This is a genomic window from Ketobacter sp. MCCC 1A13808 (genome assembly GCF_009746715.1).
Classification (GTDB): domain Bacteria; phylum Pseudomonadota; class Gammaproteobacteria; order Pseudomonadales; family Ketobacteraceae; genus Ketobacter.
The window spans coordinates 1-115,343 of record NZ_VRKW01000004.1; the positions used below are offsets into that span (position 1 = coordinate 1).

A 115,343-nucleotide genomic window follows, 5' to 3' on the forward strand; every position below is an offset into this window, starting at 1 on the left:
GAACAAGGTAATACTTCAGGAAAAGGCGATGATCCAGGGGCAGTTTAAGCAACTCCAGGGCTCGCTATGATCGTGTTAGAGCCAAACTTGTCAAATTTGTCGGTTCTTCCACAGAACCCCTAAAGAAAGGGTTTCCCGCTGTTTTCTGTTCCACTAGTTCAGCAAGTGGGGTTACGGTTTCGGGGTCGCTAACCAGCGTGTCTGAAAGCAATTCGGTCAAGTTGCCCCGATTGAGTGGCTGGAGCTGTATCTCATCAATTGGTGCGCCACGCTCACGAATGGTTTTAAGCGTCAGTAGAAACGGGTGGCCTGTCTGTACCTCGTTATCTCGATACGCACCAATCACCAGCAGATAGCGATTGTTAAGGTCCGGGTTGGTGAGCAACTCCAGAACACGCAAACTGGCGTTATCAGCCCATTGCAAATCATCAAGAAAAACAACTAAAGGATACTCTGCAGCGGAAAAAACCCGTATAAAACTATGAAACACTAAATAAAAACGCTGCTCCGCTTCCAACGGCGGCAAATCTTGTACGCTGGTTTGCGGACCGATGATTAGTTCAAGTTCACGTAAAAGCTCAACCATCAGTTGCGCATTGGAACCCAGGGCATCCATAATTTTCAAGCGCCATTGACCAAGCTGTTCTTCATTTTCGGTCAATAATTGGCGCATCAGATCACGCAACGCGGAAACAATTGCACTATAGGGAACGTTACGATGCAGTTGATCAAACTTTCCTGAAATAAAATGAGCGCGTCGCTCCGTTACCGGTTTGTATATCTCCTTGATGGCACAGGTCTTTCCAATTCCCGAATAACCGGAAACCAAAACCAGATGGTTTTCGCCCTGACTTACCTGATCGAATACGCTAAGCAGCTTGCCGACCTCTTTTTTACGTCCGTATAAGCGCTGCGGGATCTGGAATCGGTTGGGTATATCCTGCCGACCCAATTCAAACGGTTCGATTTTTCCCGTTTCAGAAAGTGCATCAAGGCAGTGTTTTAGATCGTTCTGAATGCCTTGGGCACTCTGATACCGATCTTCTGCCATTTTAGCCAACAACTTCATAATAATATTGGATACCGGTAACGGTATCAGCGGATCAACATCTACCGGTGGCGTCGGTTGTTTTGCAATATGGCTATGGAACCACTCAATCGCCTCCGACACTTCGAATAGGTGACGGCCGGTAAGCAGCTCGTATAGTGTTGCCCCCATGGAATAAAAATCGGTACGATAATCAATGGACCGATTCATACGTCCGGTTTGCTCCGGCGAAACATAGGGCAAGCTCCCTTCCAACACATTCGCATTTGCGATGGCTGCCTGCTCCCGGGTCAGGTAGGACGAGATGCCAAAATCGATAATTTTGAGCACACCCGTTTCCGGATTAAAGACGATGTTGGAGGGATTTATATCTTTGTGAATAATGTTGGCTTGATGAATTTCTCCGATACCCTGTGCCAGCTTGATAGCGATTTGCAGAATTTCCTGCAATGAAAACCGACGTTGCTTGGCCAGATTATCCAGTGAATCACCGCCAAAATCTTCTAATACAACAACCGGCGTATTATTAATGTTTTCAAGGCTATAAACACGGATAACACTGGAAACCTGAAGCCGCTTTGCCATTTCAAACTCATGCTTCAGGCAGGCACTGGCTTCCCTTAGGGTTTGCTCCTGAGCGATGGATTTCAGCAGCACAGGCATGTTGTCCGATAAGCGTCTGGCCCGGTAAATACGCGTTGGATCGCCATCAAAGATAAGGGCTTTTACGGAATACCCGGGTAAATTGCCCCCGGCAAGGTCTATAGGTGGAGCGCTACTCATATATCGGGCCGAATAAATGCTATTTACTGACTTTTAGTCGTGTATTTAAGAATAGTTGAATAACTGGCCCGGTCTAGCTGGCAACGGAAAAACGATTGATCTCACACTGTTTTTCAGCTGTCCGGCTACTTTTATGTCAGTCAGATCTGCAAAATGTAAATGATTATTGTTCTAGTCTGGCCTGGGTTGAGAGGAATCGCTCCGATCTGCCTTTGCAGCGGATTTTGAACAAAAAAAGCCGTCAACTTAAGTAGGTTGACGGCTTTGTTAAGGGACAGATTTTATTTGAGATGACCTGCATTATGCAGCTTTCGATCCGCTTTAGCTGGAGGAATCCATTGGTAAACCCAGGTTTCAGTTAAAGGAGCACCACCTGATTCCAAGTACAATCGTATGGTGACCGGGTCTTGACTAGCACCGGGGACTAGGTCGAACATGGCCCTGAATCCGCCCAGGTGGTGTTGAGGCCTAACAGAGGTTAGCTCCACCTTACCGCTCGACGCAGTTACCTTCGCTTTCAACCCGGCGCCTTCACCGATCATCGGCAAGTTACCGCCTGCAAAATCCACCACGAACCGTTTGCTGTAATATTTTCGCTTCTGACCAACTACACCACCAATTCCGGTGTAAGTATCGGCTACTTTTGCCAAGCCGGATTGAGACGGAGGTTGGCTACCCCAAACCATATTATAACTGAACAACAGTTCCTCTCCGGCTGCCACCGGTTTTGATGGATTCCAAAACGCCACAATGTTATCGAAGGTTTCATCAAGGGTGGGTATCTCAACCAACTGAACCGATCCTTCTCCCCAATGGTTTAGCGGTTCAATCCAAAGACTCGGACGCTTTTCATAAAACACACCATCATCCAGATAGTGTTCAAAGTTGCGGTCTCGTTGCATCAAGCCAAAACCCTTTGGCTGATTATCCTGGTACGCGTTGAATTGCAATTGCTCCGGATTTGTTAGTGGCCGCCATATCCACTCTCCGGCACCGGTATTAATGAGCAAACCATCAGAATCGTGTATTTCCGGGCGCCAGTCCCAACCAGCGCGCCGGTCATTTTCACCAATCATATACATACTGGTAAGCGGTGCTACGCCAAGACGTTCGATTTTTTTGCGTGGATAAATTGCCGCATCGACTTTCATTACCAGGTTGTCTCCCGGCGTAATCGTAAACTGATAAGCCCCGGTTGCGCTGGGAGTGTCAAGCAGTGCGTATACGGTCGCGGTGCCACCCTTTGCCTCCGGTTCCTGCAACCAAAACTGAGTGAATACCGGAAACTCTTCCCCTGAAGGCAATGCAGTGTCGATCGCTAAGCCTCTGGCGGACAGGCCGTATTGCATTTCCGTGCCAACAGCTCGAAAGTAACTGGCACCCAAAAATGAAAGGATGTCGCGCTCCCAATCCGTGTGGAAATGATAGCGAAAACCGGCAAAGCCAACATCTTCAGGGAGTTTGCTGCCCTTCACTCCCGATTTACCGTAATCGAACTGTTCAGTGGAATACGGTATTTCGGTCGCTTTTCCATTGTGCAGCCGATGTATTTTTACCGGCGTTTTAAAATACAAACCTAAATGAAATAACTCTGCGCGGAATAGGGATGCCGAGTCAGTCCAGATTGCCTGCTCCCGATCGTAACGCAGCTCTTGATATTGATCCCAACTCAGGTTCCGGAGCGATTCGGGGATTTCACCCTCGTGGCCCTGATACGCTTCAACAGAAAGCGATCTTGCTTGCCCTTTTAGCCAGGCATAATCGAACGCTTTTTCAGATTGAGTAATAGAGCCCGCTGTGTGCGCGCAGCTCGATACAAAGAAAATGGGGAGCAAAAAAAGGGGTCTCAGGATATTTCGTTTTTGTGTAACTCTAATCAATATACTTCGCATAGCAACTATTAACTCCAGCAATCCATTACACATTAAGTGTGCCCTGATTCATCTGGCCAAACAATAATTCAGGGGCAAAGCAGGCTAAAAATGTGAGGGGTTGTGAACCAGGTGGTGTTACTACATAGCAACCCAATAGCAAAAAAAAGGCCAGCACAAAGTGCCAGCCTTTTTTCTCTACGAGTGTAGTGCTTATCGGCTAGGTGGAGTGTAGTCCTGGTCTGGCTTAGACAGAACAACTTCCACTCTTCGATTTTGTTGTCGACCTGCCGCTTCTTTGTTACTGGCGATAGGAAACTGCTCTCCATAAGCTTCAATCGAAATGCGTTCACGCGCCACATTCAGTTTTTCAAGCTCGTTTAACACGGCCTCTGCACGCTTTCTGGACAACTGTTTATTGTAAGAGGCTTTGCCCTGCGAATCCGTATAGCCCTCTATAGTAATATTGGTATCCGGGTTATCATTCAGAAATTGGGCTAGACGATCCACCGTGCGCTCACCGCCGGGCTCCAACTGGGCCTTATCGAATTCGAACAACATATCCTGAAGGGTTAAAACGATGCCGCGCTCGGTGTTCTCCGCCTTGGCGTCTTTAACCTGGCTTTGTAACTGGGATAACTGTTGCTCCGTTGACTGAATCTTTTGATCACGGGCCGAAAGCATTAACTCAGATCGCCGCTGGGTAGCGGACTCCAATTGCTTCTGGATGTCTCCCAACTCTGCTTGCTTTTTGGTGATCTCAACTTTTTGCTGCGCCAGGTAGGCTTCGTGATTGAACTCAACTTCATCGCCATCGTCCCACGCTTTTGTGGCGTTTTCTACCTGCCGTTCCGCAGCCTGTAGCTCTACCGGAGCGTACTTATTGACGTTCTCACTTTGTTGTAGTGACGAAAGCTCATTAGTTAAACTGGTCATAGATTCTGGCGGGGTATTGGTTGCGCACCCGGCTAAAAGTAAAATGGGGAGTCCCACGATACACAGTGTAGTCTTCATATTTTATTCCTCCGTAAAATTAAGCTAGGCAAAGAATCAAGAGCTAACCTTCAGCTCACTTTTGAGTGTTTCCAAGCTAGCATTAACTTCTTCTAGCGCTTCCTTCATCTTTTCGGTTTGAGCAGTGACTTTAGCTAACTGAGCATCGGCGGATGCCTGTTCAGCTAGGCGCTTTGCTTCGGGATACTCTTCAGCATCCATTGCCTTTTTAGCTCGCTCAATTTTTTCTTTCGCGTTATGCATAGCCAGCGCCGCAAATTCCGATGCTGATTCTGCAGTTGCGGTTTCTACATCTGCTTTAGCTTGATAAAACTCTGCTTGGGGAGGTTCCATCGTGCTGCATCCCGAACCGAACAGGCCGGATAAGATGAGCACCCCGGCGGTATATTTGACTTTATCCATGTTATTTCTCCGCTTAGAAGGATTCTGAAAGGTCGTGGTAACTGCTTAGCTGACCAAACCTAACATGATTATAGGCAATAACCGGTCCAACATTGTTTTTTGCCTTAAATACAGGAACATTCCGTATCTTTGACTAAAAAAACGCATGTTTTATGTAAGGATTTCAGCGGGGAGAGACGTAGTTTGTAAAGGCTACAAAATAAGCGTTACCCGAATACACCTTTTTCAGAATTTGGGTGAGACAGCCGCCGTAGATTTAATTACATAATTCCAGTTCAGATACAAACGCAAAATGGTCTGACCCGACATCAGGAAGCCGAAATCTTTTAGCGTTACAAAATTGATCGTTTATCAACACATGGTCAATCGCAAAACCCAGTGCAGCAGGCAACCAGGCAGGCCAGCTATTATTCAGGCTCCAAAACGAATCTGCGTGACTCAGATTCGTTTCCCGCTGAAATTTTCTAAAGAGTGTATTCCAGGGTGTCGTATTCATGTCGCCTGCCAACAGCAAGGGTACCCCGGACTGCTGTTGATATTTTATCAGTTTAGTTAATTTACCTATTTGTTTATTACGGGAGCGGATTCGATGAGCATCATGAGGCGATTCAAGGTGAACACCGATAATATCGATAGGTTTATCTTGCAACATAATTCTTGATTTAATCGAAGGTAACCTGGGATCTTCGGGCAAGGTTTGCATACGGGATTCAAGTTTATATTTAGAGAACAATGCCAGTCCGGGTTTCATATAATGTTTGTTTTGCAAATCATGATAAGGGAGTGTTTCCCGTAGCTCCCCGACCAGATAGTCGTAAACCGGTGTCGTCACCTCCATCAAGACAACGACATCAGGATCCACTTGTTGGATAGATCGTACTACCCCGGAAACGTTTCGATTGGCTTCGTAAATATTCTGGCTATATAGTCGAAATGAATGGCTGGCTGTAGCTGAAGACGGGCCCGGTGCTAGCGTAGGATACGCTGAACTCATCCAATAGAGATTGAATAGTAGCACCGCGCCCATCGAAACTATCATTCGCCAATCTTTTGTCAAAAGTAAACAAATGCACAACACACAATACAAAACGGATATTTGCAATCGCGCTTGATTCAACATATCTGCCTGCAAATTCCCGCGAATCCAAACAGGCAGGAGGGCTACAAGCGCACAAACAGCAATTGTCAGCCACAATAAAAGACTCATCTTACTACTCACAGAATCCACCTTGTTCAATAAATCCAAGTCACTTTTGCAACTCTTTCTTCCTACGTAAACGCCATGGTTCAGTGCCACAGCGCGCTGCTTTGACTATCGGAATCCAATAATGTGCCGCTGCGAATAGACCGTTAAGAGCGCAATTCGTACGATATTAAACAATCAGAATCAGCGTTGTCTTTGAAGGAACCCATCGCAATGATCCCCTGACCGGTTAACAGTCTGGATTGTCGATGCAGGCGAATCGTCTTGGCTCTATTTGACAGGTTTGGAGTCGAGTAAGAGATAAATGTTCCGTTGGTGCTGTGATCGGTGATTTGCCAGTCGTTGGCCAAGAACTCCAGTTTCAGGTGCGCCCGGGAAACCAACGGGCTACACACCATGTGATCACAGTCATCACCCCGCCCTATTACAAAAGGACCCATTTGCGGAGTGAGTTTGATGACCTCCTGATTAAGCCTAAGGTATAATTTTTGCGCCTCCGGAGTATTGACCACCGTCTGGGAATAGGCATCAAATACGGAAGTGGCATCGGCTGTGTTCCAGACGACCTCTTCGATCACCAGCGGTTTCGATTTTCCTTTGACCAAAGTCGTTTGATATTGCCGAATACTCAAACACGCGGGACAGTCTTCCTGCGACAAGTATCGAATGGAGCTTCGGGTTGCAATTATTCGATCAGGCTCACATAGAGACGCCACTCTGGCCGCCACATTGACGGTATCACCGAACGGGTGTCCATGATGGTAGTCCACGATTCCAAAGTGGAATCCAACCCGGATTCTCACCGTATGGGACTCCAGCACCGGGCTGCGCTGAAAATGCTTCTGCATAGCGATGGCTGCAGAGGCCGCCTCTGATACCGTCACAAAGGTGAGCATGGCTTCATCACCAATGGTTTCAACCAATGTGCCGTTGTAATCATCTGCGTGCTGAGCGATACGGCTGAGGCTTTCGGAAACGCATGTATGAGCCACCGTGTCTCCTAATTGCTCATACATTTCAGTACTGCCGGACACGTCTGCAAACATGACAACTCTACGAATTGGTGTGTTCCTCGACAAAGCGTTTCCCCAAAGCGTTGGATATACAGTAAAATCGGCCCCTGATGATCAACGTAAAAAACAGGTGGAATCAGACTGAATCGCTATGAATCTATTCAAGAAATATGAATCCAAGGATCCGGGGTATCAAATTGAACTGGAGTCCATGTTATCGCAAATCCAATATAATGATCAGGGTTTGATACCGGTAATCGCACAGCAGCACGATACCCATGAAGTATTGATGCTGGCCTGGATGAATAAGGATGCCCTGGAAGAGACCTTAAAGACCAATCGGGTATGTTATTGGTCCCGCTCTCGCTCCGCGCTCTGGCGCAAAGGTGAGAGCAGCGGTCAGATCCAGCTATTAAAAAGTCTGTCACTGGATTGTGACGGTGACACCATCCTTATTCAAGTCGATCAAACCGGCCCCGCTTGTCACACCGGGCGCCGTCATTGCTTTTTTTACAAGGTCGGAAATGACCGCATGGAAGTTTCAGGCGAAGTCATGATTCCACCGAACGAACTGTATAAGAAGTAGTAGCTGATATAAATAAGAAAGAGCGTAATCAAAGCCCATCGATTACGCTCTTTCCTGTTTTGTGATGTAAAACACAGAAGCACTCTGACGCCCCGAGCGCTACTGACGAGCGGATTTAGTTATTTTCCGCCAGATAGAACCAGGTTTCCAACACGGAATCAGGATTCAGAGAAATACTATCTATACCAATCTCCATTAACCATCGTGCCAGGTCTGGGTGATCAGAAGGTCCTTGACCGCAAATCCCCACGTATTTACCGGCTTTGTTACAGGCATCAATCGCGCTTTTCAATAACGCTTTTACCGCGGGGTCACGTTCGTCAAAAAGGTGAGAAACGATTCCTGAGTCCCGATCGAGCCCCAAGGTAAGCTGGGTCAAGTCATTGGAACCGATAGAAAACCCATCGAAATGCTCAAGGAACTGCTCTGCCAGAATCGCGTTGGTGGGCAGTTCACACATCATGATGACACGCAGACCGTTTTCCCCCCTCTTCAACCCATTGTCTTCGAGCAATTTTATTACTTGTTCGGCTTCACCCACCGTCCGCACGAAAGGTACCATCAATTCAATATTATCCAGCCCCATTTCTTCGCGCACCCGTTTCATTGCCCGACATTCAAGCTCGAAACAATCGCGGAAACTTTCAGAGATATAGCGGGAAGCACCCCGGAAACCCAGCATCGGGTTTTCTTCTTCCGGTTCATATAATTTCCCGCCTATCAGATTGGCGTATTCATTGGATTTGAAATCGGACAAACGCACGATGACTTTTTTCGGATAGAACGACGCTGCCAGGGTTGAAATCCCCTCCATGAGTTTTTCAATATAGAACTCAACCGGACCGGAATAACCGGACATTCTGCGCTGTACCGATTGTTTGACGTCTTTAGGTAAGGTATCAAAATTCAATAGTGCTTTCGGGTGCACGCCGATCATCCGGTTGATGATAAATTCGAGACGCGCCAAACCGACACCGGCACTCGGCAAGCCCTGAAAATCAAAAGCGCGGTCCGGGTTACCGACATTCATCATAATTTTAAATGGCAGTTCAGGCATCGAATCAAAAGAGTTTTTCTGGATATCAAAGCCCAGCTTACCGTCGTATACCATGCCGGTATCACCTTCGGCGCAGGACACGGTGACCTCTTGGTTTTCCTGCAAAAGATCGGTGGCATCACCACAGCCGACTACGGCAGGAATGCCCAGCTCACGGGCAATGATTGCTGCATGACAGGTACGGCCCCCGCGATTGGTCACAATGGCTGATGCTCTTTTCATGATGGGTTCCCAATCGGGATCCGTCATATCGGTCACCAGTACATCACCGGTTTGTACTTTATCCATTTCACGCAGGCTGGAAATCAGCTTCACCGGGCCACTACCGATACGTTGCCCGATGGAGCGTCCTTCAACCAGAACCTTGCCTTTTTCTTTTAGCAGGTAACGCTCCATAACATTGGACTGTCGGCTTTTTACGGTTTCTGGCCGCGCTTGAACGATATACAGCTTGCCATCGTCGCCGTCTTTAGCCCATTCCACATCCACCGGGTGTTGGTAGTGATTTTCAATTATGATGCACTGTTTGGCCAGCTCCTGTATTTCTTCATCGCTGATTGAAAAGCGTTGCCGGTCTTCTTTTTCGACATCCACGGTTTCTACAGATTTGGCTGTTGTAGTCTGGCTGCCGTAAATCATTTTGACTGCTTTGCTTCCCAGGTTGCGGCGTAAAATTGCCGGTCTACCTGCGTTCAGCGTGGATTTATGAACATAAAACTCATCGGGGTTCACCTGACCCTGCACCACGGTTTCACCCAAGCCGTAGGCTGCGGTAATAAACACAACATCGCGGAAACCGGACTCGGTATCCATTGAGAACATAACACCACTGGAACCGGTGGCGCTGTTGACCATACGCTGAACACCCGCAGACAGAGCAACCAAGCGGTGCTCGAAGCCTTGATGTACACGGTAGGAAATAGCGCGGTCATTAAATAGGGAGGCAAATACTTCTTTTATTGCCAGGATGACGTTTTCAACGCCGTTGATGTTGAGAAAGGTCTCTTGCTGGCCGGCGAAAGACGCATCGGGTAGATCTTCCGCTGTGGCAGAGGAACGGACCGCAAACGATATTTTTTCGTTGCCGTCCTGCAGTTTGACATAGGCTTCGCGAACAGCGTCTTCCAATGCAGGTTGTAACGGCGCATCCATAATTGATTGACGAATTTCTCTGCCGACTTCTGCAAGCTGATTTACATCACTGACATCCAACTTGTCCAGCGCAGAATGAATCTTGTTATTCAAACCGCTGACTTCAAGGAATTCCCTGTAAGCATCTGCCGAGGTGGCGAAGCCGCCTGGTACTGAAACTCCGGCTCCGGCAAGATTACTGATCATCTCGCCCAATGAGGCGTTTTTACCGCCGACTCGTTCGACATCATTTTTTGACAGATCCTGGAACCAGATTACGTAATCGTTCAAGATCGTTCTCCCTACCTTATAATGAATGAAAATCAAGGCACTTTTGGTGCCTGGCCTCAAAGGGGCTAATGTTGGCCCCACTAGGTTACGTACTTCTAACCATGACTCATCGTTCACCGCTTTTTTTGCGGTCATATCCGTATCCGAGTGTCCCCCGGAAACGTTGATTTACATGGCTATATCCTGCAGTTAGACGCGAGATTCTACTAAAAAAGTCAATAAATTACTCGTTCTAAATATTTATTCACGTTAAATTATTGCGACTGTTTTACCCTGCTCAGGAAGCCCGAATGAAACGTACTGTATTTTTTATCTCTGATGGAACCGGCATCACCGCAGAGACATTGGGACATTCCCTTTTGGCCCAATTTGATACGCTGGACTTCGATCAAGTTACGTTACCGTTCACTAACGACCTGACCAAGGCAGCGGATGCAGTCGCCCGAATTAACAAAGCGGCAATGACAGACGACATGCCACCGGTGGTGTTCAGCACCCTGATCAATGACGATATCCGTGAAGCGCTGGCTGAAAGCAACGCTTTTATGCTGGATATCTTTTCCAGTTTCCTCAAACCCCTGGAAGAGGCGTTAGGCGCTGAGTCATCCTACTCAGTTGGTCGCTCCCATTCCATCGTCGATGATCAGAGTTACCAGGTGCGTATCGATTCGGTAAACTACGCTCTGGACAACGATGACGGCGCCCGTACCCGCCATTATGATGCAGCCGACGTGATACTGGTCGGTGTGTCTCGCAGCGGCAAGACACCCACCTGCTTATATCTGGCACTTCAGTTTGGTGTGAAAGCCGCAAACTACCCCCTGACGGACGATGACCTCGACGATCTGAACTTGCCAAAAGCATTAAGAGCTCACCGTAACAAGTTGTTTGGATTAAGCATTGAGCCGGAGAGATTAACGGCAATCCGCACTGAGCGAAAACCAAACAGCCGGTATGCATCGATAAATCAATGCGAAAGCGAGGTGCGTGGAGCCGAAGCAATATTCAACCGCTTTGGAATTCCTTTTGTGAACAGTACTCATGCGTCTATCGAAGAGATTTCGACCCGGGTTATAGAAGCCGCAGGAATAAAGCGTAGACTCGTTTAAATACAATTAGATACATCCTAATTTTAAAGTAATCTATTCTTATCAGAAGTATCCTTAAATGCCCCTTCAAACGTTTGAGCTGCCCTATTTTAAAAAGTCCGCTGAGGCATTTTCCCGCATCAGGACACTAGGCAACGGCTTCCTGCTCGATAGTGGGCACGGGTATCCGGATTGCATTGATATTTTTTCTGCGGCACCGGTGCAGATTGAGCAGTTCACATCGTTGTCACCCCAGAGTCTGCAGTCCAAGCTCAAGCAGCTTACTCTCCACCTACAGCAATGGTCAGACGTTGAAAGCACAACGCCCTGCCCCGGCTGGTACGGTATCTGGAGCTACGAACTCGCGGCGGCTACCGAAAATGTGACGCTGAAAACGAACCCTGAAAACGAAGATGCCAGGCTTCCGGTGTTCTGGATGGGATTTTTCCCCTCAGTGATCATTACCGATCACAGTAACAAGACAACCCGGATGCTATATCTGCAAGACCACCAGAAACATGCAGAAGCGCTGCTTCGATGCCTCAATTCAGCACCTTTGGATGCGCAAACAGCGGAGCCCGAGTTTAGGGTGCTGTCCCCTTTTGCAACGAACCTGACACGGAATCAATACCAACAGCGATTTGACCAAGTTCAGCGCTACATTGAAAGTGGCGATTGTTATCAGATCAACCTCTCGCAGCGCTTTAGCTGCGACTATCGGGGGGATCCGTGGCTGGCGTATCAGCGTTTATGCACTGTGATGTCTGCCCCTATGGGCTGTTATTTTGATGGAGACGACTGGACGTTACTGAGCTTTTCCCCAGAACGATTTATTCGTCACCGCGATGGCGTTGTCACTACCCAGCCGATTAAAGGTACCCGACCACGCGCAGAGGACCCGGTACTTGACCAGGCTCTTGCTAAGGAGCTGTTTAAAAGTGAGAAGGATCGCGCTGAAAACCTTATGATTGTTGACCTTCTCAGAAACGACCTTGGGCGCTCCTGTGAAGTGGGCTCGGTGCGGGTAGAGCAGTTGTTTGGCATTGAGTCTTTCTGCAACGTTCACCATATGGTGAGCACCATATCAGGCGCTCTTGGCCCGCAAGTGTCGCCATTGCAACTGCTTGCAGCGGCCTTTCCGGGGGGCTCCATCACCGGTGCCCCCAAACACCGGGCGATAGAAATCATCGATGAACTGGAGCCGGACTGCCGACATTTTTACTGCGGCAGCGCGCTCTACCTGGATGTGTGTGGACGGATGGATTCCAATATTCTGATCCGAAGCCTGTTAGCCCATAATGGTCGTCTGATTTGCCATGGTGGAGGCGGCCTGGTGGCCGACTCCACCTGGGAACAAGAGCACCAGGAAATTCAGGATAAAGTGGGGAGTATCTTAAACACACTTCAACAATCTCATAAATCACATCAATATTGACTTATAACATGTTGTTATTTAGTTACTTTATAGTTCCAGCTTTCGGTTTGAAGCAGCTATAAACTGCTTTTTGAGATCATCGAATGTGGTGACCGAAGGAAATTGTGGGAATTCGTCTATTACTTTTTGTGGTGCCTTGAACAGGATACCGGCTTCCGCCTCACTCAACATGGTGGTGTCGTTATACGAGTCCCCCGCTGCAATACAGCGGTAATTGAGCGAGTGGAACGCCTTGATTGAAGCTCGCTTAGGGTCTTTCTGACGCAATTTATAATCCACAATTTTGCCATCCTCGGCCACTTCCAGGCGATGACAAAACAAGGTTGGCCAGCGTAACTGACGCATGAGCGGTTGTGCGAATTCATAAAAGGTATCGGAGAGGATTACCACCTGAAAACGCTCTCTGAGCCAATCTACGAATTCCAAAGCACCGTCCATCGGAGCAAGTGTATCAATCACTTGCTGGATTTCCTTAAGGCCCAGTTTATGTTGGTTAAGGATTGATAGGCGCTGCTTCATCAATACATCATAATCCGGAATATCCCGCGTGGTGGCCTTCAGCTCCTCGATTCCGGTTTTTTCTGCGAAGCTGATCCAGATTTCCGGCACCAACACCCCTTCCAGGTCAAGACAGGCTAATTCCACAACACTCTCCAGTATTTGATTAGTTAGGTAAATTTCTGGCGCAACTCTAACGATATTCGGCATCTGTTGCAATTAGTCACGTTTAAACCGTAACTAAGTTTGTGAACTGCCAGAGTTCTTGTTCCAGTAACGCAAGAGCGCGTGATATGGTTTGTTTACGTGAAGAAATAACTGAGAGGAACGCGATGAGCATGAGCCCGGCTGAAGTGCAGCAATGGAACAGCGATCTCGTAAATAAAACACCACAAGAGATCCTGGCTCAAGCACTGCAACGGTTCTCTAACCTGGCGCTCTCTTTCAGCGGAGCAGAAGATGTAGTGTTGCTGGACATGGCCTCCAAACTGGGTCAGCCATTCCGGGCTTTCACACTGGACACCGGGCGCTTACACGCAGAAACCTATCAATTTCTGGAGCAGGTCAGGGAGCGTTATGGCATCACAATTGAAGTCGCGTTCCCGAATCCGGCCCAGGTCGAAAAGATGGTCAACGAAAAAGGCCTGTTTAGCTTTTATCACGAGGACCATAAAGAGTGTTGTGCCATCCGCAAAGTCGGCCCCCTGCGACGCAAGTTGGTGGGATTGGACGCATGGATAACCGGTCAACGAAAGGACCAGAGTCCGGACACCCGGGTTGATATTCCTGTAGTTCAGATTGACGCTGCTTTTTCCTCAAACGCCCATACCCTATTAAAATTTAACCCCCTGGCTAACTGGACCTCCGCTCAGGTGTGGCAATATATCAGGTCAAACCGGATCCCCTACAACAGCCTGCACGACAAGGGATACATCAGTATTGGTTGCGAACCCTGCACTAGGGCAGTGCTCCCACACCAACATGAACGTGAAGGTCGTTGGTGGTGGGAAGATGCGACGGACAAAGAATGCGGCTTACATTCCATTAATCTGAACAGCAAATAAACCTTTGCGACCCTTAAGGCGGTATATATGAAAATTACGTTCGTGGAAAAAATACTACCCGACGGGTCTCCCTGTAAGAAGTGTGGAGAGGTAATTAGCAGGATGGAAGAAAGCGGCCAAATGCAACGTATTGACGAGATTTTGGTTGCCGACGAAAGAGATCCGGCAAGCCCGGGCATGCAGCTGGCGAGAGAACTCAACGTGGACCGCGCGCCCTTTTTCGTAGTGGACCACGATGACGGCAGGCAGGATATTTACACCGTTTACTTCAAGTTTGTTAAAGAAGTGATAGAAGAAGACACCGACGAAGCTGACGACCTGCAAGAGTTGCTGAACGACAACCCTGACCTGGATAGGCTGTGAGCACCCGGTTAAATATGAGGATAGTCCTAGTGTTTTTGCTGGCGGGGGGGCTTATGGCCGTTCCGGCATTCGCCCCGAGTCCGGATCAACCCAGATACATGCAGTTGCTTGCGGGGAGCCTGCAACTCTCGGACGACTCCGTCGCGGTAACCTACGACTAGGTTAGCTATGTAGGCACCGTTGATGACCTCCCCTATTTCGGCGGGCCGGCTGCCGAAATCAGCATAACCGACCACTACTGGATTGGACTCGACGCGCGCGATGTGGATTCCGAACTCGACCTGTCTGAGTCGCTGGGTAATTTTGATATTAAGGGAACCCTCTACCTGCTGAGCGTAACCGCCCGATAATGAGCTCCGGTGGTAGTTTTGTCGAAACGAAAAAAAGCCCTGGCACCATTACAGCGCCAGGGCTTCTTCTGCTGAGGAAGTCAGGTTGCAGTTACAGCATTGGAAGCTGTATATGCGTGAAGAGTTCATCCAGTTCCGAACGGGTGTGTCGATCGACCGCCTCATTAACCACTTCTTTGGTCAGATGAGGCGCAAATAATTCGATAAAGTCATACATAAAACCGCGAAGGAAAGTGCCGCGGCGGAAGCCTATCTTAGTGACACTGGGCTCGAATAAATGAGAGGCGTCCAGGGCCACCAAATCCGGATCGTCAATATCACAGGCCATCTTTGCCACTATGCCCACACCAAGGCCTAATTTGACATAGGTTTTGATAACGTCTGCGTCGGCCGCCGTGAACACGACTTTGGGTGAGAGCCCTTTATCAAGGAAGGCATCGTCTAATTTCGAGCGTCCGGTGAACCCAAAGGTATAGGTGACGATAGGTTGGCGTGCCACTTCTTCCAGCGTCACTTTTGAAGACTGTGCCAACGGATGATTGCGGGGAACAATGATGGCTCTATTCCAGGAATAACACGGCATCATTATAAGGTCACCGAATAGCTCCAGCGCTTCCGTCGCAATAGCAAAATCAACGGTGCCATCTGCTGCCATTTCAGAAATTTGTATCGGTGTACCCTGATGCATATGTAAAGACACTTCGGGGTATTTATCTATGAAAGTCTCAATCACGTTAGGAAGAACATAGCGGGCCTGTGTATGAGTGGTAGCTAAAGACAGGCTACCTCGACTTTCATCACTGAATTCTTGTGCAACCTGCTTTATGCTATCGACTTTACGCAGGATTTCACCTGCGATCTTCAGAATTGCTTCACCGGCCGGGGTAACCCGAGTGAGGTGTTTTCCGCTTCTCGAGAAGATTTCGACACCCAACTCATCTTCCAGTAAACGAATTTGCTTACTGATCCCCGGTTGTGATGTATACAGGCTTTGTGCCGTTACTGATACGTTCAGGTCATGTCGCGCCACTTCCCATATGTAACGCAATTGCTGAAGTTTCATTTATATCCCTCCCCCTTCCTGTTTTTTTTCGCACTGGGGTTATAACAATATGAAAATATATTCCTTTGCAGAATAGGACACAATGCGTAACTTTACCAACCACAAAACTTAAGAAACATAATATTTTTTAACTTTTTGCCTTCAAAACCAATACGGGGTTGCCAATTCTGCGATGGAATTTATTGCTTATATAGTAGCCGGGGCGGCTGTGGGCTTTGCGGTCGGAGTGACCGGTGTCGGCGGTGGATCGTTGATGACACCTATATTAATGCTTTTCGGATTTCAGCCTCATGTGGCTGTCGGCACCGACCTGCTATATGCTGCTATAACCAAGACCGGGGGAGTTTTGGCTCACCGCCAGCGATCCACCGTCCGTTGGGATATTGTCGCATTTCTTTCCCTGGGCAGCATTCCCGCGAGCCTGGCCACCATATACGCGTTGTATCGCTACTTTCCCGATGCCAACGCTTATAGCCACCTTTTAAGCTCCATGCTGGGTGTGATGTTGATTCTTACCTCTGTTGTTCTGTTATTCAGGAAGAGAATCATCTCTGGCTCGCTGCAGGAAAATCCGTTTACTCTACTCTCGCACTTACAAAGCCGCTCAAAAGTTTATACCTGGGTTATGGGGATAGTACTAGGAGTAATGGTAACGCTTTCTTCGGTCGGGGCTGGTGCTTTCGGTGCGGCAGTCTTGCTGATGCTCTACCCTCGCCTGGCTACAATAAAAGTGGTTGGTACAGACATAGCCCATGCAGTGCCACTAACACTCGTGGCAGGTATGGGACATTTACTGCTGGGAAACGTGAACTACGTACTACTGGGTTCGTTATTAATAGGCTCATTACCGGCCATTTATTTGGGGACACAATTAGCAACCCGATTGCCGGAAAAACTATTGCAATCCGTACTGGCCAGCATGCTGTTATTTATGGGCGTTAAATACGCTTTCTTTTAACCACTAACCCGTTCGTTTGCCGGTTACGAATCATTGTAGTCGGCACCAGATAGATGGGAATATCAGAAAGCTGCATGACTTTCGAGGCAACGGAACCGATAGCGGTGCTGTTTTCTGACTGTCGGCCATGAGTGCCCATTACAATTAAATCGACTTGTAACATAGAGGCCGTATCCAAAATCACCTGACTGGGATCCCCGCCGATTACTTGCACTTCGCCGATGCGGTCCCGAGCCAGGTCGAAATCGATAAAATCGTCTTCAAATGCCTGACGCACGCGGGCGCTGATGGTTGCCATCACTGCTTCGTAGCCGTGCGTTTTCATGGCGCTCTTATCTTCATTGGGAACGTAGGTTTCCAGAATGGCATCAGCGAACACACTGACTGGCTCAACTGCATGAACCACAGTTACCTGCGCATCATGCTTAATAGCAAGTTCACATACGTGCTCAAGAATATAGGGGCCATAAAGGCCCAAATCGGTTGCGTATAATATTTTATTTAACATTACTTCACAGAATTAGTACGGCACATAGTGCGTTCTTTGACCATATTTAAATCATAGCAGGCAAGTTTGAAATTGCCCGAAAAAGATCAATGGCTTAGGCCAGATTTCTGGCTAAGCAAATGCTGTTAGGCTCGCAAATAAAGCACCATGCTTTGAATATAAATTGAACATATTGAAAAAGGTCACAGAAAGGTTAAAACAAAGTGGTTTAGCGGCAAAATCCCTACTACTTTTAAAGCACCAAAAAAAGCTCCGTACAATGCGGCACCATTCACTTAAGACAATTTCGAGTCCGGGTAGTAAGACGATGCAGTTTGTGAAGAAGTCTCTGTCATGTTGGGTAGGAACCGTTGCGCTGGCGAGTGCGATTAACGTTTCCGCCTCTGAACTCGCATCGGTCGACGCTCAACTAACAGAAGAGCAGTCTCAATTGTTATACGGATACCATCAGCCCGCGTCCGCTCATTTTGATATGCACTCACTGCATACGGATGCGTTCAGCTCGGACATCACTGCTCTACCACTGCTCTCCCTGCGCTTAACCGCCGCGACCAATAACATGAAAGGCAATACACTGGAGCTGGATGCGCTCTATAAAGGCTGGACGATTGACAGCAATTTTGACGGAGTTAGTTACAGCTCCATGGGTACCTCGATTACGGTCGAATCCCCCATTCGCAAAGCTCTGGACTTTTCCCATTCCATTCGCTCAAAAGTAGAAGACGCCTGCGCCGAGAAAATGCTGGACAAGATGCTGATAGATGGCGCGCTGGGTTTCATTATCAATTGGTAGACAACCTTCTCTTTGCACCGACAAAAAACCATTTTCACTTCTCACTAATGATCACCCTATTGGCTATTCCGTGGGGAACGTGCCCGGCTGCAACGTGCTGGCTGGCAGACCGGCAATGTCCTTCCTGATCATCAAAGAACACATCTGCCCCAAATGCTTTTAAAAATGCCCCTTTGTCTAATCCGCCCAAAAAAAGTGACTCATCAATTCTGATATTCCAGTCGCGTAAAGTCCTGACAACCCGTTCATGAGTCGGGGCGGAACGCGCCGTGACCAGAGCCGTCCGAATCGGGCAGTTTTCTTCTTCGAATTGAGACTGCAGCCGATGCAATGCCTGCAGGAAATGCATAAACGGACCGCCGCGCATCGGAGTTTTTGCGGCCGCTTTCTCAGAAGCGGTAAAGGCTTCTAACCCTTGACTCTGGAATATTTGTTCCGATTCGTCAGAAAACAAAACCGCATCCCCATCAAACGCCATCTTGAGTTCTGTCGTTAGATTTTGCGTCGCTTTACTGGGGGAAATAATGCTGGCAGCGGCATAACCCAAATCCAATGCATTACGCACATCTTCCGGATTGGTGGATAAAAATAGATGTGCACCAAACGCCTCTACATACCGGTAAGGACTTTTGCCTCCGGAAAACGCAGCGCGGGTGATGGGCAAATTCCAATGCTCGATGGAATTGAAAACCCGCAAACCCGTATCAGCTGAATTACGTGAGAGCAGAATCACTTCAACTCCATCGTCGCTTTTAACGCGCTCATTAATCGCTAATAGTTTTTTCACCAAGGGATAAGCTTCCCCTACTTCAAGAGGAATATCCTCGTGCTCAATTTGGTATCGACGATAGGCATCAAGCCCTGCTTCATTGTAAATCTGATGACTTTCCCGCAGATCAAACAGGGCACTGGAGGAAATTGCGATTACCAGCTTTCCGTCAAATGTAATGGGCATTAGAATATAACCTCTTGCAACTGATCAATGAGCGGAAAATATAGATAGGTTCTGGTTTCCATGGGTTTAATGGCGTTCATTGCTGCTTTATAGGTGTAGAGCTGGTCGCGATAGCGCCCACTTTCGTGTTCAAGAAATTCCGTAACCTGCCCCTGCAGGCCTGATTCTGAACCTGGCTCAGATAATTTATAGTCGATGATGTATCTTATGCCATTTTCGACGAAAGTTCGGTCTATCACAAGATGTTGAACAATCTGTTGTTCAGTAACATGGGTAAGCGGCAGTTCGGCATGACTGTCTTCATGGGATTGTAAAAACAGCCAACGGGTGTATTTCGATTGATGTAAATTATCGAGCGCTCTTCGTACCAAAGCGCAAGCAGCGTTTAAATCCTGATCCGACACTCCCCCTCGCGTCAGCTCCAAGCGCAGGAATTCCTGCTGCTGCAATGAGTTCTGCATGAAAGAGGTGGCACCGGACTTTACCCATTGCTCCAAGATGCGATGCACCAAAATGCCGGCTTCCCTTCGGTAGGGAGCGCTTGCTTCAACGGATAAAGACTCGCTATCTGCGTTGGCGATGTAAACAGCGGAGTCTGACGTTGTTACATCACCAGCCGCTTTTTGTGTGCCCAGATGCGTAAAGAGCTGGGGTGTAGCAACCCGGAAAAAGCGCGCCACTTTCCGCGATTCAGCCGCCTCGACCTGGTGGGTAGCAACACCGCTAATATCCTCAATCCGGGGCCAAAGTAACGCCAGCAAACTATTCGAATCCGGTTTTTTCTCCCCTCCTTCACCGTCATCAACCACAATACCCGATAAAAATAGCCGTTGCCTGGCCCGGGTCGCGGCGACATACAACAACCGGCATGCCTCATTGCGGCTACGTTGTTTATTGAGCTCCCATAGATAACGGTACACACTGTTATATTCATTGGACGTTCGGACGTCCAATGGTGCAACGAACAGCTCTTGTTGTTTGCTGGTCAATGACGTCTGCTTGTCAATTAGAATAAGCGGCTTATCATCCGCCCTGGACTTACGTTGCAGCTGTGGCAGAAAAACCACGTCAAATTCCAAGCCCTTTGACTTATGCATTGACATTATCTGAACTGGCTGCACATCCCCTGTAAAATTATCCGGCGGTACATACAGTTCGGAAAGTTTCTTCTGCAAGCGCGCAAAGTCGGGCACATCCGCCAAATAATCTATGCGGTTCAGAAGATCGAAAAAAACATCGATCACCTGCAGTGCGCTTTCATCCGCAAACGCGGCAGGCAGCCCCATCTCGAGCATTAAACGATACAGATTTTCACTCCAGACACGTCGATGGCGCTGCTCAAATGCATTCAGAAAACAGGTGTGCATATAACTCAGTTTACGATGGGTCTCAGGCGTGAAGGGAGATGTATCCAGGTGTAGTAATTTTCTCATTGCTACCCAGGGCACAGGATCCAAAGCAACCAACTGTTCCAGTTCCTGCAACGATACCCCGCACCAGGGCCCTCTTAAAAGGGCGAACCAGGCTATCTTATCGTTGGGTGACCATGCCGCTCGTGCCAATGCCATCAAATCGGAGACCACCTGGCTTTGCTGCAGTGGTTCAATCTCTACTGCCTGGAAGGGAATGCCCCGCTGGCGAAGTACGGCGGCAATGGGCAATACATGATTTTTTCCCTTGACCAATATTGCAATAGTCTGCCCTGACCGTACTTCTGCAATTCGGTCTGCTATCCAGTCCGCTTCAGCCTGAATGCCCGTTGCTTTGAGTACAGTGTCCGTATCCGATTCTGACGACACCCTGAAGAAATCAACACTCACACCGTCGTTCTCAGACCCCGCTTTTGCTGCCACGGAGGGGGCATAAGTCACTGCACCTTTACGTTGATCCGATTGCGAAGGAAAACAGTGATGGAATGTAGCATTGATCCAACGAATGATCGTCGCTGAAGACCGAAAATTAGTGGATAATAAAAGAGGGGTTAACTCAATTGTACCCAGCGCCTGTTGCTTCCACAAACGCAAGAACAAGCCAACGTCGGCTTGGCGAAACGCATAGATCGACTGCATTGGATCGCCAACCAAAAACAAAGATCGGCCGTCACCCCGCTCCCAACCGGCAGTTAAACGTTCCAAAAGCTCAATCTGAATAAAGGACGTATCCTGAAATTCATCGATAAGTATGTGACTGATCGACGCATCCAGAATTAAAGCGACATCATTGGGAGCGTCAGGTTCACCCAGGGTCGTCAGAGCAGCTAAAGCGATCTCGGAAAAATCCACTTGCTGCTTCTGACTGAAAACCAGTTTTAGATGTGCCGCACTGTAGCGAACGATCAGCATTAAATCCTGCAACAATTGCCAATTGTTTTGGTCCAGCTGATCTGACGGCAGGCTTATAAAATCAAGCAACATCGTGAGCCCGGGTTCGCCGCTACTTTCCATGCGTTGAACAAACGCGTTCGCCCTTGCCTTATATTCTGAGGCTGCCTTTTTCTCTGCTCCGGTTCCCGTGGGAAAACCATCCCGTTTGTCGAAACGAGCACGCAGCTTGGGTGGCTTTGCTTTGGTAACAAATAGCGAAAGCTTTGTCTTTTCTGAGTCAAACTCGGACTGATGCTCTGGATTGTTAACATTGAGGATAGGGTGCTGTGAGCCCGCCAAGGCAAGTTGGTTCGCCGCATACGCAGTAATTGATTCCAGCTCGTTCTGAAAATCACTGGTGTACAGATCGAAAAATTGATCGCGTGCATCCCGGTTTATATTAAAAAGCGATTGTTCCAGCAATAATCGGAGCTGTTCCGGATTGGAATGCAGGTCCGTTACATCCTGCAACCAGTGATCGCGCTGCGCTAACATCTGGCACAACATCCCTTCCAACTTTTGGTATTGATTATCCAGAAATCCCAGCACCCGTCGCAAAGCGTCACCAAGGGCATCAGTTTCATCCAGCGACTTCAGACATTCTTGAGCCGCCTCGGAATACAATTCAGCCGGGTCCTCTGCTACCCCGAATTGCACACCCAATCCGGAAGACAGCGGTCGATTGCGCACGATACTGCTGCAGAAACTGTCGATTGTTTGTAGATGAAGCCTGTTTTGATTTTGTTGCAGACCCCAGTTCAGAGCGTGGTCTCGCTCAAGAACCTGTTTTGCAAGCCAATAGAATTGCCGATCATACTCATTATCAGGCTCCCGGCTGCTGGCTGCACTGTCAAGCGCTTCCATCACCCGTACTCGCATTTCGGCTGCCGCCTTACGGGTAAACGTAATAGCCAATATATCTTCCGGCTTATCGACCACGGTAAGCAAAGTCAATATTCTTAAGGTGAGTACACCCGTTTTACCCGATCCTGCGGGCGCCTGGACGATGTAACTATTGCGTATATCGAGCGCCTGTTGTCGCTCTGTCAAATCAGCTATCGGCACCGTTTAACTCCTTTATGCGACAGACCGAACTCAAATGACAATATTGGCAAGTGGTTTCTTTTAGGGGCGTGACGGTCGCGTGCCCTTGAAGAAATTCCTGAGCTAGCAGTTCCAGCGTATGCTTCCATTGTTGAACCTGGCTATCCCAGCCCTCAACCGGCGTTTTCACGGTACGCAGCTTTTTCTCGCTAAAACCAATGCCTTCCTCTCCCAGTCCTTGCCACTCACTCTTGTCAGGTCGCACAATTGCAAAATAAACGCCTCTCGTTTGTGCGGGATCCAGCAATGTATAAAGCGGTAATTGAGGTTCTTCAGGTCGCTCACCCAACCAGGAACTGGTCGTAACAGAACCTGTTTTATAGTCGATAACGATCTTGCTACCGTCTTCCAGCTCGTCAATGCGATCGACAGTCAGACTCAACTCCAGCCCTGCTACATTGATCGATTGCCTTTTCTCTATACGGTCTATGGTGAAGGGTTGCCGAAGTACCTCACTGTTTAGTATCCAGCTTTTCAGGGCAGAGAACGTGCGTGCGTGCTCCAATGCGTAGAGCGCTTCCGGCGTCAGATGGATTCGCTTCCTGAATTCGAGCATTTCTCGATTAATTAAATCGTCAAGATGAGAATCAAATACCGTTTCATCCATTACTAATGCATTCAGTTCGGCGGAGCTGTTAATTGAAGTCCAAAACGACTCCAACACTTTGTGAATTAAGCTACCCCGGTCGCTGGCTTTGACACCGTCCTGCATTTGTTCGGGCGACCGTATTCCCAACCGATATTCAGCGAACGATTTAAACGGGCATAGCGATTGTGCTTTGATGAGGGCGCTGCCTCCTTTTGTTCGGCCATCCTCCACAACGCTGCCCTTTTCATCTGCGGGTAGAGTATCGATCAATTCGAACAGAGGTCGCTGCTGTTTCGCACGTGACTCTGCGTCTAAATTTTCAGAGCGAAACCGGGCTGTGGGTATATCCGCCAGCAATGGGGACAGCAGGTGTTCTACCTCCCCTTCAAATTGAGACCAGCCGAACATAACCATTTTTGCTGCACTGCGAAACCCCGACAACATCGCTTTTGCATAAGCCAGTTCACGCTCAGGACCCGAACCTGGCATATTAAATTTGACCAGCGTCCTGCGTGGCAAAAGCGGATTCGGCGTGGTTATCTGTGGCCAATTCACACTTTCACATTCACAGACCCACAAGGCATCAAAATTTAATCCGGAGGCTTCCAGTGAGCCCATGATCTGAATGGGTGCGGTTTCGGTTTGCGGCTGAAACACAATAGATCGGGTCTGAATACCCAGTTCCCGAACAAACTCCCCCCAGGTGACCGTAGTTAGATAGGGGTCTAGTTCCCAGGAAGTGCGTAGCATTTCCCTGAACCGTTGCATTATCTGATATTCGGAACTGCCCAGCGTTCTGTGTTGCCCCCAAGACAATGCCCGGGTAAATCGCTCGAGCCAGCTTAACCATTGTCCGAATCCGTGTTTTTTATTCAAATGCAAAAGACTCTGATTATCTTCCACTTCCAGCAGTGGGGTGCCGGATTCCGTTGACTCTGGCAACGGAGTATCCAGTAAAAATGCACTCCACAACGTTTCAATCTGATCCAGGTTATAGCGGGCCCGGTTACTTTGCTTAAGTGATTCCACAAAGCGGTCGAATAATTCAAAACGTGTGAGCGCATCGAGCTGTTTTAAGGACCCGGCAGCCAACTTAAAATACGGACTTTTGAGCAGAATATCCCACTCCGCAAGACTCAGGCTTGCTTTCAACCCGCCAAGTAAAAGTAACAAATGCGCAACGATCGGATACTGGGATAGTGGCTGCCCCGCCGTAATGTTAATCACGTCTTGCCACGGGCCCTGAATTTTATCTTTGTTAGCAGATGCAATATCCTCGCAGAATTGCTGTAACTTCAAACGGCTGGATTGCAAATTAGGCACCACAATGCCAACACGGATAGATGGCTGACTAAGCCATTGCTCCACGCCCCAAAGTAGCGCCTGCCGGAATTGATCGACGTAGTCAGCGTGGGCAATTGTAAAGAGCTCACCCGCAATCCGCTTTTGTCCGGAAATGTGAACGCCGATTCCGGACTGCTCAAGCCAGTCTTTCAGACGCAACAGACCTGGCTCACTCACATCATTGAAGCCGTGCAGATAGACATTTTTAATTCGCTCACGGGACACCTTAACGTGCTTGATCAACAGTTCAGGAATAGCAACCGGGTCGATACTGTTCAGCGATTCAAGACGGGCAACGTATAAACGGTAACAGTGACAAAAAAACCGGTTTTCCGGTGTTTCAAGTTGCTGCCAATCATCGGGGGCAAGCAGCCAACGCTTAATCAATCCGCGGGCCTGGATACAGAGTTGTACAACGCCTTCCAGATCCATACCCGGCTCCAGCTCATTTTCGACTATGGAGGACCAGAGCACCCGGCTTTGTAATTGCGTTAATAACGTTGGAAACGGGTCATGTCCATCACTCAAGGCATGCTGGTGAAACAATTCCTGTAACCAACTATCAATGGGTAACGCCTGGGGCGGTTGCCAAGCCAGCTTGCCTTGTTGCAGCATCCATTGTTCATAATCGTTCATTAACCAAGCGGAAAGCCGGCGATTGGGGGTCAGAATCAGATCGGTGACGGTAAGGCTGTCAAAGGCCAGAGTTTGCGGAATCACGGTTTGGTTTTAACCATCCTGTAATCTGTCATAGGTTTTATATATCAACATAATTATTGAAATTGCGGAAATTATTCAGTTCGCTGTGTGCCACTAGCGCCTTTATTACGCTAGAATCGGGGTTTGCACATGATACCTGAAAGCTATATTAAATAGGATCCAAGAATAATGTCTCAGAACAATGTGGACAATCTGAATGTCGCCTCGCAAGAGGTGTTGATTACACCCAAACAATTGAAACAGGAAATCCCCCTTACCGATAAGGCTGAAGCCGTCGTATTAGCAGGCCGACAGGCCGTGAGGGATATTCTTGACCGCAAAGACCACCGATTGTTTATTGTAATAGGTCCCTGTTCTATCCATGACGTAGACGCCGCGATGGATTATGCTCAGCGGTTGAAAGCACTGGCTGATGAGGTTTCCGACAGCATTCTGCTCATCATGCGGGTATATTTCGAGAAGCCTCGCACCACAGTGGGCTGGAAAGGCCTGATCAACGACCCCTATCTGAATGACACATTCAAAATTCAGGACGGCTTACACATCGCCCGTAAGCTGTTGGTCGACCTCTCGGAAGTCGGATTGCCGCTGGCGACCGAAGCGCTGGACCCGATTTCTCCGCAGTATCTGCAAGACCTTATAAGCTGGTCCGCTATTGGAGCCCGAACAACCGAATCCCAAACACACCGAGAAATGTCTAGCGGATTGTCATCCGCTGTCGGCTTCAAAAATGGAACCGACGGCAGTCTGACTGTCGCAACCAACGCACTGCAATCGGTGCTGAGCCCCCACAGTTTTCTGGGCATAAACCAGGAAGGCCAGGTTGCGATCATCAATACCCGCGGCAATAACTATGGCCACGTAGTGTTACGCGGCGGTGGCGGCAAGCCCAATTACGATTCAGTGAGTGTTGCTTTAGCAGAGCAAGCGCTGGAAAAAGAAAAACTGACGCCCAATATCATGGTCGATTGCAGCCACGCAAACTCCAACAAAGACCCCGGGTTACAACCCTTGGTGATGGACAATGTAAGTAACCAGATACTGGAAGGAAACAAATCCATTATCGGGCTTATGGTGGAAAGCCATATCAATTGGGGCAGCCAGAGCATTACGGAAGACCACGCACAAATGAAATACGGTGTTTCGGTCACAGATGCGTGTATTGATTGGGAAACCACAGAGAAAAGCGTCAGGAGCATGCATAAGAAGCTGAAAGATGTTCTGAAAAGTCGCTGATCGAGACTGTTTCAAACCCGCAAAAAAGGCCCCTTAGGGGCCTTTTTTGCGGGTGCCAATCCTGTCAAACGCTACTTAAAGTATGCGTTCTCATTGACACTGTGATCGGTATCGTCGGTCACTCTTTTCAGTTGCGGCACTTTTTCCAGCAACGTCTTCTCAATGCCTTCCTTTAAGGTAACGTCAACCATTCCACAGCCCTGACAACCACCACCAAATTTAAGCACGGCGACGGTGTCTTCTTCGGCCAGCCCGATGAGCTGAACATTACCACCGTGTGAAGCTAACTGCGGGTTGATTTCACTGTACAGGATGTAATTGACTTTCTGCTCCACCGTCGCATTTTCGTCAATTTGAGGCACTTTGGACTTGGGTGCACGGAAAGTCAGCTGACCACCCATCCGGTCCTTGGCATAATCAATCACCGCATCTTCGAGAAAAGGAGCGCTTTCCGCGTCGATAAAGGCGCTGAAACCTTCGAACTCCAACTTGGTGTCCGCAGCATCCTCTTCGCCTGCTGCGCTGTAAGCCATACAGCACTCCGCGTAGGGCGTGCCCGGGCGCTCAACGAAAATACGAACCCCCATACCCTCGCTGTCCTGCTTGGAAAGCAGGTCGACAAGGTATTCCTGGGCTGATTCTGTGACGGTAATAGTACTATCTGACATGGTATAACCTATAAATCTCAATGCTATTAGAGGATACCGTCTTAGCGTCTAAAAACCAAGCGCTGCACTCGGGTATTGATGTATGAAATTTACAATAGCCAGCGTGAAAAATTATCAGGGACGGCAACCGCTCTCTCTATATCTGATCTGTTACAATACCGCAACTTAACGCACACCGCCTAATTTCACCCGATAAGAGCTTGATATTAAAAATGAAAGTCCTTCAAGAACGACTTGCCAGTTTAACCTCTGCCCTCTCCCGCCGTATCCTGATTCTTGACGGAGCTATGGGAACCATGATTCAGGGTTACCAATTGCAAGAGCAGGATTACCGGTCTGAGTTATTCCGGGATCATCACAAAGATCTTAAGGGAAACAATGACTTACTCACTCTTACTCGGCCTGACGTCATCAAAAACATCCATCGGGCGTATCTCGACGTCGGCGCAGATATCGTCGAAACCAATACATTCAATTCAACAGCCGTTTCCCAGGCTGATTATGACCTTGAAGAGCAGGTCTACCGGTTAAATAAAGAAGGCGCAGCTTTGGCCCGTCAGGTGTGCGATGAAAAAACGCTGGAAAACCCCGATAAACCGCGTTTCGTTGCCGGAGTCTTGGGCCCCACCAGCCGCACCTGCTCGATCTCACCCGACGTAAACCGACCGGAATATCGCAACGTCACCTTTGACCAGCTGGTGGAGAACTACACGGAAGCCACTCGTGGCCTGATTGACGGGGGGGCGGACATCATACTAATAGAAACCGTGTTTGATACCCTTAACTGCCGCGCCGCCATATTCGCCGTTCGTCGTTACTTTACTGATCACGATATTGAATTGCCTATCATGATCTCCGGTACCATCACTGACGCCAGTGGCCGAACACTGTCCGGACAAACTACAGAAGCGTTTTATACTTCGATCGCTCACGCCAAGCCCCTCAGCGTCGGTCTAAACTGCGCATTGGGAGCCGAGCAATTGCGCCCTTACGTGGAAGAGCTGTCGCGTGTTGCCGAATGCAACGTCAGTGCCCATCCCAACGCAGGACTACCGAATGAATTCGGTGAATACGACCAGACTGCGGAAGAAATGGCAGCAATCGTGAAAGAATTCGCTCTAAGTGGTTTCGTGAATATCATCGGAGGCTGCTGTGGCACCTCTCCGGAGCATATAAAAGCCATAGCTCAAGCAATGGAGGGGGTCTCCCCGCGGACTCTTCCCACAGTAACACCGGCACTGAGGCTTTCCGGTCTGGAGCCCTTCACGGTGTTCGAACACGCTTTATTCGTAAACGTAGGCGAGCGCACAAACGTCACCGGCTCTGCCAAGTTCCGCCGACTGATTAAAGAAGAACAATTCGAAGAAGCGTTACAAGTAGCCCGCGACCAGGTTGAAAACGGCGCTCAGATCATCGACATCAACATGGATGAAGGCATGCTGGATTCCGAGGCTGCGATGATTACCTTTCTACATTTGATCGGTTCGGAGCCGGAAATAAGCCGGGTCCCGATCATGATCGATTCTTCAAAATGGGAAATTATCGAGTCAGGTCTCAAATGTATTCAGGGAAAAGGCGTAGTGAACTCCATCAGCCTGAAAGAAGGCGAAGCCGAATTTGTGGAGCGCGCGCGACTTTGTATGGAATACGGCGCGGCCATCGTCGTCATGGCGTTTGACGAAGATGGACAAGCCGACACTGTCGCGCGCAAAAAAGAGATCGTAAAACGCTCCTATGACTTATTGGTAAGCATCGGCTTCCCTCCCCAGGACATTATTTTCGATCCCAACGTGTTTGCTGTTGCTACCGGCATCGACGAGCATAACAACTACGCCGTGGATTTCATTGAAGCTTGTGCTTATATCCGCGACAACCTCCCTCACGCCCATACCTCCGGTGGTATCAGCAATGTTTCGTTTTCGTTTCGTGGTAATGATCTGGTGCGCGAAGCTATCCACGCGGTCTTTCTTTACCATGCCATAAAAGCCGGCCTCACCATGGGTATTGTCAACGCAGGTCAACTGGCGATATACGAGGACATCAAACCGGAGTTACGAGAACGGGTTGAAGACGTAATTCTGAATAGGCGCGACGACGCCACCGACCGTTTGCTTGAAATTGCAGAACAATTTCGTGGGGAAGGTGGACAAAAAGTTAAAGAGGACGATGCTTGGCGCGAATTACCGGTTACTAAACGGCTGGAGCATGCACTGGTCAAAGGTATCACCAACTATATTATTGAAGATACTGAAGAAGCCCGGCTGCAGGCAGAGCAACCGATCGAAGTCATTGAAGGTCCATTAATGGATGGTATGAATGTCGTCGGTGACTTGTTTGGCCAAGGCAAAATGTTTTTGCCCCAGGTAGTTAAAAGTGCCCGGGTCATGAAGCAGTCGGTAGCGCACCTGATTCCCTATATCGAAGCCAGCAAAGGTGAGATGACAAAAGCCAACGGAAAAATTCTGATGGCGACGGTTAAAGGCGACGTACACGATATCGGCAAAAATATAGTAGGCGTCGTGCTTCAGTGTAATAATTTTGAGGTGATCGATCTGGGCGTTATGGTGCCCTGCGATAAAATCCTGGCAGAAGCAAAAGCGCATAATGTTGACATCATCGGACTGAGCGGGTTGATCACCCCTTCTCTGGACGAAATGGTCCACGTCGCAAAAGAGATGGAGCGACTTGATATTAATCTGCCACTTATGATTGGCGGTGCAACCACTTCCAAAGCGCACACGGCAGTGAAGATTGACCCCCAGTACCACAAGGCGCCGGTGGTCTACGTGGCGGATGCTTCCCGTAGTGTCAACGTCGCGGCCAATCTTCTTGATTCCAGGAAGAGACAAACTCTGCAAGAAAGCTTGAATACTGAATACGACACAATTCGAGAACGTAATGCCAAGCGCGGTCAACGCACCAAGCTTTTGAGTTATGATGCCGCCGTTGAAAACCGAATGAAGATCGACTGGGATCATTACACACCGCCTACGCCCTCATTTACTGGCACCCGCGTATTTGAAGATTACCCGCTTCAGGAACTGATCGATCGTATCGACTGGACACCCTTCTTTATCTCCTGGGAATTGTCAGGCAAATACCCTGCTATTCTGGAAGATAAGGTGGTGGGTGAGCAAGCCACCCAATTGTTCAAAGATGCACAGGAAATGCTAAAACAGGTGGTCGATGAAAAATGGCTAACAGCGCGCGCTGTAATCGGTTTCTGGCCTGCTCAACGGCAAGGTACGGATGACATTGTTATTTGTTCCGACCAAGGTGACGAACTTGCGGTGCTGCACCACCTCCGTCAGCAAACAGACAAAGCCAACGATTCACCCAATTTCTGTCTGTCGGATTATGTCGCGCCTAAAAATACCAAGCAGGATTACATCGGCGGATTCGTGGTGACTGCGGGCATTGGGCTTGACCGGAAGGTAGCAGAATTCGAAGCAAACTATGATGATTACAATGCCATTTTACTGAAATCATTGGCTGATCGCCTGGCGGAGGCAATGGCTGAACGTATGCATGAACGGGTACGCAAAGAGTACTGGGGTTACGCGGCTGACGAAGCACTCAGCAACGTTGAGCTGATCAAAGAAAAATACAGTGGAATTCGTCCTGCCCCGGGCTATCCCGCCTGCCCGGACCACACCGAGAAAGCAACGCTGTTCAGGATTCTGGATGCCGAAAAAGCGACGGGCGTACGCATCACAGAACATTTTGCGATGTTTCCGACAGCCGCCGTTAGTGGCTGGTACTTCTCTCACCCGGATTCCAAATACTATGCCGTAGGCAAAATCAATAAAGATCAGGTACAACAATACGCAGAGCGTAAGGGCATGTCTATTGAAGAAACTGAGCGCTGGCTAAGCCCGAATCTGATTTACGACGTCTAATTTATCCGGAGCCTGCCCGATTGGGTATTAATATGTTTTTAGCCACACAGACCTGCTATTTCATGTTGAAAAGATCTATTGAATGAAACACTACTGGCCTACTGGTGAGCGCTTAAAACAAATTGCAATACTGGCGCTTCCCATTATGGCCGGGATGATGTCGCAAAGCCTGCTTAATCTGGTCGACACCTGGATGGTATCGCGCCTGGGGAGCCAGGCTTTAGCGGCAGTGGGGATGGCCAGTAACACCAATTATCTCGCCTCGGCAGCGGTCATGGGTCTCGGCGCAGGCGTTCAGGCGATGGTTGCCCGGCGTAAAGGGGAGGATAATGAGTCCATTCTCGCTTTACCCTTGAATGCCGGATTGCTGATCGCGATCGCAATGGCTTTACCGCTGTTTTTGATTTTTTACTTTGGTGCCACTCCGTTGATGGGGTTTCTACTCAACGACCCTGCCGTGACACCGATGGCAGCCAGTTATTTTGCCATCCGTACCGTTGGTCTTTTCGCCCTGGGCATGAATTTCAGTTTCCGGGGTTACTGGAATGGTATCAATCGATCCATGGTGTATATGCGCACCCTTATATTCATGCATATTTGTAATATATTGCTAAGTTATGGATTGATATTCGGTGCATTCAGCTTACCCGAACTGGGGGTATACGGCGCCGGACTAGGTACCACCCTGGCTCTGTATATCGCCAGTATTCTGTATTTCATACAATGCTGGATGCTGTCACGGGGAAATGGTTTTCTAATTGCGTTACCCGATCTGTTGCAGATCAAAACCACGCTTAAACTGGCCCTACCTAATTCAATTCAGCAGGTATTCTTTGCCGGTGGCCTAACCGTATTATTCTGGATTATCGCCCAGGTAGGCACGCACGAGCTGGCGGTCGGGCATGTATTGATCACGCTGATCCTGTTCCTCATATTACCGTCCATGGGCCTGGGCATGGCGTCCACCTCATTAGTCAGCCAGGCGTTGGGGAGGAAAGACATTGAGGATGCCTTTTTGTGGGGAGTGAACATCACACTGCTGGGTATGGTATTGCTGTGGGCGATTGCGATACCAATGATAATTATTCCCGATAAAGTACTGGGATTATTTTTTTATCAAGCGGAGCTCATTGAATTGGGTCGGCTACCGGTTATCATCACAGGCCTGTTTATTGGTCTGGATGCAGGCGGAATGATTCTGATCCAGGCATTGCTGGGTGCAGGCGCAAGCAAAACCGTAATGAAAATCAGTATCATTTTACAATGGGTTTTCTTCCTCCCCTGCGCTTATATAGTTGGCCCCGTGTTGGGATACGGGTTGCTGGGGATCTGGGTTTTTCAATTGATTCAGCGTCTACTACAAGCCATGATAATGGCGAAAGAATGGAAATCACGACGCTGGGGCAGCATCGTAATCTGAAATATAGGGCATCGAAAATGGCACAGCACCAGAATGAACCGCAAAAAGACACTCCGGAAGCAGCAGAAGACACCAATAGCCGAGGTTTCTTAGGTCTTTTACAAAGTGTTCTGGCAGCCATAATGGGCATTCAGAGTGAGAAAAACCGCGAGGCTGATTTCAAAAAAGGAGATGCCTCTCAATTTATTATGATGGGGATCGTTGCCGTAATCGCGATCGTGGTAACCATGGTTATTGTGGTGAGTAATGTATTGGAATCCGCGGGGCGTTAGCAAATCAGCGTTATTCATAAATGGGCATATTGATATTTCAAAATATTCCTTTTATGAATAAAGGCAGGCTGGTACCCTTCACGCCTCTGAAAAACATGAATCCAGTGAAATTGAAACTATAGCCATATTTTACATGTGGTTAGGATTTGCAGACGAGTGTTGTAGAAAGCGAGTTATGTATATATACACAGATTACGATCAGCAATTGTTGAATGAACGAGTTGCCCAATATAGCAGCCAGACTGAAAGGTTTCTGGACGGTAAGCTTACCGAAGAGGAATTCCTTGCACTGCGTTTGCAAAATGGGCTGTATGTTCAACGCCATGCACCCATGTTACGGGTGGCCATTCCCTATGGCATGCTCAACAGCAAGCAGGTGCGAACCCTGGCAGAAATCTCACGGGATTTTGACAAAGGGTATGCGCATTTCAGTACTCGTCAGAATATTCAGTTTAACTGGCCTTCTTTGCCACAGGTGCCGGACATTCTGGCGAAACTAGCGTCGGTTCAGATGCACGCCATCCAAACCAGTGGTAATTGCATCCGCAACACCACAACAGACCAATTTGCCGGGGTTGCCCGTGATGAATTAGCTGATCCCCGGCCTTATTGTGAAATCATTCGCCAATGGAGCACGTTCCACCCGGAATTTGCCTATCTGCCACGCAAATTTAAAATTGCAGTGAATGCAGCTGCTGAAGATCGCGCAGCGATTAAAATGCACGATATCGGTGTGGAAATCGTAAAAAATGATGAAGGCACACTGGGGTTTTCAATCTGGGTCGGTGGCGGCCTGGGGCGTACCCCTATCGTGGGCGAGAACATCACAGATTTTTTACCACAGAAATATTTACTGTCCTACCTGGAAGCGATTTTGCGCGTCTATAACCGCTACGGTCGTCGCGATAATAAATTCAAAGCCCGCATCAAAATTCTGGTAAAAGCACTGGGTATCGACGCATTCCGCGAAAAAGTAGAAGCGGAATGGCAACACATGAAAGATACCGAAATGGATCTGCCTGACGCAGAAATCGAACGCATGAAGGCGTTTTTTACTGAGCCGGCTTACGTCACAGGTTTGGTGGACGATAGTGCTGAATTGCAGCAACATCGAGCAAGCACACCCGGCTTTGATGCGTGGATCAAACGCAATTGCAATCCGCACAAAAAAGTTGGCTACATGTCAGTGACACTGTCGTTAAAAGCTACCTCGGTCGCTCCTGGCGACGTCAGCACAGAGCATTTGTTTGCCATTGCTGACCTGTCTGACAAATACAGCTTTGGTGAACTGCGCAGTACGCATAAGCAAAATGTTGTGTTGGCAGACGTGCGCCAGGATCAACTATATGAATTATGGCAGGAGCTGAAAGCACTGGGTTTTGCAACGGCCAACATCGGTTGCCTGACTGACATCATATGCTGCCCGGGTGGCGAGTTTTGTTCGCTGGCTAACGCAAAATCCATTCCGGTTGCGGAACAAATTCAACGTCACTTTGATGACCTGGATTACCTTTACGATCTGGGCGATATAGAGTTAAACATTTCCGGTTGCATGAACGCCTGTGGTCACCATCACATCGGCAATATTGGTATTCTCGGAGTCGATAAAAAAGGCAGCGAATTCTATCAGGTCTCCCTGGGTGGCAATTCCGGTCGCGATGCAAAAGTCGGTAAGATTATGGGGCCTTCCTTTTTTGAAAACGACATTGCAGACGCGATCACTAAAATCATCGACGTATACGTAGAAAAGCGTATTGAAGGTGAGTCTTTCTTATCAACGTACGAACGTGTAGGAATGGATCCGTTTAAGGAGCGTGTATATGCCGCGTAAAATCATTAAAGACCGCGCAATTGTAGAAGACACATTCACGCTGGTCGAAAGTGAAGCCGCCCTCCCCTCATCCGGTGATATATTAATTGACCTCAGCGTCTGGCCTGAACTGAAAGATAAACTGGATAATTACAGCGGAAATATTGCTGTGAAGGTTCCTGGTGATGCCGAGCCCGAAGATTTCGCTGACGATCTGAATAAACTGGCAATGGTTGCTATCGACTTTCCGGTGTTTAGGGATGGACGGGGTTATTCACTGGCCAGAATACTCCGTGGCCGCTTCAATTTTCAAGGCGAGCTTCGCGCTACCGGAGACGTATTAAAAGACCAACTGTTCTATTTACAACGCTGTGGCTTTAATAGTTTTGCCACTCGTGAAGATCGGTGTATCGAAGACGCGCTGCTTAGTTTACGCGATTTTACCGTCACCTATCAGGCTGATGCCCACGAGAAAAAGCCAATCTATCATCGGCGATGAACACAGCCAAGGAGTCGACAGCATGCATGAGCAAGTGAAAGATTATTACGGTAAAACCCTTCAAAGCTCAGACGACCTTCAATCCAACGCATGCTGTACCGACACCAATATGCCAGCTCACCTGAAGGCAATACTGGCAAAAATACACCCTCAGGTCTCCAGCCGATACTACGGCTGTGGGCTAATTGCACCTGAGGCCCTGGAAGGCATGCACATTCTGGATCTGGGTTCAGGATCAGGCCGGGATTGCTATGTGCTATCTGCCCTAGTGGGGCCCAAAGGTTCGGTGACAGGTGTGGATATGACGCCGGAACAACTTTCCGTAGCGCGTGAATACATCGACTATCATCGACAACAGTTCGGCTTTGATCAGTCCAACGTAGCGTTTTTCGAAGGCTATATTGAGAAGCTGGATGCGCTCCCACTGGGTGAAAATCAATTCGATATAATCATTTCCAATTGCGTTATCAATTTATCTCCGGACAAGGAAGCGGTGTTAAAGCAAGCTCATCGCCTACTCAAGTCTGGCGGCGAGATGTATTTTTCCGATGTTTATAGTGATCGGCGCGTCCCAACGCATTTAACAAATGATGCTCAACTGCACGGAGAGTGCTTGAGCGGTGCACTGTACTGGAATGACTTTATCAATCTTGCCAAGGGTTGTGGCTTTGCTGATCCACGTTTGGTGGAAGATCGCCCCCTAACGATCGACAATCCGGAAATCGAATCCAAGCTGCAAGGTATCCGCTTTTTTAGCGCCACCTATCGACTATTCAAAATCAATGATCTGGAGCCGGCTTGCGAAGATTACGGACAAAGCGTCATTTACAACGGTGGTCTGCCCTATTCAAAAGACGCGTTCCTGTTGGACAAACATCACATAATAAAAACCGGTGAGGTGTTTCCGGTGTGCGGGAACACTTATCGCATGTTAAGCGAAACCCGCTTCAAACCATTTTTCCAGTTCAACGGAAATACAGTTGAACATTATGGCTTATTCGAAGGTTGTGGTAGTGCACTTCCGTTTGATACTGGAAGCACCGGGGCCGAAACTTCGACCAATAGCTGTTGTTAAACCCGCAGCACCCACTACTTACCACGCAAACAAAGATTCCGGCTTTTTAGTTCTTTGCTAAACTGATTAAAACAGCAGAGAGGAGCTTTGATGGGTTCGGAATCCATAGTCTTTTCCATATTCCTGATATTCAGTGGCGCTGCCGTTGTTTCCTCTTTCGCTTTATTTACCCGTCAACCACTCATCGTCGGTTATATCGTTTTAGGAGCCCTGTTCGGACCTTACGGTCTGGATCTGGTGTCCGATAGCAATACCCTTGAGCAAATTAGTCACATTGGCATTGTATTCCTGCTTTTTCTGCTCGGCTTGGATTTACAGCCGAGAAATTTTGGCAAACTCATCGGCCGAAGCGCTATTGTCACTATCACGAGCGGACTGGTATTGTGCCTGATAGGCACGTCGATCAGTCATGCACTGGGCATGCAATGGATTGAATCGGTATTGATTGGTGTGTCGCTCATGTTCTCCAGTACGATTATCGGTATCAAGCTCCTTCCTACGACCATGCTCCACCACAAACGCACTGGTGAGGTGATCATCACTATTTTGTTGATTCAAGATGGCTTGGCAATCGTTACCCTGGTGTTGCTTTCAGGCACCGATCACTTCGATGATTTGACCGCCTGGTTAGGCGTGGCTATTGCTTTGCCGGCTCTAATGTTGGGTGCCCGCTATGCAGTTAGGTGGGTTATCCTGCCGTTACTTATGAAATTTGACCGCTTCCATGAATACATATTTCTGCTTGCCATCGGCTGGTGTCTGGGGCTGGCCGAATTGTCCCAGGCTCTGGGCTTATCTCTAGAGATCGGCGCTTTTATCGCAGGAGTCAGCTTGGCCAACAGCCCCATCGCGCAATACATTGCAGTCAACCTAAAACCATTGCGGGACTTTTTCCTGATTCTTTTTTTCTTTTCAATCGGCGCCGGGTTCGACCTGGGTTTGATCAAAGAAATCTGGCTTGGCGCCGTCCTGCTCACGCTGGCGGTTTTAATACTTAAGCCCTATTTACATGCCAAATTGTTAATCACCCTGGGAGAGCCGAAAAGTATGTCTTGGGAGGCTGGCTTCAGATTGGGTCAGACCAGCGAGTTTTCGTTACTGATTGCGTTTATCGCATCCTCTCAGGGGCTAATCGGCGTGGTCGCTTCTCATGTCATTCAGGCCACTACGATTTTGACCTTTCTGATTTCCACCTATATCGTGGTTTTCCGATACCCCACTCCAATCGCGGTGTCGGACAGGTTACGGCGGGACTAGGCTATTTTTACCAGGTAACGGCCGATATGCGCCCCTTTCAATATCTGCGAAATAGCGTCAGGCAACTGGTCAAGGCTAATGGTGGTGCACATGGACTGTTTGAACTCAGCAAAATTATCGAACAACCACTGGCTGCCAATGATATTCCAGATATCCTGTTTTACGTCCAGGGGCAATTCCACCGAATCCACTCCCAATAAATTAACACCACGAAGGATAAACGGAAATACACTGGTATTGATGTCTCCGCCGGCGACCATACCACAACAGGCGACACTGCCCCCGTAACGAATGGATTTTAGAATATTGCTAAGAATAGGACCGCCAACGGTGTCAATTGCAGCCGCCCACACGGGCTTGTTCATCGGCCGTTTATTGTTGTCCAGCAAGCTATCACGCATCACAATCTCTTTCGCACCCAGCGCTTTTAACATTGCTTCCTGACCGGCTTTACCGGTGGAAGCTATAACGTCAAAGCCCAGGTTTGACAGCAACCAGACGGCGATCGAGCCGACCCCGCCACTGGCACCGGTTACCAATACAGGCCCCTGCTCAGGATCGATGCCTACCTGCAATAAAGTATCAACACACATAGAGGCGGTAAAACCGGCGGTACCAAACACCATGGCATCTTCTGCGCTCAGGTTTTCAGGCCGGTGAATCACCCAATCGGAAGGCACCCGGACATATTCTGCAAAGCCGCCGGCAACATTCATACCCAGGTCATACCCCATGACCAGCACCTTGTCACCACGTTGGAAATGCGTATCGTCTGATGACGCAACAACTCCCGCCGCGTCAATTCCGGGGGTATGCGGATAGCTGCGGGTTACCCCTTTATTACCACTGGACGACAGCGCATCCTTGTAGTTAACGGATGAATATTCTACTTTGATCAGCACTTCTCCGGCTGGTAGGTCCTCTATATTCCGTTCGACTACCGATTGCCTATAGGCACCGTCCTGCTCTGTCACCAGAAAAGCTTTAAACGTATCCGTCATTGCTTATCTCCTAAACTAAGTTTTTGCCTTTGGAGCTCAATGCCACTAAAAGCTTATTCAGTGTGTTTCCCAGGGCGCTTTCCACGGCAAAGCCCAAACGATCGGCCACCGTTTTTTTCACTTCGTAAGAAACTTCGTATACATCGCAATTCTGGCTGGCTTCATACAAATAATCATCACTGGTCTGAATGCGATCAACCAACCCTCGCTCAATGCATTGATTTCCATACCAGTGCTCACCGGTCGCCACTTTTTCAATATTGAGCTCAGGCCGATTGCGTTTTATCAGGTCCTTGAATAGAACATGAGTTTCTTCTATTTCCTCAACAAATTTCTTTTTTCCTTCCGGCGTATTTTCACCTAGCATGGTCACCGTGCGCTTGAACTCACCTGCAGTGTAGATTTCATAGTCGACATCGTACTTTTTCAGGATTTTGTTGAAATTAGGTAATTCGGCAATTACACCGATTGAACCCAGAATGGCAAATGGAGCGGCTACAATTTGCTTCGCGGTGCAGGCCATCATGTAACCGCCACTGGCAGCGACTTTATCAACGCACACGGTTAGGGGAATGTTTTTCTGGCTGAATCTTTCCAGCTGTGAAGAGGCCAGACCATAAGCATGAACTTGACCACCCGGGCTCTCAAGTCGCAGTACCACTTCATCCCGGGGTTCCGCCATCGTTAACACTGCGGTTATTTCCTGCGCCAGACACTCGACGCCGGTGGCTTTGGTATCACCATCGAAATCCAACACAAACACGCGCTTTTTTCGGGTCTGGTCTTTTTGTTTTTTCTTGGCTTTCTCCGCTTTTTTGTATTCTTTTTCCAGCTCTTTCAATTGGTCTTTACTAAGCACAGAATGACGGATCGCGTCCTGCAGATCTTCAAAAAATTCATTCAGCACGGTAACCTGAATCTCACCTTTGTGGTCTCTGCGTTGGCGGGACTGGGCACTGGCGGCGGCTACAGAAATGACCAATATGATGGCGATAACGACCGTTAAGGCTTTGGCCAGAAACAGACCGTAGTTAGTCAGGAATTCTATCAACGTATAAACCTCTTGGAAATTTTAAAGCTGCGCGGATCGCAAATGACAAGCCCCGGCGCGCGAGGCATTAAGATACCGCAAAGGGGTGTCTATTCCCACTCTTTGATGGCGATGTTGGCGCGATCGTTCTCTGGACGGGCTATCAGGCCGTCGGGGGTAAGCTGGACGGTAAAGAGAGCACCATCCGCCATAGGAAGGAAGGTCCCGCTGCCGTACTCGGCATCAAACCACTGAATATGCCGGGACAACGAATCAATTGAGGACCAAAGATCGAAACCGATATCTGGATTACTCAGGGCATAAACGCTACGCGGCTTACTACGCTCATCCTCTAGGGTGTAATAGCGACCCTGAATGCGATCAAGCTTATAGCCGGGTTTACCGCCTAAACTGGCCAAAAGGCCTTTCCACTTTATTACCCGGGCATCGATCTGCCAGAGATCGCCGTGAATTTCGAAAGGGATTTCTGAGCCACTGGAAGCAATAACAATATTCGCTTTGTATAATTGACGTTCCACTTTATCAAAGCTAATGGTGGCGACCGTGATCTCGTCACGAACCGGTTGATAGCCATTCACGTTGAGCGCTGTTAAACCCATAATGACGGCAATAAGCAATAGCACCATGCCTATTGAGCCTTTAACCCAGCCTACAATCCACTCTTTGTTCAGCAACATAAATAACGAAGCGACCAGCGCCAAAACGCTGATAATCGCAAACGGGGCCGTAATCCATTGCATTAACTTTCACCCCTGAATTCTTTTACATAGGTGTCTATTAATGAGCGCGCAATGGAGCCAACCGGCGGAATCATAGGTAGGCTGGTCACAGGCCACCACGCAGCTTCTTCGATTTCCTCGTCTTCAAAAACGAAGCTGCCCCCGGCATATTCTGCATGAAACCCGACCATCAACGAGTGGGGGAACGGCCACGGCTGACTGCCTTTATATTTTAGGTTTTTAACTGTAATACCAACTTCTTCTTTAATCTCACGGTGCACTGTCATTTCCAGAGTCTCACCCGCCTCGACAAACCCGGCCAGGGTAGAAAACAGGCCCGGTGGAAAGCTCGCAGATCGGGCCAGCAAAATGTCCTCACCCTTTGTGACCAGAACGATAATGCAGGGAGAAATTCTCGGGTATTGCGTATGACCACACTGGGGGCAAAGCTTAGCGCGATCCACTTCATGATGAACGGTTTGAGTACCGCAACGGCCACAAAACTGATGATTGGCATCCCATTCAACAATTTGCCGTGCCCGGCCCGCTACCATAAACCACTCCGTATCGACCATCATTGATAAGCGACGAAGCTCATGCAGGCTGAATGGGTGGGGAAGCTCGCTGTCACTTTCCAGTTCAGTGGTAAAGCAGTGCATGCCCTGCATCTGACCTAGATAATGGGTTCCCTTGTGTGGGATGCCCAAAAAGGAAAAACGATCTATTTGCGGAATAACCAGGCCATGCTGATCCTGGAGCATAAGTATCCGCCCCTGATAAAACGCAAACCAGAGACTTTCCCCATCCTGCACTTCGGGCGCAAAAACGCCGGGAATAAAATCCATCAATAACCTTTCCTGTTAAGCAGCGACCGGAAATCCAAGCTCGCGCATGCTTTCTTCGGCAACCTCAAGTATGCCGTCCCCGATAGGTTTGTTATCTTCCATTCCTTCGAGGTAGTAATCAATACTGGACACCGCATCCGCCAGCGTTTCCATAAGCTGATAGGTTGGAGTGAGCGAACCGTCTTTAATCAGTTTCTTATCAATAAACGATTCACAGGCCGACACCACCGCGGCAGCACGATGCAGCTGCAGGAATACCAAACCACCCCAGACGGATTTGAGAGTCGTAGGCACATTATTCAGGTGCATCCCATCCCAGCTGGAATCCATAAAAGAAGTGATTGCGCGTTTTGCCAGGGATAAGCCTGCACGTGCTTCGCCCACCACAACCGTGCGCGCATCATCCAATTGGGTAACCGAAATGCCATCGTTAATGGCATCTTCAGCTGTATTGGACGCTATGCTGCTGTCTGGCCCGCGGCGCGGAGAGAGCGTGGCGATACTGTTTTCTACATACAATAGAGCATCGGCCACTTTGTTAAATTCATCCGATTCCGGGTCAATATCATCGCTTGACCAGTTGCGAACCACATCGGATTTTTCTTTGAAGATGCCTGCCGCTTTACTCAAGCTCAACATAACCAGCGTGTTTGCCACTTTGCGCATGGAATCCGCCGTTGCTTCGAAGCTCTCCTGGTCACCGGATGCGCCACGTGCACCCAGATCGAGAGAGTCCTTAATGTGGTTCAGTTCTTCGGCCAGCGCTTGCGCTACAGAACGAATCACCGACCCGCCCGGCCCGCGCAGAATTTCAATTTCATGCCGTAGATTTTGATCCGTCAGGCCACCGGTATCCAGCTTAAACAGATCGGCCACCTGTTTAAGATATTCACCGTTCGGACCTGCCAGGGAAGCAATATAAACACACTCCTGCACAGTCGCTTTTGACGGCTCCTTGTTGAGAGCACTTTCACCCATAGTAACAACCAATTTAATCTGGCGATCCACCATACCCAACAGGGATTTGCGCGCTACGTTCAATTGAACCAGATCATTTCCCACCGCTTCCAGCACAGCCAGTGTTAACCACCATAATTTTGATAATGGCTTAGTACCGGATAAGTTATCAATACGGACTAACGCTCTGCTCATCAGCTTGGCATTCGCAGACACGCTCTCATTGCGCAAAATTCCGAGCAGCCCCACTTGATACATATGGCGCAGCCGACGGCCAATTTGTAAAAGCTGTTCGATATCGGCCTCTGCAGCCTGTTCTTTCGGGGGTCTTTCGGGGTTTTCACCCAAGTCAAAAAAGATACTTTCTGTCACCAGGGGCTTGCTGAGAAAGAAGCGTATTTCATTTATGGTGGGTACCAACAACACCGGTAAAGCCTGCTTTTTAACTTCCACGTATTCCAAATAATGCATTAACACCATGATGGCGTTACTGATGCCCGCAAGCAGCTTTTCATTATTTGAATCGCTGGTTCGTGCCAGAATTTTATGACCGAGCAGCTCCAGCTCCTCGGACAGCATGGATGCGCCAGGCAAATTAATCAGCCTGAACACGCCTTTTATCTGTGCGAACTGCTCAATAGCGGTTTTCAGACGACCGTCATTATCGGGTTCTTCCACAAACTGTTCCAGATTGGACTCCGCGATAGAAAGCGATTCATCCAGTTGTTCCTTGACCAGATTTAATGAGGCCGAACCTTCAATCGTTAACATGCTGACACCGTATTTTCTTTTAATCGGGTAAAAATCAATCACATAGGAATGTGACAAACCTAACCTAAGAATGTTTATCAATGGTTTCGACTAAGTATAGATTCTTTTTTCTGATTTACTTCAAGAAGGCAGGACCAGAAAAGTCTTAGGTTTAGCCGCTGTGTCTCAGTATAGCTCTAAACAAAGTCGATAACTCATTGTTTAATTGGTTCTTTTAAATTCCAATAACCCGGTTTGTGGGCACTAAAAGCCCATTCCACAGCAGCCATCTGCTTTTGCTTCTAGCGGGGACTCTCAGGACAGCTTTAGCCATATACAGTTACCGTCACTCTCTTTGTCGATCCCCTTGAGGCGGGCTTCATGCTCTACAAGTTCATCAGCCGATGCACGGATCACCTTCAGCGGAGCACGATTCGCAGGCATTGGCTTTATCGTAGCCCCCGTAATACCGCCCTCGTCGCCCTCATCACCGGTTGCCAGGCTTAGATTGGTCTGTCCACCGGTCATCATGAGGTAAACGTCAGCTAAAATTTCGGCATCCAGCAGTGCGCCGTGCAGCTCCCGGTGAGAGTTGTCAATTTCGTAGCGCTTACAGAGAGCATCCAGGCTATTGCGCTGACCAGGGTGCAGCTTGCGTGCCATTTTGAGCGTATCCAGCACCTGGCAATAGTCGGCGACAGCCCCGATGGTGCCTTGCATTAACCCGAACTCATGATTCAGGAAGCCCACATCAAACGCCGCATTGTGAATGACGAGTTCGGCGCCTTCGATGTAGCGCAGAAACTCCTGGGCGATTTGATGAAAACGGGGCTTATCCGCCAGAAACTCATTGGTGATGCCGTGCACTTCTATAGCGCCGTCGTCTATTTCTCTGTCCGGCTGCAGATACCGGTGAAAATTGTTGCCGGTAAGACGGCGATTCAAAAGTTCAACACAACCGATTTCAATGACCCGGTGCCCTTCCGCGGGTTCAAGACCGGTTGTTTCCGTATCCAATACAATCTGTCGCATCAGTGATTACTACCTCATCATTTCTGTGATTGCATCGTTGGCCAATTGATCTACCAGTTCATTTTCACGATGTCCACTATGGCCTTTCACCCAGTGCCATTGCACTTCATGTTGCTGGCTGATTGCGTCCAGCTCCTTCCACAGGTCTGCGTTTTTCACCGGTTGTTTACTGGCATTTTTCCAGCCTTTTTTCTTCCAGCCGTGAATCCACTCCGTGATACCTTTTCTGACGTACTGGGAATCGGTAGTCAGATCCACCTTACAAGGGCGCTTCAGGCTACGTAGAGCTTCTAATGCCGCAGTAAGTTCCATACGATTATTGGTGGTATCCGCTTCGGCTCCTTTCAATGTTTTTTCATGACCGTTATGACGCAGCAAAGCCCCCCAACCCCCCGGCCCCGGATTGCCTTTACAGGCGCCATCGGTAAAAATTTCTACTTCATCCATCATGTTTCCCGTTTATTTGTTTTGTTCCAGTGATTGCGAATGGACGGTTTTGCGATACCGGCTATCGGAATATGCACCAGAGAATCGGTGACCGAGCTGAATCGTGGTTTAATCGGCGTCAGAGTGGATACCTGTTTGGTTGCTACCAGGACGTACACACCGCCCCGCTGACGCCACACTCGCTGCCCCAAATAGGAAATCCAATTGAATAATTTTCGGGTTCGGTCGTTCGCAGTAGGAAGGCCATAAGCGGTACTTTCGTACCCTTCTACATGAAAGTCTAACAATTTTAACCAGTCTGAAAGACGATAAGCGCTAATGAAATTGCCACTCCAGGGCATACGTATCGAGTGCATTTGAACAAATCTGAAAACACCCCATAAACTCCACGGGTTGAATCCAACGATCACGATTTTTCCGCCGGGTATCACCACTCTGGACATCTCCCGCAGCACCCGGTGCGGTGCGCTTGCGAAATCAAGGCTATGGTGAAGAATTGCCACATCTACACTTTCTGTCGCCAGCGCGAGTTCATCCAGATGGCTACAAACGCAACGGTAATAACCGGAATACTGCGGTTGTTCGCACAAATATATTTTATTATGAATGGTGCTGCTTTCGGCCAACCAATGAGGCTCACCAAATCCGGTCTGAACCAGATTGTAGCCAAACATGGAAGGCAAAAGTCTTTCCAGCAACGCTTTCTCCTGTTGCAGGATTTCTTTTCCCAGTTCGGACTTAAACCACTTATTCAATAGTTGGTGCACAAAGCTGCCATGAATCTGCTGAAAGGGCTTAAAAAGTCTGGGTAAGCTCATAATAATGAAATGCCCGTGCACCGTAATGCGGCGTGTTTGGCAGGCCATAAGTCCCATGCTGGGCTTACATTAGCGCTGCTCAAGGTTTAAAGTAGTGCAATTAAGACCTTTAAGATTACCAGATGTTTGAAATGATTTTGAGGATTTATAGGGAATTATTCCATGTTGACCTTACACCCGATCCCCGCCTATGTTGATAATTATATTTGGTGTATTCACGATGCAACGCGTGCCTACGTCGTTGACCCTGGCCAAGCCGAGCCCGTTCAGAGCTACCTAAATAAAAACAAACTCGCTTTGTGTGGCATATTGGTCACCCATCACCATTGGGACCATGTTTCTGGCATTGAAACGCTGACCAAAGAGTATCCGGGGCTGCCCGTCTGGGGGCCTCAACAGGAAACCATCCCCGGCATCACCGTCCCTCTCAGCGCCGATCAAAGAGTTGACCTGGATTGGGACATATCAATGACGGTCTTGGATGTGCCCGGCCACACTCTTGGCCACATTGCCTATTTTGCAGAACAAACGCCGTTAGGGCCGCTTTTATTTTGCGGCGATACCTTATTTTCCTCAGGATGCGGACGCCTTTTTGAAGGCACACCGGGCCAAATGTGGCAGTCGCTCAAGCAATTTCTGGCGCTCCCAGACCAAACTCTGGTCTGCTGTACTCATGAATACACCACCGCAAACCTGCAATTTGCACAAGCGGTAGAACCAGGCAACGCTGATATTACAACGCGCCGGGAAAACGTTGCCTCTCTGAGAGATCAAAATTTACCCAGCCTGCCCTCTACTATCGGACTGGAAAAGCGCGTTAACCCATTCTTGCGAGTAAACGAAGACAGTGTCATCAACGCATTAATTAAAAATAGTGGTAGCCGCCCTGCTGACGCCACCGATTCTTTTGCTAAACTTCGGGCATGGAAAGATTCCTTCTAGCTCCGACATCTGTTCATTTATTAAACAGGAACATCGGAGCTGTGGTCAGGAAACGATGTATTTCATAGTATTACAGCAGTAGGTAGGAACCGTAGTGTTGAGTTCTGTCATTAATCCCTGGACGTCGTGGTCTGCTTTGTCTTCATTATTATTTTGTCTACATATAGTGGGTTGCTCCACCGCATTGCAAAGTGATCAACAAGCCACGCAGTACACGCCTGAAAGCGAGCTTGTTATAGATCGCTCTACCCCGGATGGCGTAGAAGAATTCGACTATACCGGATATCTGGGCCCAGAATTCTCCATACCTTCTCCCCTTTCTGCATTGCCGCTGGGTTCGGACCAGGATCCGGCGCTGGAAGGCGTACCCTCAATCTGGAGCGTGTATCGCAAAAACACCATTTTGAATCTGCAGCAGGACAACCCAAGAATCAAAGTCCAGCGCGATTGGTATGCAAAAAACCAAAGTTATCTTGATCGTGTGACGGTACGGGCTGAGCCCTATCTCTATTACATTCTGGAGCAATCCATCAAACGCGGCATCCCCAGTGAACTTGCCCTGCTTCCCGTCGTTGAAAGTGCATTCGATCCATTTGCCTATTCACACGGACGTGCAGCCGGCATCTGGCAATTTATTCCCGGTACCGGGCGCGCTTACGGCTTACACCAAACCTGGTGGTACGAAGGCCGCCGTGACATTGTGGCTGCCACCGATGCTGCAATGAATTACCTGCAAGCACTGAACAAACAGTTTGATGGTGACTGGATGTTGGCTCTGGCGTCCTATAACTCCGGAGGCGGTACGGTGCGCAAAGCCATGCGAAAGAATAAAGCCCAGGGAAAACCGACTGACTTTTGGGCATTGGATCTGCCGAAAGAAACAAGAGAGTATGTGCCGAAGCTTATTGCAATCGCCCAGATCTTCAAATCGCCGAAGCGTTACGGCGTTACGTTAATTGATTACGCATATCAACCCTTCTTTGAAGAAGTTGATATCGGAGCGCAGCTGGACTTAGCGTTAGCCGCCAAAATGGCCGGCATCAGCATTGAAGAACTGTATCGCCTTAATCCAGGCTTTAACAAATGGGCAACGGACCCTGAAGGCCCCCACCATTTGCTGGTTCCAGTAGACAATGCACAACAGATGAGAGATGCATTAGTTAAACTGCCGCCGGAAAAACGGGTTGAATGGGATCGATACACTATCAAGCGTGGCGACTCCATCCTGTCCATTTCGAAAGCACACCATATTACCCCAGCTCTGCTGAAACAGATTAATCAACTCAGCTCGAATACGATCAGGGCCGGTAAAACACTGCTTATACCGCAATCCTCTCAGCCACTGACCAGCTATAGTCTTAGCCAGGACCAGCGCCTGAACGAGAAGCTCAATCGCACGATTTCCGGCAAGCGAAAACTAACTTACAGAGTGGGCAAAGGGGATAGTTTCTGGACCATATCACGACGCTATGGCGTCAATACCCAAAGCCTCGCGAAATGGAACGGCATGGCCCCCGGCGACACGCTGGTTGCGGGTCGCAAACTGGTTATCTGGCAGGAGACCAAGGTATCGGCGGACAAGATGAGCGAACAACGACAACGAAAAATACATTATCGTGCCCGCTCCGGGGATTCGTATGCCCGTATTGCGAACCGGTTCAATATATCGCTACGGGAGCTAAAACGCTGGAACCAGGTAGATTTCAAAAAATATCTCCAGCCCGGCGACATGTTGACACTGTATATTGACGTTGCTAACGCCCCCTGAGCGCCAGTGGCGCTCCTCAGGAAGCGCCACCAACCAAAGCCGGTGGTTCACTGCCAACCGCCTCCTACCGCCTTGAATTGACCTCTCGCCCTAGCCTCCCCAAACAGCGATCACCTGCCTGATCGGGATGTATTTGTTTTATTTGAAGTTATTCTGTGAACCAGTTATAAAGATTGTTACGCCGTCATGTCGGCACTATTCTTTGCACGTAATTTCAGTAGGTGTTATGACCCGAAACCCGCTCCATCACCACGTAAAGCCAATGCTGTCCATAATTGCTTGCAACCTGTTGAATGGACTCTCCATCGCTTTCATTCTGGTGTTCGGGTCCGGAGTCCACGCTGACGTACTTAAAGCCACTTCACTCAGTTTGTATGACGCCCCGAAATACAATCAAGGGTTTACCCATTTCGATTACGCGAATCCCCAGGCCCCCAAAGGAGGGCGCATTACCCTACCAGGGTTAGGCACGTTCGACACACTCAACCCCTACGTTCTAAAAGGCATCAGCGCTTCAGAATATACTGCCGTATATGGTATTACTGAAATGAATGAGCCGATTATGGCAGGTACAAACTATTATTTGGAATCGGGAGATGAAAGCCAGACTGCCTACTGCCTGATTTGCGAATGGCTTGAGTACCCGACCGATTATGCCTGGGTCATTTTTCAGCTGAATGCCGCAGCCCGATTTCATAACGGGGATCCGATAACGGCAAACGATGTGGCGGCCAGTTTTGAACTGGTAACCGGTAATCAGGCTCACCCCGCGCTTACCAATAACTTCTCATCGATCGAAAAAGTTGAGGTCTTGTCAGACCACCGCGTCAAAATCTTTTTTAAGGGGCCGCCGGAACGATCCAACCTGTTCAGAGCTGGCGAGATCCCGGTTATGTCCCATCAGCATTGGAAGAAACATCGCTTTGGTGAATCTTCAGGAACCCCGCAGCCGTTGAGTGGTCCCTATCGGGTAAAGGGTTTCGTTTTGGGGAATTATCTGGTGCTGGAACGCGTCGACGACTTTTGGTCTAAAGATAGCCCGGTCTACAAAGGTATGTTTAATTTCGACCAGGTAAGATATGAATTTTATCGTGACAGAACGGTGGCGTTTGAAGCCTTCAAGTCCGGAAGTCTGGATTTCTGGATTGAATATATTTCGAAAAACTGGGCAACAGGTTACGATTTCCCTGCTGTCAAGCAAGGCCGAGTAATCAAGCAGGCGCGTCCCCATAATATTCCTTCCAATACCCAGGCGTTCTTTTTAAACATGAGGCGGCCTGTTTTCCAGGATCTCAACGTACGCAAAGCTGTTTCACTGATGTTTGATTTTAACTGGATCAACCGGAATATATTTGCGAACGCCTATAAGCGCTCTCAATCCCATTTCCCCAATTCGGAAATGGGATCGCAGGGTAAACCCAGCGCTGACGAAGTCGCCTTACTGGAACCGTTCCGGGCACAGTTGCCACCTGAACTGTTTACCGAGGAGTTCCACTTTCAAAGCTACCAGAGCCCCAAGGAAGTACGCGTAGCCATGCGGGAAGCGATCAAGCTACTCAAAGCAGCTGGCTGGGAATATCACGACAAAAAACTGATCAACAGTAAAACACGCAAGCCCCTCGAATTTGAAATCATGATAGAAAACCGATCTTTCCAGCGGGTTTTGCTGCCATTAATAAAAAATTTGCAAAAAATTGGCATCACCGCGCGCACTCGAATAGTGGATTCGGCCCAGTATAAGGTGCGGTTGGACGATTACGACTACGATATGATTGTGTATGTGCTGCCCCAAACAGCGTCCCCCGGGTTTGAGCAGCAATTGTATTTCCACAGTGACCAGGTTGGCATCAGGGGTGCCAAGAATTTATCCGGCATAAGTGACCCGGCCGTAGATGCCATGATTGCCAGAATCAAATCGGCTACCAGCACCAAAGCATTAACCACTGCAGTAAGGGCACTGGATAGAATACTACTTTGGAATTACTACACTATCCCTCAGTACTATCTTGACTACCACCGAATCGCTTACAAAGACATTTTTGTCAAACCTGAACATCCCCCTTCCTTGAATCTGGGATTTCAAACCTGGTGGGTAAAAACAAAAGCACGTTAATAAATCATTGTTGTTTTATTTTAAATAAAGACTTAGATGACAAGAAAAAAGGAATGGCAAACATGAAACATTTTTTGATGCTCGGGTGCTCTATAATACTTGGGTTATGGAGCAGCACGTCGCTGGCTGAAACCAGGGTTATCAATAGCCACGGCATTGCCATGCACGGTGATATGAAATATGGCGAAGATTTCACCCACTTTGACTATGTCAACCCCGATGCACCTAAAGGAGGAACGGTAACCTTGGCCAGTCCCTCCACTTTCGATTCATTTAATCCAGACATTCCGAAGGGCGACAGCGCAGCTAATATAAACCTTATCTATGATACTTTGCTGGTTTCCTCAGCTGATGAACCGTTCACTGAATATGGGTTGATCGCTGAAAAGGTAGAATACCCTGAAGATCGTTCCTGGATAATTTTTCACATTAATCCCAAAGCTCGATTCCATGATGGCGAGCCGATCGAAGCCAGTGATGTGGTGTTTACATTCAATCAGCTGGTTGAAAACGGCAGGCCTTTTTATAAAGCTTATTACGCGGATATCGTGAATGTTGAAGCGCTGGACAAGCAGCGGGTAAAATTCACTGCTCGCGACAACAAAAACCGCGAGCTCCCGTTAATATTGGGCCAATTGAAAGTGTTGCCGGAGCACTACTGGAAAGACAAAGATTTTGCCAAATCATCACTGGATATTCCGTTAGGCAGCGGACCCTATAAAATAAAGTCGTTTGATTCAGGCAAGTCTGTCACATTTGAACGCGTTAAGGACTACTGGGCAAGAGATCTACCCGTTCATAAAGGAATGTACAACTATGATACCGTCCATGTCAGCTATTACCGCGACGATACCGTGATGATGGAAGCGTTCAAAGGTGGACGCTACGATTACCGTGAAGAAATTTCATCAAAACGCTGGGCTACAGAATATACCGGAAAAAAATACGATTCCGGCAAGATAATCAAAAAGGAAATCCCCCATTTGAATCCCACGGGCATGCAGTCCTTTGTGATGAATACCCGAAAAGATCTTTTTAAAGATGCAAGAGTACGCGAAGCGCTGGATTACGCGTTCGACTTTGAGTGGACTAACAAGCAGTTATTCTATGGCGCGTATACCCGCACGAACAGTTTCTTCTCCAATTCTGAGCTGGCTGCGACCGGACTACCCAATGAAGCTGAACTCGCTCTGCTTGAACCCTTTCGTGAAGACCTGCCGCAAGAAATATTCACTAAAGTCTACCGCTCACCGGAAACCGACGGCAGTGGCAACAATCGAAAAAACATCCGCAAAGCAATCAGCTTGTTAAAGAGCGCCGGTTGGACCTTTAAAGGCACTGAACTGGTGAACGGCGAAACCGGCAAACCCTTCAAATTCGAAATCCTGCTGTACAGTAAGGATTTTGAACGAATAGTCCTGCCCTATATTAAAAATCTGAAACGACTGGGCATTGAAGCCAGCGCCCGCATTGTCGATACCACAAATTACATACGCATCGTCAGAGAATTTGATTTTGATATGATTATCGGCGGCTTCGCTCAGTCTAACTCTCCGGGCAATGAACAAAGGGACTATTGGTTTTCTAAATTTGCAGACCACAAAGGCAGTCGGAACCTGATCGGCATCAGAGACCCGGTCATTGATCATCTGATTGACAAGATCATCAACGCCCAGACTCGTGAAGAACTGGTGGCAGCGTGCCGCGCAATGGACCGGGTACTGCTTTGGGGACATTATGTCATACCCCAGTGGCACATCGATAAACACCGGATTGCCTATTGGAACAAGTTTGAGCAGCCTAAGGAACCACCGCTCTACGGCGATGTTGGATTCTTCACCTGGTGGCTTAAATCCGGAGCCTCTGATGAAACTCATTCCGACGCTGCTGATACCGATCCGGCAACAGACAACAAGCCCAGCGACCCTAAAGAGTAACTACTAGTCTATGTTTGCTTATATCATCCGACGGCTGTTTCTGATCATTCCGACCTTATTCGGTATTCTGACTCTGAATTTCATTATCATTCAGGCAGCACCGGGTGGCCCGGTCGAACAAATGATTGCTCAAATAGAAGGCCTTGATGGTAGCGCGGCGTCCCGCATTGGCGGAGGTGCTCAGGCAGAGGTGCGCAGCAGCGGATCCAGTTACCGGGGCAGCCAGGGCCTGGATCCGGAACTTATTAAAAAAATTGAAAAGATGTACGGCTTTGATAAACCCGCCTGGGAACGCTTCGTCATAATGGTGAAAGACTACTTCAGCTTTAATTTCGGTAACAGTTTCTTTCGGGATAAGAGCGTTGTAGATCTGATTCTAGAAAAGCTTCCGGTTTCGGTGTCACTGGGCCTGTGGTCAACCATACTGGTGTATTTAATTTCTATCCCACTCGGTATACGCAAAGCGGTAAAACATGGCACACCTTTCGATATCTGGTCCAGCTCCATTGTTATTATTGGCAATGCTATCCCCTCCTTCCTATTTGCCATTTTTCTGATTATTGTTTTTGCCGGGGGCAGCAATCTCAACTGGTTCCCCCTGAGAGGACTTACTTCACCTAATTTTGACGATCTCACGCTGGGTCAGCAGATCCTCGATTATTTTTGGCACTTAACACTCCCGATTACGGCACTGGTAATCGGTGGGTTTGCAACGCTGACAATGCTGACCAAAAATTCGTTTCTCGATGAAATTGGAAAGCAGTATGTCGTGACAGCCCGAGCGAAAGGTCTCAAGGAAAACCAAGTGCTGTATGGTCACGTTTTTAGGAACGCAATGTTGATTATCATTGCCGGAATCCCCGCGGCTTTAGTTTCGATCTTTTTTACCGGGGCTTTTTTAATTGAAATCATATTTTCATTAGACGGGCTTGGGCTACTCGGGTTTGAATCGATCCTTTCCCGCGATTACCCTGTGATCTTCGGCACACTCTTCATATTCACTTTGATCTCCCTTTTAGTGAACTTAATCAGCGATGTGACCTACACGTTAGTCGATCCGCGCATAGATTTCGAGTCGAGGTCCTGACACAGTGCCCTTATTAAATTTGACACCGATCAACCAACGGCGATTTGAACGCTTCAAGGCCAACAAGCGTGGCTGGTATTCTCTATGGATATTCATGCTGTTGTTTATCCTCAGTTTGTTCGCCGAATTACTGGCAAACGACAACCCCTTGCTGATTAATTTTGACGGCGAATATTACTACCCTTTCATGAAAACCTACTCCGAACAGGAGTTCGGCGGGGAGCTACCCACAGAAGCGGATTACCGCGATGAATATGTGGTGGAACTGATTAACGACAACGGATGGATCCTCTACCCTCCCGTTAAATTCAGTTACGACACGATTAACTATGATCTCACCACACCGGCGCCATCAGCACCCGATTCAGTCAACTTGCTGGGCACCGACGATCAGGGACGGGACGTATTAGCGAGAGTAATTTACGGATTTCGCATATCCGTATTATTTGGTCTGGCGCTGACATTAATCAGCTCGGTAATCGGAATCTTTGTAGGGGCAATACAGGGATATTACGGGGGCAAACTCGATCTGTTCGGACAGCGATTTATCGAGATTTGGTCTTCTTTACCGATTCTATTTCTTCTAATCATTCTTTCCAGCATCATACGCCCGAATTTCTGGTGGTTGCTGGGTATTATGCTTTTGTTTAGCTGGATGTCATTGGTGCCGGTGATACGCGCTGAATTTCTTCGTGGCCGCAACCTGGAATACGTCAAAGCGGCGAAAGCATTAGGTTTAGGTGATCAGGGCATTATGTTTAAACACATTCTGCCGAACGCGATGGTGGCAACCATTACTTTCATGCCTTTCATACTAACCGGAGCCATTACCACGCTAACCGCACTGGATTTTCTGGGCTTCGGGTTGCCGCCTGGTTCCCCTTCCCTTGGCGAACTGGTATCACAAGGCAAATCGAATTTGCAGGCACCCTGGCTGGGTGCGTCTGCGTTTTTTATTTTGAGCATCATGCTTACCCTGTTGGTGTTCGTGGGTGAAGCGTTTCGCGATGCATACGACCCCAGAGCGCATTAACGTGAGGTTTCAGATTGACTAAAGAGACGGTTCTAACAATTGAAAACCTTTCTGTCTCGTTTAAACAGGGGGGCAAGGTCACCGATGCGGTGAACAATGTAAGCTTTTCACTGTTGAAGGGTGAGACATTCGCGTTGGTCGGAGAAAGCGGTTCAGGCAAATCCGTGACAGCACAAGCAATAATGAAGCTGTTACCCGGCTCCATTACGGAATACAAAGCCGGAAGCATCACATTCGAAGCGGAAGATTTACTGCAAAAAAGTGAAGCTCAAATGCGGAAAGTTCGGGGTGGACAGATCGGCATGGTGTTTCAGGAACCACTGACGGCGCTCAACCCTCTGCATACGATAAGAAAGCAAATTGGCGAAACACTGAAAATACACTGCGGTTTGAGTGGTATAAAAGCCAAAGAACGCATACTGGAATTACTCACGCTGGTCGGATTACCAAAACCGGAAACCAGGTTGAATGCCTACCCCCATGAATTGTCCGGTGGTCAACGGCAACGGGTTATGATTGCGATGGCGTTAGCCAATGAGCCTGAGATCCTGATTGCTGACGAACCAACTACCGCACTGGACGTCACCATTCAAAAGCAGGTACTCAACCTGCTGCAGGAGCTACAACAAAAGCTGGGTATGACTATATTATTGATCACCCACGACCTGGGCGTGGTACGTCACTATTGTGACCGCGTTGCTGTAATGTCAAAAGGTGTGTTAGTGGAAATAAATGAAACTAACGAACTATTTACCAATCCTCAACACCCATATACCAAAACCTTATTAGATGCAGAACCCGGCGGCGAACCGGTGCCAGTGTCAAGCCGCGCCGAATCCATTATGGAAGTTGATAAGTTACGAGTTTGGTTTCCCGTTAAAAAAGGCCTATTTAAGCGAACGGTAGACCATATCAAAGCCGTTGACGATGTTAGTTTCACTATAAAACGCGGCCACACACTGGGAATAGTTGGGGAAAGTGGCTCGGGGAAGACCACGCTGGTTCAGGCTTTGCTTAGGCTTATCGATAGTAACGGCAAAATCGAATTTAACGGCTTGAATATATCCAACATGTCCAGACAGCAGACCAGACCGCTGCGGAAACAAATGCAGATTGTATTCCAAGACCCCTTTAGCAGCTTATCACCCCGAATGAGTGTGGGTGAGATTATTGCTGAAGGACTGCAGATACATCATCTGGGGAATGCTAAACAGCAAGAAGAGAAGGTGATAAAAGCATTGCAGGAAGTAGGATTAGACCCTGAGTCACGGCACCGTTTCCCCCATGAGTTTTCCGGTGGGCAACGGCAACGTATAGCAATAGCAAGGGCTTTAATTCTGGAACCGGAGTTAATCGTGCTGGATGAACCGACATCGGCACTGGACCGAAGCATTCAGTCTCAACTACTGGATTTGCTAAAAGATCTACAATCCGTACACGGCTTCTCCTATCTTTTTATCAGTCATGATTTGAAAGTAATAAAAACCATTGCTCACGAGGTCATGGTTCTGAAAGACGGGAAGCCTCTGGAATTCGGTACCGTGGATCAGATTTTCCAACACTCGGAGCATGAGTACACACGAGAACTTATAAGCTCGGCCTTCAGTATCTGAGATGACGGTCAACCTGTTTCAATCGAATTCAATCGAAACGATCCCGCACGACTGAATCGCGACGAAATACAGTAAACTTCGAGGTTAAAACGCAACCGGGGCTGTATCAAATAGACGCAGCCCCGGCGGTAAGTGCATAAATCGATTTTCTTAACCAACGTCTATCGAATTTCGATTTTAGCCTTCTCTCTTAAGGACGCGATATAGTTTGCGAAGTCCGAGTTACCGAAACGCTGCGAGGCAGATGCCTTAGCCTGTGCTAATTGCTCTCCTTCCAAATCGAACTCACCATCAACCACTCGGGAAAGGATGATAATTTCCTGGTCGCCATTCGGTTGGCCAAAATGCTTTATACTCTGACCGCCTGTCGCTGGAACCGGCATCTCAAACGCGGCCGAGACAACCGTTTGAGGTAAATCACTGCCCTGCCTTGATACACCTTCGCCCTGTTTCCACTCCAGTCCGAATTCCTCCGCAATTGTATCGCGACTTGCACCATCCTTTAACTTGGCAATAACTGCCTCTGCTTTTGACTTGGCTTGTTCACGAGACTTTTCCAGCACCAGCACACTGCGTATTTGTGACTCAACTTCCTTGAACTCCTGATCCCGCGCCTGCTCGTGCTGGGCCAGCCGAATCACAACAACTTTGCCATTGGATAGCTCTATAATTTCGCTATTCTGACCGTCATTCAAAACAATATCCGAAAACGCTGCATCAATTACCGCCCTGTCAGCTGCAACCCCTTTCCCTCCCTGGCGAGTAAAAAAATCACTCGTTTGTATCGGCTTCTTATAATCATCTGAAATCAACTGTAAATCACCGGATTCGAATGCTAAACGGTTGATATCATCAATGGCCTCTTCCAGTTTTTCCTGGGCCATGTCGGATTTGATTTCTTTAACCAGTTCTTGACGCTTATCTTCAAGAGAAACGATTTCTGGCTGTTCGATACCTGTGAGTTTTATTATGTGATAACCAAACTCTGATTTTACAATATCCGATACGTCGCCCTTTTCATCAAGCGCGAAAAGGGCATTTTCGAAGTCTTCATCAAATACGCCTTTGCCGTTGTAATCCAAATCACCACCATCGCTTGTAGTGGCAATATCGTCGGAGTATTCGCTTACTACTTTCTCGAAAGATTGGCCTTCGACCAGTTTGGCCTGGGCCTCTTTAATGCGCTTCATCGCTTCGCTGTCCGAGCGGTCGTCATTTATTTCAACCAGAATGTGGGAAGCTCGGCGGCGTTCCTGCTGCTTTAGCTTGTTTTCGTAATCGTGGTAGGCCGCCGTGATCTCTTCTTCTGGCACCGTTACCGATTTTTCAAAGTCATCTTTACCCAATTGGATATATTGAATTTTGACTTTTTCCTGCGTGCGGAACTGAGATTTATTCTGCTCAAAGTAAGCTTGCAGTTCATCTTCCGTAAGCTCGACCTTCTCTTTCAACGCCTCCGCCGATTGAATGGCATAACTAAAATCACGTTTTTGATTATTCAGCTTAACCGCATAATTGAGTTCTGACGGAGTTATAAATGCAGTTGCACCGACTCCATTCTGGAGCTGCTCAAAAACCATACTTTCCTGAATGGTTTCAAACAAACGAGCCTTGGTAAAGTTTGCCTGCACCAGCAGTGACTCAAGCCGGTCATTCGAGAAATTTCCACTTTCATCCTGAAATTGGGGCATTGAGCGCACATAAGATTTCACGCGGTCGGCTGAAACAGCCAGGCCCTCTTCCTCAACCGCCTGTTTAATCAGTTCTCGCTGAATCAGTGATTCAACCACCCGCGGCTTGAGTAATTCGTCCGTTAAAAACGAATCGTCTATATTCCCACCCATTTGCTGTTTAAGGTTCTCGCGCTGGTTTTCGATCGCACGATTCACTTCCAGTGTCGAAATTTCAGCGTCATTGACCTTAATTGCCACATCGGCACTACCACCTGAGTTGAACAGGCCTTCAATACCGAAGAATGCGAACGGCAAGATGAAAATTACCAACAAAACCTTGCCTAACCATCCTTTTAGCAAGTTTCGAAATTGTTGCATGATCTTATTGCTCCGAGTACGGCTCCCACCGTGAGGGGGTTAACCTATCTTCCTAAAATGAAAAAAGAGAAGCGTATCATAGATGCGCTTCTCTTTTTACGTATTCTCAGACTGTCGATGCGGAAATGTTAACGAACTCTAGTTGGCGGAGCGGACGGGACTCGAACCCGCGACCCCCGGCGTGACAGGCCGGTATTCTAACCAACTGAACTACCGCTCCAATGAAGCGAACAATATGCTCACTGTCTTAACTAAAGTTAAACTGCAAAAACAACTAAATGAAATAGAGCATAAAATGTTCAGATAATGGGATACTGATCATCGTACGGAAGTGTCACTCAATTGTTGTTATTATTTCTCGCTCAAACTGAAAACGATACAGCTCGGTCAGTATTAACCGTTTACCGCATCTTTAAGCGCTTTACCTGGTTTAAATGTCGGGATCTTAGCAGCTGGAATTTCGATCGGTTGTCCGGTTTGTGGATTGCGTCCGTTTCTAGCTGCGCGATCTTTGACTGCGAATGTTCCAAAGCCGACCAAAACAACTTGGTCTTCTTTCTGCAAAGCGCCGGTGACGGTTTCGATCACGGCATCAAGTGCTCGACCAGCCTGCGCTTTGGGAATGTCTGCGGAGGCAGCAATAGCATCTATCAATTCGGATTTGTTCACAAGACTCCCCTTATAAAAGATATCTGTCTGCGGATTTGACCTAGAACTCTAGGTTTGATTTGAGTGAAAATTTCGGCCTTAGGGCCGCTAAAAGCCCCGTCCCTTGCGGCGGAGCAACTTTATACCAACTGCAAAAAAGACCTGTCAAGCACAGCGCACGCGCTGCATGTAATTAAATTTTTTCAAGTGCTATTTGAAACATTCTTATTTTAAATTACTTGCTAATTGAACTCAGCTCATAACCTTTTTGCCAAGAAAATGCGCTACACGCACCAAGTTAGCTCGTGCAGTGTAGCGCATTTTTTTAATGTGTACTCAACCGTTCGCCATCTTCATCATCGATTTCGTCACGTTTCGCAATTTCGACTTCTGCACTATCAGGGATGGGTTCAGGCATGCTTACCAATGCCAACTCGAGCACTTCGTCAATCCATTTAACACAGTGGATATCCAGATCTTCTTTGATGTTATCAGGAATCTCTTTTAGGTCTCGTTCATTTTCCTTCGGGATAATGATTGTGGTTATACCGCCGCGATGAGCAGCCAGTAATTTTTCTTTCAGGCCACCGATCGGCAAAACCTGCCCGCGAAGTGTAATTTCACCGGTCATTGCGACGTCGGCGCGCACCGGAATGTTCGTGAGCACAGAAACGAGTGCCGTGCACATGCCGATCCCGGCACTGGGACCATCTTTCGGCGTGGCCCCTTCCGGAACATGTATGTGGATATCATTTTTCTCATGAAACTCAGGAGAGATTCCAAGCACGCTGGAGCGACTTCTGACGACAGTCAGGGCAGCCTGTATGGATTCCTGCATAACGTCGCCCAGAGAGCCTGTACGGATCTGTCGACCTTTACCTGGGACCGATGCCGCTTCAATCGTGAGTAGCTCACCGCCAACAGAAGTCCAAGCCAATCCCGTTACCTGTCCTATCCGGTCTTCCTCTTCTTTCTTACCAAAGTTATATTTGCGTACTCCACTATAATGCTCAAGGGATTCTTCGGTGATCGTGACCGGCTCCAGGGTCTCTGCCAATACGTTTTCTTTGACATGCTTACGGCAAACCTTGGCGATCTCCCGCTCTAATCCTCGCACCCCTGACTCGCGAGTGTAATAACGAATGAGACCTCGAATAGCATCGTCATCCATGCTCATTTCGTCGTCTTTCAGGCCGTTCATTTTTCGCTGTTTCGGAACTAGATATTGCTTGGCGATATTCAGCTTTTCATCTTCGGTATAACCGGGTAACCGTATTACTTCCATCCGGTCCAAAAGCGGTGCCGGAATATTCATGGAGTTCGAAGTACAAATAAATAAAACATCGGAAAGATCGTAATCCACTTCCAGGTAGTGGTCGTTAAAAGTGTTGTTTTGCTCCGGATCTAGCACTTCCAGTAATGCAGAAGAAGGATCGCCCCGCATGTCCACACCCATTTTGTCTATTTCGTCCAACAAAAAGAGCGGATTTTTAACGCCGACTTTGGAAATTTTCTGTACCAGCTTGCCGGGCATGGAACCAATATAAGTGCGTCGATGCCCTCGGATTTCAGCTTCATCGCGCACACCGCCTAATGCCATTCGCACGAATTTTCGATTGGTCGCTTTCGCAATAGATTGACCCAGAGACGTTTTACCCACGCCAGGTGGCCCGACTAAACACAGCACGGGCCCTCTGATTTTATTGACCCTGGCCTGAACGGCTAGATACTCGAGAATGCGTTCCTTAACCTCATCAAGCCCGTAGTGGTCTTCGTCCAGGATTTCTTTTGCTTTTTTAAGATCATGCCTGACTTTACTTTTCTTGCGCCAGGGCAAATTAACCATCCAATCCAGATAAGACCGCACCACAGTCGCTTCAGCCGACATGGGAGACATCATTTTCAGCTTATTGAGTTCAGCCTTGGCCTTATCTTTTGCTTCTTTAGTCATTCCGGAAGATTCGATGCGCTTCTCAAACTCTTCCAGTTCGTTACCTGTTTCCTCCAGGTCACCAAGCTCTTTCTGAATAGCCTTCATCTGCTCATTCAGATAATACTCGCGTTGGCTTTTTTCCATTTGTTTTTTGACACGACCCCGGATGCGTTTTTCGACCTGTAACAGATCGATCTCACCTTCCATCAATGCCATCAAATGGTCGATTCGTTCTCGTAAATCGAAAATTTCCAGAATGCGCTGTTTATCCTGAATTTTCAGCGCCAAGTGGGCAGCTATAGTATCAGACAGCCTGGCCGGATCATCGATGCTACTGACTGAGGTCAGAATCTCCGTTGCGACCTTCTTACTTAGCTTTACGTATTGTTCGAATTGCGATAACAGGGAACGCACCAGGACTTCTGCTTCCCGATCGTCGACATTTGAAATGGGGGTGTCGCGAATTTGAGCGGAGAGAAAACCATCGTTCAACGTGACTGATTTAGTGAACGTCCTGTTGGCGCCCTCCACCAACACCTTAACGGTGCCATCAGGGAGCTTCAATAATTGCAAAATGGTCGCTACGGTCCCCACCTGGTAAAGATCACCCGGTGCCGGATCATCATCCGACGCATTGACCTGAGCAACAAGGACAATTTGCTTGTCGGTTTCCATGGCTTCTTCAAGCGCTTTAATCGATTTTTCACGCCCCACGAACAGTGGGATAACCATATGGGGATACACCACCACGTCGCGCAATGCGAGTAACGGATAGTATTTGTTGCTAATGGAGTTATTGTCTTCCGGTTCCTGCATATGCGAATACCTGGATCAAATTGCCCGGCTGGATTATCCAACACAACGGCATGAATGAAAGTCTCAGCTTAGGTACATGAGGCCAAGAATGAGGAATTCAACTGGCTTTGTGACACTTACGCGACTACAGGGATTAAAAAAGGGCCGAAACTGGCCCCTTTCTATGTCGCTTTTAACTGCTTAGTCGTCCGGAACAGCTTTTGCCTGTTCATTATTCTCGTAAATCATCAGGGGTTCGGATTCCCCTTTGATTACTGCTCCGTCAATAACCACTTTTACCAGGTTGTCCAATGACGGGACATCGTACATGGTGTCAAGCAACACGGATTCGAGAATGGAGCGCAAACCACGAGCACCTGTTTTCCGTTCCATGGCTTTTTTCGCCACGGAAATCAAAGCATCTTCGCGGAAATCCAAATCAACCCCATCCAATTCGAACAACTTGCTGTATTGTTTGGTAAGAGAGTTCTTTGGCTCTGTCAGAATCTGCATTAACGCTTCTTCGTCTAATTCTTCCAGCGTTGCAAGTACCGGTAAGCGGCCAACAAATTCTGGAATCAAGCCATAACGAACCAGGTCCTCGGGCTCAACATCTTTCAGGGTTTCGCCGACGTTGCGAGTATCGTCTTTGCTCTTGACCGTAGCAGAAAAACCAATTCCGCTTTTCTCTGATCGATCACTAATGACTTTATCCAATCCAGCGAATGCACCACCACAAATAAACAGGATATTAGAGGTGTCTACCTGTAAAAATTCTTGTTGGGGGTGTTTACGACCGCCCTGTGGAGGTACGGAAGCGACAGTGCCTTCAATTAACTTCAATAAGGCTTGCTGTACACCTTCACCCGACACGTCGCGCGTGATTGACGGGTTGTCTGATTTACGGGAAATTTTATCAATTTCGTCTATGTAGACAATTCCCATCTGGGCCTTTTCTACATCGTAATCACACTTCTGCAATAGCTTCTGGATAATGTTCTCTACATCTTCACCTACGTACCCGGCTTCCGTGAGCGTGGTCGCATCGGCAATAGTGAAAGGAACATTCAGCAAACGGGCCAGAGTTTCGGCCAGTAACGTTTTACCACTGCCTGTCGGTCCAATTAACAGTATGTTGCTTTTTCCCAATTCAACTTCGGCATTATTTCCTTTCGCTGATTTGGCAGAACCCGACCGCAAGCGCTTGTAGTGATTGTACACGGCAACGGACAAAACTTTCTTTGCCCGGTTCTGACCGATAACATAATCGTCGAGAATATGTTTAATTTCGGTGGGTGTAGGTAATTTGTCGCTGGCGCTATCGTTGTTTTCTTCCTGCACTTCTTCCCGAATAATATCATTGCACAGGTCTACGCACTCGTCGCAGATAAAAACAGATGGGCCGGCGATCAGTTTGCGCACTTCATGCTGGCTTTTGCCGCAAAATGAGCAATACAACAGCTTCCCGCCATCATCACCCTTTCCGTCTCGTTCGTCAGTCATTTATATACCTCATCTGACCCGCATCTTCTTCTAAATGAAAGATGCAGTGAAAACCCCATTTTTGCAAGTCTGAGATTCTCACTTATCTTAGAATGATTTTAATATATCACCATAAGTGATTGTAAATAAAGCTATCGTTGTTCCAAAATCTGATCTACCAGACCATATTCTTTTGCATCATAAGCACTCATGAAATTATCACGATCGGTATCCTGCTCTATTTTTTCCAAAGGCTGACCGGTATGACTCGCCATAATTTCGTTTAGACGCTTTTTCATGGAAATAATTTCACGGGCGTGAATTTCGATATCCGACGCTTGACCCTGAAAGCCACCCAGGGGTTGATGAATCATCACTCGAGAGTTAGGGAGACAATAGCGCTTGCCGGTTGCACCGGCGGTCAAAAGCAGTGATCCCATCGAGCAAGCCTGACCAATACACATGGTGGATACATCCGGCTTGATAAACTGCATGGTATCGTAAATTGCCATGCCGGCCGTCACAGAACCACCAGGAGAGTTGATATAAAAATGGATATCTTTATCGGGATTCTCTGATTCCAAAAACAGTAATTGGGCTACAAGTAAATTCGCCATATGGTCTTCAACCTGGCCAACCATGAAGATGACGCGCTCTTTCAATAAGCGTGAGTAGATATCAAAAGACCGCTCGCCCCTGGCAGTCTGTTCGATGACCATCGGAACCAAACCGGAATTCAGAATGGGGTTGCGCTCTGCAAGCTCGTCGAAACGGTGAGACATGATGTTATCCTTAAATAGGTAAAATACTTGACAGCCGTATTGTTTCACTTTATTTCAATATTGAAAAGTGAGGCCTTTAGTAAAGGTTTTCAATGCTTTGGCGTAATTTTTTCTTAACTATAGCGCCAAATATCATAGGATCACACGAAATAAGCAAAAAAAAACGCGACTCTAGGTCGCGTTTTTTATTTTTGATCGATTTTTACTCTTGTTCTTGGTTAGGCTGCTTAACCGCTTCTTCGTAACTCATTTCAACATCTGTTACCGTCGCGTGCTCAAGAATCGAATCAACCACTTGGTCTTCCAAAACCATGGCTTCGATCTGTTGGAGCATTTGCTGATTCTCATAGTAGTAATTCACGACTTCTTCCGGGTTTTCGTAAGGCTGAGCCATTTCCTCGATAGTGCTTCTTACCCGGTTAGCATCTGCCTTAATTTCGTTCTGCTTGATCAATTCGCCCAGAACCAAAGCCAATTTAACTGCACGATTAGCTTGTGCCTCAAAAAGCTCAGCAGGTAACGTATTAAAATCAAAATTGTTTCCGCCGCCAAACTGCTGAACCATTTGCCTGCGCTGACGATCAATTTCCTGATCAATCAGTGATTTTGGAGCGTCTACTTCGTTGTTTTCCAGTACGCCATCCATCACTTCTTTCTTAACGCGGGTTTTTACCGCATTTTTTAACTCTCGCTCCATGTTTTCACGGATCTCAACGCGAAATTCTTCGAGGGTAGCGTCTTTCTGAGTAAAGTTTTTGATGAACTCTTCATTTACGTCAGGCAATGCCTTGGATTGAACGGAGTTCACTTTGATAACAAACTGAACTGCTTGGCCTTGCAGGTCTTCGGCTTGGTAATCTTCGGGGAACGTGACATCGATCGTCTTTTCTTCCCCTTTACTCATGCCAATGATGCCTTCTTCAAAGCCGGGAATCATCGCGCCGGAGCCTAAAACCAGATCGTGATTTTCTGCGGTGCCGCCCTGAAAAGCTTCTCCATCTTTAGTCCCAGCGAAATTAATATTGACACGGTCATCCTTTTCACAGGCCCGCTCAACGTCAGAATACTCCGCTCTTTGCTCGCGTAACCGCTCGATCATGGTGTCAATATCGGCGTCATTGATTTCCGCCACAGGTCGTTCTACGGAAATTTTATCCAGCCCTTGCACCTGAATTTCTGGATACACTTCAAATGTAGCCACAAATTCAAAGTCTTCACCGGGTTGATCTTTCGTGCGTTCGATCTGAGGATAACCTGCAGGATTCAGTGATTCCTTGGTTACAGCATCATAAAATGAGTTACTTACCAACTCACCCAGTACTTCTTCCCGAACCGACTTTCCAAATCGACGACGGATTTCACGCATGGGCACCTTGCCCTGACGAAATCCATCGATGCGAACAGTCCGCGCCGCATCCTGGAGTTTTTTATTTACAGCTGAATCAATAGTATCGGCAGGTAAGCCGACGGTTACACGACGCTCTAATCCAGAGGTAGTTTCCACAGAAACTTGCATATTAACCTCACCATTCGGTTATTTATTCTTTAAAAAACGTGGTGGCCTCAAAGCAGAAACCGGCAATATCCAGGGGACATTACCGGTCTCGAATTCAACAGCGACACCGTCGCACGCTTTCCAGCTTATATTCCCTACTTTTGTCCATTGTGGGTTCGCTTTCTGTGCGACGCTCCGCAATGATTGCAGAAAATGGGGTGGACGATGGGGCTTGAACCCACGACCACCGGAATCACAATCCGGGGCTCTACCAACTGAGCTACGCCCACCATTTAACTTTTTTGGACAATTACTTAGCGTTACTTAAACAATTTTATAAATCATCGAACAATTGGAGTGGCTGGCGCGCCCGGCAGGACTCGAACCTGCAACCCCCGGCTTAGAAGGCCGGTGCTCTATCCGGTTGAGCTACGGGCGCTGTACTCGAGTTAGCTGCTAATCAATTGTTCCTATTACTAAAATGGTCGGGGCAGAGAGATTCGAACTCCCGACATCCTGCTCCCAAAGCAGGCGCGCTACCAGACTGCGCTATGCCCCGATTAATTTACCAGGTCGGTAAAGTGGGCGGAATGATATACATACCATTCGCTGCCGTCAAATACTTTCATAATATTCAACGAGATCAATCCCTTGCCCTCTTCTCTTTACGCCATCAGGTTACGATGAGACAATGTCGGCCCATAAATTTCCGGCCATTCTGCACTTAATAATATATGACAGCAAAACTAATCGATGGCATCTCGATCGCAGCCAATTTGAAATCGGACATTAAAAAAGCCGTAGACCAGCGCCTGAAAGATGGAAAACGAGCACCGGGACTGGCCGTTATCCTGGTCGGCGGTGACCCCGCATCCAAGCTCTATGTAAACAAAAAAAGGCAATCCTGCGAAGAAGTCGGTTTTATTTCCAAATCCTTTGACCTCCCCGCCATCACCAGCCAGGCTGAACTCATCGCATTGGTTGACAAGCTTAATAATGACGATGAAATTGACGGGATACTGGTACAGCTTCCTCTGCCTGCCCACCTGGATGATAAAGAAGTCATCAATACCATCCGGCCAGACAAAGATGTGGATGGTTTCCACCCCTATAACATGGGCCGCCTTGTTCAACGCATGCCCATGCTACGCCCCTGCACCCCAAAAGGCATCTTAACTCTCTTACAATCCACCGGCGTTGATCCCAAAGGGTTGGAAGCAGTCGTCGTAGGCGCATCCAACATCGTTGGGCGGCCCATGTCGCTGGAGTTACTGCTGGCTGGCTGCACTGTCACTACCTGCCATCGCTTTACCCGGAATCTGGAAGACCATGTACGCCGTGCTGATCTGCTGGTCGTTGCTGTCGGCAAACCCAAGTTTATTCCCGGCGAATGGGTTAAACCCGGCTCTATAGTCATTGATGTGGGAATTAATCGTGGTGACGATGGAAAATTAAGTGGTGATATCGGCTTCGATGACGCGGTTGAGCGAGCCGCTTGGATCACGCCGGTGCCGGGTGGTGTTGGCCCCCTGACGGTCGCGACCCTGCTCGAAAACACATTAATCGCTGCACAAGAACTTCACCACTGATAACCCGGATCAATAAAAACCCCGAACATCCAAAACCGAAACAGGACATATAACATGGAAGCAATATTAGTAATTCTGCACACCAGCATGGGCGACATCAAACTTGAGCTAGATAAAGCAAAAGCGCCCACCACCGTTGAAAACTTTGTAACCTATGTAAATGAAGGCCATTACAATGGCACCATCTTCCATCGTGTTATCGGTAATTTCATGATTCAAGGCGGCGGATTCGATCAGGAGATGGAACAGAAACCCACTGGCAAACCGATCAAAAACGAGGCTAACAACGGCTTGAAAAATGACGCCGGCACCGTAGCCATGGCCCGGACCCAGGATCCGCATTCAGCAACGGCCCAGTTTTTCATTAATGTGAAGGATAACGATTTCCTTAACTTCAGTGCTGAAACCACGCAGGGCTGGGGTTATACCGTTTTCGGCAAAGTAGTAGACGGCCAAGATGTTGTCGATAAAATTAAAGCGGTTAAAACCGGTAACAAGGGCTTTCATCAGGATGTACCTCTTGATCCCGTCATTATCGAAACAGCCGAAGTTGTTGTGAAGTAACGGATCGTCAAGAGACATACTTTAATATGCGAAGCCTGCTGATTTCAGACCTTCACATGCAGGAACAGCGCCCGGATATTACCCGGGCGTTATTCTATTTGCTCGATCAATTCGAGAGTAAAGTCGATCAGTTGTTTATTCTGGGCGATTTTTTTGAACTGTGGCTCGGGGACGATTATCTTCCGGAACCGGCTCCCGAGGTTGCAGATCGGTTGGCCGCGTTCGCCGACGCAGGCACGCGCATCTTCATCATGCACGGCAATCGGGACTTCCTCCTTGGCAAACAGTACGCTGCCCGTTGCGGGGCAACGCTTATTAACGAGCCCTACCAGGTCGAACTGGCTGCGCGACAATGCCTACTGATGCACGGTGACACCCTCTGTACCGGTGATATCGACTATCTAAACTTCCGCAGCATGGTACGTAACCCTGATTGGCAGCAGCAGTTTGTTGCCAAATCCATCGAGCAACGGATTGCATTTGGGCAGCAAGCCCGCGACCAAAGTAAAGCCGATACAGCTCAAAAAGATGAACTCATTATGGACGTCACTCACTCGGAGGTTGTCACCTGCTTTGAACGATCTGGAGCGGATGTTTTGATACACGGCCACACCCATCGGCCTGCCATTCACGCAGTAAAAACGTCGTGTGGCGATAAAACCAGAATGGTGCTGGGGGATTGGCACAAAGAAGGTTGGTATATCCTGGCGGACAACAAAACGCTTAAGCTGGAACGATTTGCTTTTCCGGAATGATGTTCCGGTTACTGCGGGATACCGCTATGAAAGCGAAGCTCCGAATCAGGTGACAAAATCAATCCCGCTTCCAGATCTCGGAAGAATCCAACTCGATCATCAATGCATTCAGGGGCGTACTCCCGGGCCAGCGCCAGATAATCCTGATAATGCCGGCTCTCGGATTTGAGCAGAAATCGATAATACTTACCGACATCCCTGTATTTTTCCGTTTGCATCAACCGAGGTGCTATCGATTCAAATCGTTCACAGGATCTTGCCTCGATGAAAGCGCCAACAATCAATGTATCCACCAACCTACCCGGTTCAGTGGTACGTATGTGCTGCCGCATTCCCATCGCGTAACGTGAAGGGGTCAGATGATCGTACTGAACACCATGTCGTTCCATTAACTCGAGAACCTGCTCAAAGTGGAGCAACTCCTCTCTTGCTAACTGGGTTAATTTGGTCAGTAACGCTTTGCGATCCACATAACGGAACAATAAATTCAAAGCAGTGGAGGCTGCTTTCTTCTCACAATGGGCATGATCGACCAACAAGGTTGGCAAATTGACCATGGCTACATCAAGCCATTCAGTGGGCGTGGCACAGCCGAGAAAAGCGTTTACTTCGGACAGAATTTCGGTATCAAGGCTCATTAGTTCAAATCATGTTGGCAATAAAACGGGCCGATTATACGGTGCCCGTAGTGTGAAATCGATTTTTATCCTATCCTAACCACTTTTATAGCTAAAAGAAGAAAGCGATCTCCAGTGGATTCAAAAAATAAACCTCAGAAACAGTCATTCGATCTCCAGGGTAATCTGGTAGTTGCGTTTTTAAAACTGCTTGGCCTGCTCCCCATTCTTTTAGCGGGCAAATTGGGGCGGGCTCTGGGCCACCTTGTATGGCTGACGGCGGGCACGTCAAAGAAGGTGACTCTGCGTAATATTGAATTATGCTTACCGGAGCTTTCCGCGGAAGAGCAGTATGCGTTGGCGAAAGAATCCATTCTTGAAACCATCGCTACCATCTTCGAGGTTGCACCCGCCTGGGTTCAACCAGCCGAAAAAAATCTGAAATACATTACGCACGTCGATAATGAGCATCTTCTGAAACAAGCACTGGAGCAAAAAAGAGGGGTTGTACTCATTGTCCCTCACTTCGGAAACTGGGAAATTGCCAATCACTTCATGGCGCACAAATATTCCTTGCTTGCTATGTACAAACCGGTTGATCTGCCTGCACTGGACGATCTTATCTATAAATCCCGCTCTCAGCTGTCGGAAATGGTTGCAGCTGACCGCAGGGGCGTTGTCGCCTTATTCAGCGCGATGAAAGCCGGCAAGATTACCGGTGTACTGCCCGATCAGGAGCCTGCCCTGCAAAGTGGCGTTTGGGTGCCCTTTTTTGGGATTCCCGCTCTAACTCCTAAGCTGGTTAGCAAACTGACCAACGAAACGAACGCCGTTGCTATGGGATATGGGTGCCAAAGAAACGCCGATGGGAAAGGTTTCCATATTTTCTTTGAAGCGGTGGACGATGACATGTACAGTAAGGATCTTGAAGTCTCAGCAGCCGCCATGAATCGCTGCGTGGAGCGCATTATCCGACGAGACCCGACCCAATACCAGTGGGAGTACAAACGTTTCAAACGTCGCCCTGACAATCAGCCCAACCCGTACTCCTGATCTTGCCATGACCACCAAGTCATACAGAATTGGCAAGATAATTGAATAGATTCAGCTCATGTAGGTTACTGTAAACTGCTTTAGACTCTGGTATAATTCGCGCGCTTAATTTTCGGTATCGCAAGCTGGCTGCGTTCGCATTTGCCGCCAGTTCACTGAAGCTGATTTATTCAGTTCATCGCAATCGAAGCCACACTGTAGAGAGGTCATACCGTGCTCGAAGTTTATCGTAAACATGTTGAAGAACGCGCCGCGCAAGGCATCCCCCCTAAGCCACTGGATGAGCAACAAACTGCCGAATTGGTAGAACTGTTGAAAAGCCCTCCCGCCGGTGAAGAAGATTTTCTAGTTGAGCTACTGACCTATCGGGTGCCCGCCGGAGTGGATCAGGCTGCTTATGTGAAGGCAGGCTTTTTGGCTGCAATCGCCAAGGGCGAAGCAACCAGTCCGCTCGTGGACAAGAAAAAGGCGACAAAGTTACTGGGCACCATGCTGGGCGGCTATAACGTACAACCTCTGGTCGACCTGATTGACGACCCCGAAGTGGGTGATGTCGCAACCAGCGCGTTATCGAAAACGTTATTGGTATTTGATGCTTTTTACGATGTGGTAGAAAAATCCAAATCCAGCGCCAATGCGAAAAAGATTCTTCAATCCTGGGCAGACGGTGAGTGGTTTACCAGCCGGCCGGAACTGCCAGAAAAGATCACCATTACTGTATTCAAAGTTACCGGTGAAACCAATACAGACGACCTGTCTCCCGCACAAGACGCGTGGTCCCGCCCTGATATCCCGCTGCACGCTAATGCGATGCTCAAAAACGAACGTGATGGTATCAACCCCAATCAACCAGGCGAAATAGGCCCGATTAAGCAAATTGAAGCGCTTAAAGCAAAGGGGCACACCGTTGCTTATGTTGGCGATGTGGTAGGAACCGGCTCATCACGCAAATCGGCAACCAACTCGGTATTGTGGTTCACCGGCGACGACATTCCTTATGTACCGAACAAACGCCAGGGCGGAATTTGTATCGGTAGCAAAATCGCACCTATTTTCTTTAATACCATGGAAGATGCAGGCGCACTGCCCTTCGAAGCGGATGCCTCGAATTTGAATATGGGCGATGTTGTTGATATTTACCCTTACGCGGGGAAAATTACCAAACACGGCACAGATGAAATCATTTCGGAGTTCGAGCTGAAGTCAGAAGTCCTGCTTGATGAAGTACGGGTTGGTGGTCGAATCAATATGATCATCGGCCGCGGTCTCACCAGTAAAGCCCGTGAAGCACTTGGCCTGCCGGCGACCGATATGTTCCGTTCGCCAGTGGATGTGGTTGATTCCGGTAAAGGTTATACCCTGGCACAGAAAATGGTTGGTAAAGCCTGCGGCGTTGACGGCATTCGTCCCGGTCAATATTGCGAGCCTCGCATGACGACGGTTGGCTCTCAGGACACCACCGGCCCGATGACTCGCGATGAGTTGAAAGATCTGGCTTGTCTTGGCTTCTCTGCTGACTTGGTTATCCAATCATTCTGTCATACTGCAGCTTATCCAAAACCGGTTGATGTTGAGACACAACATACCCTGCCTGACTTTATCATGAACCGAGGCGGTGTTTCATTGCGTCCGGGTGACGGCATTATCCACAGCTGGCTGAACCGCATGCTGCTGCCTGACACGGTCGGCACCGGCGGCGACTCCCATACCCGCTTTCCCATCGGCATTTCCTTTCCTGCCGGTTCCGGTCTGGTAGCGTTCGCCGCGGCCACCGGCGTTATGCCGCTGGATATGCCAGAATCTGTACTGGTTCGTTTCACTGGCAAGCGTCAACCCGGTATCACTCTGCGCGACCTGGTTCACGCTATTCCGCTTTACGCGATCAAAGAGGGTTTACTGACCGTCGAGAAAAAAGGCAAAAAGAATATCTTTTCCGGTCGAGTGCTGGAGATCGAAGGCCTTGAAGACCTCACTGTAGAGCAGGCATTTGAATTGTCTGATGCTTCTGCGGAACGCTCTGCTGCCGGTTGTACGATTACCATGTCGGAAGATTCCGTCGCAGAATACCTGCGATCCAATATCACATTATTGAAATGGATGATTGCCAACGGTTACGGCGATGCTCGTACACTTGAGCGTCGAATTAATGGCATGAACGAATGGTTAGCGAACCCATCATTGATGCGTGCAGATGACGATGCGGAATACAGTACCGTGATCGAAATCAATATGGATGAAATCGTTGAACCAATCCTATGCTGCCCTAACGATCCGGACGACGCCAAAACGTTGTCGGATGTTGCAGGGGACAAAATCGATGAAGTCTTTATCGGTTCCTGTATGACGAACATCGGACATTTCCGTGCCGCCGGTAAACTACTCGACCAGATTCCAGGTGGTTCACTCAGCACACGTTTATGGCTGGCTCCGCCAACCAAAATGGATGCCCACCAGTTAATGGAAGAAGGTTACTACAACATTTATGGTCGTGCTGGGGCGCGAACAGAGATGCCCGGGTGTTCGCTGTGCATGGGCAACCAGGCACGTGTCGCACCAAACACTACCGTGGTATCAACCTCTACTCGTAACTTCCCTAACCGTTTGGGTCAGGGTGCCAATGTTTATCTGGCCTCTGCTGAATTGGCGTCCGTTGCATCGGTGTTAGGAAAATTGCCGACTACCACGGAGTATATGAGCTACGCAAAAGACATAGACAGCATGTCAGCTGAAATCTACCGTTACATGAACTTTGACAAAATGGCCGAATACCAAGACCTGGCCAACACTGTCAAAATTCCTGTTGCCCAAGACAGCTGAGCAGTAGGAGACTCCCCGGCCCGATTGGGGCCGGTACAAAAAAGCCGATTATCCTGATATCAGGTAATCGGCTTTTTTCGTATCCATTATAGGTAGACCCAAACCAATTCTAACCAGTCCAAGCCATCACTTCACATCAAAAAGAATACTCTCCACCCAATAAGATTCCCAAGGTATTTACGTCGAAAGGTTGGCTACTGTCCCCCAACACATCACGCCGGCTGGCAAATTGCAGTTCAGCCACCAACTTTATATCGGATCTGACCTGCATAGTTGAACCACCACCGAGATAGAAGCCAAACCCGTTATCGTCGGCTGCAGCACTGCCGCCCGCTTTGATACCGTAAAATTCTTCATCAAGATCCAGGTCCATCCGATAATATAACAATCCCCCGCGGGCAAAGAAGCCCCACTTATCAGATTGAAAAAAATCATAACGGGCGCCGGCCATTAGATCCAGGCTATTGATTGTGATCCTGTAGGAGCCGGTGTTGTCGTATTGCCATTCGGACTCCGATTTGTTGATGCCGCTGATGGTGGCTTGTACGGACCAACCCGGCGCAAGGCTATAGCTATAGGTACCGGCCAATGTGTATGAACCGTCAAAATCAGCGCCATCCACATCCACTGAATCCAATACCAGTTTCAGTGACACAGATTGCTCAGCTTCTGCCGCCAGAGCCGTTCCTGGAACTAACAATATACTTAATACTAATAGAATATATCTCATGGTTGAAATACCACACTTACGGAATCACTGGTGCTGGCAATGGCGTATCCGCCCGTTACGCCTGCACCCAATTGACCTGCAACCTCACGAAAAACAGTTAAGGTGATAGTACAGGTTTGGACTTGGTAATCTGAAATATTAATAGGTTTGGCGTCAACCAAACCGTAAGTAATTGCTTCTATTGCGAGAGAGGACAATATAACACTAAGCTGCCCGACAATAGTTGCAACCGAGTTCAGCAAGCCGGTGGAAGGTACCAGATCACCAACTGGAATACTCTGAGTACCCGTATCTGTAGGATAGGTAAAGCTACGCGCCCATTCTAATGCTCCCCCCGGATAATCGCACTGCTGAATACTGGTGATCCTGATCTGTTCTGTATCAGCACTGGCATTCCAGCTCAGCATTATTTGATCAGAGCGGTCAAGATAGACTTCACCAGCCTGGGGGCTGGCCAACCGCAACTCCGCAGGAAAATCCACATGAGCCGAGTACCCTATTAGATCACTAGGACCCGGATCCACCACCAGCGTGTCGGCAGGATACCAGCGATCTTCGCGGGCCGCCTGAGGATCGAACTCCACTTCAAAATTGACACCGAAACCAGGATTAAGGGTATTCAGTTCTGAAACGTAATCCCCGCTCAGATTTTCAATTGAACGTAAGATCGTGGATGTGGATTCAGAATAGGCTTTAAAAATATCGCCACCCACTAACGGCTGCTTCACACCGTCTTTATAGACCGACGCAGCAACCTGTGATTGCATCGCGCCCAGTGGCAAATTCGCCTGAATTGCGGCAGAGATGCCAGTGTCGGAAACCGGATCACGCAAACTGTCATTGGAATTTGAAGACTTACAACCGCTCATAATGACGACCGGTAATAGCGCTCCGATAAGATAATTTTTCATCATAGACTCAACTTTTTGAACAGAAATTCAGGAATGCTTTTTATGATGGCCATGATGCTCCACCAGAAAAAGGGTAAATAAACAACATTCGATTGTTTTTCGATGGCTTTATTAATGCCTTCAGCAACCTGCTCCGCGGACGCCCATAGGGGGCCCCCTTTTTCGATAGCCGAGGTCATCGGCGTATCCACAAAGCCGGGCTTGATCGTCGTCACGTGCACACCTGATTTGGCCAGGCGATTTCGCAGCCCTTGAAGAAATGTACTCACCATGCCTTTGGCCGCGCCGTATACATAGTTGGATTGACGGCCGCGATCACCGGCAACAGAAGAAATTACAGCGATTTCACCCCGCCTCTGCTCTTCAAACATATTGGCAGCCAGAGTGCACAAAGAAATGACGCTCAGGGCATTGGTCTCTATTTCTTTTAACGCCAGCGGGAAAGAAGCTTCACAGGCTTTTTGATCCGGCAGGGTTCCGTGCGCTATTAAAATGCCGTCTATCCGCCCCATTGCCGCCTTAGCAGAGTCCAGGCAGTGGCTGTGCCGATCAAAGTCATTCACATCCATCAGGTGAGCGTTAACACTGTCTGCGCCACGGACGTTCAGATCAGCCTTGATGGAATTAAGCTTGGTTTCGTCACGCCCTACCAGAAAAAGCTTATAGCCTTTTGCGGCCCAGATACGGCCCACTGCTTCTGCAATGGCAGACGTTGCACCAACGATTATCCAATTTTTCATAAATTCGGTTCCATGGTTCTGCGCCAAAAACTGGAGCTGATATTCGGATCCTTAAACGACACGAATTGATCGAAATCAGGGTAATAGGCTTTAAAGTGTTCCGCTTTCATATGGGCATCCTTCGCCGGATAGAGCGCGCCGCCTGCCTGTTTCACTACGTTATCCAGCTGGTCGAATAAATGCATGGTTTTATTTCCCTGATAAGGAAAATCCAGCGCCAGGGTAGTTCCGGGGCGGGGAAATGACATAAGGGCCGGTGATTCAATATCGCCAAACACCTTAAGCACGGCGAGAAATGAACCGCATTGGGCTTTTGCTATACGTTCCAATAATTCCTTGATCGCACTTTCGCTATGCTCCATCGGCACGACACACTGATATTGTAAAAAGCCTTTAGGGCCATAGATCCTGTTCCAGTCACCTATATTATCCAGCGGATAGAAAAAAGGATCGTAGTTGACCGTAGTAAAGTTACGTTTGCTGCCTTGCCTATGGTAATAAAGCCAATTAAATGCACGCAACGACCATGAATTAATCAGGGAAACCGGCGGATCGATCGGTATTCCGAGCTTGCGACCTGACATTTCGGGTGTAGGTTGGGTCGCTTTTGCATGATTCCCGCGGCTAAAGTGCCCACGACCAAGTTTGGCCCCAGTGGCCTGGCAGTCAACCCAGGCGACAGTGTATTCATGGGTGCTTTCAGAATCTTCGGAAATTTGAAAAAACTCGGTCAGACTTTCGTATTTGATGTTTTCAAGATTGATTGCTGAATTAGGGACTTTCTTCAGTTGGATTTCGGCCCAGGAAATAAATCCGGTTAACCCTAATCCACCCACAGTTGCGCGGAACCAGTCACTATTCTTGGTGGGTGAACAAACTCGCTTACTGCCATCGGAGCGGACCAATTCAAATTTCAGCACATGACGACCAAAAGTGCCGGCACTATGATGGTTTTTGCCATGAACATCGTTTGCAATTGCACCACCGACCGTAACAAACTTGGTGCCTGGCGTTACCGGTAAAAACCAACCTTGCGGTTCGACAACACTCAAAATATCCGCTAATTGCACACCCGCTTCACAACGCAATATACCGCTTTCCGGGTCGAAACGGATAAATCGGCGTAGGAACCGGGTCGACAAAACCTGACCACCGTCATTCATGCAGCTATCACCGTAAGAACGGACATTGCCCTGCGGAAGAAAGTTCGAGGACACAGGCAATGGCTGATCCAGCCAATGGAGGTCAACGCCTTCTTGAGTCTTGTAGGGGTATCGTCCCCAGGAGATGTAGGGTCTTGTCATTACTTACACCGCGATAATCATAAAGGCCATAATCAATAGAACACAGATAATACTGGCCATATCTTTAAGCGCGAAAACAATCGGATCGTCGTTCATATTTCCACGATGCGCAATAATCCATATGCGGCTCACCCAATAGAGCATCACCAAGCACGCAGGCCACATGAGCTCCGGCTGTGAATAGAGTGATTTCACATCCGGGCTATTGATATACAACGCCAATACCAGAACGGAGATATAGCCACTGGCACCACCCAAGGGCGCCAACAGCTCTGCATCCTGCACCTGATACCCCCGCCCAAGTGTTTTTGTCGCCTTTTTTGATCGTAACTTAAGTAATTCGGTATATCGCTTGACGATGGCCAAGCTGAGGAACAAAAACATGGAAAAAGACAATAACCAGAATGAAAGAGTAACACCTACAGCGGCAGCACCAGCAAGAATACGAATGGTGTAAAGGGATGCCAACGTAATCACATCCACCATGACCAAACGTTTTAACTTGAAACTATAGGCCAGGGTGAGCAGGTAATAAACAGCCAATACGGCCAAAAACTCGATGGGAAGAAAGACGCACAGCACAATGGCAATCAACAATAACGCGGGCGAAGCGATCAAACCGGTGAGCAGCGGGAGTGTGCCTTTGGCAAATGGACGTTCTTTTTTTGTGGCGTGCTGACGGTCGTCAAACAAATCCAGCATATCGTTAAGCAAATATACACTTGATGCGCAAAGAGAGAATGCGATAAAAGCGACGATACCTGCAAATATAAGAGGAATGCTTTCAATATTATGGGAAGTGAGAAGCGGCACCAGGATCAGCCCGTTTTTAACCCATTGGTGCACCCTTAGCGCTTTTACAAAGGTTCGGATGCCGGGTTTTTCAAGCGGTATGTGTTTTTCTATAGTACAAAGCATTTCCGCTGCCGACGTCAGCTTTGAATCCCCTACTACCACCGCTGAGTGGGTGTGCTGCCAGACTTCCAGGTCGATCTGCTCATTTCCAACATAGGAATATTGTCGTTCACCGTAACGCTTTGTTAGCGCTGACCGCTTGTTCCTGCCTGACAAATTCAGACGATCGTTACTCGCGAACACAGAGTCGAATATGGTTAAGTGATCACTGATGGCCTTGGCGTAGCGCTCATTTGAAGCAGTAGCGAGAACGATCTCTCGCCCCTTTGCTTTTTCCTGAGCCAGATAATCCAAAACGTCCTGGTTATAGGGCAGAAGGTCAACTGGAATATCGACACGCTTGGCAATTTCAGCTTTCAGGTGAGCTTTGCCTTTTACTAACCAGCATAAAACCAGTATCAGGTTAAACGGGTTGTCTTTGATAAGCATCAGGAACGACTCGATCAAAAGATCACTTCTAATGAGTGTTCCGTCAAGGTCGACAACGAGTGGGTATGCCCCTGTGGACATCACTTGCCTCCTTTCTCTGAAAATTCACTATTGGCAATCGGGGTCACTCCTAGGACTGCCAACGAGCCGGCCGTAATCAAACCAATAAACACCGCAAACCATAAGGTCGCAATTCGGCAGATCAAGGTGGCGGCAATAGCAACAGGTTGTGGCACACCGATAGAAATAAGCAATAGGCCCATGACGGCTTCTGTCGAACCTAACCCCCCGGGTAAGAAAGAAATCGCGCCAATTAAAACCGCTACACCGTATATGCTGACCGCAGCCAGCAGATTCACATCCTGCCCCAACAGCAGTAATAAATACCAAAATCCGACGGCCTCAGCTAACCAGGCGACCAGACCTAATAGTATGCCGCCGAGAAGCTCGCGATTCTTTAACAAAACGGCTGACGAGCTCAACAATTCAACCAGTTGCTTTAGCAATGCGGACACTTTTTCCGGGCTTCTATCGGCAAAATTAAGGATGACTTTAATGACCTTGCGGTTATGTAACAAAGGCAGGCAACATAAGGCCAGTATTCCGGTGATTATGATTACAACCCGGTAGCCATCGAATAATATCGCTGCTGCTCCGGACATTAATACAATGGTCAGTAGATCCTGAAAACGTTCTACGAAAAACGTGCTGATCGTTTTGGAGTAGCCGATGCCGTGGGGTTTAAGGTAAAGCGAACGGATGGTTTCACCGGCTTTTCCAGGGGTTGTGGACAGCGCGAAGCCGCAAAAATAGTAAAGAAGATGACGGAATTTCGGGATATGAACTTGACTCAATTTGAACAAATACCATTCCCAACGCCAGAATCGGAGCACATAATTAACCAGGGAAAGCCCCAGAATTATAGACCAACCGGAAAACCCCACCTGTTTTATTGCAGCTTGAGTCTCGCGAAAATCGCCTAAAAACATTGCGCCTAAATAGAGTCCGATTGCGAGGATTACCGACAGCAAAATGGGTTTTTGAAAACGCCCCATAGAATAAAATTATCCATTATTATTTATTATGGCTTAAATCGCTCTATCGCACTGGACAAAGCTTTTTCAAGTTCCCGTAGTGTATCATCCGGGGTATTGCCGGAAAGTGTTAAATTTGTAAGGTTTTTGCTATTTGAGTACTTAATTGACTCGACTATCTGATTGATTTCTTCAAGGTTACCGGACTGCTCGGGAAAACGGGTTTTCACCCGCCTCAGAAAGCTGGCAAGGCCTTCCCCCGGCTCCTTCACAATCCCTGATTTATCCAGTTTTTTGATCAGCTTCAGCACGAGCCTGTCACTGCGTTCCAGCCGGTGTAAGTTACGCCGGTCTATCAGCACGATTCCCGCCATCAGTAGAAGGACAGCAGCCCCTACTCCGCCCATCAACAGTGCTATACGCTGGGGGGTAACCTTGCCCAGTAATTTCGCGAACAAATCGGACTGACTTTCCTTGTTATAGGAGACAACATTCTTAACCCAAAGGTAATCAACGTAGTCAGCGAACAATCGCATTCGGGCAATAAGGGCAATGTTGCGTAACTTATCCGGCGAAAGCGGTGAATCATCCAGGAAACTACGATCGGAGCTGTCGTTAAGCGGACCAAATTCAATGCGGCTGGGGGCCACCGCTGCGGTCGGGTCAACCCGAACCCAGCCTTTCCCCTGAACCCAGTATTCAGCCCAGGCGTGCGCATCATATTGGTGGACCAGCAGATAACCACCGATTGGATGTAACGTGCCGCCCTGGTAACCGCCAACCATTCGGGCTGGAATACCGACTGCCCGCATCATAAAAACATAGGCTCCGGCATAATGGGCACAGAAACCCTTTTGGGTATTGAATAGGAAATCATCAATGGAATTAATCCCCAATCTGGGCGGCCGTAACGTGTAGACAAAGTTGCCGGTAAAAATCACATTAAGCAGTTTATCGCTGTATCGTTCCGGATCGTAACCGGCTTGCTCAAATAACCTGTCTGCATAACGACGGCTTTGCGGGTCGGTTGCACCCGGCAAACTTGTTAAAGTTTGATATTCGGATTGTCCGATCTTATCTGCTTTGTATTGATAGTCAGGATAGCTAATGACCTCGTAGCTGAGGTTTGTATTGATCGGTTCCTGATAAAATTGCATCAACGAATCCGTTGGGAAATGCTTTAACTTATCAATCTCGGCCCAGGGCATGGTAATCAACCAGTTTTGACCGGTGGCATTGAGTAATACCCTGTACTTGATTGATCGGCTGCCTTTATCCATAGCCGATTTATATAAGGGCGACTGCGATTTTAAGTCCATCGCGTACCAGGTTCTGCCATCAAAACGATCGAATACAACGGCTCGCCAATAGCGTTGAGAATGATCCGGCACCTGACCTTCAAACTCCACCCTAAATGCCAATTTATCGGATCTTGATAACTCCGCGATGTCGCCAGGGCTAACCCGATCGCTTAACCCCACGGTGCTTGTCCCTTTACTCAGGTTAAGCTGCCAGACGGGACCTATTCGCGGAAACAGCAAAGAAAGCGCGACAAGTAACGGAATGGCCTGAAGAAACAGAATCAACGCTTTTTTCAACGGTCGCCAAACTACAATGGTGGCATCAGTTTGGTTGAGTGCTATCAGTGCGGCTGTGATAAAAATTAACACTACCAATACATAAGCACTACTAAAGATAGAAAAGCTGAACAAAAACTCCGTCGCCAGGACAAAATAGGAAAGGATAATAATCAGAAAAGCATCCCGCTTGGTGTACATTTCCAGCAATTTAAATACATAAGCGGTAATCAGCAAACTCACCCCGGCATCCGGACCAAAGATGGTGCCGTGATGAAAAACGACTCCGAAAAAAGCCAGCATAACCAAGCCTAACCTCAGCAAACGATGCGGGAACCGCAAGCGCTGGCGAAAGATTTGAATACGCCATATCAGAACACCCAAAAACACCGGTAGCAATCCGATAGGAAGCCGCGAAACATGCGGCATTATGGCAAGTGCGACACAGAGCACCAGAAGCACAAAAGCCGTTCGCGGCATAGGAAAAACCGGTTGATGCTTTACCTGCCCGCCCATCCGTTAATACCTCGCCAATGCTTCAAGACAGGCAGCTTGATGAGCTTTGCCACGATCGGGTGCAATATGTGTCCCGGGTAATATTAATCCGTATTCCAGATTGGTTTTTCCATACTCCATAACTAAAAAACACATACGAGACAATTTTAGCTCAACATTCACAGCTGACATCTGATCCCAGTCCACCCAGATGGATTGGGACTGATAACCGTGAAACTCTTTGCTAAGCATAGTTCCGCGGCGGGCAAATGATTTCCAATCAACGATTTTCAGTGAGTCCGAGTGACGGTAAGCCCGTAAGCCGTCAAAGTCTTCATTCCCGTCAGACGAGCCTGCTGCACCATCTGCATGTCGCGCCGCCGATTGCGCAGACACTTCGCAAGCCACCGGTTTGGGATAGACAATGCAACTCATATTCAGGTCAACCCAGGTCCAGGCGCGGCATAAACCCAACGGGTATACGGATTGAATGCGCATTCTTCCCGGTTGATATCGGCCACGCACTTTGGTCGCTAACAGCATCTCCACTGAACAAGCCGTGTCGGTTAACAGATTCTGCGGGGCACATTCGTACCCTTCCCACAAGCACTGAATAGAGTGATGTTCTTTCTGTTTTGACTTGGAAAAGCGGATATTAAATTGAGCCTCACTACCGGCAAAAGCAGGCTCCGTATTACCGGCGGTTACCGTCAGCGCCGATAGATTTGCAAAGGTTTGTAAAATCGTCACAACAAACAAACTGCCCATAAAAAAACTAAAATTAAGCAGCAGGTTATTGTCGTAGTTCACCCCGGCAAGAAAAAGTAATAAGGCTGTCGCGATATAAGCCAACCCCATCCAGGTAGGAAAAATAAATATCCGTCGTTGGTCCAGCACCACCTGTCTTTGTGGCGGAAGTCTGCGCTTCAGCCAGGCAATCCAACGCCCCCGGACATAACGGGTCACCGGATTATTGTTAAGCTTACGGTATAGCGAGAACGTCGACATGCTTCAGCAGTTCGTCCACTAATCGTATGCCTTCGTGTCCGGTAATGTCCTGTGAACCGGCCAGTCGGTGTTCCGCTACCGAAGGCAGAACAGCTTGCACATCTTCAGGGATAACATGCTCGCGACCACAGACAAAAGCATAGGACTTGGCACTCTGAATAATCGCCATACCGGCGCGGGGCGACAATCCGAAATTGAAGTGATTGGACTCACGAGAATACGCCAGTACCCGCTGTACGTAATCCAGCAGTGCATCCGAAACAAATACTTTCTGGCATTGCTGCTGTAGATGCGCCAGTTCTTCTTTGGTGATCGCCGGTTTGAGTGTGGCCATGTCCTGGCGAGGGTTATAACCCTTTAACAGTTTGCGCTCTACTTCGGGATCAGGATAACCAAGACTGATACACATTAAAAAGCGATCGAGCTGCGATTCGGGTAATGGAAACGTACCTGCCTGAGTAGCAGGGTTTTGGGTGGCGATCACGAAAAACGGGCTGGGTAGCGGATAGGTATGGCCATCTATTGTGACCTGTCTTTCCTCCATGGATTCCAGCAGTGCGCCTTGAGTTTTCGGCGTGGCACGATTAATTTCATCCGCCAGCAGCACCTCACTAAAGACGGGACCTGGACGAAATTCAAAATCAGCAGTGGATTGGTTAAAGATTGAAGTGCCGATAATATCTGCTGGCAGCAGATCACTGGTAAATTGCACCCGTTGGTATTGCAATCCCATCACTCGGGCCAATGCGTACGACAAGGTGGTTTTACCCATGCCGGGTAAATCTTCGACCAGTAAATGTCCTTTTGCTAATAAACAAGCCAAGGCTAATTTGACCTGTTCTTCTTTGCCCAGTAATACGTTACCAAGCGCGGCAATTAGTAGAGGTACGGATTGGGACACCTGTTACTCCGGTTCAGGAATGGCTTAAGAATGGAAAGGTTTGAACCCATCACACCCTTAAGTCTAGCAGGCTGTATTCCGTTTTGAGCGAATTACCTGAACTAATCCGGGCGGTTGTTCGCTAGTCCTGATAACCCGAGGTCCAGATCGGCTTTGATGTCACTGATGTGCTCGAGCCCGACGGCGACCCGGATCAGGTTTTCGGTAATGCCCGCTTTGCTTTTCGCATCGTCAGACAACCTGCCGTGAGTAGTGGTAGCAGGATGAGTAATCGTCGTTTTGGTGTCACCCAGATTGCCGGTGATCGATAAAAAGCGGGTGCTGTCTATTACTTTCCACGCTTCCGCCCTGCCCCCTTTCACCCTGAACGAAAGTACACCGCCAAACGCCTGTTGCTGCGTACGCGCCAGTAAGTGCTGAGGATGACTGGGCAGCCCGGCATAATATACTTTTTCCACCCCGGGATGTTGCTCCAGCCAGTCAGCGAGACGCAGTGCATTAGCCGAATGGGCCTGCATTCGCAGACTCAGGGTTTCCAGCCCTTTCAAAAAAACCCAGGCATTAAAGGGGCTCATGGTCGGTCCTGCGCTGCGCAAGAAACCGAATACTTCTTCCATCAACTTGTCACTACCGCAGACAGCACCACCGATACACCGGCCCTGCCCATCAAGAAATTTCGTTGCTGAATGCAGCGATATATCCGCTCCCAGCGCGAGAGGCTGCTGCAAAACCGGAGTACAAAAACAGTTATCCACGACCAATAAGGCGTTGTTAGCGTGGGCCAGCTCCGCCAGCTGCGCGATATCTGCGACTTCACACAATGGATTAGAGGGGGTTTCCATGAACAGCATTCTGGTCTGACCGGTAATGGCTGCCTTCCATTCCTCTAAGTCTGTCAGATTGACAAAAGATGTTTTAACACCGAATTTGTGCAGATACTTTTCAAATAAAACATTGGTGGTGCCGAAGACACTGCGCGAGCAGATAACCTCATCGCCACTTTGCAGTAATGCCATTACAGTGCTAAGAATGGCGGCCATCCCGGAGGACGTTGCAACGCAGCGCTCTGCCCCCTCTAATGCAGCAAGCCGCTGCTCGAAAGAGCGTACCGTTGGATTGGTAAAACGAGAATAAATATTGCCTTTTTCTGCACCGGAGAATCGGGCTGCAGCCTGAGCAGCACTGTCAAAAACGTAGCTGGAAGTGGTAAATATCGGTTCACCGTGAGCACCCTCATCCGTGGTCAGGCGACCGCTGCGAATGGCCAGGGTGTCTAAATGATATTGTTGAAAATCCTGTTCATCTATCGGCATTATTTCGCGTCATTCCCATCGTCGTTTCTTTGAGTTAGTCAGCGTTATGCAAATCGATACTTTCATCGTCCGCATTTACCACACTGCGTCCTTTTTTCTTTTTAGCCGAGTCATTTCGCTTCTGATCCAAGCGCATCAGGTAATCACTATCAATATCGCCTGTCACATATTCACCGCTAAAAACAGAACAATCAAATTCGGTGATATCCGGGTTACCTTCCTGTGATGCAGAAACCAGGTCTTCCAGATCCTGATATACCAACCAGTCAGCACCGATCAAAGTCTGGATTTCTTCAACGGTGCGGCCGTGGGCGATCAGTTCGCTGGCAGAAGGCATATCAATTCCATACACATTGGGATAGCAGACCGGTGGCGCAGCGGAAGCAAAATACACATTCTTCGCACCGGCATCCCGCGCCATCTCAATAATCTGATTGCATGTCGTCCCGCGTACGATCGAGTCATCAACCAATAACACATTTTTGCCCTGAAATTCCAGACCAATGGCATTGAGTTTCTGCCGCACGGATTTCCGACGTTCATTTTGACCCGGCATAATGAACGTACGACCGATGTAGCGGTTTTTTATAAACCCTTCCCTGAATTTCACGCCCAGGTTGTAAGCCAATTGCAGAGCAGAAGTCCTGCTGGTATCGGGTATCGGAATCACTACGTCTATATCATGGTCCGGCCAAACCCGCTTGATTTTATCAGCCAGCTTTTCCCCCATGCGCAGACGGGATTTATAAACTGAAATACCATCCATAATGGAATCAGGGCGCGCCAGGTAAACGTGCTCGAAAATACATGGCCGATAGATCGGGTTCTCTGCGCATTGGCGTGTAAAGAGCTGGCCATCCATATTGATATAAATGGCTTCACCCGGCGCAATATCACGGACCAGCGTGAACCCCATTGCTTGCAATGCAACGCTCTCTGACGCAATCATATATTCGCTGCCGGCTTCAGTAACACGCTCGCCAAAACAAACCGGACGAATGCCACGCGGGTCTCTAAAACCCACAATGCCGTATCCGGTGATCATCGCAACCACCGCATAAGCGCCACGACAACGCTGATGTACCGCGGATACCGCTGAAAAAATATCTTCTTCATTGGGCATCAGTTTACCCATTCGCTGCAATTCATGAGCAAAAATATTGAGCAGTACTTCGGAATCGGAATTGGTATTAATATGACGCAAATCAGTCTTGTAAAGATCTTCGCCAATTTCTGCAGCATTGGTTAGATTGCCGTTATGGGCCAGGGTAATACCATAGGGGGAGTTGACGTAGAACGGTTGCGCTTCCGCCGAGCTCGAAGAGCCTGCTGTGGGATAGCGCACATGCCCTATTCCCATATTGCCAATGAGCCGCCGCATATGGCGGGAACGGAACACGTCACGCACCATGCCGTTGTCTTTTCTCAGGTAAAGTTTGTCTTCGTCACAGGTGACGATGCCCGCAGCGTCCTGCCCTCTGTGTTGAAGTACGGTGAGTGCGTCATACAGAGTCTGATTAACATTAGAACGGCCTACTATGCCGACTATTCCGCACATTCGCTTTACCTCGATACGTCGTGTTTAAAATCCAAAGCTTGTCAGGCTACTTCGCACTGATGCCCATCAGGTTATGCCAAAGCAGTTGGCCCATTTCGGCGGTCCACTCTTCTACCATTAAAAAATGGGGTATTAAAATGGATTGCTTCCACCAGGGATCCAAAGGCATCTGGGTCATTCTGCTCAATACGGCCAAAGCAATCACCACCAATAAACTGCCCCTTAGCAGGCCGAAAACACTTCCCAACACCCTATCGGTGCCAGAAAGTCCGGTAGCTTGAACCAGGTGCTTCACCAAATGCTTGATCAGAGCGCCGACTATCAAGGTGGCAACGAACAACAATATAAACGCAATTGGTTGCCGTGCTGACGGTAACTCGATCCATTGGCTGAATACCACAGCCAGCGGCACGCTGAACAAACGAGCCACGATAAAAGCAGCGACCCAGGTTGCCAGAGACAAGGCCTCTACCGTAAAACCACGATGCAGGCTCAAAGCCATGGAAATCAGTATACAGCCAATAATCAGGTAATCGGCGATGCTCATTGTAGATGAATACCGGAATCTGGAAGGTGTCTGGATGAAGGGCCGAATTCTAACAAAGCCGCCGTCAAAATCCTATTATCTTTCACTTACGGAATGTACTTCAGAATCAGTGTTTTAACTTTAAATTCCTGCTCTAATCGGTTTTTTTGTTGTTCCAGGCGATACTTTCGTATTTCCGGCCCGACGTAGACTTTATACAGGTTGGAGACCGCATGCGTATAGGCTTTAAAGCCCGCCTTATTAAGTTTGTCCCGCAGGGCATTGGCGTTCGCTGCGCTGGAAAACGCCCCCACCTGAATCACCCACGCATCCGCTAATTTGATATTTTCTTCCGTGGATTGCGCCTGAACCTGTATATCCACTTTTTTTTCCGCTTCGATATGCTCCTCCACAGTTGCGTTATCCGCCATTGTGGCCGGAATGGGTTCAGCATCCTGTTTTTGGTCAATCTGGCTTTGAATAGACCTACGCGCTGCCGCAGCATCCTCCTCAGCCGGCTGAAAATCGACGGACTGAATCGAAAACGCCGGTTTATCCGGAATATCGTAGGCATTGACGTTAATTTGTTGTTTTTGCCCGTCGAATATCAAAGGTAACAATATGACAGCGAGAGCGATCAGCACCACAGCACCGACCAACCGTTGTTTTAGACTTTGATCCAACCGCTATGTCCTCTGTGAAGGTGGTTATGATTATTCTTTAGCGAAGTTACAGTATTGTATAACTTCTGACACAGTATAGAAGGATCCGAACACAACAATCAGGTCATTCTTTGACAGGCGGGTCATTAATTGCTCACAGCAGCGGCCTGGATGGGTTGAACAACGGCCAATGGTTGCTCCGGCTTGGGTTAATAGATCACTAATTTCACTGGCTGGTGCGCCTCTGGACGAGGCGGCATTTACCGGATACCAGGTGTCTACACAGGCAAGCAGCTCGAGCAACGTTTCGGTCACAGCCTTATCGTTCAACATGCCGACGATGCAATGAACCCGTTTATATTCTGACGACAAAAGAGATTTTGTTAACGCCCGGGCGGCATGAGGATTATGACCCACATCCAGCATTACGGCCGGCGCTTCATGCACAATCTGCTGTCGACCAGTCAGGCGGGTGTCCATTAACGCTTTTCTCAACTGCGGCTGGGTAATCGTAAAAGGACTGAGCACTAATGCCTGTAACGCGCTCAGGGCGTTGTCCAGGTATATTTGAGGATACGGCAGATGTTCTATTTGCTGGACTGTACGTGATTGACCCGCTGAAACGTCAGCCCGCCACTCCGTCTGATCGGTTAGAACGCTAAACTCCCGATTTCGTAGATACAGCTCCATTGCCTGACTGTTCGCATGCTCAACCACCGAGAGCGGTGGATTAGGATCGCCCATCACCAGCGGTTTGCCAGGCCGACCAATCCCGACCTTTTCAATACCGATGGCTTCCCTGTTCTCTCCAAGCCATTGCTGATGGTCAAGATCGATGCTGGTGACCACCGCAATATCCGGATCCCATATATTAACCGCGTCCAGTCGCCCGCCCAGCCCCACTTCCAAAACCCAGGCATCCAGTTTTTTGCGCTGGAATATCCAGGCAGCTGCCAGTGTAGTGAATTCAAAATAGGTGAGACTGATCTCTCCACGCGTCGCTTCGATTGCTTCGAATGCTGATATCAATTCCTGATCAGAACAAATCTGGCCATCAATACAAATTCGTTCATTAAACTGAATCAAGTGGGGAGAGGTATATAATCCGACATGGTATCCGGCTTCCAGCAGCACATTGTGGATGAGCGTGGAAGTAGAGCCCTTTCCATTTGTACCAGCCACCGTAAAAACAAAGGCACCGGGTGCAATTACACCTAACCGCTGAGCCGCCTGTTTAACCCGCTCCAACCCCATGTCAATGGTCTTGAAGTGAAGCTTTTCAAGCCGGCTCAGCCAATCAGCCAGAGTCATTCAGCGTTACTGCTCACCGGTAATAACTTACTCATTAAACGATGTAGCGTATCTTTCAGCTCGTTCCTGTGCACAATAATGTCGATAGCTCCATGTTCCAGCAGAAATTCGCTGCGCTGGAATCCTTCCGGCAATTTTTGCCGTACGGTTTGCTCAATGACCCTTGGTCCGGCGAATCCAATTAATGCATTGGGCTCTGCCAAATTAATGTCGCCCAACATGGCCAAACTGGCAGAAACGCCACCATAAACGGGATCCGTCAACACGGAAAAGAAAGGCAACCGCTGCTCTTTCAGTTTCTCCAGTGCAGCACTGGTTTTCGCCATCTGCATCAACGAAAACAAAGCTTCTTGCATACGCGCACCACCACTGGCAGAGAAACACACCAGAGGACAGCGATTCTCAATGGCAACATTCACTGCCCGAACGAATTTCTCACCTACGATCGAGCCCATGGACCCGCCCATAAATTCGAACTCAAATGCAACTGCCACTACGGGATATTCGTTAACGACACCTTTAAAAGCCACCAGTGCGTCTTTCTCGCCCGTGGATTTCTGAGCCGCAACCAAGCGATCCTTATAGCGTTTGCTGTCTTTAAACTTAAGTCGATCAAACGGCTCCAAGTCCGCGGCCAGCTCTTCACGGCCCTCCGGATCAAGGAACAAATCAATGCGACGGCGGGCATTTACCCTCATGTGATGATCACACTTGGGACATACATCCAGGTTCTTTTCCAACTCCGGTCGATACAAGAATGCGCCACACTTAGCGCATTTGCGCCACAACCCCTCCGGGATGTCGCTCTTCTTGTGCGTGCTTCTCCCGACACTGGGTAGAATTTTTCCTAACCAGCTATTACTCATATAAAGTCATCCTGTTTTTCAGCCCTTTTATTAGTTTATTATTGATCGAGGCCACTGCGTAAGGATTGTATAAACCCGCCCACTTGCGTCAGCATGGTTTGAGCATCGTTTTGGTTATTGGCAATCAGGTTTACCAAAGCACTCCCCACAACGACTCCGTCTGCATTGCGACCGATTGATCTAGCCGTTTCTGCATCCTTGATACCAAAGCCGACCGCAATGGGCAAATCGGTTATTTTACGAATTGTTTCCAGTTTCTGATTAACCGCGTCCACATCCAGGTTTCCGGCACCGGTTACCCCTTTCAAGGAAACGTAATATAAGTAGCCCCGCCCCATCGCGGCGATCTTGGCAATACGTTTGTCACTGGTCGTCGGGGCAATCAGAAATATACTTTCAATTCCGGCTTTGTCGAAGATCTCCACCGGACCGGCAGCGGCTTCCACAGGCAGATCCACGGTAATAAGACCGTCCACACCTGCTGCTGCTGCTGCCTCCGCGAAGGTTTCGTAACCTGTGACTTCAATCGGGTTGAGATACCCCATCAGCACAACGGGCGTGGTCTGGTTGCTGGCTCGGAACTCGGCTACCATTTCCAGCACATGCGTGATTGTTGTGCCCTGCTCTAACGCCCGCTCATCCGCTAACTGGATCACGGGGCCATCGGCCATCGGATCAGAAAACGGAACGCCCAGCTCAATTATATCTGCGCCGCTCTCCACTAATTGAAGCATCAGCGGAACAGTGGCTTTCAAATTAGGATCACCGGCGGTAATAAACGGAATCAGTGCTTTTTTATTCTGTTGCTTCAAATTCTGAAGGCAAGCCTTGATACGGCTCATGAATCTCTCCTCTTAGCTACCTTCACAAGGTAATCCCGTCGAGTTCTGCGACTGTAAGAATGTCTTTATCGCCTCGTCCTGACAGGTTCACTATGACAATCTCATCGGTTGACATTGTTGCCGCCAGCTTTTCGGCATAGGCTACGGCATGGCTGGATTCCAAGGCAGGCATAATCCCCTCAATCCGGGTCAGACTGCGGAACGCGGCCAGCGCTTCGTCGTCATTAATGGCTACATATTTGACCCGACCGCAATCTTTTAACCAGGCATGTTCAGGGCCCACACCAGGATAATCCAAACCGGCAGAAACGGAGTGCGTCGGCAAAATCTGACCCGCGTCGTCTTCCATCAGATAAGTCCGGTTGCCATGCAATACCCCCGGGCGACCGGCACATAAGGGAGCGGCGTGATCACCGCTGGCCAAACCCAGCCCGCCTGCTTCGACGCCGTACATTTGCACACTCTCATCCGCCAGAAAAGGGTGAAACAAACCGATGGCATTAGAACCACCGCCCACACAAGCGACCAGCGCGTCGGGCAATTTCCCAGCCTGGGCCTGGCATTGAACTCTGGCTTCACGGCCAATCACGCATTGAAAATCTCGAACCAGCTGCGGATAGGGGTGGGGACCTGCTACCGTACCGATAATATAAAAGGTGTCGTCTACATTGGTAACCCAATCACGCATGGCTTCGTTCATGGCGTCCTTCAGGGTTTTGGTTCCCGAAGTAACGGCGGTCACCTTCGCACCCAGCAGCTTCATGCGGTATACGTTAAGTGATTGACGCTGAATATCTTCAGCGCCCATGAATACTTCACACTCCAGCCCTAAACGTGCTGCAACTGTCGCAGTTGCTACCCCGTGTTGACCTGCGCCGGTTTCAGCAATAACCCGTCGTTTGCCCGTGTACTTGGCCAGAAGCGCTTGGCCAATGGTGTTATTCACTTTATGGGCACCGGTGTGATTCAAGTCTTCACGTTTGAGATAGATTTGCGCTCCACCCACCCGTTGCGACCATCGCTCGGCATGATATAAAGGCGAAGGTCGGCCCACATAATGAGCCAGATCTTTATCAAACGCAGCCTGAAAATCTGGATCTTTGGACAGCTTGTTATAGATCTGTTCCAGTTCATCCAGGGCGTACATTAAAGTTTCAGATACGAAGCGGCCGCCATAGGGGCCGAATTTGCCTTCCGCATCCGGCGTATTAAGAATATCACGCTCAGTTTGAGACACTGTTTACTCCTTCAATAAAGCTGCGGATCCGTTCCGCATCTTTTTTACCTTTCTTGATAATTTGCTCTTTACCCTGCCCGACAACCAGTTCTACCCCGCCACTAACATCTACTGCCCAAGGCCGCACGTTAGTCACTGCCTTGGCAATATTTGAGGGGTCTAAACCTCCGGCCAGGATAATCGGCTTCGGAAGTTGCGGAGGGACTCGTGACCAGTCAAAAACCTGGCCAGTACCACCGGCCTTACCTGCCACAAAAGTGTCCAAAAGAATACCACGACTGCTGCCGAAAGTCTGGCAAAGGTGGACCAGATCCACCCCTTCCTGCATGCGAATGGCCTTGATATAAGGACGCCCATATCCGCTGCATTCGGGCTCCGGCTCATCGCCATGAAACTGCAGTAAATCCAGCGGTACCTGCTGCAAGACGCTGCTTATGAATGACGGCTCTGCGTTGACGAACAGACCCACTGAGCTGGTGAAAGCAGGCAGCGCAGTGACAATCTGGCGAGCCTGCTCAATAGAGACATTGCGGGGGCTTTGCGGGTAGAAAACCAGGCCAATGGCGTCGGCACCCGCCTGCGCGGCGGCCAGAGCATCGTCCAGATTAGTAATTCCACAAATTTTAACTCGGGTGCGCACAATCAAACTCCAGGGCAATGGGCCCGCAGTTTACCAGATTCCTGTCGGGTTTCGGCATCTTGCCAACAGGAAACAACTGCCTATCTCAGCCGATTTAAAGGGGCATAGAGGGGATATCCACACGATGAAGCGGGATTTGGTGTTCTGCAGGATAATCCACGTTCATAAAATAAAGCCCCGCTGGAGACGCAGTGACGCCACCCAACGTACGGTTGCGATGATTTAATACTTCCTCAACCCAACTCACCGGTTGCTTACCACTACCAACGGCCATCAACACCCCGGCAACGTTCCTCACCATATGCTGCAAAAACGCATTCGCTTTGATGTCCATAATGACTAATGAACCTTTGGTCCGAATATTCAGATGATGCACCGTACGGACCGGGGATTTCGCCTGACAGCCTTGCGCCTGGAAAGAGCTGAAGTCGTGTTTGCCGACCAGGATCTGCGCGGTGTGGTGCATTCTCTCGGCATCCAGAGGCAAATATTGCCAGGTCAGATGGTTGATGCCCAGCGCCGGTCGCAGGGGATCGTTAAAAATGACGTAGCGATAGCTTCTGGCCTGTGCAGAGAAGCGCGCATGGAATTCATTAGAAACCGGCTTTGCCCAACGCACGGAGACACTATCGGGCAGCTGAGTATTACAGCCGAATACCCAGCCTTTATCACTTCGAACAGCCTCGGTATCAAAATGAACCACCTGACCGACGCCATGGACTCCGGTATCAGTTCGGCCGGCACAAATTACCCTGACCGGATGATTGGCCACTTTACTCAGCGCCGTTTCCAGTTTCTCCTGGACTGTTTCTGTTTGGTGCTTCTGACGCTGCCAGCCATGAAAGTGACTGCCATCGTACTCCACACCCATGGCCACTCTCATGTCTTATTTCTCACATAATCCTGAACAGGCTGTACATAATCGGTGGAATAAAAAAAGAGGGCCGGTTGGGCCCTCTTTTGCGGATGTTACGTTTTCTGATGTTTAGGATCAAGACTCCAGGCGAATGAGAAGGTCCTTCGCCTCTTGCTTCTGACTGTCATTACCTTCAATCATCACCTCGTCAAGAATATCCTTTGCACCCTCTCTATCACCCATATCAATATAGGCACGGGCCAGATCGAGCTTGGTAGAAGCTTCGTCTTCGTCGGACAGGAAATCCAGGTCGTCTCCGGAGTCAGCCATGTCATTGGCCGCAGGCGGCAATTCCAGGCCCGATGTATCAGAAGACGCCGGCAGCTCATCGACAAAATCATCTGCCCCAAAGTCATCAGACTCGGTCACCACACTATCAGTTGAGCTGGTGGACAAAAAGTCTCCGTCGAGATCCAAATCCAATTCGTCTGCAAGCTGCGCAGCCGATTGCGAGTCGATCAGAGGCTCGTCGTCATCTGCGTCTGCGGGTGCTTCAAAGGAATCCAACAGCGAATCAGGCTCAACCGTGGGTACTTCGGGTGCAGATTCCGAACTGTCAAAATCCAGATCGAAATCCATTGCAGAGTCATCACCCGCTAGCGGCGTTTCGGGAGCCGTTGCGTCCGGCACCTCGTCCAGGCTACCAGAACCGTCAAACTCCAGGCTGCTATCCAACGGAGGAGTTTCCTCATTACTGCCGGAGTCCGGCACATCATCCAATGAGAAATCGGTATCGAAATCCATTGTGGTGTCGTCCGTCGCGTCGGCTACAGGCAACTCCGATGCTGAATTAGCCTCGTCCTCTAATTCAAGATTCAGATCGAAATCGAGACCAGCAACTTCGTCGGTAGTGGTGGATGCGGCATCAGAGTCAAGCGCTGAATCGGCGTCTCTAAGCTCATCCAAATCAAAGTCAAGATCGGTTTCGGACTCTGCGGTTACATCGTTTGGCGCGTCAGATTCACTGATATCAAAATCGAAAGAATCCGGCGCATCAGGAGCTGAAGACTCTGCCAGGTCCGGCGCCGACAGAATAACGGTGTCATCGTCGTCCTGCACATCAGAAACCGGACGATCAAACTCTGAAGTTTCAAAGTCGGAAGTTTCAAAGTCCGAAGCTTCAAAGTCGGAACCGGATAAATCGGAATCGAACGATTCAAACGAATCGGTTTCTTCCGCAATGGGCGCGCCATCATCCAGATTAATTTTCGCTTTTAATTCGTTCGCTTTTGCCAGGTCAGAAGCATCTCCGAGCGATTGGATCGCAGCGTAGTGCGTCATAAAGGTGTCAGGCTCGTTCGCTTCAGCGCAAACTTCACATAGCTTAAGCCGGATATCCGATCTGTTAGGCTCTTTAACCGCAGCATTCTCCAGCATTTCGATGGCCTGCGGGAATCGACCATAGGCAATATAAATATCAGCTTCGCCGATTACATCGCTGGTTTGAGCCACCGTTTCTTCATCGGCGCTGGCCTCCACTGCCTCTTCAAAATCATCATCCGAATCCAGATCCACTGAATCCAACTGCAACATGGCGTCGTCTTGCGAGTCCGGCAGCTGGAAGTCTTCGACCATGTCCTCTTCCAACTCGTCATCACCCTGCTTTTTACGCAGTGCAATCAAACCGAGCAAAATTAACAGTACGATGGCGCCACCACCGGCAGCCAGATAAAGCGGGTTTTGCATTAGTTGTTGCAAAATACCCGGGTTTTCCGCAACCGGTTCAGGAATCGGTTGGGGTTGCTGCTCAGCAGGCTCCTCCATTATTACGCCCACGGCCGAAATCTCTTCGGACTCGGGTTCAACTTCGGGTTCCGCTGTAGCGGAATCCTGCTCTTCTTCAGAGGTATCCGCGTCGGCAACGACTTCGTCCTGGTAGTTGTAATCAACTTCCTCTTCGGTCACTACCTCTTCTTCAATAATTTCTTCTGGTACCGGTTCCATGGCGTCGTCGACGACCATAGGGGGTGTTTCGACACCGGTGTCAGCATCGGCTTCTGCCGCTTCTGCCGCTTGCTGTTGCTCAAGCTCCCGCAGCTTGGCTTGCAGCGCAGCAATTTGTTCGTCTTTGAGCGTGAGTACCTTTTCTGAAGTGTCCAGCTGATCTTCCAAATCATTCACGCGCAGCTGAAGTTCTTCTTTTTCCAGCTTGAACTTATCAATATTTTCTTCAGCCACGGCAAGATCGTTACGCAGGTTGCCATTTTCGGCTGTTCCGCTTCCGCTTTGCCCTGACCCGGCACCGCCATCAGCACCTGAAACCAGTTTTAGTCGCGCAGATTCATCGGAGGGGGCAGGCTCCTGCTCCCGGGTCACACTGCGTCCACTCAGATCGACTTGCCGGGTATCTGCCTCTGTTGTAATACCTCGGTTGGCCAGCTTTTCGCGCCACAAACGGTTTTGCTCTCCAGCCATAGCAATGGCTTCCCGGCTTGTGAGCGACATCGCCTCCTCTTCCGTGGGGGCACGCAACACCTGGCCTTTCTTAAGCAGGTTAATGTTGTTGTCGATGAAGGCGTCCGGGTTGATTCGCTGGATCGCCATCATGGTTTGCTGAATATTGACTTTATCCGATGGCTTCATATCAGTGGCAATTGCCCACAAACTGTCATTGCTGCCAATGGTGTGGGTTTCTACCTGGGGGGAACCGCCGGAAGAATTTTGCGCGTAGGTGCCGCTGCTGTAGGTTTGCTGTTGGTCTGCCGCTTCGTAACTTGGTACTGATTTAGTGGCGGTCGCTGCGCGGGTTGGCTGCGTGACCGGCGCCGCTGTTTGAGAGCTATAAACAGGCGGGTCCAGCAGGAGCGTGTATTCTCTCAACAAGCGGCCTGCAGGCCAGTTCACTTCTACTAGAAAATTCAGGAAAGGTTCTTTAACCGGTTTGCTGGAACTGATCCGGATGACCGATTTGCCCTTTTCGTTCACGACCACTTTGAACTTCAGATCCGTGAGAAAGTGATAACGCTCAATGTGAGAATTGGCAAAATCGTTTTCGTTGGCCAGCGTAGGTAAAATTTCTGTCGAGGTGAGCTCCCGAACCTGCACTAATTCGATTTCTGCATCCAGGGGTTCACTCAGAGCAGAATTGAGTTTGATTTCACCCAAACCCAGTGCGTTTGCCAATCCGGGAATAAAGACACCGACACCAAGCATTGCAGCGGCAAGTTTACGAACCATTCATCTAATCCTTTGCTCAATTCGACCACTGGACAGCATAGCCATCCTATTGATTTTATGAAATTTGTTTCACAGCTTACTTTATAACAAGCTTAGGAGAGCCCTGCAAAATCAGAAGCTACCCCCTAATAAGGATAGCTTTCAATTTATGGTTGTCAGGCAAATTCTCGAATAATCGTGACGGAGTTAGCTGATTAAACTAGAACCAACCTGACAAGATGGAGGTAAGTATCAATTATATGTAGTCTTTTATCAACTTTTCGGCAATCTGAACACTATTTGTTGCAGCACCTTTGCGAACATTGTCCGCTACAACCCACATATCGATGCCTCTGGGATGAGAAATATCTTCCCGTATGCGGCCGACAAAAGTTTCATCATTATCAGTCGCTTCCGTTACCGCTGTAGGATAGCCGCCCGCTTCGAGCGCATCCATCACCTGCACGCCGGGTGCCTTTTCTAACAGTTCACGCACCGCCGCCGCCGAAATCTTATCGCGGGTTTCAATATGCACGGCCTCTGAATGACCATAGAACACCGGAATACGAACGCAAGTCGGGTTGACCTGGATGGCGTCATCCCCCAGAATTTTTTTCGTCTCCCACACCATTTTCATTTCTTCTTTGGTGTAACCGTTTTCCTGAAACACATCGATTTGCGGCAACGCGTTGAACGCTATTTGCTTTGGATACACGCTCGCCGTTGCGGCTTGTCCGTTCAACAGATTACGTGTCTGGACCGCCAGTTCCTCGATGGCTTCTTTTCCGGTACCGGAAACCGCCTGATAGGTTGCCACATTAATGCGTTCAATGCCGACTGCATCGTATATCGGCTTCAGCGCAACCATCATCTGGATGGTCGAGCAATTTGGGTTGGCAATAATGCCGCGGGTTTTGTATTGCGCAATTTTCTCCGGATTCACTTCCGGTACGACCAACGGAATATCGTCTTCATAGCGATAGTGTGAGGTATTGTCGATAACAACACACCCGGCCGCCGCCGCTTTCGGCGCAAACTCTGCAGAGATGGAACCACCCGCAGAGAACAAGCCAATTTGTACTTTGGAGAAATCAAAGTTCGCCAGGTTTTGCACCCGCACATTCTTGCCTTTGAACTGAACGACTTTCCCTTCCGAGCGCTCGCTGGCCAGCGCATATAAAGTACCCACCGGAAAATTTCGTTCTTCAAGAACCCGGATCATTGTCTCGCCGACAGCACCGGTGGCGCCAACGACAGCTACATCATAAGTTTTAGTCATGGTTTACTTACTCTTAAAATCAATTTTGTGCGTTGAGAGCGTTGAGTACTGCGGCCCCCATTTCTGCTGTGCTCACCTTCTGGTCCGTCCCGGTTGCAATATCGGCGGTCCGGTAACCTTGCTCAAGCACCGTATTTACTGCCTGTTCTATACGAACTGCAGCAGCGTCCAAATTAAGTGAGTAGCGCAGCATCATAGCAGCGGATAACAACGTTGCTAAGGGGTTAGCCAAGCCTTTTCCGGCAATATCCGGCGCAGAACCGTGACAGGGCTCGTACATGCCCTTGCTGTTTTGGTCCAGGGATGCTGAGGGCAGCATACCGATGGATCCGGTCAACATGGCCGCCGCGTCGGACAGTATATCGCCGAACATATTGCCGGTAACGATAACATCAAACTGTTTTGGTGCCCTGATTAGCTGCATGGCTGCGTTATCCACATACATGTGACTTAGCTCCACCTCAGGATACTCTTTGCCGAGATCGGTAATGACCTCACGCCAAAGCTCGGTCACTTCAAGCACATTGGCCTTATCAACACTGCACAGTTTTTTGTTGCGTTTCATGGCGGTCTCAAATGCGAGCCGCCCTATGCGTTTTATTTCCGACTCGGAATAGACGTAGGTGTTGAAACCCTGCCGTTCGCCATTCTCCAACGTACGGATTCCGCGAGGTTGACCAAAGTAAATCCCACCGGTGAGTTCACGCACTATCACAATATCCAGGCCAGATACCAGATCAGGCTTTAGGCTGGAGGCTTCGACTAACTGGGGATAAAGTATTGCGGGCCTTAGATTACCGAACAATTCCAGATTGGAGCGTAAGCCCAACAGGCCTTTTTCCGGCCGGATAGCCATATCCAGCGACTCCCATTGCGGACCGCCTATGGCACCGAACAGAATTGCATCCGCTGCCTTGGCCATCGCAAGGGTTTCCGTCGGAAGCGGTCCACCGGTAGCATCAATCGCAGCACCACCCACCAGGGCCTGTTCCAGCTCCAGCCCGAGGTTATCTGCTTGGTTCAGGTAATTGAGCACGGCAACGGCCTGTTCCATAATTTCGGGACCGATACCATCGCCGGGCAAAATCAGAATTTTCTTAGACATTGAACCTGTACACCTGTAACTAATAATTTAAAGATTATTTAATGGCATCGAATAGCCAGGGCGCATCGCTGCGGCGCTGGGCTTCGTATTCTTTAATGGTATCTGCGTCTTGCAGGGTCAGGCCGATGTCGTCCAGGCCTTCGAGCAGACAATGCTTGCGGAATGGATCCACTTCAAAGGGAATCTGTTCGCCACCCGCTTTGATAATGATCTGATTGGCCAGGTCTATGGTCAGCTTATAGCCCTCATTCGCTTCCACCTCGGCAAACAGCTGATCAATTATATGTTCTTCCAGTACAATAGGTAACAAACCGTTCTTAAAACTATTGTTAAAGAATATATCGGCAAAGCTAGGGGCCAGAACCGTGCGAAATCCGAAATCCGTTAACGCCCAGGGCGCATGTTCCCGGCTCGAACCGCAACCGAAATTGCGCCTTGCCAATAAAATGCCGGCATTTTTATAGCGCGGTTTATTGAGTACGAAATCAGTATTAATCGGTCTTCCGGCACAATCCTGCCCAGGCTGGCCTTCATCAAGATAACGTAATTCATCGAACAGATTAGGTCCAAAACCAGTGCGTTTAATGGATTTCAAAAACTGTTTTGGGATAATCAAATCCGTATCGACATTTGCCCGGTCTAAGGGTGCCACAATGCCTTCGAACAAAGTGTACTTTTCCATTCTAGTGCTCCTGTGATTAACCGTTGAAAGTACGGATGTCGACAAAATGACCGGCGATGGCCGCTGCTGCTGCCATTGCAGGACTGACCAGGTGCGTGCGCCCGCCGTATCCCTGTCTGCCTTCAAAGTTGCGGTTGGACGTGGACGCGCAATGCTCACCATCGCCCAAACGGTCTGCATTCATGGCCAGACACATAGAACAACCCGGTTCACGCCACTCAAAACCCGCCGCAATAAAGATTTGATCGAGACCTTCATCTTCCGCCTGTTGCTTAACCAAGCCAGAACCGGGCACCACCATGGCCTGCTTCACTTTGCCGGACACTTTACGGCCCTTGGCTACCGCCGCCGCTGCGCGCAAGTCTTCGATACGGGAATTAGTACAAGAGCCGATAAAAACACGGTCAGGCACAACATCAGCCATTGTGATACCGGGCTTTAATCCCATGTATTGATACGCACGGCGCATACCATCCGCTTTAACCGGATCCGATTCCACATCGGGATCAGGCAAGGCTTCATCAATGGCAACCACCATTTCAGGAGACGTACCCCAGCTAACCTGAGGCCGAATAGCAGCCCCGTCCAACTCAACCACCGCATCAAACTGGGCACCCGGATCACTTTTCAGGGTTTTCCAGTAATCCACTGCGCGCTCCCACTGGTCACCCTTGGGCGCATAAGGTCGCCCTCGGAAATAATCAATGGTTTTATCGTCCACGGCCACCATACCGGCGCGAGCACCTGCTTCGATCGCCATGTTACAGATGGTCATGCGACCCTCCATAGAGAGCGACTCCAGCACCGTACCGGCAAATTCAATGGCGTAGCCCGTGCCGCCGGCGGTGCCTATTTTAGCGATAATGGCCAGCACCACATCCTTAGCCGTGACACCCTGCCCCAATTGACCGTTTACCCTGATCTGCATGCTTTTCATTTTCTTCTGAATCAGGCATTGAGTTGCCATCACATGCTCAACTTCGGAAGTGCCGATACCGTGTGCCAGCGCTCCAAAGGCGCCATGAGTCGCTGTATGAGAATCTCCGCATACGATTGTCATACCAGGTAAGGTTGCACCCTGCTCCGGACCAACCACATGAACAATCCCTTGCCGGTGGTCATTCATTTTGAATTCGACAATACCGAATTCATCGCAATTATCGTCTAATGTCTGCACCTGAATGCGGGATACTTCGTCTTCAATCGGACCGCTGCGATTCATGGTCGGTACATTATGATCCGGGGTGGCTATGTTGGCATCAATACGCCAAGGCCTGCGTCCGGCAAGCCGCAAACCTTCAAACGCCTGCGGTGACGTGACTTCGTGCAACAACTGACGATCAATATAAATCAGTGCTGTGCCGTCTTCTCGTTGTTTGACAACATGGGCATCCCACAACTTGTCATACAGGGTTTTACCTGTCATGGTGGTGTCCTCTCTCCGATTGTATTGATATAAAGTCCAGAATTTAGTCTGGTTCTCACTCTCCAGGTAATGCTAATACTCAGAGCGCCATAAAACAAATTCATATTTTTTATAAATTGGATTACTATTTGGAATGGATGCTTCAGCTAGCGTCTTTCTTGCTAAACGCTTTTGACGAGGAACACGCTATGGAGATAGCCGAACTGAAAGCCTTTATCGCCGTTGCCGAACTCGGTTCCTTCTCACAAGCGGCTCTGCAATTGCACCTGACTCAACCCGCCGTGAGCAAACGCATCAATCAGCTCGAAATTACACTTGGCTGCCAGCTATTTGATCGTATCGGCAGACAAGTGGCGCTGACCGAAGCCGGGCGTGACCTGTTGCCCAGAGCAAACCGGATCTTGCTGGAAATGGACGATATGCGACGCTCACTCTCCAACCTCAATGGCGAGGTCAGTGGCACGTTGAAAATAGGGACATCCCACCATATTGGATTGCACCGCCTGCCCCCTATTCTGAAGCGGTTTACGCAACGCTACCCACAAGTGTTTCTGGATATTCAATTTATTGATTCTGAATTGGCGTTTGACCTGGTCACCCAGGGGAAACTGGAATTAGGAATTGTTACTCTACCGCCGGACCAACATTCGAATGTGAGAACCCGTGCTATCTGGCAGGACCAATTAGTATTTATGGTCGGGTTGGAACATCCCCTGGCAGGAGAAACCCTTAAAGACCTTGAGCAACTAACCAACCATCCTGCGATCCTCCCGAGCATGACAACCTTCACCCGTCGAATCGTAGAATCTTTGTTCCAGCAAAAAAAATTACGCATTGATGTGCCTATTTCTACCAATTATCTTGAGACCATCAAAATGATGACCTCAATTGGGTTAGGCTGGACGGTGTTACCCAAAACCATGCTCGACGAAACCGTTACGCCGTTCAACGTGAAAGGGGTACAACTTGAAAGAACCCTCGGGGTGGTTTATCACGAAAAACACTCGTTATCGAATGCGGCGCGTGCCATTTTGGATTTAATCACTCAGGCAGAACAAAGCTCGGAGGGACAATCAAACTATCGATAGGTTAGGCGGGGCTTTCTGCTTTGTGTGCGATACCAACCAATGGACCAGGGTATTTTGCTTACCCTGCCCCGCGCCCAGGGAACGATGCTATAAACCCAGGCTAACTGGAACTCTGCGTCGACCTTCACGTGAACCTGTATACGTTGATAAAGTTCGCCTTCGTAACGGTCCAGACGCGCGATTTGCTGCGGCGACAGGTCGTGCAAAAGCGCCCCCTTCACCACCGATTCGGCACAGGGCACAATACCCGGAAAATCAGCCCGCTGCACCAAACCGCAGCGATAGCCACTCAACACCGCAGGTAGCGTCTCGAACTCACAACCAACCACCCTCTGAGTAATTTCCGGCAATTGCAAAGTGCCATAGACGAACAGTTTTTTAATCACAAGGTAATTTCATCGAACCCCGAGATCTGGGTATGCTCGCCAAGATCGAGGGACTTGTGATCACGGTTCAGTGCCAGTGTATTGATCCCTGCGGCGGCGGCAGCGTCTAGCTCCTCCACTATATCCGAAAGGAACAGGATTTCGTCTGCTGCATACTTGAGCTGTTGCTGAATGTGCCGGTAAGATTCTGGTTCGCGTTTGCCGCCAATCCTGGTATCAAAAAAATGTTCGAACAAGGGTGTCAAATCCCCTGCTACGCTGTTTCCGAACAGCAGTTTTTGGGCCGCCTCGGAGCCGGATGAATATACGCTTAGGTGGATACCCTGATTCTTCCAATGCGCCAGACAAGCCGCTACTTCTGGATACAGGTGGCCGGTGAGTTCACCTGACTCATAGCCGGATTGCCAAATCATGCCCTGCAGTGACTTTAACGGCGTTATTTTCTGATCCTGATCAATCCAGCCAATCAGGGTGTCTATCACTTCCTGCACGCTGGCATCGGCGTTGTTAATTTCGGAGCGGACAGCCTCAATCTGTCTGGCTACTTCAGGCTCGCCCTGATGTTCAATTATAAAATCTGCCATCCTTGCCCTGGCATAGGGAAACAAGACGTCCGCTACAAATGAAATGCTGGTCGTTGTGCCTTCGATATCCGTAACTATGGCTTTGATCATTCTGCTGTCCGGTGAGTGAGATGATGACTACTTGGTTAAGGCTTCGTAGCGCGGAAATTCATTTGCGATTTTTTCGCCGGTGAATTTTGCGACCCAACCATCGACATTGGTGAACAGGCGGACGGCCGTAAAATTCGGGCTGCCTCCCATATCAAACCAGTGACGGGTGTTGGCCGGAACCCGAATCAAATCGTTTTGACAGCATTGAATAGCATAAACACCATCATCTAGGTGCAAATAAAACAGCCCATCTCCCTTTACAAAAAAACGTACTTCGTCTTCTGTATGGATGTGTTCTTCAAGAAACTTATTGCGCAACTCATTTTTTTGCGGATGATCCGGCGTCATATTAATAACATCCGCTGTTTCATAGCCACCTTCTTTCTGCAGGCGCTCTATAGAGCCAGAGTAGGCTTGCAAAATATCATCGCTGGTGGAATCCGCAGTCACCTCAAAATCCGTTTCCCACTGTTCAAAACCAATGCCTTTTTGTTCGAGTATTCTGGCAATTTCGCTCTGATCTTCTGTAACTCTATCAGCCTGTGCGGCATGGATATCGTTAAACACATACAATTTGCTCATTGTGTTTCCCTCATTTTAACAACAGGCAACTTTGATACTCACACTCCATTAGAAACTCCATTGCTTCGCTATGACGACGAACCTCTGCAACGGTATTCCCCCAGGTATAAATGCCGTGCCCCGCAAGAATAAAAGCCGGGCATACGGGTTTTTGGGTCAAGTAGGCGTTGACCTCTTTGGCCAACGCCATCATATCCTGACTATTGGCGAAAACAGGCACCACCACTTCCTGCTCGTGGCTGGTAACACCACGAAACGCTTTTTGCATTTCATAGTTTTTGAAGCGGATTTCGCCCTGCCAGATAGCACGGCTAAAAACGGTTCCGAATATTGAGTGGGTGTGTATAACATAGCCGGCTTGGGGATCATGACCATAAATCAGCGCATGAAGCAGTGTTTCTGCTGAAGGTTGTTTTTCATTATTAAAGGGCTGACCTTCGGCATCAACTTCCATTAAATCCTGCTCAGTTAACGCGCCTTTCGCATGACCCGAGACCGTAATCAGAATCCGGGACTCGTCAATTTTCGCCGATAGATTACCACTGGTCGCCGGGCACCAGTTACGGGAATCAACCCAGCGGCCGATTTCGATTACGTCGTGTTTCAATTGCTGAATATCAGCCATTACTTACCTTCTGAATTGATGTACTGTGTCAATTGATAAAAGTTGAAGTCAGGTTAAGGTCTCACTTTTGCCACCGCCCTGCCTCGGTGATGTCAGACCCAATGCCAGCAGTCCGGCCACCAGCGCAATTCCTGCTGCCATAAAGTAAGCCATGGAACCACCCCAGTTTTCAACAATCATTCCGGAAAAATACGCACCCAGAGCGCCACCCAAGCCAAAACTGAACGAGCTATACATGGCCTGCCCTTGCCCCGAGGCCTGGGCGTTAAAATAACGATGGATCAGATGAATAGCGATCGCATGAAACACCCCGAAAGTGGCAGCATGCCCGAGTTGTGCCAGCAAAATGAGAGCCAACGACTGGGGATAGGCACCGGTCAGCCACCATCGTAGGGCCCCTATCAGCAGGCAACTCACAGCCAGCGTGCGCACATCGAACCAGCTAAACAGCCGGTGGGCTACCAGAAAAACCCCTATTTCAGCGACAACACCAAGCGCCCAAAGCCAGCCTATTGCGGTCTTGCTATAACCATGATCCTGCAAGAAGATAGAAAAAAAGGTGTAATAGGGGCCGTGAGAAATCTGCAATAACAAGCAAATGCTAAAGAACAAAATGACCTGAGGTGATTTCAATTGTGCAATAAACACCGCAAGGCTGCCTTTGCTTGCCGCCGCCGTTACCGGTGACGAAATGGCAAAACTGGATACGGCGATCAAAGCCAGCAGGATAAACAGAATTATCGGTAAACGGGCGATGCTTTCGTGCTCGAAATACCAACCTAATCCGACCACCGCGGCAACAAAACCAACCGAGCCCCATAATCGTATTCGGCTGTACTGATCAGTCTGCCGATCCAGGTGCCGCAAAGTGACCACTTCAAATTGCGGCATAACGGCATTCCAAAAGAAGCTGAAGCCACACAGCACCAACGCCATCCCCCAGAAACCGGGATGAAGAAAGATACCGGCAAAGATCATCAGCGACAGTACCGAACCAAGCCTGATAATCTGTATGCGTCTACCGGTATAATCTGCCAGCCATCCCCAAATATTCGGTGCTAACAGCTTCGTACCGACGATCGTAGCGCTGAGCTGCCCGATTTCCGACAAGGAAAAACCTTGTTCCTGCAAATAGAGACCCAGGAACGGTAGCAAGGCCCCAAGTAACCCAAAATAATAGAAATAGAATGAAGACAAGCGCCAATAAGGAACGCTCTGAACGCTGGCTTCCGGCTGAACACCCGCGATCACTACCTACTCTTGCTCCTTAATGCGAGCAGAGCCGGCAAGCTGTGGTGTATGGGTCTCTACATCGGCGTTCTGGCCGCGATGCCTTAGGGCGTGATCCATCAACACCAACGCCATCATGGCTTCGGCGATGGGCGTAGCACGTACCCCAACGCAGGGGTCGTGTCGCCCGAGGGTCACTACCTCCACGGGATTGCCGTCCGTATCGATACTTTTGCCTGGAATCCGCAGGCTCGAAGTCGGCTTTAAGGCAATATGGGCGATAATATCCTGCCCTGACGAGATACCGCCCAAAATACCGCCCGCATTGTTGGATTCGAAACCGTCTGGGGTAAGCTCATCGCGATGCTGTTCACCGCGCTGAGTCACAACGTCGAACCCGGCCCCGATCTCAACGCCTTTAACCGCGTTTATGCTCATCAGGGCGTGCGCCAGTTCGGCATCCAGACGATCGAAAATCGGTTCACCTAACCCCGGCATCATTCCCGTCGCTACCACGGTCACTTTGGCGCCGATTGAGCTGCCATCGCGCCGCAACTGGTCGATCAGGGCTTCCATTTGCGGCACAACGCTCTGATCCGGGCAGAAAAACGGATTTTGCGGGACCGCATCCCAATCAAAAGAAGTAGGCTTGATATCACCAATCTGGGACACATAACCGCGCACTTCGATTCCGAAACGCTGCTTGAGGTACTTTTTTGCAATGGCACCAGCAGCCACCCGCATCGCGGTTTCCCGGGCGGAGGATCGACCACCACCACGATAGTCCCGCACCCCGTATTTTTGGTGGTAGGTATAGTCAGCATGGGCGGGCCGGAATTTGTCTTTTATTTCGGAGTAATCTTTGGATTTCTGGTCTTTATTGCGGATCAGTAAACCAATTGACGTGCCGGTGGTTTTGCCTTCAAACACCCCGGACAGGATTTGCACTTCGTCGTCCTCACGACGCTGTGTCGCGTACTTTGAGGTGCCGGGTTTGCGCCGATCCAGATCGATCTGCAGATCGGCTTCACTGAGTTCAAGTCCCGGGGGGCAACCATCCACAATGCAACCCAGCGCTATACCGTGGCTTTCGCCAAAGGTGGTGACAGTGAACAGTTTACCGAACGTATTACCCGACATAGAGTGAACTCTTATGGTTACCTGATTTACAGTGAATGGAACAAAAAAGGGAGCACATTATACCTGCCATTGTCACGACATGCGAAACTGAATTTCGCTGGTGATCGCCACTCGAAGGGGCTTTTAAAACAATTGGTTATGCTTTATATTTAAAGCACAAACTCAGCTTGCTGATGGTCAATTTCTTCTTTCGTCAATAGAAAAACACCGTGACCGCCCCGCTCGAACTCCAGCCAGGTAAAGGCGACGTTTTCATACAGGACTTCCAATGCTTCCCAGGAGTTACCTACTTCAATCACCACGATGCCACCCGGATTCAGATGTCGCGACAGTTCCGGCAACATACGCCGCACGATATCCAGGCCATCATTACCCGCTTCCAACCCCATGCGTGGTTCGTGATGAAACTCATCTGGTAGCGAGTCCATATCGGCTTTATCGACATAGGGCGGGTTAGACACGATAATATCGTAGGTACGCCCTTCCAATGCTTCGAAAAGATCGGAATAAATCACATTGACCTGATGTTCGACACCCAAAGACAACACATTTTGCTCTGCCACATCCAAGGCATCCTCACTCAGATCCACACAGTCCACCAACGCTTGCGGAAAATAATGCGCGCATGCGATGCCGATACACCCGCTACCTGCGCACATATCCAGGATCACATCCACCTGATCCGGGTCAACCCAGGGAGCGAATTGTTTCTCTATCAATTCAGCGATAGGTGAACGGGGAATCAACACACGTTGATCCACTTTAAAAGGGATTTCGGCAAACCAACCGGTGCCAGTCAGATACGCTGTGGGAATGCGCTCCACCACGCGCTTTTCCAACAATGCGCAAACCGCTTCTTTCTCACTGGTGAGCAAACGGGCATCCTGAATCCGTGTGTCGATATCCCAGGGCAAGTGCAATGCGTGTAACACCAGTGCGACCGCCTCATCCCAGGCATCCGCATAACCGTGTCCCTGCACCACCTGATGCTCGTTGAAAAGGCTGACCGACCAACGCAGGAAATCCCGGATCGTATGAAGTTCCTGAAGCGCTTCTTCCAGATTAATCAGATCGCCACGGATGGGGTTAATTGTCATGATTTGGGGGTTCCTGTGAGGGTTCCTGTAAGGATTCAGGGATGGGTTCCGCTGCTAAACGTCCGAATGTTACTTGATTTCATGGGGGATTCTCTAGTGTTCTATTCAAACAGGCGGTTTCCTGTGATGGACAAGCGTTATATACTTTGCTATATAACGCATCAATTCAGGACTGAATCATTCCCCATCCCGCCGGAACCTGGCCCATGCGAGCAGACTCATACCGTCGCCTAAGCAAGCTGTTAATGCTACTGCTGATGCTGGTAGGCAGTAACTCGAGTATCGCAGAGACAACCAACCTCAGTGCAGCTCCCAACCAAAACAACCGTCCCACCGATACCATCCTCATTGCTGTCGCCTCGAATTTCGCAAACGTCATGCCGGACATAGTGAGCCGCTTTGAAACACAGTACGGGCATACTGTCCGCTTATCCTTCGGCTCGTCAGGAAAGCTATTTGCCCAAATCAGAAATGGTGCCCCGTTCCAGGCCTTTTTCTCTGCCGACCAAGACAAGCCGGAAGCGCTGGTAAAAGCGCATTTAGCCCCGGCAGATTCCCGCTTCACCTACGCACTCGGTGTACTGGCCTTATGGTCAAAAGAAGCGGGAGTTGTTGATCCCCAAGGGCAAATTCTGGTTCAGCGTCAATACCGGACCCTGGCGTTGGCCAACCCCCGCTTTGCACCCTATGGCGTAGCGGCTATGGAAGTATTGCAACGCTTGAATGTCCAGCGACAAAGCAATATCAAATGGGTAATGGGGGAAAATATTGCGCAAACATTCCAGTTCATTGCAACCGGCAATGCCGATCTCGGCTTTGTGGCTCTATCGCAAATCTATAAAGACGGCAAAATACAGCGCGGCTCAGGCTGGATCATCCCCAACCACCTGCACAGCCCGATTAGTCAGGATGCGGTGATTTTACGTAAAGGCAAAGACAGCCAAGCAATAAAGGCGTTCATGGGCTTTATGAAAACAGACACCGCCAGAGCGATAATGCGTTCCTATGGCTATCAACAGGCGATTGAGTAATTTCGATGGGATTTACAGCGCAGGATTTAGAAGCCATTGGTTTAACGTTCCGACTTGCCACAACGGTGACGATATTGCTTCTGATTCTGGGCACACCGCTTGCCTGGTGGCTGGCACGAACCCGCTCCTGGTGGAAAGGCCCCGTCGGTGCTGTGGTGGCATTGCCGCTGGTGTTACCGCCTACGGTGCTGGGTTTTTATTTACTCATTCTAATGGGGCCGGAGGGCGCTGTGGGTCGTCTCACCCAAAGCCTTGGTTTGGGCACGCTGCCGTTCACCTTTTGGGGGCTGGTGGTGGGATCCCTTATTTACTCCCTGCCTTTTGTTGTTCAGCCGATTCAAAACGCGTTAGAAGCAATGGGAAACCGCCCGCTTGAAGTGGCCGCAACCCTGCGTGCGGGTCCGGTTGACCGTTTCTTCACTGTTGTCGTGCCGTTGGCCAAACCCGGGTTTATCACTGCAGCCATTTTGGGCTTTGCTCACACCGTGGGAGAATTCGGTGTGGTGCTGATGCTGGGTGGCAACATACCGGGTCAAACCCGTGTGGTATCGGTGCAGATATACGACCACGTGGAAGTACTGGATTATGCCCAGGCGCATTGGCTTTCCGGTGCCATGATTTTGTTTTCATTTCTAATCTTGCTTGGGCTCTATCTGTTTCCGGGTAAAAAGTACGGCGCCGTTATGAGGCTCGGTCTGTGAGCATTGAATTGGACTTCAGAATGAAATATGCATCTTCAGCCGAGCGGGGATTCAACCTTGACGTGAAGCTTACCCTCCCTGCCCAGGGTATCACCGCCATTTTCGGGCCGTCCGGTTCCGGGAAGACGACCTTATTGCGATGCATAGCGGGTTTGATTCCCGTTCCCCACGCCAAGTTGATTGTGAACGGAATGCATTGGCAAGATGGCAGTTCAACAATGCCTACTCATAAACGCCCGCTGGGGTACGTATTTCAGGAATCCAGTTTATTCCCGCACCTGACTGCCAAAAAAAACCTGGAATACGCACGCAAGCGTGCAGACGATTCCAGTTCAATGGTGCTATACCATCGCGTTGTTGCATTGATGGACCTGGAACCTGTTCTGCAGCAATACCCCGCTCAGCTTTCCGGTGGTGAACGTCAACGTGTTGCCATAGCACGCGCTTTGTTAATCAATCCAAAACTGCTGCTGATGGATGAACCATTGGCATCTCTGGACCCGGCACGCAAACGGGAAATCATGCCCTACCTTGAGCGCTTGCACACCGAATTTCATTTACCCATATTGTATGTCAGCCACTCCATTGATGAGGTCACCAAACTGGCCGATCACTTGGTACTGTTGGAGCGAGGCCGGGTAGTCACTCACGGGCCCGTTACCGAAGTGGTTGCCCAATCTGAATTCACCCTGCACAGCGGCGTTGACACTGGAATTATTGTGGAAGCCAGAGTGGTCGAACGAGATAGCCGGTGGCACCTAACGCGAGTCGCTTTCTCGGGTGGTACCCTATGGGTGCGTGATGCAGGTGACGAGGAGGATCAGGTTGTCCGTATTCGCATTCTAGCCAGAGACATCAGTCTGGCGCTTGATAACCATTCGGACAGCAGCATCCTGAACCGTCTTCAAGGTCGCATTACCCAGATTATCGAGGATAAAGACCCCGCTATGGCCTTGGTCTGGATGCAGGTCGGATCGGTAACGTTAATCGCTCGCATTACCCAACGCTCAGCGCATCATCTTGAATTGCAGAAAGGCGTTAAAGTGTGGGCACAAATAAAGTCCGTGGCTGTTGTTCGGTAGCCGCTAAATATCGGCCATCAAAATGACGCTGGATGCTTTGAAAAATGCGCACGCCGGATCGTCTTGTCGTAACCCCAGCTCATTCAGGCTGGTGTTGGTTATAACGGCGCTGACGGATTTCCCGCCACCTAAATCCAACGTTACATCAGAGTTAACTGCGCCTTGAGCAATGCGCGACACCGTGCCTGTTAATTTATTTCGTGCACTGGTGACAATATCCGTATCCGGACTGAGTAGCACCCAGGAGGCTTTCACTAACGCTATGACTTCGGCCCCCTGCTCCAAACCTAATTGACTGGCACTGTCATTGGTAATGATCGCAACTAGAGATTGCGTTTCGCTGATGCGGATGTCTACTTCTGAGTTAACGGCGCCGAAAGTGATTTTACTGACTTCACCGCGAAACTGATTTCTGGCACTGGTTTTCACAAAACCACTCCTGACAAAATTCGCTAAATCTTCTATTGAATGCAACTGTGCACCAATGCGTTGGATAAAGGCATCCAGCTCCGCCTGCACAGCAATGAACCCGGCGACAGTTTGCTTACCTAATGACGTTAAGGCAGTACCACCGCCCTGCGCACCGCCAACCGATCGCACCACAAGGGGCTGACCCGACATATTATTCATCGCATCGATTCTATCCCAGGCTGTTTTATAACTAATGCCGATTTGTTTAGCTGCCTTGGAAATAGAGCCGCATTCATGGATCGCCTGCAATAACAGAATCTGAGCATCTGCGAATGACTGTTGCTCTTCATTTAACAGCAATAACGTGCCATGTAATTTTGAAAGATTGCGGTTTGGCATGGACGAGGGGCACTCCCGGATCACTCTGATTGAAAAATAGAATGGGGAATTTTAGAGTGTTGCGCCCGAGTTGGCGAACGCCCTTGTCAAACTGGCAACCTGAAGCCGCCGTTTAACGTCGCAAGCGCATTCTTGATCTTGCGAGTGTCCGTATGCGTTGTTTACGCAGAATGCTGGGATGAGTGGTTTTACGAGGTGCCTGTGCTGGTTCGGTAGCAACAATAACAGTGGTGGGCTGAGCAGCTTCTAGTGACTGTTTCATGGGGCATCTACACTATTTTACCAAGGTGTATGGGCTTTGATAATTATAGCGAAGATTCCCCATTTTCAAGGCTGCCTTGTATACATTTAAATCATAAGCAGCTCAAACCAGAGGGGCATTTGAGGCTAAGGAACCCAATCCGCATTGACCCAATCGACCCAGGCAGGTCCCGCTGCATCCGGTTGAGGCGCCCGGTTTCCTACGTCTTCAACCCTAACGGAATCCAATTCTGCTTTTTTCAATGCCGCTTCCAGCTCCGCCTTGAACTCCACCTCTAGCATTTTGCCGTGTCTGTGAATCACCAGCAGCTCAGGCTTTATCTGTGCCAAGTGAGGCTTAATTCGTTCCATTACAGCGGAAACATCGGCCTTGCCGTCCATGACCACCAGCTCACCGAGGTTGATTCTGCCAGCTCTTTGTAAATGTTCCCGGATAATATGGGCATCCAACACAAGTTCCGGAACAAACAGTATTTCTTCATAGAAGTACCTGCGTCCATTGGGGCGCTGCACCAAATAAAAGGTGTGATAACGGCGACTACCGGCATCCTTGACCGACCACAGAAATTGGTTGCGGTCAGTGCCGTACAAAATCGGCTGCTCAAAAACAGAATTAGCCCAGGAAAAGCTATCACCGCAGTCCCGGCTTTGACATTCGAACAGGATCTCGTAACGGGGGCTTTCAAGGAACAATCGGACTTGCTGCTCAGCTTCTTCCAGCGGAACATCACTGGTAAGCTCCCATACGGTTGACGAAAACTGGCCTTGCAGGCGTTTATACTTAGCCGGGATATTTCGTCCCGCGACACGATCCAGCTTCACTCTCCCCAGGGGTAACATATAATGACGATCGGCCTGTTCTGCTTGTTTTACGACTTTCGTATCCTGAAAAATCACCTCGGTTGTTTGTGCAAACCCTTGCCAACTGGCCATAATTAACCCAAAACCTAGCAGTCCTATAAGGATTTTATTCATCGTCGTCTCATTAAATGTGGGAGTATAGAAGCTAACAAAGCACTAAACCCCTTTCAAGACAAAGACCTGTCTAATCTCAGACTAATAGCGACAATTTCTGATTGGGCGTACCATGAATTCACTTGAAGTGCTGTTATCTCAACAACCACTACCACATATTCTTAAACAGGAGACGTAAGCGTGGAGCGTTCTGTAACTAAACGGGTTCTAATCACCGGTGGGGCCAGCGGCCTGGGAAAATCACTAGCGACTTATTTCTTATCCCAGGGCCATCACGTCTGTATCGTTGACGTCAACGACGAACGAGGCAAACAGGCTCTCGAATCATTCAGCGCCACTGGCACTCAAGGTGAGGTGTTTTTCCAACGCTGTGACGTCACCAAAGCGGACGATCTGCAAGCAGCCGTAAATGCCGTAACTGACCGCTGGGGCGGCCTGGATGTCATGGTGAACAATGCCGGTGTCGCCGGTGGTGGTCCGTTCGACTGGGTTAGCAATGAAGATTGGCAATGGATAATGGACATCAATTTCTTCGGCGTACTGCGGGGGTGTCAGGCGGCGGTTCCGATAATGAAAGAACAGGGCAGCGGCCACATTGTCAACATCGCATCGATGGCTGGCTTGTTGAACCCTCCAGGAATGAGCAGTTATAACGTATCCAAGGCCGCCGTGGTTTCGTTGTCTGAAACCTTAGTCGCCGAATTGGAACCCTTCGGCATCGGCGTGACCTGCGTGTGCCCTTCCTTCTTTAAAACCAATCTGGGCGAGTCCATGCGATCCCCTGATGAATCCACTAGCGACAATCTAGCAAAGCTGATGGACAACTCTGACGAATTAAGCGCAGAGGATATCGCCAAAATGATTCACGATGCGGTTCAGAACAAGGGCTTTTTGCTAATGCCTCACGATAAAGCGCGTGCGGCATGGGAATATAAACAACAGGATCTTGACGGCCATCTGAAAATCCAACTGAAGCTGGCCCGCAGTGTCAAAGATCGGGCAAAACCCAAAAGTCGCCCTTAAACCAGGCAATCTGCAGCCGTTACTTTCGTTTTAACACAGTCAATTCATTGCGTTGTATAGTCGTGACTACACGTCCACTATATAATCTGTCCATATAAGTCGGGCGCCGTTAAAATAGGCGCTCGCAAAAAACCCGCTTTCTGTCGCTAACCCGCTGCATTTTGGCCGCGATTCTGCTTGAATTCGGCGTTAGCACCCTTTCAATTCGACTGTTTAAGGACATGGGTAACGCATGAAATTGACACTATCCGACTCAGACACCCAAACCATCCTCGCCAAATTGGCGACTTCCAATCAACTTCACAGCAGCCTTTATCCGGGTGATTCGTCAGACCGCCAACAGGTTCATACGGTCTATGGCGGTGCCAACCTGTTCAAAGCCGGTGCAGCCCAAAAGCTGGGTAGTTTAGCTGTCAAAGCGCTGAATACCTATGCAGGTGATTTTTGCTCCCTGGCCCGGATTCTTCAGCTCCACGGCTTTGAATCGTTACCACTGACCCATGCAGAAGCGGTTAAACTCGGGGAAGCGGTGGCAGCCAATCCAGCACAAATGAAAGAAGCCAATCCGGCTGCCTGGTTGGCCTATACGGTTTATGATCGGGTGATGAAGAAACTTGAACGAGAGCCAATCGAAGATAGCCGCATCGATTTTGAAGACGGCTACGGTAACCGACCAGACGATGAAGAAGACGCTGACGCGGTGCGTAGCGCTGAGCAAGTAGCCCAGGGCATGGAAGAAAAAACCCTGCCGCCCTTTATTGGTATTCGCATTAAAACCTTCACTGAAGAATGCCGTGCCCGTTCCGTGCGTACTCTTGATTTATTCCTTACGCGGTTGGCGGAATTGACCTCAAGTAAATTGCCGGATAATTTTATTATCACTCTGCCCAAGGTCACTCATCCTGAGCAGGTATCGGCGCTGGCCGATCTATTGGACATCATTGAAGAGAAATGCGGTTACGCAGCACAATCCATCAAACTGGAAATCATGATTGAGACCACGCAGGCGATCATTGACGCTGATGGCTCCAATCAGGTGCGGGTATTAGCGGCCGCCGCTCGTGGTCGTTGCCGTTCGGCGATCTTCGGAACCTACGATTACACGGCCACCTGCAATATTACCGCAGCTTACCAGACACACACCCACCCTGCTTCCGATTTTGCACGTCATGTTCTGCAGGTTTCTTGTGCGGGAACCGGCATCACGATCAGTGATGGTGCAACCACAGTCATGCCGATCGGTCCCCACAAAGGCGAACTTTCCACGCAACAACAGCTTGAAAACGCGGCTGTGGTGCATTCTGCATGGAAATTGCATTACGACAACATTATGCACTCTTTGCGTCATGCCTATTACCAGGGCTGGGATCTGAACCCAGCTCAGCTACCGATTCGCTACGCGGCGGTTTACAGCTTCTTTCTGCAAGGATTACCGGACGCATCGAAACGTCTGGAAGCCTTTATCGGAAAAGCAGCACAAGCTACGCTGGTTGGTAATACCTTTGACGATGCTGCAACAGGGCAAGGCTTACTGAACTTCTTCCTGCGTGGGATTGCCTGTGGCGCCATAACCGAGGAAGAAGCCGTGGCCACCGGTATCACAATGGATGAGCTTCGATCTCGATCCTTCGTGCACATTGTTTCCAACCGGGCACACGGTTAAGCACCCGCAATTCCTTTTCTATGGAGAACATAATGTCGTCAGCCATCGAACAAGCACGATCCTTAATTGATCTTGCTCAAACGTCGTTGAATTCCGCACTCAGCCACCTGAAGGCGGGTGCCTTGGATAACGGTCGTGTGTCTGGATCCAAGCTGGATGAGAAGCAATTGGCCTGTTATGAATTAGCTTACTGTGAAGCTGAAGTTACAGCGGCCAATGTCATGCTGGACTACAGCCAGAAAGTGCGGGCAGATAAGGGCGGAAGCGATGAATTGCGCATAGAAGAAGCCTTGGCCCTACAATACAGTGCAGAAACTTTGCAAAATACCCGCGCCCGCTTCAACACACGCCGTGGGGATTATGGGTTCAGCCGCGAACAACTGGCAAAAACGCTGGATAGCGATACGGTGGACGACTTCATTAATCTGTATCTGTCCACCGAAAAACTGGAAGCTGTCGGTAAAACGATATTGAACAATGAAGGTTACGTCGGCGAGTACATGCTCGACGATGAAAAAGCAATGATGCGGGATTCGTTCCGCGCCTTCGCTTCCGACGTAGTCATGCCCCTAGCAGAACACATTCACACCAAAGACCTGGATATCCCCGATGAAATACTCAAACCATTAGTTGAATTGGGCTGCTTTGGTCTGTCAATCCCCATGCAGTACGGTGGTATTCAGCCCGACGACAGCGAAGACAATCTAGGCATGATCGTGGTGACTGAGGAACTCTCTCGTGGCTCTCTCGGCGCAGCTGGCAGCTTAATCACCCGTCCTGAAATAATGGCCCGTGCGCTATTAAAAGGCGGCACTGAAGACCAGAAGCAATACTGGTTACCCAAATTAGCGCAGGCCGAGCCTCTCAATGCCGTTGCGGTAACGGAACCCAATTTCGGTTCGGACGTGGCGTCGATGAAGTTAAAAGCCACGCAGGTGGCAGGCGGCTGGGTACTGGATGGTGAAAAAACCTGGTGTACCTTTGCCG

96 protein-coding genes and 4 tRNA genes (1 of these 100 running past the window's edge) are annotated in these 115,343 nt (G+C 49.0%); 34 read left to right on the forward strand and 66 right to left on the reverse strand.

Annotated elements, in window-relative coordinates:
• Window positions 1-64 precede the first annotated feature (64 nt).
• From FT643_RS09590 to FT643_RS09615, 6 genes are all read right to left on the reverse strand, one after another.
• Window positions 65-1,831: an ATP-binding protein gene (locus FT643_RS09590; protein ID WP_156871184.1), complete on the reverse strand. Its 1,767-nt coding sequence runs from the start codon at window positions 1,829-1,831 to the stop codon at window positions 65-67.
• 281 nt (window positions 1,832-2,112) lie between these two features.
• Window positions 2,113-3,666 carry an OpgD/OpgG family glucan biosynthesis protein gene (locus tag FT643_RS09595; RefSeq protein WP_232340070.1) on the reverse strand — a complete coding sequence of 518 codons (1,554 nt, stop codon included), beginning with the start codon at window positions 3,664-3,666 and terminating at the stop codon, window positions 2,113-2,115.
• 249 nt (window positions 3,667-3,915) lie between these two features.
• Complete coding sequence (locus tag FT643_RS09600) at window positions 3,916-4,716, reverse strand: OmpA family protein (RefSeq protein ID WP_156871186.1); 801 nt, start codon at window positions 4,714-4,716, stop codon at window positions 3,916-3,918.
• A 36-nt stretch (window positions 4,717-4,752) separates the two neighbouring features.
• The gene (locus FT643_RS09605) at window positions 4,753-5,118 is read right to left on the reverse strand and encodes a DUF4398 domain-containing protein (protein ID WP_156871187.1); all 366 of its coding nucleotides are present in this window, start codon (window positions 5,116-5,118) and stop codon (window positions 4,753-4,755) included.
• 256 nt (window positions 5,119-5,374) lie between these two features.
• Entirely contained in the window at window positions 5,375-6,415 is a 1,041-nt protein-coding gene (locus tag FT643_RS09610; RefSeq protein WP_156871188.1) for an endonuclease/exonuclease/phosphatase family protein, read from the reverse strand.
• Between the two features lie 53 nt (window positions 6,416-6,468).
• Window positions 6,469-7,368, reverse strand: a complete 900-nt coding sequence (locus FT643_RS09615) for an adenylate/guanylate cyclase domain-containing protein (RefSeq protein ID WP_156871189.1) — start codon at window positions 7,366-7,368, stop codon at window positions 6,469-6,471.
• Between the two features lie 118 nt (window positions 7,369-7,486).
• On the opposite strand from FT643_RS09615, the gene hisI reads away from it, so the two are divergent.
• Window positions 7,487-7,921, forward strand: a complete 435-nt coding sequence (gene hisI, locus FT643_RS09620; RefSeq protein WP_156871190.1) for a phosphoribosyl-AMP cyclohydrolase — start codon at window positions 7,487-7,489, stop codon at window positions 7,919-7,921.
• Window positions 7,922-8,036: 115 nt separating this feature from the next.
• Here hisI and ppsA read toward each other — a convergent pair whose 3' ends face one another.
• On the reverse strand, window positions 8,037-10,400 hold the full coding sequence (gene ppsA, locus FT643_RS09625) for a phosphoenolpyruvate synthase (RefSeq protein ID WP_156871191.1): 2,364 nt from the start codon (window positions 10,398-10,400) through the stop codon (window positions 8,037-8,039).
• Window positions 10,401-10,690: 290 nt separating this feature from the next.
• Here ppsA and ppsR point away from each other — a divergent pair, with 290 nt between their 5' ends.
• Window positions 10,691-11,509 carry a posphoenolpyruvate synthetase regulatory kinase/phosphorylase PpsR gene (gene ppsR, locus FT643_RS09630; RefSeq protein WP_156871192.1) on the forward strand — a complete coding sequence of 273 codons (819 nt, stop codon included), beginning with the start codon at window positions 10,691-10,693 and terminating at the stop codon, window positions 11,507-11,509.
• 58 nt (window positions 11,510-11,567) lie between these two features.
• A complete protein-coding gene (gene pabB, locus FT643_RS09635) occupies window positions 11,568-12,923 on the forward strand; it encodes an aminodeoxychorismate synthase component I (protein ID WP_156871193.1) in 1,356 nt (451 codons plus the stop codon).
• 27 nt (window positions 12,924-12,950) lie between these two features.
• Here pabB and thrH read toward each other — a convergent pair whose 3' ends face one another.
• Window positions 12,951-13,568 carry a bifunctional phosphoserine phosphatase/homoserine phosphotransferase ThrH gene (gene thrH, locus FT643_RS09640; protein WP_317621988.1) on the reverse strand — a complete coding sequence of 206 codons (618 nt, stop codon included), beginning with the start codon at window positions 13,566-13,568 and terminating at the stop codon, window positions 12,951-12,953.
• A 191-nt stretch (window positions 13,569-13,759) separates the two neighbouring features.
• On the opposite strand from thrH, the gene FT643_RS09645 reads away from it, so the two are divergent.
• The gene (locus tag FT643_RS09645) at window positions 13,760-14,485 is read left to right on the forward strand and encodes a phosphoadenylyl-sulfate reductase (protein WP_305047333.1); all 726 of its coding nucleotides are present in this window, start codon (window positions 13,760-13,762) and stop codon (window positions 14,483-14,485) included.
• 27 nt (window positions 14,486-14,512) lie between these two features.
• The gene (locus FT643_RS09650) at window positions 14,513-14,848 is read left to right on the forward strand and encodes a hypothetical protein (protein ID WP_156871196.1); all 336 of its coding nucleotides are present in this window, start codon (window positions 14,513-14,515) and stop codon (window positions 14,846-14,848) included.
• Window positions 14,849-15,289: 441 nt separating this feature from the next.
• Here FT643_RS09650 and cysB read toward each other — a convergent pair whose 3' ends face one another.
• The gene (gene cysB, locus FT643_RS09655) at window positions 15,290-16,261 is read right to left on the reverse strand and encodes an HTH-type transcriptional regulator CysB (protein WP_156871197.1); all 972 of its coding nucleotides are present in this window, start codon (window positions 16,259-16,261) and stop codon (window positions 15,290-15,292) included.
• Window positions 16,262-16,433: 172 nt separating this feature from the next.
• Here cysB and FT643_RS09660 point away from each other — a divergent pair, with 172 nt between their 5' ends.
• Entirely contained in the window at window positions 16,434-17,219 is a 786-nt protein-coding gene (locus tag FT643_RS09660; protein WP_156871198.1) for a sulfite exporter TauE/SafE family protein, read from the forward strand.
• Here FT643_RS09660 and FT643_RS09665 read toward each other — a convergent pair.
• Window positions 17,200-17,727, reverse strand: a complete 528-nt coding sequence (locus FT643_RS09665; RefSeq protein WP_156871199.1) for a universal stress protein — start codon at window positions 17,725-17,727, stop codon at window positions 17,200-17,202. The two genes, FT643_RS09660 and FT643_RS09665, sit on opposite strands and share 20 nt — an antisense overlap.
• Before the next feature lie 307 nt (window positions 17,728-18,034).
• Here FT643_RS09665 and FT643_RS09670 point away from each other — a divergent pair, with 307 nt between their 5' ends.
• Complete coding sequence (locus tag FT643_RS09670) at window positions 18,035-18,520, forward strand: hypothetical protein (RefSeq protein WP_156871200.1); 486 nt, start codon at window positions 18,035-18,037, stop codon at window positions 18,518-18,520.
• Window positions 18,521-18,554: 34 nt separating this feature from the next.
• Here the strand turns inward: FT643_RS09670 and FT643_RS09675 are convergent, their stop codons facing one another.
• From FT643_RS09675 to FT643_RS09685, 3 genes are read right to left on the reverse strand one after another with little or no spacing between them, the layout of a single operon-like run.
• Window positions 18,555-19,475 carry a 5'-nucleotidase gene (locus FT643_RS09675; RefSeq protein ID WP_156871201.1) on the reverse strand — a complete coding sequence of 307 codons (921 nt, stop codon included), beginning with the start codon at window positions 19,473-19,475 and terminating at the stop codon, window positions 18,555-18,557.
• Window positions 19,475-22,903, reverse strand: a complete 3,429-nt coding sequence (locus FT643_RS09680) for a UvrD-helicase domain-containing protein (protein ID WP_156871202.1) — start codon at window positions 22,901-22,903, stop codon at window positions 19,475-19,477. The genes FT643_RS09675 and FT643_RS09680 overlap by 1 nt, the downstream gene beginning before the upstream one ends.
• Entirely contained in the window at window positions 22,890-25,595 is a 2,706-nt protein-coding gene (locus FT643_RS09685) for a PD-(D/E)XK nuclease family protein (protein WP_156871203.1), read from the reverse strand. The genes FT643_RS09680 and FT643_RS09685 overlap by 14 nt, the downstream gene beginning before the upstream one ends.
• Before the next feature lie 168 nt (window positions 25,596-25,763).
• Between FT643_RS09685 and FT643_RS09690 the strand changes: the two genes are divergently transcribed.
• Window positions 25,764-26,831, forward strand: a complete 1,068-nt coding sequence (locus FT643_RS09690) for a 3-deoxy-7-phosphoheptulonate synthase (RefSeq protein WP_156871204.1) — start codon at window positions 25,764-25,766, stop codon at window positions 26,829-26,831.
• A gap of 71 nt (window positions 26,832-26,902) precedes the next feature.
• On the opposite strand, the gene nfuA is transcribed toward FT643_RS09690, so the two are convergent.
• On the reverse strand, window positions 26,903-27,499 hold the full coding sequence (gene nfuA, locus FT643_RS09695) for a Fe-S biogenesis protein NfuA (protein ID WP_156871205.1): 597 nt from the start codon (window positions 27,497-27,499) through the stop codon (window positions 26,903-26,905).
• A gap of 212 nt (window positions 27,500-27,711) precedes the next feature.
• Here nfuA and metH point away from each other — a divergent pair, with 212 nt between their 5' ends.
• From metH to FT643_RS09730, 7 genes are all read left to right on the forward strand, one after another.
• Window positions 27,712-31,398: a methionine synthase gene (gene metH, locus FT643_RS09700; RefSeq protein WP_156871206.1), complete on the forward strand. Its 3,687-nt coding sequence runs from the start codon at window positions 27,712-27,714 to the stop codon at window positions 31,396-31,398.
• An 82-nt stretch (window positions 31,399-31,480) separates the two neighbouring features.
• A complete protein-coding gene (locus tag FT643_RS09705; protein WP_156871207.1) occupies window positions 31,481-32,818 on the forward strand; it encodes an MATE family efflux transporter in 1,338 nt (445 codons plus the stop codon).
• Window positions 32,782-33,090 carry a DUF2970 domain-containing protein gene (locus FT643_RS09710; protein WP_156871208.1) on the forward strand — a complete coding sequence of 103 codons (309 nt, stop codon included), beginning with the start codon at window positions 32,782-32,784 and terminating at the stop codon, window positions 33,088-33,090. The genes FT643_RS09705 and FT643_RS09710 overlap by 37 nt, the downstream gene beginning before the upstream one ends.
• A 175-nt stretch (window positions 33,091-33,265) precedes the next feature.
• Window positions 33,266-34,921, forward strand: coding sequence for a nitrite/sulfite reductase (locus FT643_RS09715; RefSeq protein WP_156871209.1), 1,656 nt, complete (start codon window positions 33,266-33,268; stop codon window positions 34,919-34,921).
• On the forward strand, window positions 34,911-35,399 hold the full coding sequence (locus FT643_RS09720; protein WP_156871210.1) for a DUF934 domain-containing protein: 489 nt from the start codon (window positions 34,911-34,913) through the stop codon (window positions 35,397-35,399). Before FT643_RS09715 ends, FT643_RS09720 begins: the two co-directional genes overlap by 11 nt.
• Before the next feature lie 22 nt (window positions 35,400-35,421).
• On the forward strand, window positions 35,422-36,474 hold the full coding sequence (locus FT643_RS09725) for a methyltransferase domain-containing protein (RefSeq protein WP_156871211.1): 1,053 nt from the start codon (window positions 35,422-35,424) through the stop codon (window positions 36,472-36,474).
• A 90-nt stretch (window positions 36,475-36,564) separates the two neighbouring features.
• Window positions 36,565-37,731: a cation:proton antiporter domain-containing protein gene (locus FT643_RS09730; protein ID WP_156871212.1), complete on the forward strand. Its 1,167-nt coding sequence runs from the start codon at window positions 36,565-36,567 to the stop codon at window positions 37,729-37,731.
• Here the strand turns inward: FT643_RS09730 and FT643_RS09735 are convergent.
• From FT643_RS09735 to FT643_RS09770, 8 genes are all read right to left on the reverse strand, one after another.
• Window positions 37,728-38,732: a YhdH/YhfP family quinone oxidoreductase gene (locus FT643_RS09735; RefSeq protein ID WP_156871213.1), complete on the reverse strand. Its 1,005-nt coding sequence runs from the start codon at window positions 38,730-38,732 to the stop codon at window positions 37,728-37,730. The genes FT643_RS09730 and FT643_RS09735 overlap by 4 nt on opposite strands.
• Window positions 38,733-38,742: 10 nt before the next feature.
• The gene (gene sohB / locus FT643_RS09740) at window positions 38,743-39,780 is read right to left on the reverse strand and encodes a protease SohB (RefSeq protein WP_411267807.1); all 1,038 of its coding nucleotides are present in this window, start codon (window positions 39,778-39,780) and stop codon (window positions 38,743-38,745) included.
• Between the two features lie 92 nt (window positions 39,781-39,872).
• The gene (locus tag FT643_RS09745) at window positions 39,873-40,523 is read right to left on the reverse strand and encodes a hypothetical protein (protein WP_156871215.1); all 651 of its coding nucleotides are present in this window, start codon (window positions 40,521-40,523) and stop codon (window positions 39,873-39,875) included.
• Window positions 40,523-41,347 carry an NAD(+) diphosphatase gene (nudC, locus tag FT643_RS09750; RefSeq protein WP_156871216.1) on the reverse strand — a complete coding sequence of 275 codons (825 nt, stop codon included), beginning with the start codon at window positions 41,345-41,347 and terminating at the stop codon, window positions 40,523-40,525. Before nudC ends, FT643_RS09745 begins: the two co-directional genes overlap by 1 nt.
• A 15-nt stretch (window positions 41,348-41,362) precedes the next feature.
• Window positions 41,363-43,075, reverse strand: coding sequence for a hypothetical protein (locus tag FT643_RS09755; RefSeq protein WP_156871217.1), 1,713 nt, complete (start codon window positions 43,073-43,075; stop codon window positions 41,363-41,365).
• 294 nt (window positions 43,076-43,369) lie between these two features.
• Window positions 43,370-44,086, reverse strand: a complete 717-nt coding sequence (gene dnaQ, locus FT643_RS09760) for a DNA polymerase III subunit epsilon (RefSeq protein WP_156871218.1) — start codon at window positions 44,084-44,086, stop codon at window positions 43,370-43,372.
• A gap of 9 nt (window positions 44,087-44,095) precedes the next feature.
• Window positions 44,096-44,536 (reverse strand): ribonuclease HI, encoded by a 441-nt coding sequence (gene rnhA, locus FT643_RS09765; protein WP_317621989.1) that lies wholly within the window; start codon window positions 44,534-44,536, stop codon window positions 44,096-44,098.
• Window positions 44,533-45,399 (reverse strand): methyltransferase domain-containing protein, encoded by an 867-nt coding sequence (locus FT643_RS09770; protein ID WP_198043455.1) that lies wholly within the window; start codon window positions 45,397-45,399, stop codon window positions 44,533-44,535. The genes rnhA and FT643_RS09770 overlap by 4 nt, the downstream gene beginning before the upstream one ends.
• A 114-nt stretch (window positions 45,400-45,513) precedes the next feature.
• Between FT643_RS09770 and gloB the strand changes: the two genes are divergently transcribed.
• The 7 genes from gloB to FT643_RS09805 all read left to right on the forward strand — a co-directional run bounded on the left by gloB (window position 45,514) and on the right by FT643_RS09805 (window position 55,844).
• On the forward strand, window positions 45,514-46,293 hold the full coding sequence (gene gloB / locus FT643_RS09775) for a hydroxyacylglutathione hydrolase (RefSeq protein ID WP_198043456.1): 780 nt from the start codon (window positions 45,514-45,516) through the stop codon (window positions 46,291-46,293).
• 97 nt (window positions 46,294-46,390) lie between these two features.
• Window positions 46,391-48,061 (forward strand): LysM peptidoglycan-binding domain-containing protein, encoded by a 1,671-nt coding sequence (locus tag FT643_RS09780; RefSeq protein WP_156871221.1) that lies wholly within the window; start codon window positions 46,391-46,393, stop codon window positions 48,059-48,061.
• A 226-nt stretch (window positions 48,062-48,287) separates the two neighbouring features.
• Entirely contained in the window at window positions 48,288-50,174 is a 1,887-nt protein-coding gene (locus FT643_RS09785) for an extracellular solute-binding protein (RefSeq protein WP_198043457.1), read from the forward strand.
• A 62-nt stretch (window positions 50,175-50,236) separates the two neighbouring features.
• Window positions 50,237-52,111, forward strand: coding sequence for an extracellular solute-binding protein (locus FT643_RS09790; RefSeq protein WP_156871223.1), 1,875 nt, complete (start codon window positions 50,237-50,239; stop codon window positions 52,109-52,111).
• Between the two features lie 10 nt (window positions 52,112-52,121).
• Window positions 52,122-53,198 (forward strand): microcin C ABC transporter permease YejB, encoded by a 1,077-nt coding sequence (locus FT643_RS09795; protein ID WP_156871224.1) that lies wholly within the window; start codon window positions 52,122-52,124, stop codon window positions 53,196-53,198.
• A gap of 4 nt (window positions 53,199-53,202) precedes the next feature.
• Window positions 53,203-54,231, forward strand: a complete 1,029-nt coding sequence (locus FT643_RS09800; RefSeq protein WP_317621990.1) for an ABC transporter permease — start codon at window positions 53,203-53,205, stop codon at window positions 54,229-54,231.
• Between the two features lie 14 nt (window positions 54,232-54,245).
• Window positions 54,246-55,844 (forward strand): ABC transporter ATP-binding protein, encoded by a 1,599-nt coding sequence (locus FT643_RS09805; protein ID WP_156871225.1) that lies wholly within the window; start codon window positions 54,246-54,248, stop codon window positions 55,842-55,844.
• A gap of 161 nt (window positions 55,845-56,005) precedes the next feature.
• On the opposite strand, the gene FT643_RS09810 is transcribed toward FT643_RS09805, so the two are convergent.
• The 10 genes from FT643_RS09810 to FT643_RS09855 form a co-directional block, all read right to left on the reverse strand.
• Complete coding sequence (locus FT643_RS09810; RefSeq protein ID WP_156871226.1) at window positions 56,006-57,895, reverse strand: SurA N-terminal domain-containing protein; 1,890 nt, start codon at window positions 57,893-57,895, stop codon at window positions 56,006-56,008.
• 143 nt (window positions 57,896-58,038) lie between these two features.
• A tRNA-Asp gene (locus FT643_RS09815) sits at window positions 58,039-58,115 on the reverse strand.
• 173 nt (window positions 58,116-58,288) lie between these two features.
• Window positions 58,289-58,564, reverse strand: a complete 276-nt coding sequence (locus tag FT643_RS09820) for an HU family DNA-binding protein (protein WP_317621991.1) — start codon at window positions 58,562-58,564, stop codon at window positions 58,289-58,291.
• Between the two features lie 304 nt (window positions 58,565-58,868).
• Window positions 58,869-61,292, reverse strand: coding sequence for an endopeptidase La (gene lon, locus FT643_RS09825; protein ID WP_156871227.1), 2,424 nt, complete (start codon window positions 61,290-61,292; stop codon window positions 58,869-58,871).
• 180 nt (window positions 61,293-61,472) lie between these two features.
• Complete coding sequence (clpX, locus tag FT643_RS09830) at window positions 61,473-62,774, reverse strand: ATP-dependent Clp protease ATP-binding subunit ClpX (RefSeq protein ID WP_156871228.1); 1,302 nt, start codon at window positions 62,772-62,774, stop codon at window positions 61,473-61,475.
• Window positions 62,775-62,905: 131 nt separating this feature from the next.
• Window positions 62,906-63,535, reverse strand: a complete 630-nt coding sequence (gene clpP, locus FT643_RS09835) for an ATP-dependent Clp endopeptidase proteolytic subunit ClpP (protein ID WP_156871229.1) — start codon at window positions 63,533-63,535, stop codon at window positions 62,906-62,908.
• A gap of 202 nt (window positions 63,536-63,737) precedes the next feature.
• Window positions 63,738-65,051, reverse strand: a complete 1,314-nt coding sequence (gene tig, locus FT643_RS09840) for a trigger factor (RefSeq protein ID WP_156871230.1) — start codon at window positions 65,049-65,051, stop codon at window positions 63,738-63,740.
• Window positions 65,052-65,244: 193 nt separating this feature from the next.
• Window positions 65,245-65,320, reverse strand: a tRNA-His gene (locus FT643_RS09845).
• 72 nt (window positions 65,321-65,392) lie between these two features.
• Window positions 65,393-65,469: transfer RNA gene (locus FT643_RS09850), tRNA-Arg, on the reverse strand.
• Window positions 65,470-65,512: 43 nt separating this feature from the next.
• Window positions 65,513-65,589: transfer RNA gene (locus FT643_RS09855), tRNA-Pro, on the reverse strand.
• A 175-nt stretch (window positions 65,590-65,764) separates the two neighbouring features.
• Here FT643_RS09855 and folD point away from each other — a divergent pair.
• Genes folD through FT643_RS09870 form a run of 3 tightly spaced genes read left to right on the forward strand, consistent with a single transcriptional unit; the run spans window position 65,765 to window position 67,938 of the window.
• Window positions 65,765-66,619: a bifunctional methylenetetrahydrofolate dehydrogenase/methenyltetrahydrofolate cyclohydrolase FolD gene (gene folD / locus FT643_RS09860; protein WP_156871231.1), complete on the forward strand. Its 855-nt coding sequence runs from the start codon at window positions 65,765-65,767 to the stop codon at window positions 66,617-66,619.
• 54 nt (window positions 66,620-66,673) lie between these two features.
• A complete protein-coding gene (locus FT643_RS09865; protein WP_156871232.1) occupies window positions 66,674-67,183 on the forward strand; it encodes a peptidylprolyl isomerase in 510 nt (169 codons plus the stop codon).
• A 26-nt stretch (window positions 67,184-67,209) separates the two neighbouring features.
• Window positions 67,210-67,938 carry a UDP-2,3-diacylglucosamine diphosphatase gene (locus tag FT643_RS09870; protein WP_156871233.1) on the forward strand — a complete coding sequence of 243 codons (729 nt, stop codon included), beginning with the start codon at window positions 67,210-67,212 and terminating at the stop codon, window positions 67,936-67,938.
• Between the two features lie 8 nt (window positions 67,939-67,946).
• Here the strand turns inward: FT643_RS09870 and miaE are convergent, their stop codons facing one another.
• Window positions 67,947-68,576: a MiaE family protein gene (gene miaE, locus FT643_RS09875; RefSeq protein ID WP_156871234.1), complete on the reverse strand. Its 630-nt coding sequence runs from the start codon at window positions 68,574-68,576 to the stop codon at window positions 67,947-67,949.
• A 114-nt stretch (window positions 68,577-68,690) separates the two neighbouring features.
• Between miaE and FT643_RS09880 the strand changes: the two genes are divergently transcribed.
• A complete protein-coding gene (locus tag FT643_RS09880) occupies window positions 68,691-69,608 on the forward strand; it encodes a lysophospholipid acyltransferase family protein (protein ID WP_156871235.1) in 918 nt (305 codons plus the stop codon).
• A 213-nt stretch (window positions 69,609-69,821) separates the two neighbouring features.
• Window positions 69,822-72,425: a bifunctional aconitate hydratase 2/2-methylisocitrate dehydratase gene (gene acnB / locus FT643_RS09885; RefSeq protein ID WP_317621992.1), complete on the forward strand. Its 2,604-nt coding sequence runs from the start codon at window positions 69,822-69,824 to the stop codon at window positions 72,423-72,425.
• Between the two features lie 136 nt (window positions 72,426-72,561).
• Here the strand turns inward: acnB and FT643_RS09890 are convergent, their stop codons facing one another.
• The 24 genes from FT643_RS09890 to leuC form a co-directional block, all read right to left on the reverse strand.
• The gene (locus tag FT643_RS09890; protein WP_156871236.1) at window positions 72,562-73,155 is read right to left on the reverse strand and encodes an outer membrane beta-barrel protein; all 594 of its coding nucleotides are present in this window, start codon (window positions 73,153-73,155) and stop codon (window positions 72,562-72,564) included.
• Complete coding sequence (locus FT643_RS09895; protein ID WP_156871237.1) at window positions 73,152-74,069, reverse strand: hypothetical protein; 918 nt, start codon at window positions 74,067-74,069, stop codon at window positions 73,152-73,154. Before FT643_RS09895 ends, FT643_RS09890 begins: the two co-directional genes overlap by 4 nt.
• On the reverse strand, window positions 74,066-74,806 hold the full coding sequence (locus tag FT643_RS09900; protein ID WP_156871238.1) for an SDR family oxidoreductase: 741 nt from the start codon (window positions 74,804-74,806) through the stop codon (window positions 74,066-74,068). Before FT643_RS09900 ends, FT643_RS09895 begins: the two co-directional genes overlap by 4 nt.
• A complete protein-coding gene (locus tag FT643_RS09905) occupies window positions 74,803-76,110 on the reverse strand; it encodes an FAD-binding oxidoreductase (RefSeq protein ID WP_156871239.1) in 1,308 nt (435 codons plus the stop codon). The genes FT643_RS09900 and FT643_RS09905 overlap by 4 nt, the downstream gene beginning before the upstream one ends.
• A gap of 3 nt (window positions 76,111-76,113) precedes the next feature.
• Window positions 76,114-77,535 carry a UbiA family prenyltransferase gene (locus FT643_RS09910; protein WP_156871240.1) on the reverse strand — a complete coding sequence of 474 codons (1,422 nt, stop codon included), beginning with the start codon at window positions 77,533-77,535 and terminating at the stop codon, window positions 76,114-76,116.
• Complete coding sequence (locus tag FT643_RS09915) at window positions 77,535-78,509, reverse strand: lysylphosphatidylglycerol synthase transmembrane domain-containing protein (protein WP_156871241.1); 975 nt, start codon at window positions 78,507-78,509, stop codon at window positions 77,535-77,537. The genes FT643_RS09910 and FT643_RS09915 overlap by 1 nt, the downstream gene beginning before the upstream one ends.
• 26 nt (window positions 78,510-78,535) lie before the next feature.
• Window positions 78,536-80,545, reverse strand: a complete 2,010-nt coding sequence (locus FT643_RS09920; protein ID WP_198043459.1) for a transglutaminase family protein — start codon at window positions 80,543-80,545, stop codon at window positions 78,536-78,538.
• 39 nt (window positions 80,546-80,584) lie between these two features.
• Entirely contained in the window at window positions 80,585-81,568 is a 984-nt protein-coding gene (locus FT643_RS09925; RefSeq protein WP_156871243.1) for a DUF58 domain-containing protein, read from the reverse strand.
• Window positions 81,543-82,469: an AAA family ATPase gene (locus tag FT643_RS09930; RefSeq protein WP_317621993.1), complete on the reverse strand. Its 927-nt coding sequence runs from the start codon at window positions 82,467-82,469 to the stop codon at window positions 81,543-81,545. Before FT643_RS09930 ends, FT643_RS09925 begins: the two co-directional genes overlap by 26 nt.
• A 101-nt stretch (window positions 82,470-82,570) precedes the next feature.
• Complete coding sequence (locus FT643_RS09935; protein ID WP_156871244.1) at window positions 82,571-83,782, reverse strand: O-succinylhomoserine sulfhydrylase; 1,212 nt, start codon at window positions 83,780-83,782, stop codon at window positions 82,571-82,573.
• A gap of 34 nt (window positions 83,783-83,816) precedes the next feature.
• Complete coding sequence (gene purF, locus FT643_RS09940) at window positions 83,817-85,340, reverse strand: amidophosphoribosyltransferase (protein ID WP_156871245.1); 1,524 nt, start codon at window positions 85,338-85,340, stop codon at window positions 83,817-83,819.
• Window positions 85,341-85,386: 46 nt separating this feature from the next.
• Window positions 85,387-85,887 carry a CvpA family protein gene (locus tag FT643_RS09945; protein ID WP_156871246.1) on the reverse strand — a complete coding sequence of 167 codons (501 nt, stop codon included), beginning with the start codon at window positions 85,885-85,887 and terminating at the stop codon, window positions 85,387-85,389.
• A gap of 86 nt (window positions 85,888-85,973) precedes the next feature.
• Window positions 85,974-86,549 carry an SPOR domain-containing protein gene (locus FT643_RS09950; protein ID WP_156871247.1) on the reverse strand — a complete coding sequence of 192 codons (576 nt, stop codon included), beginning with the start codon at window positions 86,547-86,549 and terminating at the stop codon, window positions 85,974-85,976.
• Window positions 86,550-86,579: 30 nt separating this feature from the next.
• On the reverse strand, window positions 86,580-87,839 hold the full coding sequence (gene folC, locus FT643_RS09955) for a bifunctional tetrahydrofolate synthase/dihydrofolate synthase (protein ID WP_156871248.1): 1,260 nt from the start codon (window positions 87,837-87,839) through the stop codon (window positions 86,580-86,582).
• Window positions 87,836-88,705: an acetyl-CoA carboxylase, carboxyltransferase subunit beta gene (accD, locus tag FT643_RS09960; RefSeq protein WP_156871249.1), complete on the reverse strand. Its 870-nt coding sequence runs from the start codon at window positions 88,703-88,705 to the stop codon at window positions 87,836-87,838. The genes folC and accD overlap by 4 nt, the downstream gene beginning before the upstream one ends.
• A 38-nt stretch (window positions 88,706-88,743) precedes the next feature.
• Complete coding sequence (gene trpA / locus FT643_RS09965; RefSeq protein WP_156871250.1) at window positions 88,744-89,547, reverse strand: tryptophan synthase subunit alpha; 804 nt, start codon at window positions 89,545-89,547, stop codon at window positions 88,744-88,746.
• A 22-nt stretch (window positions 89,548-89,569) separates the two neighbouring features.
• Window positions 89,570-90,784, reverse strand: a complete 1,215-nt coding sequence (gene trpB, locus FT643_RS09970; protein WP_317621994.1) for a tryptophan synthase subunit beta — start codon at window positions 90,782-90,784, stop codon at window positions 89,570-89,572.
• Window positions 90,771-91,427 carry a phosphoribosylanthranilate isomerase gene (locus tag FT643_RS09975; protein WP_317622003.1) on the reverse strand — a complete coding sequence of 219 codons (657 nt, stop codon included), beginning with the start codon at window positions 91,425-91,427 and terminating at the stop codon, window positions 90,771-90,773. Before FT643_RS09975 ends, trpB begins: the two co-directional genes overlap by 14 nt.
• 91 nt (window positions 91,428-91,518) lie before the next feature.
• A complete protein-coding gene (truA, locus tag FT643_RS09980) occupies window positions 91,519-92,307 on the reverse strand; it encodes a tRNA pseudouridine(38-40) synthase TruA (RefSeq protein WP_156871251.1) in 789 nt (262 codons plus the stop codon).
• A 108-nt stretch (window positions 92,308-92,415) separates the two neighbouring features.
• Window positions 92,416-95,517 carry a FimV/HubP family polar landmark protein gene (locus tag FT643_RS09985; RefSeq protein WP_156871252.1) on the reverse strand — a complete coding sequence of 1,034 codons (3,102 nt, stop codon included), beginning with the start codon at window positions 95,515-95,517 and terminating at the stop codon, window positions 92,416-92,418.
• Between the two features lie 235 nt (window positions 95,518-95,752).
• Window positions 95,753-96,775, reverse strand: coding sequence for an aspartate-semialdehyde dehydrogenase (locus FT643_RS09990; protein WP_156871253.1), 1,023 nt, complete (start codon window positions 96,773-96,775; stop codon window positions 95,753-95,755).
• A gap of 19 nt (window positions 96,776-96,794) precedes the next feature.
• Complete coding sequence (gene leuB / locus FT643_RS09995; RefSeq protein ID WP_156871254.1) at window positions 96,795-97,880, reverse strand: 3-isopropylmalate dehydrogenase; 1,086 nt, start codon at window positions 97,878-97,880, stop codon at window positions 96,795-96,797.
• A gap of 34 nt (window positions 97,881-97,914) precedes the next feature.
• Window positions 97,915-98,562, reverse strand: a complete 648-nt coding sequence (gene leuD / locus FT643_RS10000; protein ID WP_156871255.1) for a 3-isopropylmalate dehydratase small subunit — start codon at window positions 98,560-98,562, stop codon at window positions 97,915-97,917.
• A 16-nt stretch (window positions 98,563-98,578) separates the two neighbouring features.
• Window positions 98,579-99,988, reverse strand: a complete 1,410-nt coding sequence (gene leuC / locus FT643_RS10005; protein WP_156871256.1) for a 3-isopropylmalate dehydratase large subunit — start codon at window positions 99,986-99,988, stop codon at window positions 98,579-98,581.
• A 188-nt stretch (window positions 99,989-100,176) separates the two neighbouring features.
• Here leuC and FT643_RS10010 point away from each other — a divergent pair, with 188 nt between their 5' ends.
• Window positions 100,177-101,076, forward strand: a complete 900-nt coding sequence (locus FT643_RS10010) for a LysR family transcriptional regulator (protein ID WP_156871257.1) — start codon at window positions 100,177-100,179, stop codon at window positions 101,074-101,076.
• Here the strand turns inward: FT643_RS10010 and FT643_RS10015 are convergent.
• The 7 genes from FT643_RS10015 to prmB all read right to left on the reverse strand — a co-directional run bounded on the left by FT643_RS10015 (window position 101,067) and on the right by prmB (window position 106,810).
• Complete coding sequence (locus FT643_RS10015) at window positions 101,067-101,462, reverse strand: gamma-glutamylcyclotransferase family protein (protein ID WP_156871258.1); 396 nt, start codon at window positions 101,460-101,462, stop codon at window positions 101,067-101,069. The two genes, FT643_RS10010 and FT643_RS10015, sit on opposite strands and share 10 nt — an antisense overlap.
• Window positions 101,459-102,136, reverse strand: coding sequence for an acireductone synthase (gene mtnC / locus FT643_RS10020; RefSeq protein ID WP_156871259.1), 678 nt, complete (start codon window positions 102,134-102,136; stop codon window positions 101,459-101,461). The genes FT643_RS10015 and mtnC overlap by 4 nt, the downstream gene beginning before the upstream one ends.
• Before the next feature lie 27 nt (window positions 102,137-102,163).
• Complete coding sequence (locus tag FT643_RS10025) at window positions 102,164-102,718, reverse strand: 1,2-dihydroxy-3-keto-5-methylthiopentene dioxygenase (RefSeq protein WP_156871260.1); 555 nt, start codon at window positions 102,716-102,718, stop codon at window positions 102,164-102,166.
• Between the two features lie 10 nt (window positions 102,719-102,728).
• Window positions 102,729-103,343 carry a methylthioribulose 1-phosphate dehydratase gene (locus FT643_RS10030; RefSeq protein ID WP_156871261.1) on the reverse strand — a complete coding sequence of 205 codons (615 nt, stop codon included), beginning with the start codon at window positions 103,341-103,343 and terminating at the stop codon, window positions 102,729-102,731.
• A gap of 48 nt (window positions 103,344-103,391) precedes the next feature.
• Window positions 103,392-104,594: an MFS transporter gene (locus FT643_RS10035; RefSeq protein WP_198043460.1), complete on the reverse strand. Its 1,203-nt coding sequence runs from the start codon at window positions 104,592-104,594 to the stop codon at window positions 103,392-103,394.
• Between the two features lie 3 nt (window positions 104,595-104,597).
• Window positions 104,598-105,713 (reverse strand): chorismate synthase, encoded by a 1,116-nt coding sequence (gene aroC / locus FT643_RS10040; RefSeq protein WP_156871262.1) that lies wholly within the window; start codon window positions 105,711-105,713, stop codon window positions 104,598-104,600.
• A 149-nt stretch (window positions 105,714-105,862) separates the two neighbouring features.
• The gene (gene prmB, locus FT643_RS10045) at window positions 105,863-106,810 is read right to left on the reverse strand and encodes a 50S ribosomal protein L3 N(5)-glutamine methyltransferase (protein ID WP_156871263.1); all 948 of its coding nucleotides are present in this window, start codon (window positions 106,808-106,810) and stop codon (window positions 105,863-105,865) included.
• Between the two features lie 206 nt (window positions 106,811-107,016).
• On the opposite strand from prmB, the gene modA reads away from it, so the two are divergent.
• From modA to modC, 3 genes are read left to right on the forward strand one after another with little or no spacing between them, the layout of a single operon-like run.
• Window positions 107,017-107,841 carry a molybdate ABC transporter substrate-binding protein gene (gene modA, locus FT643_RS10050; protein ID WP_156871264.1) on the forward strand — a complete coding sequence of 275 codons (825 nt, stop codon included), beginning with the start codon at window positions 107,017-107,019 and terminating at the stop codon, window positions 107,839-107,841.
• 5 nt (window positions 107,842-107,846) lie between these two features.
• Window positions 107,847-108,542, forward strand: a complete 696-nt coding sequence (gene modB / locus FT643_RS10055; RefSeq protein ID WP_156871265.1) for a molybdate ABC transporter permease subunit — start codon at window positions 107,847-107,849, stop codon at window positions 108,540-108,542.
• Window positions 108,543-108,562: 20 nt separating this feature from the next.
• The gene (gene modC, locus FT643_RS10060; RefSeq protein ID WP_156871483.1) at window positions 108,563-109,624 is read left to right on the forward strand and encodes a molybdenum ABC transporter ATP-binding protein; all 1,062 of its coding nucleotides are present in this window, start codon (window positions 108,563-108,565) and stop codon (window positions 109,622-109,624) included.
• 3 nt (window positions 109,625-109,627) lie between these two features.
• On the opposite strand, the gene FT643_RS10065 is transcribed toward modC, so the two are convergent.
• Window positions 109,628-110,434 (reverse strand): TOBE domain-containing protein, encoded by an 807-nt coding sequence (locus FT643_RS10065; protein WP_156871266.1) that lies wholly within the window; start codon window positions 110,432-110,434, stop codon window positions 109,628-109,630.
• Window positions 110,435-110,821: 387 nt separating this feature from the next.
• Window positions 110,822-111,670 (reverse strand): DUF4892 domain-containing protein, encoded by an 849-nt coding sequence (locus FT643_RS10070; RefSeq protein WP_156871267.1) that lies wholly within the window; start codon window positions 111,668-111,670, stop codon window positions 110,822-110,824.
• 180 nt (window positions 111,671-111,850) lie between these two features.
• Between FT643_RS10070 and FT643_RS10075 the strand changes: the two genes are divergently transcribed.
• The 3 genes from FT643_RS10075 to FT643_RS10085 all read left to right on the forward strand — a co-directional run.
• Window positions 111,851-112,693 carry an SDR family oxidoreductase gene (locus tag FT643_RS10075; protein WP_317621995.1) on the forward strand — a complete coding sequence of 281 codons (843 nt, stop codon included), beginning with the start codon at window positions 111,851-111,853 and terminating at the stop codon, window positions 112,691-112,693.
• A gap of 232 nt (window positions 112,694-112,925) precedes the next feature.
• Window positions 112,926-114,356, forward strand: coding sequence for a DUF6986 family protein (locus FT643_RS10080; RefSeq protein ID WP_156871268.1), 1,431 nt, complete (start codon window positions 112,926-112,928; stop codon window positions 114,354-114,356).
• 32 nt (window positions 114,357-114,388) lie between these two features.
• Window positions 114,389-115,343 carry the 5' portion of an acyl-CoA dehydrogenase family protein gene (locus tag FT643_RS10085; protein WP_156871269.1) on the forward strand. 719 nt of this gene lie beyond the right edge of the window, so the window shows 955 of its 1,674 coding nt (coding positions 1-955); the start codon lies at window positions 114,389-114,391; its stop codon lies off the right edge, out of view.

Coding starts and splice junctions, on each gene's coding strand:
- clpX (WP_156871228.1), bottom strand. CDS start 62,774: ATGACTGACGAACGAGACGGAAAGGGTGATGATGGCGGGAAGCTGTTG.
- FT643_RS09735 (WP_156871213.1), bottom strand. CDS start 38,732: ATGACGGATACGTTTAAAGCTTTTCTGGTGACAGAGCAGGACGGTGCC.
- FT643_RS09665 (WP_156871199.1), bottom strand. CDS start 17,727: ATGTTAAATAAAATATTATACGCAACCGATTTGGGCCTTTATGGCCCC.
- FT643_RS10070 (WP_156871267.1), bottom strand. CDS start 111,670: ATGAATAAAATCCTTATAGGACTGCTAGGTTTTGGGTTAATTATGGCC.
- FT643_RS09645 (WP_305047333.1), top strand. CDS start 13,760: ATGAGCCCGGCTGAAGTGCAGCAATGGAACAGCGATCTCGTAAATAAA.
- lon (WP_156871227.1), bottom strand. CDS start 61,292: ATGCAGGAACCGGAAGACAATAACTCCATTAGCAACAAATACTATCCG.
- accD (WP_156871249.1), bottom strand. CDS start 88,705: ATGAGTAATAGCTGGTTAGGAAAAATTCTACCCAGTGTCGGGAGAAGC.
- FT643_RS10065 (WP_156871266.1), bottom strand. CDS start 110,434: ATGCCAAACCGCAATCTTTCAAAATTACATGGCACGTTATTGCTGTTA.
- rnhA (WP_317621989.1), bottom strand. CDS start 44,536: ATGATGGATGAAGTAGAAATTTTTACCGATGGCGCCTGTAAAGGCAAT.
- modA (WP_156871264.1), top strand. CDS start 107,017: ATGCGAGCAGACTCATACCGTCGCCTAAGCAAGCTGTTAATGCTACTG.
- FT643_RS09920 (WP_198043459.1), bottom strand. CDS start 80,545: ATGCCGCGAACGGCTTTTGTGCTTCTGGTGCTCTGTGTCGCACTTGCC.
- FT643_RS09690 (WP_156871204.1), top strand. CDS start 25,764: ATGTCTCAGAACAATGTGGACAATCTGAATGTCGCCTCGCAAGAGGTG.
- folD (WP_156871231.1), top strand. CDS start 65,765: ATGACAGCAAAACTAATCGATGGCATCTCGATCGCAGCCAATTTGAAA.
- clpP (WP_156871229.1), bottom strand. CDS start 63,535: ATGTCTCACCGTTTCGACGAGCTTGCAGAGCGCAACCCCATTCTGAAT.
- FT643_RS09730 (WP_156871212.1), top strand. CDS start 36,565: ATGGGTTCGGAATCCATAGTCTTTTCCATATTCCTGATATTCAGTGGC.
- modC (WP_156871483.1), top strand. CDS start 108,563: ATGAAATATGCATCTTCAGCCGAGCGGGGATTCAACCTTGACGTGAAG.
- FT643_RS09915 (WP_156871241.1), bottom strand. CDS start 78,509: ATGGGGCGTTTTCAAAAACCCATTTTGCTGTCGGTAATCCTCGCAATC.
- FT643_RS10080 (WP_156871268.1), top strand. CDS start 112,926: ATGAAATTGACACTATCCGACTCAGACACCCAAACCATCCTCGCCAAA.
- FT643_RS09985 (WP_156871252.1), bottom strand. CDS start 95,517: ATGGTTCGTAAACTTGCCGCTGCAATGCTTGGTGTCGGTGTCTTTATT.
- leuC (WP_156871256.1), bottom strand. CDS start 99,988: ATGACAGGTAAAACCCTGTATGACAAGTTGTGGGATGCCCATGTTGTC.
- folC (WP_156871248.1), bottom strand. CDS start 87,839: ATGACTCTGGCTGATTGGCTGAGCCGGCTTGAAAAGCTTCACTTCAAG.
- FT643_RS09785 (WP_198043457.1), top strand. CDS start 48,288: ATGACCCGAAACCCGCTCCATCACCACGTAAAGCCAATGCTGTCCATA.
- mtnC (WP_156871259.1), bottom strand. CDS start 102,136: ATGATCAAAGCCATAGTTACGGATATCGAAGGCACAACGACCAGCATT.
- FT643_RS09710 (WP_156871208.1), top strand. CDS start 32,782: ATGGAAATCACGACGCTGGGGCAGCATCGTAATCTGAAATATAGGGCA.
- FT643_RS09650 (WP_156871196.1), top strand. CDS start 14,513: ATGAAAATTACGTTCGTGGAAAAAATACTACCCGACGGGTCTCCCTGT.
- hisI (WP_156871190.1), top strand. CDS start 7,487: ATGAATCTATTCAAGAAATATGAATCCAAGGATCCGGGGTATCAAATT.
- FT643_RS09990 (WP_156871253.1), bottom strand. CDS start 96,775: ATGACTAAAACTTATGATGTAGCTGTCGTTGGCGCCACCGGTGCTGTC.
- nfuA (WP_156871205.1), bottom strand. CDS start 27,499: ATGTCAGATAGTACTATTACCGTCACAGAATCAGCCCAGGAATACCTT.
- nudC (WP_156871216.1), bottom strand. CDS start 41,347: ATGGATTTTATTCCCGGCGTTTTTGCGCCCGAAGTGCAGGATGGGGAA.
- FT643_RS09675 (WP_156871201.1), bottom strand. CDS start 19,475: ATGCCCATTACATTTGACGGAAAGCTGGTAATCGCAATTTCCTCCAGT.
- FT643_RS09755 (WP_156871217.1), bottom strand. CDS start 43,075: ATGTTAACGATTGAAGGTTCGGCCTCATTAAATCTGGTCAAGGAACAA.
- miaE (WP_156871234.1), bottom strand. CDS start 68,576: ATGAGCCTTGATACCGAAATTCTGTCCGAAGTAAACGCTTTTCTCGGC.
- FT643_RS10025 (WP_156871260.1), bottom strand. CDS start 102,718: ATGAGCAAATTGTATGTGTTTAACGATATCCATGCCGCACAGGCTGAT.
- truA (WP_156871251.1), bottom strand. CDS start 92,307: ATGAGAGTGGCCATGGGTGTGGAGTACGATGGCAGTCACTTTCATGGC.
- FT643_RS09725 (WP_156871211.1), top strand. CDS start 35,422: ATGCATGAGCAAGTGAAAGATTATTACGGTAAAACCCTTCAAAGCTCA.
- FT643_RS09810 (WP_156871226.1), bottom strand. CDS start 57,895: ATGCAACAATTTCGAAACTTGCTAAAAGGATGGTTAGGCAAGGTTTTG.
- cysB (WP_156871197.1), bottom strand. CDS start 16,261: ATGAAACTTCAGCAATTGCGTTACATATGGGAAGTGGCGCGACATGAC.
- FT643_RS09795 (WP_156871224.1), top strand. CDS start 52,122: ATGTTTGCTTATATCATCCGACGGCTGTTTCTGATCATTCCGACCTTA.
- FT643_RS10030 (WP_156871261.1), bottom strand. CDS start 103,343: ATGGCTGATATTCAGCAATTGAAACACGACGTAATCGAAATCGGCCGC.
- FT643_RS09600 (WP_156871186.1), bottom strand. CDS start 4,716: ATGAAGACTACACTGTGTATCGTGGGACTCCCCATTTTACTTTTAGCC.
- FT643_RS09605 (WP_156871187.1), bottom strand. CDS start 5,118: ATGGATAAAGTCAAATATACCGCCGGGGTGCTCATCTTATCCGGCCTG.
- FT643_RS09715 (WP_156871209.1), top strand. CDS start 33,266: ATGTATATATACACAGATTACGATCAGCAATTGTTGAATGAACGAGTT.
- tig (WP_156871230.1), bottom strand. CDS start 65,051: ATGCAAGTTTCTGTGGAAACTACCTCTGGATTAGAGCGTCGTGTAACC.
- trpA (WP_156871250.1), bottom strand. CDS start 89,547: ATGAGCCGTATCAAGGCTTGCCTTCAGAATTTGAAGCAACAGAATAAA.
- FT643_RS09945 (WP_156871246.1), bottom strand. CDS start 85,887: ATGAGCATCGCCGATTACCTGATTATTGGCTGTATACTGATTTCCATG.
- dnaQ (WP_156871218.1), bottom strand. CDS start 44,086: ATGCGACAGATTGTATTGGATACGGAAACAACCGGTCTTGAACCCGCG.
- FT643_RS09865 (WP_156871232.1), top strand. CDS start 66,674: ATGGAAGCAATATTAGTAATTCTGCACACCAGCATGGGCGACATCAAA.
- FT643_RS09935 (WP_156871244.1), bottom strand. CDS start 83,782: ATGCCGATAGATGAACAGGATTTTCAACAATATCATTTAGACACCCTG.
- aroC (WP_156871262.1), bottom strand. CDS start 105,713: ATGTCGGGTAATACGTTCGGTAAACTGTTCACTGTCACCACCTTTGGC.
- FT643_RS09770 (WP_198043455.1), bottom strand. CDS start 45,399: ATGGCCTGCCAAACACGCCGCATTACGGTGCACGGGCATTTCATTATT.
- pabB (WP_156871193.1), top strand. CDS start 11,568: ATGCCCCTTCAAACGTTTGAGCTGCCCTATTTTAAAAAGTCCGCTGAG.
- ppsR (WP_156871192.1), top strand. CDS start 10,691: ATGAAACGTACTGTATTTTTTATCTCTGATGGAACCGGCATCACCGCA.
- modB (WP_156871265.1), top strand. CDS start 107,847: ATGGGATTTACAGCGCAGGATTTAGAAGCCATTGGTTTAACGTTCCGA.
- FT643_RS09925 (WP_156871243.1), bottom strand. CDS start 81,568: ATGTCGACGTTCTCGCTATACCGTAAGCTTAACAATAATCCGGTGACC.
- FT643_RS09670 (WP_156871200.1), top strand. CDS start 18,035: ATGCAGTTTGTGAAGAAGTCTCTGTCATGTTGGGTAGGAACCGTTGCG.
- FT643_RS09895 (WP_156871237.1), bottom strand. CDS start 74,069: ATGATGAAAAATTATCTTATCGGAGCGCTATTACCGGTCGTCATTATG.
- gloB (WP_198043456.1), top strand. CDS start 45,514: ATGTTGACCTTACACCCGATCCCCGCCTATGTTGATAATTATATTTGG.
- FT643_RS09705 (WP_156871207.1), top strand. CDS start 31,481: ATGAAACACTACTGGCCTACTGGTGAGCGCTTAAAACAAATTGCAATA.
- FT643_RS09615 (WP_156871189.1), bottom strand. CDS start 7,368: ATGTTTGCAGACGTGTCCGGCAGTACTGAAATGTATGAGCAATTAGGA.
- FT643_RS09870 (WP_156871233.1), top strand. CDS start 67,210: ATGCGAAGCCTGCTGATTTCAGACCTTCACATGCAGGAACAGCGCCCG.
- leuD (WP_156871255.1), bottom strand. CDS start 98,562: ATGGAAAAGTACACTTTGTTCGAAGGCATTGTGGCACCCTTAGACCGG.
- FT643_RS09910 (WP_156871240.1), bottom strand. CDS start 77,535: ATGTCCACAGGGGCATACCCACTCGTTGTCGACCTTGACGGAACACTC.
- prmB (WP_156871263.1), bottom strand. CDS start 106,810: ATGACAATTAACCCCATCCGTGGCGATCTGATTAATCTGGAAGAAGCG.
- FT643_RS10010 (WP_156871257.1), top strand. CDS start 100,177: ATGGAGATAGCCGAACTGAAAGCCTTTATCGCCGTTGCCGAACTCGGT.
- FT643_RS09745 (WP_156871215.1), bottom strand. CDS start 40,523: ATGCAATGGATTACGGCCCCGTTTGCGATTATCAGCGTTTTGGCGCTG.
- FT643_RS09590 (WP_156871184.1), bottom strand. CDS start 1,831: ATGAGTAGCGCTCCACCTATAGACCTTGCCGGGGGCAATTTACCCGGG.
- leuB (WP_156871254.1), bottom strand. CDS start 97,880: ATGTCTAAGAAAATTCTGATTTTGCCCGGCGATGGTATCGGTCCCGAA.
- FT643_RS09890 (WP_156871236.1), bottom strand. CDS start 73,155: ATGAGATATATTCTATTAGTATTAAGTATATTGTTAGTTCCAGGAACG.
- FT643_RS09720 (WP_156871210.1), top strand. CDS start 34,911: ATGCCGCGTAAAATCATTAAAGACCGCGCAATTGTAGAAGACACATTC.
- purF (WP_156871245.1), bottom strand. CDS start 85,340: ATGTGCGGAATAGTCGGCATAGTAGGCCGTTCTAATGTTAATCAGACT.
- metH (WP_156871206.1), top strand. CDS start 27,712: ATGAAAGTCCTTCAAGAACGACTTGCCAGTTTAACCTCTGCCCTCTCC.
- FT643_RS09790 (WP_156871223.1), top strand. CDS start 50,237: ATGAAACATTTTTTGATGCTCGGGTGCTCTATAATACTTGGGTTATGG.
- FT643_RS09900 (WP_156871238.1), bottom strand. CDS start 74,806: ATGAAAAATTGGATAATCGTTGGTGCAACGTCTGCCATTGCAGAAGCA.
- FT643_RS09660 (WP_156871198.1), top strand. CDS start 16,434: ATGGAATTTATTGCTTATATAGTAGCCGGGGCGGCTGTGGGCTTTGCG.
- FT643_RS09905 (WP_156871239.1), bottom strand. CDS start 76,110: ATGACAAGACCCTACATCTCCTGGGGACGATACCCCTACAAGACTCAA.